The organism is Achromobacter marplatensis, from assembly GCF_049060505.1.
GTDB lineage: Bacteria > Pseudomonadota > Gammaproteobacteria > Burkholderiales > Burkholderiaceae_B > Achromobacter > Achromobacter marplatensis_A.
In genome coordinates, this window is the sequence record NZ_JBMGRB010000014.1 from 53589 (window position 1) to 150575 (window position 96987).

Consider the following 96987-nt stretch of genomic DNA (forward strand, 5'->3'; position numbering starts at 1 on the left):
GTCGCTGGAATCCGCCGTGGGCTATTGGCGGCGTCACGGCTATCAGCCGGTGTGCGGTGAAGGCCGCTCGCTGCCTGCCGGACTGGCCGAAAAGCTGGCCGGATACGGTCCGCATGCCAGTTACATGTCGCGCGCGTTTCCGCTTTAGGCGGCGCTTGCACCCGGCCTCCTGACGGGGCCACGCGCGTTGCCGCGCCCATATACATCGCTGCGATCACGGCCGTAATATAGGGCCACAGTCTGGACGATGTGGCGGCAACGGTTCCCATGCTTTGCATTGCTGCGCCCACCGGGGCGCGAAGGCCCATATGATTTCGCTTTCGCCCGTTCAATCCCTGCTTGCCTGCTGCCTGGTGCTGGTCATCGGCCGGGTGCTGACCTCGCGCATCGGCATCCTGTCGCGCTACAGCATCCCCGACCCGATCGTGGGCGGCCTGCTGTTCGCCGTGCTGGCCTACTTGCTGTCGACGTGGGGCGGCGTGTCGATCTCGATGGAAACCAGCATCAAGCCCACCTTGCTGCTGCTGTTCTTCGGCTGCATCGGACTGACCGCGAACCTGAAGCTGCTGGCCAAGGGCGGCCCGCGGCTGATCGCCTTTCTGCTGGCGCTGATTCCCTTCCTGGTCTTGCAGAACGCCGTGGGCCTGGGCATGGCCTGGCTGCTGGACATGCATCCGCTGATGGGTCTGCTGGGCGGCACCATCACCCTGGTGGGCGGCCACGGCACGGGCGCGGCCTATGCCACGCGCTTCGCCGACTTCAACAACATCCAGGACGTTATGGCGCTGGCGATGACCTCGGCCACGTTGGGCCTGGTGCTGGGCGGCGTGGTGGGCGGCCCGGTGGCGGAATGGATCATGCGGCGGCACAAGCTGGCCGGCAGCCTGGACCATCCGGCGCAGACGGGGCACGCCGCGCCGGACTTGGCCGAAGATGCCGCGCCCGCCACGGCCGGCTCGTTCATCGTGTCGCTGACCGCCGCCTTCGTTTGCCTGGTGGTCGGCGGCTACCTGGCGATGCTGGTGGAAGGCGCCCCGGTCAGCCTGCCCAACTTCTTGTGGTGCCTGGCGACCGGCGTGCTGATCCGCAACGTCGGCGTGCACCTGGGCCTGAAGCTGGACGACCGCGCCACCGAAATCATCGGCACGATCTCCCTGTCGCTATTCCTGGGCATGACCATGATGACGCTGGACTTGTCCAGCGTGGCGCGACTGGCCGGCCCGCTGGCCTTGATGCTGGTGGTGCAGACGCTGTTCTGCGCGTTGTATGCCGCCTGGGTAGTGTTCCGGATGCTCAAGAGCGATTACGAGGCCGCCATCATGTCGGCCGCTTTCTGCGGATTCGGGCTGGGCGCCACGGCCACCGCCATCGCCAACATGCAGGCCCTGACGCGCCGCCACGGGCCCGCGCCGGAAGCCTTCATCGTGGTGCCGGTGACGGGCGCGTTCCTGGTCGACATCCTGAACGTGATCGTGCTGACGTCCTTGATTTCGCTGCCGTTCGTGGGAGGGATGTAAGCATGAACCTGTCCATCCTCAAGCGTATTGCCCTGATCGGGCTGTGCCTGGTCCTGGCGGCCTGCGGCCGCGCGCCCGATACCGACGCCCTGCGCGCCGACGTCGAACGCGGCCTGAACGCCACCTATGGCCAAGGCGTGTTCCGCATCGCCGAACTCACGCGCATGGGATCGGCCGCGGACAGCAGCGCGCCCCCCGGCGAAACCCGCCGCGTGGTCTATTACGACGTCGAACTGGATCTGGGCCGCGACATCGCGCTAGGCGCCTGGGACCAGCCGGGCGCGGCGTCGCTGGTGACGCTGCTGGGCGCGGGCCCGCGCAGCATCAGCGGCGTGAAGTCAGGCGGCAACCAGGCTGGCGACCGCATCGTCGCCCACGCCAGCGCCATCTATCGCCAGGAAGGCGACGCCTGGAAACTCGTTACGCCAGCGGGTTTCAAAGCCGCCGAAGCGCCGTCGCTGGATACGGGCGCCCCGCCGCCCGTCACGCAGCAGCTGCTGGACACGCTGGATCAGATCACCCACTCCGTCGCCTACAGCGCATCCAGCACGGCGCAGCATGTCGTGCAGCAAGAGCTGGAGCGCTCGGTGTCCCGCATCAACGGCCGGCTGGCGCGAATGCAGCGGGGCTACCCGCTGGCTGGCGGCCCCGACCGCGGCGAGTACGTGGCCTTTGCCCGCGCGCTGGCCGCCGTGGGGCGTGCCCGGCAGATCCGCGTGACGCCGCTGATCACCGGTGGCGGCGCCGAGAACATCGCACTGCTGCGCAACGGCGACGCCGTCGTCGGCCTGGCGCAAGCCGACACCGCCCGCCTGGCGTATGAGGGCCGCGGCCCCTTTGCGGCGCAAGGCCCCTTCGTGGGGCTACGTGCGCTGGGCAGCCTGTATCCCGAACTGGTCCACATCGTGGTCCGCGACGACCCGGCGCTGCGCGGGGTGCGCGACCTGAAGGGCAAGACGATCGCGCTGGGGCCTGAAGGCTCCGCGGTGCGCGCCACGCTGGAGGCCGTGCTGGCAGCCCACGGCTTGCAGGCCGGCCGCGACTACAAGGTGGCGGACACGCCCTTTGCCGCGTCGCTGCCCGCCCTGAACGCGGGCACGGTGGATGCCGCCGCCCAGGTGATCGGCGTGCCCGCCACCCCGCTGCGCGATGCCCTCACCCAGGCCCAACTGAAGCTGCTGCCGCTGGACCCGGCCGCCATCAAGACGCTGGCGGCCCCGGAGAGCGGGTTGATACCGCTGGAAATCGCGGCGGGCACCTACCCCAACCAGTCGGCGCCGATCCCGACCATCGGTACGGCCGCCCTGCTACTCACCACCGCCGACCTGACCCGCGACGAAGCGCTGGTAGTCGTGCGCGCCGTTTACCAGACGGGCCAGGACCTGCTGGCCGCGGGTTCACCCCAAGGCGCGCAGGTATCGGTGGCCAATGCCCGGCGCGGCCTGACCGTGCCGCTGCACGACGGCGCCGAAGAAGGATTGGCGCTGCTGGAGCACGCCAAACCGCGTTAACGCCGGTTGCGCTTATGATTGCGCTCCTAATCAGGAATTTCCATGAATAAATTCGATCTTCAAAAGAACCAGGCCCTGAAGTTGGCCGGCCAACTCAAGCAGTCCACCACCCCCGACCGCTTCGGCGTGGCCTCGCAGGCGCCCGACCGCCGCGAACAGCGCAAGCTGGATCAGGCCGCCGGCCTGGTGCCGTTTCCGCTGAAGCTTTCGCAGGCGCATGCCGACAAGCTGCGCGCCCTGGCGGCCGAACGCGGCGTGTCGACCAACGACATCGTGGCCGACGTGCTGCAGAAAGCGCTGGGCGAATAAACGCCGATGCATATCTGGGTCGATGCGGACGCGTGTCCCGTGGTCATCAAAGACATTCTGTTCCGCGCCGCGCAGCGTTGGCAGGTGCCGCTGACCCTGGTGGCCAACCAGCCCCTTGCCACCCCGCCCTCGCCGCTGATCCGAGCCGTGCAGGTACCTCGCGGCTTCGACGTGGCGGATGCGCACATCGTCGAGCGCGCGGAACCGGGCGATCTCGTCATCACCGCGGATATCCCGCTGGCCGCCGAAGTGCTGGAAAAAGGCGCCATGGCGCTAAATCCGCGCGGCGAACGCTATTCGCCGGAGACCATCCGGGAACGGCTGACGGTGCGTGACATGATGGAAGAATTGCGCGCAAGCGGCGTGGATACGGGCGGCCCGCCGTCGTTCAGTCAGGCCGACCGCAAAGCCTTCGCCAACCAGCTGGACTCGCTGCTGGCCCGCATCGCTCGCCAGCAGGCGCCGAAAAGCTAAGGCACCTTGCCGCGCGGACCACGGCCACGTCAATAGAACGTGATGTAGGCCTTGTACAGGATGGAGCCAATCGCCGTGATCAGGCCCAGGCCCATCAATCCCATCCCGACGTTGCGATCGCGAAGCCCGAAACCGACCAGCATCAGCGCCACGCCCGTGACGATGATGATCAACATGGTATTAGTGCTGGCATGCATGGACGTCTCCTGTTCGCGTAGGCGAGCCCGGGAGATTTCCTCGTGGCGTTCGCCGCACAACAATCATAGACATGCAAAGACCCGACGGGGCGCAAGCGCCAAAGGCACGGTTGCGTTCGGTCAAGCGCCCGATCAATAGAGTAGTCCGTTTCCTGCCGCAGAAAACAAAAAAGCCAACCGGTAAAGGTTGGCTTGTTTGCTTTGCACCCGGCAAAGCACCTTGCGATGCGGTTTGCTGTGCGACTTGCTATGCCACTTGTAGACAGTTCCGGCTTGTTGGATATTGGGCCTGCGCTGCCTTCCAAGGGTCTTTGGTGGGTGGTACAAGTTTCGAACTTGTGACCCCTGCCGTGTGAAGGCAGTGCTCTACCACTGAGCTAACCACCCTGAAAGAGGCGAAATAATAGCATGTTTTTTAAAACGTGCGCAAGTCGCCTTGGGAAATTAATTACGCTGCCGCGACCGGCGCGTCCAGCTTGCGCCACACGCACTCGCCGCCCACGGACTTGTCCAGCGCGGCCAGGTAGGTTTCGTGCTCGGCCAGTTCGTCATCGCTGGCCTTCACGACCACCAGGCCCGACGCGTCGAACTTGGCCAGCACGATGCCGTCGCTGCCGGCGCCGTCGTTGTCGTCCACATCGATCAGCAGCGCGTCCTGCCCGCGCGTCATGGCCAGCCAGACTTCCGCCAGCAATTGCGAGTCAAGCAACGCGCCGTGCAACGTCCGGTGCGCGTTGGAAATGCCGAAGCGGTCGCACAGGGCGTCCAGCGAATTGCGCTTGCCGGGAAACAGCGACCGGGCATGCAGCAGAGAATCGGTGACCGTCTCGCAGTAATCGGTGATCGGGCCGCGGCCCGTCTTCGCCAACTCGGCGTTGAAGAACTTCACGTCGAACGCGGCGTTGTGCGCGATCAGTTCCGCGCCCTGGATGAATTTGACGAATTCGTCCGCCACGTCGGCAAAGCGCGGCTTGTCGGACAGGAATTCCGTCGTCAAGCCGTGTACCGCCAAGGCCTCGGGATCGCTGTCGCGATCCGGATTCAGATAGATGTGCAGGTTGTTGCCGGTGGACATCCGGTTGACCATTTCCACGCAACCGATTTCAACGATGCGGTGGCCCTGGGCGGGGTCCAGTCCGGTGGTTTCCGTGTCAAAGATGATCTGGCGCATGACTTATTCCGACGCTGCATTGGCCGATGCCGGCGGCGTCTGGGCGCCCGGCGGTTGGGCCGGGGGATGCTCTGCGCTGCCGGCATGGCCGGGTTTCTGGCGTGCGGTGGCAATCAGCGTGTACGCCACCGGCACGACGAACAAGGTCAGTAGTGTACCCAGCATCAGCCCGCCCACCAGTACCCAGCCGATCTGCTGGCGCGATTCCGCCCCCGCGCCCGTGGACAGGGCCAGCGGCACCGTGCCCAACACCATGGCGCCGGTCGTCATCAAGATGGGGCGCAGCCGCAGCACGCTGGCCTCGGTGACGGCGGCGAACAGCTCGCGGCCTTCGTCGCGCAGCTGGTTGGTGAACTCCACGATCAGGATGCCGTGCTTGGTGATCAGGCCCACCAACGTGATGAGGCCGATCTGGCTGTAGATGGACAGCGTGCCACCCGTCAACCACAAGGCCAGCAGTGCGCCCGTCATGGACAGCGGCACCGACAGCATGATGATGAAGGGGTTGCGCCAGCTTTCGAATTGCGCGGCCAGCACCAGGTAGATGAAGGCAAGCGCCATGGCGAAGACCAGGTAGATGCTGCCCGACGAATCGCGGAATTCGCGCGACTGGCCGTCCAGGTCGGTCACGATGGTGTTGGGCAGCACGTCGCGCGCAACCTGGTGCATGTGGGTCAGGACTTCGCCCAGGGCATAGCCCGGCGCAACGGCCGCGTCGATTTTCACGGCGCGCAGGCGGTTGAAGTGGTTCAGCGACTGCGGCGACACGCCTTCGTGCACGCCCAGCAGGTTATCCAGCTGCACCATGCTGCCGTCGCGCGCCCGCACGTAGATGCCCGAGATGTCGGTGGGGTTGGCGCGGTCGCGCGGCGTTACCTGGACGATCACGTCGTATTGCTCGCCTTCGTCTTTGTAGCGGGTGACCTGGCGGCCGCCCAGCATCGATTCCAGCGTGCGGCCCACGGTGTCCACGTTGGCGCCAACATCGGCCATTTTGTCGCGGTCCACGCGGACCCGCAGTTCGGGGGTGTTCAGACGCAGGTCGGTGTCCAGATTGAGCAGGCCGGGGTACTTGCGCAGCTCGGTCAGGAACACGTCCGTCAAGCGGGCCAGTTCCTCGTAGGAGGCCTGGCTCATGATGATGAATTCCACCGGCTTGGAGCGCGCCGACTGGCCCAGCGACGGCGGGTTGGTCGGGAAGGCGCGCACGCCGGGCAGCGACGAGAACTGCGGCTGCAATTGCTGGGTGATGGCCTGCTGCTTGCGGTCACGCGCTTCCCACGGCTTCAAGCGCAGGATGGCGGTACCGTCGGTCACGGTCGGAAAGCCCACGGTGACCTGGCTGCCGCTGGCTTCGGGGATCTGGGAATAAAACTTCTCGATGCCCAGCATGCTGTCCAGCGTGTAGTTCAGCGTGGCGCCTTCCGGAGAACTGACGATGCCGAACACCACGCCGCGGTCTTCGATGGGCGCCAGTTCGCTTTTGACCACCTTGAACAGGACGCCGCTGCCGGCCGCCACCGCCACCCCGATCACGACGACCAGCCAGCGGTGGCGCAACGACGCGCCCAGCAGGCGGCGGTAGCCGTTGCTCATGCCGTTCAGCCAGCCTTCGATCAGGTTGTACCAGCGGCTGTGGCCGCTTTGGTGGCGCAACAGCACCGAGCACATCATGGGCGTCAGCGTCAGCGCCACAAAGCCCGACACCAGCACGGCGCCGGCCAAAGCCAGCGCGAATTCGATGAACAGCCGGCCAGTCCGTCCCGTGGCGAACGCCAACGGCGCGTACACGGTGACCAGCGTCATGGTCATGGCGACCACCGCGAACCCGATTTCCTTCGAGCCGCGCAGCGCGGCTTCCTTGCGCGGCATGCCTTCTTCGATATGGCGGTAGATGTTCTCGAGCACCACGATGGCGTCATCCACCACCAGGCCGATGGCCAGCACCATCGCCAGCAAGGTCAGCGTGTTGATCGAAAAGCCAAAGAAGTACATCAGCGCGCAGGCGCCCACCAGCGACACCGGGATCGTGACGATGGGGATGATGCTGGCGCGCAGATTGCGCAGGAAGAAGAAAATCACCAGCACCACCAGAACGATGGCTTCGCCGATGGTGTGGAAGACGGAATCGATGGAGCGTTCGATGAACACCGACGAGTCGTAGGCGATGTTCAGCTTCATGCCCGCGGGCAGCGTCTCGTTCAGGCGGTCGACTTCCAGGCGCGCCGCCTTGGACAATTCAAGCGGGTTGGCGGTGGATTGCCGCGTCACGCCGATGTTGATCGCGGGCTTGCCGTTAAAGCGCGACAGCACGCGGTCGCTGGCCGCCGCGATTTCGACCTTGGATACGTCGCGCAAACGGACGGGATAGCCCTTCACGTTGGCCACGATCACGTCTTCGAACTGCGCGGGCGTCTGCAGGTCAGTGGACGAGACTACCGAAAACTCGCGCGCGCGCGACTCGATCCGGCCGGCCGGGATCTCTACGTTCTGGCTGCGCAAGGCGGCTTCGACGTCCTGCACGGCCAGGCCGTAGGCCGCCAGTTTGTCGCGGTCGACGTAGATGCGCATGGACGGCAGGCGCTCGCCGAACACGCGGACTTCGGCCGCGCCAGGCAGCACGGACAGCCGGGTCTTGATATAGCGGTTGATGTAGTCGGACGTCTGGATCGCCGAGTACGTGCCGGACTCCACCGCGATATAGATGATGGGCTGGGAGTCGGCCTCGACCTTGCCGATGATGGGTTCGTCGATCTCGTCGGGCAAGAAGCGCCGGGCGCGCGACACCTTGTCGCGCACTTCGGCCGCGGCGGCGTCCGGGTCGCGCGAAAGGTTGAATTTGATGTTGATCAGACTGCGTTCGGAGCGGCTGCGCGAGGTCATCACGTCCACGCCTTCGATGCCGGCCAACTGGTCTTCCAGCGGCTTGGTCACCTGCGATTCGATCACCTCGGGCGAGGCGCCCTTGTAGGTCGTGTCCACCGACACGATCGGCTCATCGATCTTGGGATATTCGCGCACGGTCAGGCGCGAATAGGAAATCAAGCCGATCAGCACGATGATCAGCGACAGGACCGACGCGAACACCGGCCGCTTGATGCAGGTTTCCGAGATACGCATAGCGCTATCGCCAAGAAAGAAGAAGAGCCGGCGTCACGAGCCGCCGCCGACGACGTTCACGGCGGCGCCGTCCGTCACGCGCTGCATGCCCGCCACCACCAGCTTGTCGCCCGCCGCCACGCCCGTCAGGATCTCGACACGGCCTTCGCGGCGCTCACCGATCGTGACCTCGCGCCGCTCCGCGCGGCCGTCCTTGATGCGGTAAACGTACTGCGTTTCGCCCGAAGGAGACAACGCCGCCTCGGGCACGACCAGCGCTTTGTCCTGATTGAACAGCAGTTGCACGCGGGCGAACATGCCCGGGCGCAGCACCGCGTCCTTGTTGGCAACGGTGGCGCGCAGCAGAATGGACCGGCCGCCCGCATCGATCAGCGGGCTGACGGCGTAGACCAGCCCCTGGCGCTCCTGGCCGGGCAGCGCGTCCAGGCGCAGCGTCAGCTGCTGACCGACGCCGACCTTGCTGAGATACATCTCCGGCACGCGAAAATCCACTTTCAAGGGGTCGATGGCCTCAAGCGGCGCCAGGTCTTGCCCCTGGTTGACGTAATCGCCCACGGACACGCTGCGCAACCCCACGATGCCGCCGAAAGGGGCCAGAATCGTCATCTTGTCCAGGCGGGCCTGCGCCAGGGCCACCGCCGCTTCCTGGACCTTCAGCGTGCTGGCGGATTCATCGCGGGCCTGCTGGCTGACGAAGCCCTTGCCCTGCAACTCCACCGCGCGGCGGTAGTGGCTTTGGGCCAAGGTCAGGTTGGCGCGAGCCTGCGCCAGTTCGGCGCGCGGCACGGAATCGTCCAGCCGGACCAGCGTCTGGCCACGCGCGACCGGCTGGCCTTCTTTGAATTCGATGGTCTGGATGCGCCCGGCCACTTCGGGCCGCAGCACCACGGACTCGTCGGAACGCAGGCTGCCCACGGCGGACAAGCCGCGCGCGAACGGAATTTCCTGGACGGCCGCCACCTCGACGCGCACGGGGCTGGCCGGCGCCACTTTCGGCGGACTAACGGTCTGGCTGGTGGTGACCCCGGGCGCGAGCCAGCGCGGCACAAAAACGCCAAGTGCGGCCCCCGCGGCCAACCCGGCCGCGACGGCGGCCAGCAGTACAGCTTTTTTCATGCGCGAATGTGGCGGTGGTGCGGCGCGGGCCGTTTTCCCCACATGGCCGATGCCGCAGGAACTGGAATGGGGATGGCACTGTAGCACCCGAATTTACATACTGGAACAATCCAGAAGCCGGATGAAAGAACTAAATCCGCCCCAAAAGGCGGAATTCAGGGTATATCCCGATGCCGTCAGCCGCGCTTGGCCGCTTCCACGCCCATATTGGCCAGTTGGTCGGCCCGTTCGTTGCCGGGGTCGCCGGCGTGCCCGCGGACCCAGCGCCAGGACACTTGATGGCGCTGGACTTGTTCGTCAAGGGCCTGCCACAGTTCGACGTTCTTGACGGGCTTTTTGTCGGCGGTCATCCAGCCGCGGCGCTTCCAGTTCGCCAGCCATTCGGTCATGCCCTTCATCACGTACTGCGAGTCCGTGTGAATGGTGACGACGCAGGCGCGCTTAAGCGCGCGCAGGCCTTCAATGACCGCCAGCAGCTCCATGCGGTTGTTGGTGGTCTGGAGTTCGCCACCGTGCAGGGTTTTCTCGTGGCCGCCGGCGCGCATCAGCACCCCCCAGCCGCCCGGACCCGGATTGCCCTTGCAAGCGCCGTCGGTCCACATTTCCACTTTCTGATCGTTCGGTTTGTTGTCCTGCATGGTGCTGCTTGGTAATCCTTGTTCGTGCAAAGTGAGTGCCGGGCCCGGCCCGTTCAAGACCGATCGAAACCATCGTCGGCCTGGCGGTTGACCACGACCGACGCGGCGCGCGCCCGTTTGGGCTTGGTTTTCCAGGCGGGCCCGATGATACGCATGCCGGCCACGCGCTTGACGGCCGACACCATGTAGACCGCCCCGCCCACGCTCCACCAGCGGGCGCCAGCCGATTCCAGGAACCCCCAGCGCTGCAGCCATTTCTCGCTGCGGCAGGCGGGTGCGTAGCAGCCGAACTGGCTGCTCTGGAGTTCCAGCGACAGCAGCTTGAACCAGTCTTTCAGACGCGGCACCGACACCTGGGATGACGGCGGCTGCGGCAGCCACGGCTCCATGCCGGGCATGCGCGTGCGCGCCCCCCACATGCTCCAGGGGTTGAAGCCCGAAATCACGACACGCCCTTCCGGGACCAGCACGCGTTCAACCTCGCGCAGGACGTTGTGCGGGTCCGACGTGCACTCGAAGGCATGTGGCAGGATCAGCAGGTCCACGCTCTGGGATTCGAACGGCAGCGCTTCGGGTTCGGCCAGCACCACGCGGGACTGCCACCCGGCGATGCTCTCCGCCGACGGGGTCTCGGTGCCCACGTAGCCCTTGAAGGGCATGCGGTTGGCCCGCAGCAGGTTGATGTCGGCAAGCCCGACCTGCCAGGCGTAATATCCAAACACGTCCGCGACAGCCGCGTCGAACTGGGCCCGTTCCCAGGCCAGCGCGTACTGCCCCGGCGGCGTCTGGAACCATTCGGCCAGTTCTACAATCGGCGGAGTATCTTCTGCCACGTTTCTTTTCCTTCGAATCTCATGCAAGCCTTGACCGCCCCCGCAGGCGGCCGCGAACGCAGTGCCGCGGTCTTGCCTCTACCCGCCTTTACCGACAACTACATCTGGGCCATCGTCCATGGTGAAAACGCCGCCGTGGTGGACCCTGGCGAAGCCGGCCCGGTGTTGCGATGGCTTGAGCAGGAAGGCTTGAAGCTGCGCGCCATTCTACTCACGCACCATCACGGCGACCATGTGGGCGGCGTTCTCGAATTGTCACGCAACGCGGACATTACCGTATACGGTCCGGCGCGGGAACAATTGCCCCGCTGCGACGTTCCCCTGACCGAAGGCGACCGCGTGGCCCTGCCCGAACTGGACCTGGACGTGCGCGTGCTGGATGTGCCCGGCCACACCGCCGGGCACATCGCCTACACGGGCCGGGCGGCCGGAATAGAACCCGTGCTGTTCTGTGGAGACACCCTGTTTGCGGGGGGCTGCGGCCGGCTTTTCGAGGGCACGCCTTCGCAAATGTATGATTCCTTAGGAAAATTTTCTGTTTTACCGGCAGATACACAGGTTTTTTGCGCGCACGAGTACACTCTAGCGAACTTGCGCTGGGCATTGGCTGTGGAACCCGCCAATCGCACCCTGCAACAGTGGTATCAGCGAGCCCAGCAATTACGAGCAGAAGGTCTTCCCACGCTTCCATCGACGATCAGTCAGGAACGCGCGACGAACCCGTTTTTGCGTACGCAGCAAGTCGACGTCATCCGTGCCGCAGCCAGCTGGGCCGGACGCAATCAACCTACGCCGGTAGAGGTCTTTGCCTCCCTGCGTGAATGGAAGAACGATTTCAAGTGACCGCCTGATGAATCTATCCCGACTCCTTCTGCCACTCATGTTGGCAGTCCTCGCCGGTTGCGCAGGAACCAAAGCCCCCGATAGCAAGAACCTCACCACCAATTCCCAAGGGCGCTACATCGCCCGGGACACGTCGCGAACGGTTGACCTGACCAACCCGCCTTCCGACGCCTGGGACCGCATCCGCCGCGGTTTCGCCATCCCCAACCTGAACACCGACCTCTCGCAGCAGTGGACCGACTATTACGCGTCCCACCCCGAGGCCGTGCAGCGCATGGCGGAACGCGCGGGCAAGTACCTGTATTTCATCGTCGACGAAATCAATCGCCGCGGCTTGCCGACCGAACTGGCGCTGCTGCCGTTCGTGGAAAGCGCCTACAACCCGACCGCGCTGTCGCGTTCGCAGGCGTCGGGCCTGTGGCAGTTCGTGCCCGCCACGGGGCAGCACTTCAACCTGAAGCAGGATTGGTGGCGTGATGAACGCCGCGATCCCATCGCCTCGACCAACGCGGCGCTGGACTACCTGGAAAAACTGTTCGAGATGCAGGGCGACTGGTATCTGGCGCTGGCGTCCTACAACTGGGGCGAAGGCTCGGTGCAGCGCGCCATGGCCAAGAATGAAGCGGCCGGCCAGAACACCGACTACCTGTCCTTGAACATGCCGGACGAGACCCGCAACTACGTGCCCAAGTTGCAGGCCATCAAGAACATCATCGCGGACCCGCAGCGCTATGCGGTGGCGTTGCCCCCGGTGGGCAACACCCCCTACTTCGTGACGGTCCAGAAGAACAGCGACATCGACCTGGAAATCGCCGCCAAGCTGGCCGAAATGCCGTTGGACGAATTCAAGGCCCTGAATCCGTCGTTCAACCGCCCGGTCATCCGCGGCGACCACGGCCCGACCCTGCTGCTGCCGGCCGACCGCGTCGAGATCTTCAACGCGAACCTGACCAACTACAAAGGCGACCTGAGCGCCTGGAAGGTCTATCACTCGCGCCGCGGCGAATCCTATGCCTCGATCGCCAAGCGTTTTGGCGTCACGGAAGCCAAGCTGCGCGCCACCAACGACATCGGCTCGCGCCAGAAGTCGGCGTCGGGCCAGGCCTTGCTGGTGCCCGGAGATGCCGGCACCGGCGGCGTGCAACTGGCATCGCTGGCCGCGCCCGTGGGCGCGCTGGATTCGGCCCCGTCCGACAACAAGGCCTCGGCCCCGCGCGGCCGCGCCGCACAGGCGCCGGCAGCCCGCGTGGCCAGCGCCCGCCCGAACGTGCGCACCCATAAGGTCCGCCAAGGCGACACCCTGTTCTCGCTGGCCAAGCAGTACGGCACCTCGATCGACGCGCTGCGCGCGCTGAACAACCTGAAGGGCAGCGCCCTGAAGGTGGGCACGCCGCTGCGCGTGCCGGGCACCAACGCCCGCGGCTGACCCGCCGCCAGACCCGACAGCACGGCGCCCCTCTCGGGCGCCGTTTTTTCAAGTACGCGAAACCGCCAAAATCCTTAAAATAGGCGGTCTTCAGCAGGTAAGAATCAAAGGAAAAAACATGGGCTTTCTCGCCGGCAAGCGCATTCTCGTCACCGGGGTGCTTTCGAACCGATCCATCGCCTACGGCATTGCGCGCGCCTGTCACCGGCAAGGCGCCGAACTGGCGTTCACCTATGTCGGCGACCGTTTCAAAGACCGCGTGAGCGAGTTCGCCGCCGAATTCGGCAGCAAGATCGTGCTGCCTTGCGACGTGGCCGAAGACAGCCAGATCGAAGGCGCCTTCACCGAATTGGCCCAGCACTGGGACGGCCTGGACGGCCTGGTCCATTCCATCGGCTTTGCCCCGCGCGAAGCAATCGCCGGCAACTTCCTGGACGGCCTGTCGCGCGAAGGCTTCCGCATCGCCCACGACATCTCGGCCTACAGCTTCGCCGCCATGGCCAAGGCCGCGCTGCCGCTGATGGAAGGCCGCAACGCGTCGGTGCTGACCCTGACGTACCTGGGCGCCGAACGCGTCGTGCCCAACTACAACACGATGGGCCTGGCCAAGGCCTCGCTGGAAGCCAGCGTGCGCTACCTGGCCACGGCGCTGGGCCCGCGCGGCATCCGCGCCAACGGCATTTCCGCCGGCCCGATCAAGACCCTTGCCGCCAGCGGCATCAAGGACTTCTCGGCCATCCTGAAGTTCGTGGAAGCCCAGGCGCCCCTGCGCCGCAACGTCACCATCGACGATGTGGGCAACGTGGCCGCGTTCATGCTGTCGGATCTGGCTGCCGGCGTCACCGGTGAAATCACGCACGTGGACGCCGGCTTCTCGACCGTCGTGCCGGGCATGGAAGACTGACCTGCCGTGCAAGGCGGGGCAACGCGCCCCGCCCGGCCGGCCGGCCACGATCAGGCCGGCCGCACCACCAGCGTGGACACCTGCACGTCCACCGCCGTCATCAGCTTGTGGATCGGGCACTTCTCGGCCACCGCCAGCAGCTCATCGATCTGGGCGTCGGACAGTTCGCCGTGCAAGGTCAGCTTGGCCGTCAGCCGATAGACGCCTTTGCGTTCCTCGCTGGCGTCCCGCACCACTTCCACCCCTACCGATTCCAGCGGCAGTTCCTTGCGCTGCGCGTAGACCATCAGCGTCATCGCCTTGCAGCCGCCCAGCGCGGTATCGAAATAGTCGTGCGGATCAGGGCCTTCGCCTTGCGGCTGCGGCATCGCCAGCGGCAAATCATGGCTTTCGGCCGTGGCGGTGAACTGCAACGTGTTGGGCGCATTCTGTCGGACGCGGATACTCATTGGGGGTTTCTCCTGGGGAACGGGCGCCCGCCGCGGACGCCCAAGCCACCTTGTAGCATCTGCCGCGATTTGCGCTTACTGACGGAAACCTGAACTTATTGCGCGGCGGCCGGTCGGATATCCCTATCCGCGATTCACGCACAGACAAAAGGGGGCCGCATGAGCGCCAGACAACTTCTTGATCAATTGCTGCAATCGGGCCAAGGCCTGCTTTCCGACGCCACCAACCGCGTGCAAGGCGCTGCGGGCGGTTCGAGCGGAGGCAAGGGTTCGTTCCTGACCGGACTGGGCGGCGGCGCGTTGGGCGCTGGGGCCCTGGGGCTGCTGATGGGCAGCAAGAAAGCCCGCAAGATCGGCGGCAAAGTCGCCATGTACGGCGGCATGGCGGCGTTGGGCGCGCTGGCCTACCGCGCCTATGGCGATTGGCAGCGCAACCAGGCCGGCGGCGCGCCAGCCACGCCGCCGCAGACTCTTGACCGCCTGCCCGCCCCCGAGGCCGAGCAGCACAGCACCGCCGTCCTGACCGCCATGATCGGCGCGGCCAAGTCCGACGGGCACATCGGCCCCGAAGAGCGCACCCTGCTGGAAACCGAATTGGCCAAGCTGTCCTCCGACGCCCAGGACCGCCGCTGGCTGGAAACCGAGCTGTCCCGCCCGCTGGACCCGGCCGCCGTGGCCCAGTCGGCCAAGACGCCGGAAATGGCAGCCGAGATGTACCTGGCCAGCCTGCTCGTCGTGGACGAGGAAAGCTATATGGAGCGCGCGTACCTGGACGAACTCGCGCGCCAGCTCAAGCTGGCACCGGGGCTGAAGGAACAGCTGGAGCAGCACGCCAAGACGGCTGTCGCCTGACCGGCCGGACGCGATGCCGCGGGCAGACGCGTAGGCGGGCAGTCGGCGGGCCGGGTTCTGTACCTTGCCCTTTCCCGCCATCCCACCATATCAATCCGCCCGCAGTCCGATCGATTCCGTCAACGCCGTATAGCGGTCGATGTCGGCATTGATCATCTTCTGAAATTCGCGCGGGGTGCTGCTGGCCGGCGTGAAGCCCTGCTCGCGCAGCGACGCCTGCACTTCCGGACTGCGCACGATCTTCGCCACGGCGGCATTCAGCCTGTCAACCACCGCCGGCGGCGTGGCGGCCGGGGTCAGCAGGCCGTGCCACTGGTCCAGCGCATAGCCGGCGACGCCCTGCTCGGCCACGGTCGGCACGGTGGGCATCAGCGGAGAGCGCGCCGGCGACGTCACGGCTAGCGCGCGCAGCTTGCCCGCGGCGATCAACGGCGCGGCGCTGGAGGCCGTCACGATGCCCATCCGCACCTGCCCTGCCGTGACGTCGGTCAAGGCGGGGCCGCACCCTTTGTACGGCACATGCTGCAACACCGCGCCCGTGGCGCGCGCCAGCATCTCGCCCGCCAGATGCTGCGGCGTGCCATTGCCGCAAGAAGCGAACGGCAGCGGCTTGGACGCCTGCGCCGCGGCCAGCGCTTCATCCAGGGTGCGTAGCGGCGAGGCCGCCGGCACCACGAAAACGGATGGCACGAACGCCACGTTGATGACCGCGGAAAAATCCCGCTTGGGCGCGAAGCCCAAATTCCGGTAGACCCCGGGGTTGATCGCAAACGAGCTGTTCACCATCAACAGTGTGTAGCCGTCGGGCGGCGCTTCCGCGACGATGCGCGCGCCGATGTTGCCGCTGGCGCCGGGGCGATTTTCCACCACCACCGGCTGGCCCAGTTGCGCTTGCAGGCTGGCGCCGATGCGGCGCGCCAGCAGATCCGTGCCGCCGCCTGGCGGAAACGTCACGACGATGGTGATGGGGTGCGCGGGATAGGACGCGTCGCCGGTGGCTTCGCCCGAAGGCGAATTGCCGCAGGCTGCCAGCGATAGCGCGACCAGCGGAAGGAAGGATCGAAGCAGACGTTTCATTGTTGCGGGCCTGTAAGCGCCGCGGCTACGCCTATCGGCGCGCCGTGTCGTAAGAAAGCCGGCGCAGCCGGCGGAAGGACTCAGGCGTCCAGACCGATGTCCAGGACCTTGGCACTATGGGTCAACCAGCCGACGGCGATCTGGTCGACGCCGGTCGCCGCCACCTCGGCAGCCGTCTCGGGCGTGATGCGGCCCGACGCTTCCGTGATGGCGCGGCCTCGCGCCATGGTCACGGCGCGTCGCAGGTCTTCCAGGCTCATGTTGTCCAGCAGTACGACATCTACGCCCAGCGACAGCGCCACTTCCAGCTGCGCCAGCGTGTCCACTTCCAATTCGATCTTCACCATGTGACCGACGCCGGCACGTGCGCGCTGCACGGCCGTGGCCACGTCACCCGCCAGCGCGATGTGGTTGTCCTTGATCAGGACGGCGTCATCCAGGCCAAACCGGTGATTGCTGCCCCCGCCCACGCGCACCGCGTACTTCTGCACCGCGCGCAGGCCCGGCATGGTCTTGCGCGTGCAGGTAACGCGGGCGCCATGCGCCGAGATGGCACGGGCGATGGAGGCGGTGGCCGTGGCCACGCCGCTCAAGTGACACAGGAAGTTCAACGCCACGCGCTCCGCGCTGAGCATGGCGCGAGCGTTACCGCGTATCCGGGCGATCTCCATGCCCGGCTGCAAATCGCTACCGTCGCGCTGGGTGACGGTGAACTCGATGACCGGGTCCATGGCGCGAAACGCCAGGCGGGCCAGGTCCAGGCCGGCCAGCACGCCTTCCTGGCGGGAGACCAGGCGGGTTTCGGCGACCGCGTCCGCCGGCACGATGGCATCGGTGGTGAGGTCGCCGGCGCGGCCCAGGTCTTCCAGCAACGCCGCACGCACCAGCGGGTCCAGCATGACGTCCGGCAAGGAAGGGACAACCAGGCGGGAGGCAGTCACAGGCGCTTCGGGTTTAATGCTCATTTTGAGTATTTATGAGTTAAAAAAAGGCGCGCAGAGATTGCGCACCATTTATGCTAAAGACGAGCATAAGCCTTGTCAAGCGTCAAAGCGTGCGCGACAAGGGCAACTTGCTGCCGGCGATAGCGCGCTCCAGCAGCACATCGCGGCGGAAACGGAACAGCTTGGCCGGGCGCCCCGCCGTGCCGGTCGCCATCTCGCCCGTTTCCTCCACCAGCGCCTGCTGCTCGATCAGGCGGCGAAAATTCTGTTTGTGCAGGCCCCGGCCGGCCAGCGCTTCGACAGCCAGTTGCAACTGCAGCAAGGTGAACTGCGCGGGCATCAATTCGAACACCACGGGGCGGTACTTGATCTTGGCGCGGAGCCGGGCGATGCCGGTGGCCAGAATACGGCGGTGGTCATGCCGCATTGGTTCACCCGGCAGCAGCGCGCGGCCGCCGCCGCGCCGCGCGGCTTCGGGCACCAGCCCCGCTTCGAACAGGAGTTCGTAGCGTTGCAGCACCATGTCTTCGTTCCAGGCGGCGCCTTCCAGCCCGAAGGTAATGGCAGCGCGTTGATGGCGGCGCGCGCGCACGGCGGCATCGGCGCTGTCTTCGCACCAGGCGGCCAACTGCGGCACGATCTGTTCTTCAACCAACGCAGGCGTGCCGGCGCGGCGGTCTTCCCAGGGGAAATAGCGGTACCAGTCCTGCCAACCCACCTGCGCCACGCCGGTCTCGCCGGCCTCGCGGGTCAGGCCCAGATAACTGACCGACATGACCCGTGCGCCGGACTCGTCGGAACGGTCGCCGTCGGCAAAGGTGTAGAGCTGCTCGACATAGCCCAGCGGATGATGCGTCTGCGTTTCCACCCACGCGCGCAAGCCCGCTTGCAGCGACCGGTGAGACAGTTCGAACGGCCCGGCCGGCAACGCCCGCGCATCGTCCGTCGTCAGCACGCGGGGCTCGCCATGAGTCACCGCGACAAGCACGGCGACAAGTTCGGCATGGACGGAGCGTTCGACGGATTCGGTCAAGTTGGGTGTGGTGGCAGCAAGGGAAGGAAAAGGAGCAAACCGCGCGCGGCATCGCCGAACGCGAAGCGCGAACCGAATTATAAGGTTCTGTCCCTGCAACAGCCCCTTGCAAACGTGACAGCGCAATCCGCCGCAGCGCCCACGTGTCGGCCTAAGATTAAAGGCACATCCAGGCGCATCGCCATCCTGGGACGCGCCGCTTACGCGGAGTCACCAACATGTTGAAGACCGCCCCTGATACCGCCACGGAAAAGCCTGCCGCCAGTGAAGAAAAGCCGCAGGCGGCTGATCCCCGCAAGGGCACGGGCATCATGCCCATGCCGGACCAGAGCAAGATGGTCGCCGGCATGCCCCGGCGCGGACGCGCCATCGAAGAACCCGGCGAACCCGGCACCATCACGCCAGAAGACGACGTGCTGGACACCTCTTACGAGAACCGCCAAGGTTGACTGCGACGAGACCGCCAAGGTTGACTGCGTCATGGCCGCGGCTATCCCGACAGCGCCGGTTTTCCGCCTAAGCGGCCGGACTGGCGCCGTCATCCAGCGCGGCGAAATGCTGTTGCAGGATCTCGACGAAGGCCTCGGTCACGTCTGACGGGGCGATCTGCGCCGGACACGCCATGCTGACCTGCACCGGCAAGCGCGGCGTGAACGGCCGGATCGCCAACTGGCTCGAGAACACCCGCGCAATGTAGGCGTTGACCACGCCCACGCCGCTGCCAGCGGCGGCCAGCGCGCAGATCGTCGACGAATAAGTGGTTTCGACCTCGCCCTGCGGCTGCACGGCGCGCGCTTGCATGACCCCGTGCAATTGCTGGTGCACATCGTCGTCGGCGTTCAGCACCAGCAGCCGGCGCGCATTCAGGTCGCCGATGTCGACCGCGTCTTGCAGCGCCAGTTCATGGCCAGGCCGCATGACGCACACCGCAGAACTGCGGTGCAGCCGGCGCAGCGACAGATTCGCGTCGTCCAATTCGGCCGTGGTGATCACGACGTCGTAGGTGCCGTGCAACAGGCCTTCGCGCAGGTACTGGCTGCCGACGGTCTGCATGTTGATGCGCACGTCGGGATAGCGCTGCAGGAAGGACTCCAACACATCGGGCATGACGCCCAGCCCCAGCGCCGGGGTGCACGCCAGCCGCAGCACGCCCGTGCCGCTGCGGCGCATCGCCGCCACGCGGTCTTCGATGCGCTCCAGGCCCGCGAAATGGCGTTTGACGGTATCGAACAAGTCCTTTGCCTCGCGCGTGGGGCGCAGACGCCCCCGCTCCAGATCAAACAGCTTCACGCCGCAGGCTTGCTGGGCCTGGGCCAGCAACCGGCTAATAGAGGGCTGGGTGGTGCGCAGCATCTGGGCGGCGCCCGTGGTGGTGCCGGTGAGCATCACGGCGCGGAAGGCTTCAATCTGGCGGAAGTTCAGGGGCCGGCTCATTGACAATCCATGTATAGCAATTTTGCATAGGCTATGACTAAAAAAGAATTTTTTCAAATACTCAGCCACTCCTACACTCGGTTTTCCAAAGGCGCCATCAGACGCGCCCGCCACGACACCGATTCGATAGGGGAAACACCATGAGTCCATTCCATCCCTGGCGCCGCGCGCTGCGCGCCATGTGCCTGGCCCTGACAAGCGCGGCGCTGCCGCTGGCCGCCCACGCCCAAGCCAACTATCCCGACCGCCCGCTGCGCATCGTGGTGCCCTTTACCGCCGGAGGCAGTTCCGACATCCAGGGCCGCCTGTTGGCCGAGCACCTGGGCAAGCTGTACGGCCAATCCGTCGTCGTGGAAAACCGGCCCGGCGCCGGCGGCCATATCGGCGGCAAATACGTGGCGGACTCCGGCCCGGACGGCTACACGCTGTTGTTGGGGTCCATCGGCCTGCATGCCACCTATGGCGTGTACAAGTCGTTGAACTACCGGCCCGCCCAGGATCTGAAGCTGATCACCATCGTGGCCGAAATGCCTCACGTCGTGGTCGCTACCCCCGGCTTGCCGGCCACGACGCTGGCCGAACTTACCGCGCTGGCCAAGGCCAAACCCGAGACGATCCACTTCGGCTCGGCCGGCGTCGGCTCGTCCGTGCATATGGTGGGCGAGCTCTACAAAATGGCCGCGCAGGCGCCCATCGTCCATATCCCGTATCGGGGCAGTTCCGCCGCCACCAACGATCTGCTGGGCGGGCAGATCGAACTGCTCTTCGAAAACGTGCCCACGACCATCGGCTACATCCAGGCCAATAAGCTCCGGGCGCTGGCGATCACGGGCGCCACGCGGTCGCCCGCGCTGCCCGACGTGCCAACCGCCGCGGAAGCCGGGCTGCCGGGTCTGACGGTCACGTCATGGACCACCCTGGCGGCCGGCCGCGACGTACCCGACGCCTTGATCGAAAAAATCAACGCGGACCTGCGGCGCGTCTATGCCGACCCGGCGTTCCGCGCAGGGCTGGAGAAACTGGGCATGACGCCGGTCGGCAACAGCCCCGCCGAAGCCCGCGACTTCGTCGAACGCGAACGGGCCCGCTGGAACAAGGTCATCGAAGCCGAACACATCACCGCCGGCTGACGCCGGGGCGCGGCGGCCTGCCGTCGCGCGCCTTCCCCACCCGGGCACCGCCCTTTTTTTTCCCACGAACACCATCCATGAACCGCATGATCGCCACGCCCGTCCCGTGCCGCCGCCTGGGCGCGCGCCCGCACCATCACTTCTTCGGCTACTACAACAAGACCGCATGGCATCGCGACGGCCGATACGTGCTGGGCAACCGCACGCCGATGATGGACGCGGTGCTGACGCCGGACCTGTATGCCGAGGTGGGCTACTTTGACCGCCAGAACGGTGACCGTTATCACGCCGTGGGCGGCACCACGGCGTGGAATTGGCAGATGGGCTGCCAATCGCAATGGCTGGACGGCGCGGCGTCGCCGCAGCTGATCTACAACTGCCGCAACGAAGACGGCAGCGGGTTTTATCCGGGCTTGCGCTCGGCGATCCACGACGTCGCGACCGGCCAAACGCGCTATCTGCCGCTGCCCATTTACGTGGCCGCCCCGAACAGCCGCTACGCGCTGTGCGTGGACTACCGCCGGCTCTACATCACGCACCAGACCATCGGCTACAGTGACCACGCCCCCACCGAAGTCGCCCTTGCGCCGGCCGACGATGGCATCCACACGCTTGACCTGGCCACCGGCGCGCACCGGCTGCTGGCCAGCTACGCCGACCTGCGCAACTTCCATCCCCGCGCCTCGATGGAACGGGCCATCCACTGGGTCAGCCACATTGAAGTGAACCCGTCATCGTCCCGCATCCTGTTCCTGCACCGCTGGACCGAACGCGTGGAAGACGAAACCTGTTTCCTGCATCGCCTGATCACCATGAACGCGGACGGCAGCGACATGCGGCTGCTGGAGTGCTCCGACCATCCGTTGCCGCAGCTGGCGGACGATTTCGATCCCACCGCCGTGGGCACCTTCGATTACGAAAAATCCGAATATCAGATTTCGCATCCGCTTTGGCGCGATGATCATTCCATCATCGTTTGGGGTCCGCATGCCGGCAGCATCCACTACCACCTGTATGAAGACGCGCCGGCGGGCCAGGTGCAGATCGTGGGCGAAGGCGTGCTGACCGAGAACGGACACATGAGCTTCTCGCCGGTCGATGCGCGCTGGCTGTTAAGCGACACCTATCCGGATGCCGCCACGCACGAACGCATCCTGTTTATCTACGACATGCAAACCGGCCAACGTCACGCGCTGGGCAGCTTCTATGCCGACCCGGGGTTGTCGAAGGAAAACCGCTGCGACCTGCATCCGCGCTGGAGCCGCGACGGCACGCAAGTCTGCATCGACTCCGTGCACGAAGGCGAACGGCAGATGTATGTGTTGGACGTCGCCGCGATCGTCCATGCGTGATGGACACGTCGCGGGCAGCGTTCGGTTGGCTAGCCTTCCGCCGGCTTGCTCTCCGAGGCAACCTGGCGCAATGCCTGTTCGAACGTGTCCGGCGGCTGCCCGCCCGACACCAGGTATTCGCCGTTGATGATCACCGATGGCACCGACGTGATGCCCAGCTTGCGCCATTCCTCCTCTTCCGCGCGCACGTCGTCGGCGTAGCGGCCGGTTGCCAGGACGTCGCGCGCGCCGGCCTCGTCCAGGCCGGCATCGCGCACCGCTTCGGCTAGCACGTCCGCGTCGCTGGTGTCGCGGTTCTGATAGTGATAAGTCCGCAGCAGGCTTTTCTTCAGCGCGATCTGTTCCGCCTGGCCCTGCAGGCCAGCCCAGTGGATCAGGCGATGCGCGTCGAACGTGTTGAAGGACCGGTTGTCATCGTCCATGCGCATGGGCATGTCGACGGCGGCGGCCCGTTCGCTGATGATCTTGCGGTTGGCCTGCACGCGTTCGCGGTCGTAGCCGTACTTGGCCATCAGGCGCTCGATGGTGTTCTGCCCGCCGGCAGGCATGTCGGGGTTCAGTTCGAACGGCCGGAAATGCAGTTCGACATCCGCCGTGCCTTCCAGCCGGCGCATCGCTTCCAGCAGCCCTCCCAGGCCGACCGCGCACCACGGGCAGGCGACGTCGGACACGAAATCGATCGTGAGCTTGGCCATGGTTTACTCCGAAAATAATTGTCGATATTCCAGAGAGTAAATCAAATCGCCGTATGCCCGGGCTAGCGCCCGCCGCCCATCGCCACCGCACGGAAGTCCCTCATCAGCGGCGGCCGGATCGTCGCGCGCCGGATCAGTGCATGCTGCGGCTCATCCGCGCCGACAACGCCGAATGGAAGAAGCGGCTGGACAGCGGCGCGGTTAGACTCGAAAGCCGAAACGCAGGCGGCCTGGACAGGCAGAGGAATTCCCCCGCCTATTCCAGGCCGCCGCGCGTCAGGCGTGTTAAGCGCGTTAACGCGCCTTAATTTCCTTAAGCGCCCTAAGTGCCTTAGGTGCCTTAAGCGCCTACGGGCTTACCGTCCTGACGGCGCACCACCACGGTCGCCGAACGCGCGTCGCCGCCGCCGGCCCGCACGGTGTTCCAGGCGCCGTTGGGATGCTGGATGTTGATGAAGAACGTCGTCAGGTCCGGCGTATACGCGATGCCGGTGATCTCGCAACCCAGCGGTCCCACCAGGAAGCGCTTGGACTCGCCCGTCTTCTGGTCGATGTAGTACATCGAGTTGTTGCCGAAGATGCTGGTGACGCTCGTGCCGGTGCCGGCATCGGTCTGCACCCACAGGCGTCCCTTCGGGTCCACGCGGATACCGTCAGGGCTGGAGAACTCGTCGCCCTTGATGTTGCCCGTGATGTTCGACGCCACGCCGTCGGCGGCGTCCTGCCCGGCCAAAAGCAGCAGTTGCCATTCGAACGTGGTGGCCAACGGCGAATTGCCGCGCTCGTTCCAGCGCACGATGTGGCCGTGGCGGTTGGTCTCGCGCGGGTTGGCCGCGCTGGTGCGGCGGCGGCTGCCGTTGTTGGTCAGCGTGCAATAGACCGTCTTGTCCACGCCCACCGTGATCCACTCGGGGCGGTCCATCAACGTCGCGCCCGCCACCCGGGCGGCGGCCTTGGTGTTGATCAGCACATCGGCCTGACTGTTGAAATCGATCAGCGTGTTGGTCGGGATGTCAGTGGGTGCCACCTGCGTGTAGTTGCCCGGATCGATGGCACCGACGATCAGGTTGTTCTTACCCACCGTCAGTTCCACCCAGTTGCCGCTGCCGTCATCGTTGAAGCGCGCCGCGTACAACGTGCCCTCGTCCAGCAGCGTGCTGTTATTGGCACGGTTGACCGGGTCATAGGGCTTGCTGGGCACGAACTTGTAGATGCAGCCCGGCGTGCCGTCGTCGCCCATGTAGAACGCCACGCGGTTGTTCTCGTCGACCATGAAGGCCGTGTTCTCGTGGTCGAAACGGCCCATCGCCGTGCGCTTGACGGCCGTCGAACCCGGGGTGCTGGGGTCGATCTCGACCACCCAGCCGTAGCCGGTTTCAGCCTGCGTGGGATCCAGATAATTGTCGGTCGTCTCTTCGCAGGTCAGGTACGTGCCCCACGGCGTATTGCCGCTGGCGCAGTTGTTCAGCGTACCCACGACGGTGGCGCCCACCACCGAAGCGGCCGGGCCGCCCACGTTATAGACGGTGTTGCCCGTATAGCGCTTGTTGTAGCGGGAATCCGTCTTGACCGCCCACTTGCCATCCTTGTCGCGCGCAATCTCGACGACCGACACGCCCACGTTGGACAGCCGGGTCTTCACCCCTTCGACGGAAACGTCCAGCGTGCTGGCGTCGAGGCTCTCGTGGTTCAACACCAGCAGGCCGCCCTGGTTGGGATCGACCCCATCCAGCGCGTAGAAGTGCATGCCGTCATGCTGCCCGCCAGCCTGCGTCTCGGTCGCCGGGTACGACTGCGGCACGCCCAGATAGCCCGTCGAGCCGATCACGCACTTGTCGCCAGCCGAATACAGCACTTCGGCTACGTAGCCTTCCGGAACCGTGACCGTGTCGGCAACGATCTTGTCGCCCAGCGGCTTGAACGTGACGGAGTAGTCGGGGCCCGGTTCGGGCGTCGGGGCGGGCGTCTCGGGGGTGGGTTGCTCAGGCGTCGGCGTCGACGCCGGATCGTCATTATCGTCGTCACTGCTACAGCCGGCCAAAGCCGACACGCCGAACACCGACAATACGGACAGCCCGAAGCTGTTCTTCAGCAACGTCCGGCGAGTCGGATTGGCGGCGACGATCTCGTCGAACATTTGGCCGGGAACGGTCACTTCCCCCCGGGCTTCACGGTAGGGCGCGCGCAATTTATCTGTAAGGTAGGACATCTCAGAGTCTCTTGGTTTGACGAAGGATCGGGCAAGCAATTTGTCAGCTGATTGAAAGTTCGCTGACGAACGGCTGAGAGATTACGAGACCGATGTGACAGACTTGAGACGTTCTGATGAATTCATTCCACAGGCAGATGCTGGCGCCCCGGGTCCAGAGTGTCAGTCGCCGCCCTGCGCAGGGCGCGGGCGCCGCGCCAATACCAACTTGTCGTTCTCGGCCGCCAGTTCGCGGTGCAACTCCCTCATTCTTTCCGATGGTATGCGCGCAGTCCGGGTGGGAGCGTACAACGCCACGGCCTCCGAAAGCAGGGTCAACGCAGAACCGCGAGGCGCATCGCCTTCTGCCAGGCTTTTGACGATCCGCTGCCGTGCCTCGTCCGGGAGTTTCTGTTTCAGTTGCATGGTCAGCGAGTCTCGCTCTGCGTGGGTAAGCGTCCGCGTGTCTCCCAAACCTCGCATGCTTCTCAGGAACTTACCATCCGGCAACGAATCCAGGGCGCGCCGCACCGTATCGTTCAACAACACTTCTCGCGACATGGGCGTATTTGGGCCGTGCGCAGCAAGCAGGCGGTCCAGACTGGCCTCCATCCGCGCGACTTGCCCCGCGACCGGCACGCCGTAATCTTGCCTGGCCATCTGGAAAAGACGACGGCATGTGGTCAACAGCTCGCGCTGCGCCGCCATTTGTCGCCGCTCAGCCCGCGCAGGGACTTCGAACGTTCTCCGCAATGAATGAAGAACGCTTTGGGTTCGCGGCATCGCAAACGTGTACAAAGCACGTAACGCGCGTGGCGCTTGGCCAAGCATCAGAACAAAGGTTTTCGCTTGCGCGCCGGCTGACTCGATCTTCGATCGAATCGTTCCCATGGCCCCCGGCGCTGCCTCCTTGCCTGTAGGCTTTGTCGTGTCCGGCTGCGCTGCGCGGAAGAAATTTGAAATCGCGTTCGGGACATTCACAGACATGTGGCACCAGAGGAGAGATAAGGGGCCAACTTAAGTCACCATTGCCGCCACCGGGTTCCGCACAATTTCGCGTTCCGTGCCTGGCCCAAGCACAAAACCGCATATTGCCCCGCATCAAGTGGCAGAATCATCTCTCGTTGCAGTCGGATCGCAACAATAGCGTCGAATTTCAACCAATCAACGCCGCCTTGCCACAGTGGCAATCGCTGCATTCTTGCTGCGAGCAGCCGCGCCCGCCCCCCTCTACCGCCTGACTTCTCATGCCTATCTTGCGCACCTACTTCATGAACAGGCTGGGCGACGACGAACTCCAGTCGTTGCTGAGCAAGCGCGACCACTTCTTCCTTGAAAATGTCCTGGATATGGATCGCACCCTGCAGCACGCCCAAGCGACGATCGCCAAGGCGGGGCTGACCAGCCGATTCGTGGACGAGCCCGCGAATCCGTTCTTGCACCTGCGTCACGACATCATCGGCGCAATTCCGCTCATCGGGCCGTTGTGGGTGTTGGGCTTGAGCGCAATCCGACTGGGTCGACCGGCCGCAGACGTCACGTTCAAGCGAACGGCCGCGCAATCCCTCAGCGTGATTTTCTCGCGCAAAGCGCGGCGCCTGGCCAAAGAGGCGATATAAGCCGAGCGCGGACCACTGCCCGCCTGGGCTCCGTCTAGCATTTTTGCAGCTTCGCGTTTTTTAGTGTTTCACCCGCGGAAAGCAAAAAGCCCCTGACTTCTTCCGAAGTCAGGGGCTTTCAAACATTCTTGGCGGACAGAGGGGGATTCGAACCCCCGATACGCTTTTGACGTATACACGCTTTCCAGGCGTGCGCCTTCAACCGCTCGGCCACCTGTCCTAATTGCTAACGTCGGGGTGGGTCAGAAACACCACTACGAAATTTGCGAATCCGCGATTCTAGCAGAATCCGGGCGGGCATCACAAGTGGGCAAAGAAAAAGGGACGCACTGGGCGTCCCTTCCGGCGCGCGGAGCCCTACGTCGCAGTCGGCGCTTCCTGTTCGCGATACGAGCTGACCGTGCCGTCGGGCTCGGTCTCTTCCAGCCTGACCTTGAAGCCCCACAGGCGGGCCAGATGCTTCATCACCTGCTCGGCATCGTCGCCCGCCAGCGGCCGGCCCCGGCTCTTCAGATGGCGCAACACCAGCGACCGATCCGAATCGCGGTTGAAGCGGACGACCTGGATGTCCGGCACCTGGTTATCGCGGTTGTGCTGGGCGGCCAGCAGGCGGCGGATGTCGCGGTAGCCCTCGTCGTTGTGGATGGCGGCCACTTCCAGCTTCGGATTCGACTGATGGTCCGAGATCGCGAAGAAGCGGAATTCGCGGATCAGGCGCGGCGACAGGTATTGCGAGATGAACGACTCGTCCTTGAAGTTGCGCATCGCGAAGTCCAGCGTCTTGCCCCAATCGCCGCCGGCGATGTCCGGGAACCACTTGCGGTCCTCGGGCGTGGGCGCCTCGCAGATACGGCGGATGTCCGACATCATGGCAAAACCCAGCGCATACGGGTTGATGCCGCCGTAGCCGCGCTCGTCGAAACCGCGCTGGCTGACCACGTTGGTATGGCTTTGCAGGAACTCCATCATGAAGCCGTCATCCACCAGGCCTTTCTCATGCAGGCGGTTCAGGATGGTGTAGTGCCAGAACGTGGCCCAGCCTTCGTTCATGACCTTGGTCTGCGACTGCGGGTAAAAATACTGGGCAACCTTGCGCACGATGCGCACGAGTTCCTTCTGCCAGGGCGCAAGCTTGGGCGAGTACTTCTCAATGAAATACAGCAGGTTCTCTTCGGGTTCGGGGGGGAACACCGAAGCCTCGGCGCGGGTGTCCTTGTCGGCTTCCAGACGCGGCAGCGTGCGCCACAAATCGTTGTATTGCAGCCGCGCATGTTCCTCGCGTTCGGCTTGGCGCGCGGCCTCGCCCTTGAACGACATGGGTGTCGGGCGCTTGTAGCGGTCCACGCCATGATGCGACAGCGCATGGCAGGAATCCAGCAGCGCTTCCACGGCATCGATGCCGTAGCGGTCTTCGCACGACATCACGTACTTGCGCGCGAAGACCAGGTAGTCCAGCACGCCGTCCGCGTCCGTCCATTGGCGGAACAGGTAGTTGCCCTTGAAGAACGAATTGTGCCCGTAGCAGGCATGCGCAATCACCAGCGCCTGCATCGTCATGGAGTTCTCTTCCATGAGGTACGAGATGCAAGGGTTGGAATTGATGACGATTTCGTATGCCAGTCCTTGCATGCCGCGACGGTAGTATTGCTCGTTGCGGATGAACTCCTTGCCATACGACCAGTGCGGATAGCCGATAGGCAAACCCGCCGACGCATAGGCGTCCAGCATCTGTTCCGAGGTGATGACCTCGATCTGGTTCGGGTAGGTGTCCAGCCCGAATTCCGCCGCGACCTTTGAGATCGCTTCGTCATAGGACTGGATCAGCTCGAACGTCCATTCGGAACCTTGGGAGATCGGCCGCGCGCCGCTGGCCGATTCCGGCTCCACGAGAGCACCCACGATGGCATTCATGCGGTCTCCTTCTTGAACAGGTCATGGAACACGGGGAAGATTTCGCCGCGGTCGCAGATGCGCCGCATGACGAAATGCGGCTCCAATTTCTGTTCATACTCGGCCCACAGGCTGCTCTTGCGAGCCTCTTGCGAGTCGGGGATTTCGATATAGGCGAAATAGCGTGTCGACGGCAGCAGATGCTCGGCCAGGAAACGCGCGCTCTTGCCCGCGTCCGCGCCAAACGAATCGCCGTCGCTGGCTTGCGCCGCGTAGACGTTCCACCCCGCGGGCGGATAGCGCTTTTCAAGGATCTCGCGCATCAACTCCAGCGCGGACAGCACGATGGTGCCGCCGCTCTTGGGGTCGTAGAAGAACGTCTGCTCGTCCACTTCCTCGGCGTTGTCCGTGTGGCGGATGAAGACCAGGTCCACGTGCTCGTATTTGCGCGACAGGAACAGGTACAGCAGCGTGAAGAAGCGCTTGGCCAGGTCCTTCTTGCCTTCGTCCATGGATCCGGACACGTCCATCAGGCAGAACATGACCGCTCGCGCCATCGGAATGGCAACCGACACACGGTTGCGGTAGCGCAGATCCAGATCGTCCAGGAACGGCACGCGCGCAAGGCGCTCGCGGCAGTCCTCGACGTCCTGCTCCAGTGTGCGGATCTCGGCGGCGGGCGCGCCCGCCGCACGCGCCTTGTCCAGCGCGGCCTCGGCATCTTCCAGATCGGCCCGCGCCTTCACGTTCAGCGCCACCCGCCGCGCCAAGGACGACTTGAGCGTGCGGCTGATGCTCAGCATGCTGGGCGAGCCGGTCGTGGTGTAGCCGGCGCGCTGCCATTTCTTCTGGCTGACTTCGCCCAGTTGGTTGCGCGCCAGGTGCGGCAGTTCCAGATCCTCGAAGAACAGGTTCAGGAATTCGGCCCGCGACAGGCTGAAGGTGAACTGGTCTACCGATTCGCCTTCACCCGGTTCGGAGCCGCCCTCGCCTTGCCCGCCCTGCGGCCGGTCGATGGTGTCGCCCTTGGCGAATTCCCGATTGCCAGGGTGCACCATCTCGCGGTCGCCGCCCGATCCGTGCCGGAATGTCGGCTCGGAAATATCCCGGGCGGGCAGGTTGATCTCTCCGCCTTGATCCATATCCTGAATCGAGCGGTCGCGGATCATCCCGTGAACCGCCTTGCGGATCTGGTCCTTGTAGCGCCGCAAGAAGCGCTCGCGATTGACGGCGCTTTTATTGCGCCCATTAAGACGGCGATCGATCAGTGAATTCATGATTCACCTCGCTCAGGAAGACTTCCTCACACGGAGATACCACTCGCACAGCAGGCGGACTTGCTTTTCCGTGTACCCCTTTTCCACCATGCGATCCACGAAACTCTGGTGCTTCGACTTGTCCTCGGCCGACGCCTTGGCGTTGAACGAAATCACCGGCAGCAGATCTTCCGTGTTCGAGAACATCTTCTTCTCGATCACTTCGCGCAGCTTTTCATAGCTGGTCCAGGTCGGGTTGCGGCCGTTGTTGTTGGCGCGCGCCCGCAGCACGAAGTTCACGATCTCATTGCGGAAGTCCTTCGGGTTGGCAATGCCTGCCGGCTTTTCGATCTTCTCCAGTTCGTCATTCAAGGCGCTGCGATCGAAGCTTTCACCGGTTTCAGGATCGCGGAATTCCTCGTCCTGGATCCAGCAGTCGGCAAACGTCACGTAGCGATCGAAGATGTTCTGGCCATACTCGGAATACGACTCCAGGTACGCCGTCTGGATTTCCTTGCCGATGAACTCCGCGTAGCGCGGCGCCAGGAAGCCCTTGATGAACTCCAGGTAGCGCCGGCGGATTTCCTCGGGGTAGTCCTCGCGGCCGATCCGCTGCTCAAGCACATACATCAGGTGCACCGGGTTGGCGGCCACTTCCGTCTGGTCGTAGTTGAAGACGCTGGACAGGATCTTGTACGCGAAGCGCGTCGACACCCCGTTCATGCCTTCGTCCGTGCCGGCGTAGTCTTTGTATTCCTGCAAGGCCTTGGCCTTCGGGTCCACGTCCTTCAGGCTTTCGCCGTCGTAGACGCGCAGCTTCGAATAGATGCTGGAGTTCTCGGGTTCCTTCAGACGGGTCAGCACCGAGAACTGCGCCATCATGTCCAGCGTTCCCGGCGCGCACGGGGCGGCCGACAACGAGCTGTGATGCAGCAGCTTTTCGTAGATGCGGACTTCTTCGGACACCTGCAGGCAGTAAGGCACCTTGACGATATAGATACGGTCAAGGAACGCCTCGTTGTGCTTGTTGTTGCGGAAGGTCTGCCATTCGGATTCGTTCGAGTGCGCCATGATCGCGCCGTTGAACGGAATCGCGGAGAAACCCTCGGTGCCCTTGAAGTTGCCTTCCTGGGTGGCCGTCAACAGCGGATGCAGCATCTTGATCGGGGCCTTGAACATCTCCACGAACTCAAGCAGCCCCTGGTTGGCCAGGCACAACCCGCCGGAATAGCTGTAGGCGTCCGGGTCGTCCTGCGAATGGCGGTCCAGCTTGCGGATGTCCACTTTGCCCACCAGCGACGAAATATCCTGGTTGTTCTCGTCGCCCGGTTCGGTCTTGGCGATGGCGATCTGGCGCAGCACCGACGGATTCAAGCGCACGACGCGGAACTGCGAGATGTCGCCGTCGAACTCCTTCAGCCGCTTGACGGCCCAGGGCGACATGATGCCGCTCAGGTAGCGCCGCGGAATGCCGTATTCCTTTTCAAGCGTGTCGCCGAAGCGTTCGGGGTGAAACAGCCCCAAAGGCGTTTCGTTGACGGGCGAACCCTTCAAGGCATAGATGGGATAGCTTTCCATCAAGGCCTTGAGCCGTTCCGCGATGGACGACTTGCCGCCCCCCACGGGCCCCAGCAGATAAAGGATTTGCTTGCGCTCTTCCAGCCCCTGAGCGGCGTGTTTGAAGAACGCGACGATCTGGCCGATCACGTCCTCCATGCCGTAGAACTCCTGGAACGCCGGATAGCGCCGGATGGTCCGGTTGGAAAACAAACGGGAAAGACGTGGGTCGTTGCGCGTATCCACGATTTCGGGTTCGCCGATCGCCGCCAGCATGCGCTCAGCGGGGCTGGCGTACGCCATGGGATCGCGTTTAGCAAGGTTCAGATATTCCTCAAGGGAGAGCTCTGACTCCTGCTCTTTTGCATACTGCGACTTGAAGCCTTCGACGATGTTTTGCACGGAAACCTCCTACAACACGCGAAAAATTCAGCACGTCCCTACGTGTCCCCATTGTGCCTCAGTGCCTACGCTTTACTAGACAAACCAGCGATAAGCATTTGCGGCCCGGTGTTATGTTGCTTTCGCCACACATCAACCATGAAGCACGATCGGGGCCCTTTCCATTTAGGCTGCATCCCGCGGACACAAGTTCCGTCAGGGAATGCAACTTACGTGAATAAGTTATCTCGCTTGCCTTCAGCATATTGCTATGGCCGGCACGCATGATGCGGCCGCACATGAAATGGTCAGCAATCATTTGAAGGGATGAGCGATATCCCGGTGGATTCTTATGATTCGGGCGTAAACCCGATGCGCCCGCTATGCGATGGCAGCGGACGGTCTGAACAACGCCTTGGCGTACCTGTTCAGCAGCGTGCCGGTTCGGTCGTAAAAAAGCGCCGATATCGCGGCACGGGAATCCGTGGTGACGAGGGCGCGTAGCACTGTTCGGTGAAGGCCGTTAGCACGTAGCGCCAAGTCATGTGCCTATGCTAAAGCCAATTGACCGTTTTGTGGCAATTCATTTGGCGCACCGCGAAAAATAGTGATGAGGGTTTTCGCCATGGAAACGACATGCGCGAATCGCTCGCAAACTTGATGCGATTGCCGCGGCACATGCGCCGCGAGGGCTTTAGGAAAGGCATTTCGCGCGGTTTCAACCGCACAATTGGCAGCCGCGCATGGCGAGTGCTATTACCCATGGCGCAAGCACGGATACTTCCTGCAAGCGTTGTCATCGACAAGAAACCAAGCCTTGTCGCCGACGATGGAAACACGCATCCCGACGCGCGCCGCGCTTTTTAAACACGCGACTTCAGCAAGAAGGCGGACCAGCAGGTACCAGCATCTGCCGTGCCATCCATGCCGGCGCGGGCGTCTTCGCACGGCGCCATCGCGCGGCGTCGCGCGGTGCCTCGCAGCGTCACGCGGGTCCAAGGTAGACCGGCGGGCGTAGAAACGAGTGGGGTGAAAAGAGAGATTCAGACGTCAGCGGGCAAGGCCACGCGCTGCGCCAATTGCCGCCAATTGCCCGGCACCCTGGCGCGCAGGCGCATGTCGGCGCCCAGCCGCGCGGCGTCGATGAATTCGTAGCGCTGGGCGGCATCCAGGTGCTCAAGCATGGGCAGGCGCACCATGCCCGCCGCGTCGCCCAGCAGCACGGGCGCCAGATACAGCAGCAGTTCGTCGACGCAGCCCGCAGCGACCAAGGCGCCGGACAAACCCGCCCCCGCCTCGACGTGGACTTCGTTGAACTGCTCTTGGGCGAACCAGCGCATCATCGCCGGGAGATCCACGCGGTCCGGCGCGTGCCCGGGCAGCAGCACCACGCGCGCGTTCTTGTCCGCCAGGCGCGCGGCCTTGGCGGCGTCTTCGCGGGCGGTAAAAATGATCACTTCCGCGCCATCAAACAACCGAGCGCCCTCCGGGATCTCGAAACGACCGTCCACCACGGCCTTGCGAGGCTGACGCGGCGTTTGCACCCCGCGCACATTGAGCTGCGGGTTGTCCTTCAGCACCGTGCCCATGCCGGTCAGCACCACGCAGCTGCGCGCACGCCAATGGTGCCCATCGGCGCGGGCCTCAGCGCCAGTGATCCACTGCGACATGCCGTTATGCAACGCGCTGCGGCCGTCCAGCGACGCCGCCATCTTCATCCACACCCAGGGCAGCGACCGGCTCATCCGAGAGATGAACCCCGCATTGATCGCCAGCGCCTCTTCGGCGCAGACGCCAGTCACGACCTGGATGCCGGCGTCACGTAAACGCGCCAGGCCCTGTCCGTTGACGAGCGGATTGGGGTCGCCGATGGCCACGACCACTCGCGCAGGTTTGGCGGCCAGCACGGCGTCCACGCAAGGCGGCGTGCGGCCGAAATGGCTGCAGGGTTCCAGCGTGACGTACATCGTCGCGCCTTCCACGGGTTCTTGCCGGGCCTGGGCGTCGCGCAGCGCGCGGATTTCGGCGTGCGGGCCGCCGGGCGGCTGCGTCGCCCCTTCGCCCAGCACGCGCCCGTCGCGCACGATGACGCATCCAACCCGGGGGTTCGGCGCGGTCGTGAACAGCACGCTCTCTGCCAGCGCCAGGGCGCGTCGCATCCAAAAGATATCGTCAGGGTGGCTTACGGTCGTCATGGCAGGAATTGTATGTCCGGCGGCGCGGCGCAGGGCGTAACGTGCCTTGACCAGGAGGGGTATGCTTCCTGCATGTCCGTTTTGGGCCGGTCGAGGTCTTTCGACGATCTCGCGGGCAGCTGAAATTCGCTTCAGAATGGCGCTGCACCCCCTGAAATCCTTGGCCTGGAGCCCGGAACATGAAACAAGCACTGATCGTCATCGACGTACAAGAGTCTTTCCGGCATCGTCCGTTTTGGGATGAAACCGAATATCCGGCGTTCCTGGCCAAGATCCAGGGACTGATCGACGCTGCGTCCGCCCAAGGCATCCCCGTCCTGCAGGTGTTCCACACCAGCAAGTCGGCCGACCCCGCCAACCCGTTCTCGCTGGCCTCTGGCCACGTCAAGACACTGGAAGCATTGCGCATCGCGCCCACCGCCGTGTTCCACAAAACGGTGCACTCGTCGCTATACGCCGAAAGCGCGGACGGCCACTCGCTGCATGACTGGCTGTGGGAAAACGGCATCGAAGGCATCATCGTCAGCGGCATCCGAACCGAACAATGCTGCGAAACGACGACGCGCCACGCCAGCGACGCGGGCTTCAAAGTCGTCTTCCCGACCGACGCCACGCTGACGTTCGCCATGCAAAGCCCGTCCGGCAAGCACTACACGCCAGCCGAGATCCGCGACCACACCGAGCTGGTGCTTCATGGCCGCTTCGCCCGCGTCACGCGCGCCGCCGACGCGCTGGCGGCCTGATCCCGGCCAGGAAGGCGCCATGATTCCCGTGTACTTCGTGCTGTCGCGGGGCATCGTCCTGCTGGACCTGGCGGGTCCCGCAGAAGCCTTCCGCGTCGCCAACAAGCTTTGTCCCGGCACGTTCGAGCAACACTTCTGCGGCCCTTCCGAGGCCGTGGAAAGCGGCATCGCCGGGCTGCACCTTGCCCATATACAGCCGCTGCCGACGGTGTTGCCCGCGCACGCGCTCGTTATCGTTTCCGGCGTAGTGGGCCAGCCCATCCGGCTGGAAAGCCCGGACGCCCACGCCATCATCGACTGGCTGGCGGTCCGCCATCCCGCTGACGGCTTCACGCTGATGACCGTGTGCGCCGGCGCGCTGTTCGCGGCCTCGGCCGGATTGACCCGGCAACGCGAGTGCACCACGCACCACTCCTGCCTGGCGCAGTTGACGGACATCGACCCCACCGCGCGCGTGCACGACAACCGGATCTTCGTCGAAGACGGCAACCTGGTCAGCAGCGCCGGCATCACGGCGGGCATCGATCTGGCGCTACACATGGTGGCGCGCCACTGCGGGCCGCGCACCGCCAGCGAGGTGGCGCGCGACATGGTCGTCTATCAACGGCGGGCCGGCACGGACGCCACCCTGTCGCCCTGGCTGGAACACCGCAGCCACCTGCATCCAGGCGTGCACCGCGTGCAGGACGCCGTCGTGCGCAATCCCGCCGCACCGTGGTCCGCGCAGTCGTTGGCGGACCAGGCGCACACCAGCGCGCGCCACCTGACGCGCCTGTTCCGCGAACACGCGGGCTGCACCCCGATGGACTACCTGTATCAGATACGCGTCGCACTGGCGCGCGACTTGCTGCGCGAAACCCGGCTGGACCTGGAGCGCGTGGCGGAAAAATCCGGGTTTGGCTCGGCGCAGCACATGCGCCGTGTGTGGCGCAAGTTCCAATCCCAGACACCCAGCCTGGCGCGGTCGTCATCAATGCCATGACGGCGCCGAAGCGCCGTCATCCGTTCTGCCATGCCAAGCCGGGCCGGCGCTATTCCTTGCGCAACTTGCCGGGCAGCAAAGGCCCCTGCATTTCCCGGATGGCTTCGACGAATTCGCCGATGTCCTCGAAGCTCTTGTAGACCGACGCGAAACGCACGTAAGCCACTTTATCCAGCTTGCGCAGCTCGGTCATGACCAGTTCGCCGATATGTTCAGTGGGCACTTCCCGCAGTCCGCTCGCCAGCAGTTGCTCTTCGATGCGCGCCACGGCGGCATCCACGTCCTCGGTGCTGACGGGCCGCTTGCGCAGCGCCAGGCTCAGGCTGGCCCGCAACTTGGCGGGATCGTATTCGCTGCGGCTGCCGTTGCGCTTGACCACGGAAGGCAAGGCAAGCTCGACCCGCTCATAGGTGGTGAACCGCTTGTCACAGGACAGGCAGCGGCGGCGGCGGCGGATGGCGTCGCCCTCTTCCGAGACCCGGCTGTCTACGACCTGTGTTTCGGCATTGCCGCAAAATGGACACCGCATGTGTGTTCCCTAAAGGCACGGATAGCAATAATTGAGCATATTGTAACGACGCGCTCCCGGGGAAGCGCCAATATGGCTAATTCGTCCCCATATCATGGACAGGCCCGGTCGAGGATAGCGCCTGCCGCCCGGAAAGCAAAGGGACGGCGCCTTGCGGGGCCGTCCCTTTGGTCTGGCCCCAGCGGCGGATAGCCTAGGGGCCGGGGGGTAGTGCTTTACTTCTTGCCGTAGACCGGCAGGCGCGACGTCAATTCGTTGACGCGGGCGCGCACGGCGGCGATGTTGGCTTCATCACGCGGATTGTCCAGCACGTCGGCGATCAGGTTGGCCGTCAGTTCAGCATCGGCTTCCGTGAAACCGCGGGTGGTCATGGCCGGCGTGCCGAGGCGGATGCCGCTGGTCACGAAAGGCTTTTCCGGGTCGTTCGGGATGGCGTTCTTGTTGACCGTGATGTGGGCCTGGCCCAACACGGCTTCCGCTTCCTTGCCCGTGATGCCCTTGGCGCGCAGGTCCACCAGCATGACGTGGCTTTCGGTGCGGCCGGAGACGATGCGCAGGCCACGCTTGACCAGCGTGTCGGCCAGCACTTTCGCGTTCTTGACCACTTGTTGCGCGTAATCCTTGAAGCCGGGTTCCAGCGCTTCCTTGAACGCCACGGCCTTGCCGGCGATGACGTGCATCAGCGGACCGCCCTGGATGCCGGGGAAGATCGCCGAGTTGACGATCTTCTCGAATTCGGCCTTCATCATGATGACGCCGCCGCGCGGACCGCGCAGCGACTTGTGCGTCGTCGACGTGACGAAGTCGGCGTGCGGGACCGGGTTGGGGTAGGCGCCGCCGGCGACCAGGCCCGCGTAGTGGGCGATGTCGACCATGAACAGCGCGCCGTTTTCACGGGCGATGCGGGCCATGCGCTCGAAATCGATGTGCAGGGCGTAGGCCGAGGCGCCTGCGACGATCAGCTTGGGCTTGTGCTCGCGGGCCAGTTGTTCGACTTGCGCGTAGTTCAGGACTTCGTTTTCGTCCAGGCCATACGAGATGAAGTTGTACAGCTTGCCCGATGCGTTGACCGATGCGCCGTGCGTCAGGTGGCCGCCTTCGGCCAGGCTCATGCCCAGCACGGTGTCGCCCGGCTTCAGCACGGCCATGTACACGCCCTGGTTGGCCTGCGAGCCCGAGTTGGGCTGCACGTTGGCGGCTTCGGCGCCGAAAATCTGCTTCAGGCGGTCGATAGCCAATTGCTCGACCACGTCCACGTACTCGCAACCGCCGTAGTAGCGCTTGCCCGGATAGCCTTCGGCGTACTTGTTCGTGAGCTGCGTGCCCTGGGCTTCCATGACGGCCGGGCTGGCGTAGTTCTCCGAAGCGATCAGCTCGATGTGCTGCTCTTGGCGAACGTCTTCCTTCTGGATGGCGGCCCAAACGTCCGGGTCAGCCTTGGACAAGGTGAGGTTGCGGTCAAACATGACGGGGGATTCCTGAGGCGGTAAGAGAGGAGAAAGCCGTGTCGGATGGGTAAACCCGAAGAATGCTGGATAGTTTACCGCGTCGGGCGGATTCAATTGCCGCCAAAATGCGTCGAAGCGGAGCAAAATACCGGCGATGGGCACGAAAACCACGCCAACGCGCCGTGCCCGGAAACCGCTCTCAATCCGACTTGAGAAACTTTCATGCAAACCGCCACCCTCATAACCTACTGGTTAGTAGCCGCGGCCGGCGTCGTCAGCCCGGCGCCGTGGCGAACGAAAAAAGGGCCGCGATAGCGGCCCTTCTTGATCGCTACCCTTGGCAGGCGCTACGCCTCGGTGGTTCCGATCTGCTTGGGTGCCAGCTTTGGATTCAGCGTGTAGGTACCCGTGACTGAAGCCTGGGCCAGCACGTGCTTCTGCATGGCGCGCAGCGCGTCCTCGCCGGTGAAGGACCCGTTCAGGTTCAGGCTATGCACGTCCAGCGCATACAGCGTGAAGACGTAACGATGCACGATCGAATCGTTCCAGGGCGGGCACGGGCCGTCGTAGCCGAAGTAGTCGCCGCTCATGTCGTGGTCGTTGGCGAACCACGAGGAATACGAGTTGATGCCCTGGCGCGCGTCCATCGGCGCCAGCGGGCCACCCTTGCCGCGCGGCGTGATGCCGTTGGAGAATGCGCCTTCATCGATTTCGCGCATGTCGGCGGCCAAGTCCACCAGCACCCAGTGGAAGAAATCCACGCGGGGCAGGTCGGCCGGGACTTCGCGGCCTTCCTGGTTGACGTCGTCGGGCCGCGAGGGCACGTCCGGATCGTGGCAGATCAACGCAAACGACTGCGTTCCCGGCGGGACGTCGTCCCACGAAAACTGCGGGTTGTAGTTGTCTGCCAGCGCGACGTGCGATTGCGCATCGATTTTGCCGAAGGCGTAGCGTTCGGGGATCGACTCGTGATCGGAAAAAGACAAACTCGAAAGTTTCATGTCGTGCTCCTTGAAGTGCCGCAAAGGCTTGCCGCCCCTGCCTGTACCCTCAGCGTATCAAAACTTCGCAATTATGGGTTCAAGTTAACACGCGCGAACTTGCGCTTGCCCACCTGAACCACATAGGTGCCAGCCGGCAATTGCAACGATTTATCTTCGACGCGATCGCCGTTGACCCGCACGCCGCCCTGCTCCACATTGCGCTGGGCTTCGGACCCCGATGCGACCAGGCCCGCTTCGCGCAGCAGCTTCAGGATGCCCACCGGCGCACCGCCGATATTCACTTCCGGCATGTCTTCCGGAATGGCGCCATCGCGAAAACGCGCCTCGAAGGACGCCAGCGCATCGTCGGCCGCGCGGGCGGAGTGGAAGCGCGTGATGATTTCCTGAGCCAGCATGACTTTGGCATCACGCGGGTTGCGACCGCCATCGGTCTCTTGCTTGAGGGCCGCGATGTCTTCCAGGGAACGGAACGACAGCAACTCGAAGTAGCGCCACATCAGCGTGTCGGAAATCGACATGAGCTTGCCGAACATCGAATCGGGCGACTCCGAAATGCCGATGTAGTTGCCCTTCGACTTAGACATCTTCTCGACGCCGTCCGTGCCCACCAGCAACGGCATCGTCAGAATGCACTGCGGCTCTTGGCCATACTCCTTTTGCAGCTCGCGCCCGACCAGCAGGTTGAACTTCTGATCGGTGCCCCCCAGCTCCAGATCGGACTTCAGCGCCACCGAGTCATATCCCTGCATCAGCGGATACAGGAATTCGTGCACCGAAATCGGAATCCCGCCCTTGAAGCGCTTGGTGAAATCCTCGCGCTCCATCATGCGGGCCACGGTGTAGCGCGACGCCAGCTGGATCATGCCGCGGGCGCCCAGCGGATCGCACCACTCGGAGTTGTAACGGATCTCGGTGCGGGCCGGATCCAGCACCAGGCTGGCCTGCGCGTAGTAGGTCTTGGCGTTGGACTCGATCTGCTCGCGCGTCAGTGGGGGACGGGTGCTGTTGCGGCCGCTGGGATCGCCGATCGTGGAGGTGAAATCGCCGATCAGGAAGATGACGTTATGGCCCAGGTCCTGCAACTGGCGCATCTTGTTCAGCACCACGGTGTGGCCCAGGTGGATGTCCGGCGCAGTGGGATCCAGCCCCAGTTTGATGCGCAGGGGCACGCCGGTCGCGCGGCTCTTGGCCAGCTTGCGGGCGAACTCGGACTCGACCAGCAACTCGTCGCAGCCGCGCTTGGCTATACGCAGATCGGCTTCGACTTCGGGAGTGATAGGGGCTTCAGAGGATGACATGGCAGGGGGACCAACGCGGCTTCAGCCGACAAAAAGGTGTAAAAGGTGACGAAAACTATCGAAAATTCTAGCCGAATCAGCTAGGATACCGCCCAATCATACGCAACTGCTATCTATACGCAGTTCGCAGTTGCGGTTCAGCCTACCACCCGTTGTTCACAAGATGCGCCCGCGCCAGCAGCCCTGCCCCCGATTTCGTGGCGCGCAAGGGCCGTTCGTATTGCGCACCCTGCGAGCTCAAGCCACCTGAGAGGGTATCTTCACGATGAATCGTGGCCTCCACGAACTGGCGAGTAGCATCAAGCGCAAAGTTGCTGCCCTGTTTGCGCCCGTTGAACCCAAGCCCCATCGCTCGGGTCTTTTCAGCCGCACTCTTCTCGTCTCCGCTATCGGTCTGTTTGCTGGCGCCGCCGCCCTCGGCATGGTCCAGCAACCCGACCGCACTGAACTCCCGCCGTCCCGCATCATCCAGAGCGTTCTGCCGCTGACCGCCGAACAAGTCGAAGTCAGCAGCCCCAGCGCCGCGCCGTACATCAGCGAAACCCGCATCCGTGCCGGCGACACGCTGGCCGCCGTGCTGCAACGCCTGGAGCTGGACGCCCCGAATCTGCAAACCTTCCTGACGCACGAAGCCAGCGCCCGCAGCATCTATAAGCTGTACCCGGGCCGCTCCGTCCAGGCCGCGACGGATGACCAGGGCAACCTGATCTGGCTGCGCTACATCCACACCCCCGGCAACGAAACCGACGGCCAGGTCGTGACGCGCATGCTGCACGTCGCGCCGTCCGGCGACAGCTACAAAGCCGAGGAAGTCACCGAAAGCACCGATCGCCAGACCCGCGTCGCCGTGGGCACGATCAAGTCGTCGCTGTTCGGCGCCACGGACGCCGCCGGTATTCCGGATTCGGTCACCATGCAAATGGCCGACATCCTCAGCGCCAAGATCGACTTCCTGCGCGACCTGCGCCAGGGCGACCAATTCCGCGTGGTCTACGAAGTGCGCTCGCACGACGGCCGCTACGCCGGCGCCGGTCGCGTGCTGGCCCTGGAATTCATCAACGGCGGCAAGACCTACAGCGCGGTCTGGTTCAGCCCCGACGAAAAAAGCGGTTCGTACTACGACTTCGACGGCACCAGCCTGCGCGGCGCGTTCCTGCGCACCGCCTTGAAGTTCAGCCGCATCAGCTCGACGTTCGGCATGCGCATGCATCCCATCCACAAGACGTGGACGGGCCACAAGGGCGTGGACTACGCCGCGCCTTCGGGCACGCCGATCCACTCCACCGCGGACGGCACGGTCGAGTTCTCGGGCTGGCAGAACGGCTACGGCAACGTGGTCATCGTGAAGCATCACGGCAAGTACTCGACGCTGTATGCCCACCAAAGCCGCATCGCCGAAGGCATCACCAAGGGCTCGAAGATCTCGCAAGGCCAGTTGCTGGGCTATGTCGGGTCCACCGGCTGGGCCACCGGCCCGCACCTGCACTACGAGTTCCGCGTGGACAATCAGCCGATCGACCCGCTGTCGGTCGACCTGCCCGTTGCCCGTGCCCTGGAACCCGCGGAAGTGCGCGCGTTCAACCAGGCCGTGGCGCCGTACAAGCAACAGATCCAGCTGCTGACCGAGTTCCAGCAGACGCTGCCCGACGCCCTGACCAACGTGGCCAGCCGCTAACCGGCCCGCCGCAACAAAACGTCCCCAAAGGCGGCCCGCGCAGATTCTGCCGGCCGCCTTTTTTCTTTCCGAGGCGCCTGTGAATTCCTCCGCTCCCCGCCCGCAGGGCAATCCCGCCCTGTATATCGGCTTGATGTCCGGCACCAGCGTCGACGGCGTCGACGGGGTGCTTGTGCGCCTGGACGCCGGCCAGCCGCCGCAGGGTTTGGCCAGTGCCAGCCTGCCCATGCCCGAGAACCTGCGCCGCGAACTGCTGGCGCTGAATCTGGCCGGCAACGACGAGTTGGCGCGCGCCGCCCTGGCTGCGAATGCGCTGGCGCGGTTGTACGCCCAGGCGGTCGCCGCCCTGCTGCGGGATGCGGGTGTCCCGGCCAGCGCCGTGACCGCCATCGGCGCGCACGGCCAGACGGTGCGCCACCGGCCGGACAGCGGCTATACCGTGCAACTCAATGCCCCCGCCCTGCTGGCGGAATTGGCCGGCATCGATGTGGTGGCGGACTTTCGCAGCCGCGACGTAGCCGCCGGCGGCCAGGGCGCGCCGCTGGTGCCGCCATTTCATGCCGCGATTTTCGGCGCGGCGCATGGCCGCGCCGTGCTCAACCTGGGCGGCATCGCCAACGTAACGCTGCTGGCGCCCGGCCAACCGGCCCGAGGGTTCGATACCGGCCCGGCCAACGTGTTCCTGGACGCATGGTGCCAGCGCCATCTGGGGCAGCCCTATGACGCTGGCGGCCGCTGGGCAGCCACGGGACAGGTGGTGGCGCCGCTGCTGGAGCAACTGATCGCCAGCGAGCCCTGGTTTGCGCTGCCGCCTCCCAAGTCCACCGGCCGCGACCTGTTCAACTTGCAATGGCTGGACGACCGGCTAGCGGCATTCGACGGCCCGAAGCCGGCCCCCCAGGACGTACAGGCGACACTGCAGCGCCTGACCGCCAGGACCGTCGCCAACGCCATCGATGCGGCGGCTGCGGGCACGCAAGAGGTATTCGTATGTGGTGGCGGCGCCTACAACGCCGGGCTGATGCGGGAACTGGCGTACTGCCTGCAGCGCCCGGTGCAGCCCACCGACGCGCTGGGCGTGCCCGCGCAGCAGGTAGAGGCGCTGGCATTCGCCTGGTTGGCGCAAGCCTTTGTGGAACGCCGGCCCGCCGGCTTGCCAGCCGTCACCGGCGCCCGCGGCGCCCGGATCCTGGGTGCGCTATACCCCGCCTGAAACCGGGTCGCGCAGCGCTGGCATGGCGGAAGGCGGCCCCATGCAAAAAGCCCTTCGGCATGCCGAAGGGCTTTTCATTTTCCTGCTTCGGCGATTACACCGAGAACGAGGAACCGCAGCCGCAAGTGGTGCTGGCGTTGGGATTGCGGATGACGAACTGCGCGCCTTCCAGGTCTTCCTTGTAGTCGATTTCCGCGCCGACCAGATACTGGAAGCTCATCGGATCAACCAGCAATTGAACACCGGCCTTGTCCAGCACGGTGTCGTCTTCGTTCACGACTTCGTCGAACGTGAAGCCGTACTGGAAGCCCGAACAGCCGCCACCCTGGACAAACACGCGCAGCTTCAGCTCGGGGTTGCCCTCTTCGGCCAACAGGTCCTTCACTTTGGCGGCGGCCGAGTCAGTAAATACCAAGGGAGCAGGCGGGGCGGCCTGGAGGTCGACGGTTTCGGTTACTGCATTCATGGTTCACTCCTGGCCGGATCGGCCATATTTCGGTGAGCGGCAACGGCGCTCGCATAGTGTCACTATAGCCCAGGGCTTGACTAGACTCAAAGTTCCAGTTTGATACTGCGCGATGCCCGGACGGTATCCCCTTCCAACACGCTGACCGTGACGCTTTCGGGGACAAAACCCTCGGGCACGGCCAACAGGCCCTGGCTGCGCTGATATTGATCGAATTGCAGGGCCAGGGACGCCGCCGTGGTGGATTCGCCCGTGGCGGTGACCGGCCCGGCTTCGGCTTTGACTTGCAGGGGCGCCAGGTCGACGGTTACGGTCTCGCCCTTCAGGATGCCCGTGGCCTGGAACCGCAGCGCGCCCGCGAAGGGCGAGCCGCCGTTGCGGCCGCTGCGCATCAGCAGCACCTTGTAACGCAAGCCCCCGCCGTCGCGGTCGATCTGCACCCCCCGGATATCCACCGAACCTTCCGGGCCGGGAGGCAGCAATTGTTCATAGAAAGCCAACTGGTCGCGCACCCGGCCGACTTCGGCCTGCACGGCGCGCAGTTGCGTTTCAAGTTCCTGGCGGGCCGCGCGCTCGATCACGAGTTCGCCATCCGCGGTATCCAGCTGGCCCTGCGTGTAGCGTAGCTGTGCGGCCTGCTGGCGCATGGCCTCTTGCTGGGCGTCGGCTTGGGCCGCGCTGATTACGACGGCATCCTGCGGCAGGGCTTGCCGCTGGGCATGGAAATACCCCGCGACGCCCCCTAGCAGCACGCCGATCAGCAGCCCGGCCGCCACGCGCAGCAGCCCGCCGGCGGGGCGGGATTGCGGGGTGGCGGAAGAGTCAGCGGACATAAGGCGCGTAGACGGGCAGCGGCCAGGGCCGGCTGCCCGATCCAGGCATCACGGCAGGATCGCGACCTGATCCAGCCCGGTCGATTCCGGCACCCCGAACATCAGGTTCATGTTTTGGACCGCTTGGCCGGCGGCGCCCTTGACCAGGTTGTCTTGCACGACCAGAACGATCAGTTGGTCGCCGTTGCCGGGGCGGCTGAGTGCGATGCGCAGGTTGTTCGACGCGCGCACCGAACGGGTTTCAGGCAGGCTACCGGCCGGCATCACGTCCACGAAGGGCTCGTCGGCGTAGCGTTGCTCGAACAACGCCTGGAAGTCCGTATCGCGGGCTTCCGGCAGGATGCGGGCGTAGATCGTGGAGAACATGCCGCGGATCATCGGCACCAGGTGCGGCACGAAGGTCAGGCCGACCTTGCCGCCGGAGATCTTTTCCAGCTGGGCGACGATTTCCGGATGGTGGCGGTGCCCGGCCACGCCGTAGGCCTTGAAGTTGTCCGAGGCTTCCGAGAACAACGACCCCACTTCCGCCTTGCGGCCAGCGCCAGACACGCCCGACTTGCAGTCGGCGATCAGGGTTTGCGCATCGACCAGCGCCTTGCCACCTTCCAGCAGCGGGGCCAGGCCCAGCAGCACGGTGGTGGGATAGCAGCCGGGGTTGCCGATGACGCGCGCCTTGGCAATGGCTTCGCGGTTCAGTTCCACCAGGCCGTACTGGGATTCGGCCAGGATGTCCGGGCAGGTGTGGGGAATCTTGTACCAGCGCTCGAAGGTCGGGATGTCTTGCAGGCGGAAATCGGCGGCCAGATCGATGACGCGGGTGCCCGCGGAGATCAGTTCCTGGGCCTGCGCCATCGCCACGCCGTGCGGCGTCGCGAAGAACACCACGTCGCAGTCGGTCAGCGACGCTTTTTCCGGCGCCGAAAAGGCCAGGTTCACGCGGCCGCGCAGGTTCGGATACATATCAGCCACCGGCAGTCCGTCTTCCTTGCGGGACGTGATGGCGGTCAATTCCACATTGGGATGCTGCGACAGCAAGCGCAGCAGCTCGACGCCGGTATAACCGGTGCCGCCGACGATACCAACCTTGATACGGGTGTTCGATGCTTGGGCCATGATGGATATGAACTCTTCGTAGGACGAAAACAGATTGTATCGCCCGGAGGATACAGGGTTGCCTCACGACCGGCGGGACCGCGCAGCAACCTGATTTCATCCGACCGACAGACAGGCGCGAAGTTCCGCGCCGGACAGGTGGCGCCGCCATGCGCCGCTTGGCGCCACTATGCCGAAATGGCCGACAGCGCCCTCAACTCTTCAAGCAAGCGGGCGGATGGCCGCTCCAGCACTTTGTTCTGGATATCGAACACTACGGACTTGATCAGATCCGTCTTGTTCAGCGATGTGCTCGCTTCCAACCTGCGGATGTCTTCCGTGACTCTAGCGGGCACCTTCATCGACAGGCGACGGCGCGCCGCGCCGCGCTTTTCGGGAAACGTGGCCACTGCCTGCTCGAATGCGGCCCTCAACAGCTCAGGGGCACCCGCATCGTTCGCCGCCTTGTGCATGAAATAAGTCAGCAGTACCCGCCGGAAATCGGTGGAGGCGCGGTGATCAATCGTATGCACCGCGTAGTCCAGGATATCCACGTATACCGCAGGCAGGTTCGTTTCAATGGACTCCAGCGCTTGCTTGCGCGCCTTGCTGATTGCGGGGGTGGACTGTGCGGGAATGGACACCGTGCCGCCGCATTGGCCGCAAACGCCGACCAGGATATTCCTGACCGTGCCCGACCCGTCGCTGAACGGAACGTCGCGACGAACGAACGCCGTCGAGACCAACGCGGCGCAATCGTGGCAGAACGCCTGGCTACGATCGCCTTCCTGGAAAATTTTCATGACGCCCTCAACGGTGGACACTGATGAAGATGGTGACGGGGTCGATGAAGTAGAACTTCACGTACCAGCCGCTGGCCAGGATGATGTGGCAATCGATGTTCAGGCCGCCATGCAACGGGCTGCGCGTGTAGCCTGCCCCGTCGCTGCGCCGCAGGACGTCAGCCAGGTCGACAGCGGAAACCTCGCCTGTGGACAGCAGATTCTTCACGTCGACGTGACGGCGGGCTTCGTGTTGATAGGTGCCCTCAAGCAGGGCTGCAACGACCGAGGCCCTGACTGCCTTGAACCCGTGCGGCTGCGCCATCTTCCGCTCCCGAAAAATATTATACGAATATCATCGTATAAATGGAAGCGAGAATCGAGGTCAAGCTGGTAGTCGCCGCAAGGCGCCAGGGAGCGTGGTCGCCCAAAAACAAAAAACCCGCCGAAGCGGGTTTTTTGCAGCAACATTAACGCTTGCTGAACTGCTTGCGACGACGTGCCTTGCGGAAGCCGACCTTCTTACGTTCGACTTCGCGGGCATCGCGGGTCACAAAGCCAGCTTGCGACAGTGCGGGCTTCAGGGTCGCGTCGTAGTCGATCAGGGCACGCGTGATGCCGTGACGGACTGCGCCAGCCTGGCCGGTTTCGCCGCCGCCGTGGACGTTGACTTTGATGTCGAACGATTCCAGGTGGCCGGTCAGTTCCAGCGGTTGGCGCACGATCATGCGACCAGTTTCGCGGGCGAAGAAGTCGTCGACGGGCTTGCCGTTGACAACGATCTTACCCGTGCCCTTCTTGATGAAAACGCGAGCCACCGAAGTTTTGCGACGGCCGGTTCCGTAATTCCAGTTACCGATCATGGCGTTTCCTTAGATATCCAGCGTCTTGGGCTGCTGGGCGGTGTGCGGGTGCTCGGCACCAGCATAGACCTTCAGCTTCTTGATCATGGCGTAGCCCAGAGGACCCTTGGGCAGCATGCCCTTGACGGCCTTCTGAATGGCGCGACCGGGAAAACGCTCTTGCATTTTCTCGAAGTTCGTTTCGCGGATACCGCCCGGGTACGTGGTGTGGCGGAAGTACTTCTTGTCCTTCGCCTTGGTACCGGTAACGACGATATCGGAAGCGTTGATGATGACGATGTAATCGCCCGTATCAACGTGCGGCGTGAATTCAGGTTTGTGCTTGCCACGCAGACGACGTGCGACTTCGCTGGCCACACGACCGAGGACTTTGCCCTTGGCGTCGATCACAAACCAGTCACGTTGGACTTCATGCGGCTTGGCCACAAAGGTCTTCATGATGGTTCCTAAGAATAAAAAGTTCTTGCTGACTAGAACGTCTAGCCAGTGTTCTTTCCCAGACTGGGCAAAACCTGATCCTGATGAAGAGAAACCAATGAGTCACTCACGGATTTCAGTTCGGGGATTTTGCCTTTATCGACGTCCCGCCTAAGCGTTATTACCCGCCCGTGCAATAGTCAAAATGAGGGAAAGCCTGAAATTCTAACACGGCTGCTCAAAATTTGGGCAAGCGAAGAGAATTCAGGTGGCAGCCGGCCGCAAGCGATGTTGCGGCCAGCGCACACGAAAATCCGGGGACAAGTCCCCGGCGCACGGGCGCGGTCAAGCGCCCAGATAGGCTTCCAGCACGCGCGGGTGGCCCAGCAGTTCGCGGCCCGTACCCGTCAGCGCCATGGCGCCGTTTTCCAGCACGTAGCCGTTTTGCGCAATCTTCAACGCCTGGCGCACGTTCTGCTCCACCAGGAACAGGGTCAGGCCGTCGGCGTTGATGGCGCGCAGCGAACGGAAGATCTCCTGCACGACGATCGGCGCCAGGCCCATCGAGGGCTCGTCCAGCAGCAACAGGCGCGGCTTGGCCATCAGGGCCCGGCCGATAGCCAGCATCTGCTGTTCGCCGCCCGACAGGTTGCCGGCGATGCCCGTGATCCGTTCTTTCAGGCGCGGGAACAGGTTGAACACGTATTCCAGGTCGGAATCCACGTTCTTCAGGCCCCGGCGGTAGGCGCCCAGCTCCAGGTTTTCCAGCACCGTCATGGTGGTGAGGATGGCCCGGCCTTCCGGCACCTGCACGATGCCGCGTGCCACGAGCTGGTGCGGGGCCAGGTTGGTGACGTCTTCGCCTTCGAACAGGATGCGGCCGCGTGCCTTGGGCAGCAGGCCCGACAGCGCCAGCAGCGTGGTCGATTTGCCGGCGCCGTTGGCGCCGACCAGGGCGGTGATTTCGTTGGCGTTCAGGTCCAGGTCGATGCCGCGGACGGCTTCGATATGGCCGTAGTTGACCTCGAGTCCGCGGACTTCCAGCATCGCGCTCATCGTGCAGCCTCCGCGCAATGCGCTACGGTATTCGTCTTGGGAGCGGCCCGGCGACTCATCGTGCAGCCTCCGCGCAATGCGCTACGGTATTCGTCTTGGGGATCGGCCCGGCGACTCATCGTGCAGCCTCCGCTTGTTCGGTGTCTTCGTCGTCTTCGCGGCCCAGATAGGCCTCGATGACCTGCTCGTTGTTGCGGATCTCTTCGGGACCGCCGCAAGCGATGATCTTGCCGAAGTTCAGCACCGCGATGCGCTCGCACAAGCCCATGACGAAGCGCATGTCGTGCTCGATCATCAGGATGGTGTAGCCACGGTCGCGGATGGCGAGGATCTCGCGCATGAGTTCGGCGCGTTCGCCGGTATTCATGCCGGCGACCGGCTCGTCCAGCAGCAACAGCTTTGGCTCGGTCGCCAGCGCGCGCGCCAGCTCCAGGCGGCGCTGTTCGCCGTAGGACAGGTTGTCGGCCAGATCGTTTGCCTTGTGATCCAGACGCATCCACGTCAGCAGTTCGTGCGCGCGCTCGCGGGCGCGCTTTTCGTGTTCGCGGTAGCCCGACAGGCCCAGCAACAGACTGGGGAAGCCGTAGTTCATGTGGCGGTAGGCGCCGACCACCACGTTTTCCAGCAGCGTCATCTCTTTAAAGAGACGGATGTTCTGGAACGTGCGGGCGATGCCCATGCGCGTGATGCTGTGCGGCTTTTTGGCCAGGACGCTTTCGCCGTTGAACGTGATCGTGCCGCCGCTGGGCGGCAACAGGCCGGTGATCAGGTTGAACACCGTGGTCTTGCCGGCGCCGTTGGGGCCGATCAGGCCGAAGATCGCGCCTTCGGGCACGGACAGGCTGACGTCATGCAGCACATGCAGGCCGCCAAAGCTCTTGGAGACGGAGGACAGTTCAAGCATGGCGCTTGCCTCCCTGGCCGCCCCGGCCTTGACGCATCCAGCGCTTGAAGCGCGCCGGATCCCAGATGCCTTGCGGCAGGAACAACACAATCACCACCAGAATCACTCCGTTCGCGATCAGGCGCAAATCCGCGAAGCCGCGCAGCAGCTCGGGCAGCACCGTAATGATGAAGCTGCCCAGCACCGGACCGGCCAGGCCGCCGATGCCGCCCAGGATGGCCATGGTCAAGATTTCAACGCCACGGTCGAACCCATATTCGTTGGGGCCGATGAAGAAGGTCAGATGCGCGTTCAGGGCGCCGGCCAGGCCGGCGATCATCGCGCCGGCCACGAAGGCCAGCATCTTGTTGGCGCGCACGTCGATGCCCATCAGGCCCGCGGCCGTTTCGTCGCCACGAATGGCGTCGAACGAGCGGCCGATCTTGGACGCGCGGACGCGCCACAGCACGAACAGGACAATAACGACCGCCACCACCACGTGCCACCACTGCGTGAGCTGCGGGATGCCGTTCAGGCCCAGCGCGCCGCCGGTCAGGGACTCGGTGTTCAGGATGGTCACGCGGACGACTTCACCGAAGCCCAGCGTGGCCATGGCCAGATAGACCCCTGACAAGCGCAAGGTCGGCAAGCCGATCAGCGCCGCGACCAGGGCTGGCGCCGCCATGCCCCCGGCCAGGGCGACGGTGAACGGCGCGTCGTAGTTCATGGTGAGCAGCGCGGCGGTGTACGCCCCGATGCCCATGAAAGCGGCGTTGGCCATGGCCAACATGCCGCAGGCCAGGGTCAGCCAGATAGAGAGGGCCAGCAAGGCGTTGGTGCCCAACGTAAGCACCAGGTTGCCGTAGATGGCCCAGAAGTTTTCGAATCCGCTCATTCTTTAAGCCTTGCGTTGAACCACTTTGCCGAACAGACCTTGCGGGCGCACCAGCAGGATCAGGAACAGCAGGCCGAAAGCCACCGCATCGCGCATGGTGGAGCCGACATACGCAACCGACAGCACCTCGGCGAAACCCAGGAAAAGCCCGCCCAGCATGGCGCCGCGGATGTCGCCCATGCCGCCCAGGATGATGACCGCGATGCCCTTGTGCAGCATCGGCTGGCCCATCAGCGGGAATAGCGCGTTGGAATACAGCCCGATCAGCACGCCGGCCACGCCGCCCAAGGCGGCTGCGGCGAACGAGGTGGTGACGAACAGTTTTTCGACGTTGATGCCGAGCAGCCAGGCGGCCTTGGGCGATTCGGCGATGGCGCGCAGCGCCCGGCCGAACTGCGTGCGGCGCATGACGTACATCAGCACGGCCATCAGCGCGAACGACAGGAAGATGATGCCGAGTTCGATGACGGTCAGGTGCAGGCCGGCGACTTCGATGACTTCTTCGGGCACGGTGCCGTGCGGGAAGCGCAGGTTGCTGGCGCCGAAAATGCTTTGGGCGCCGTTGTTCAGGATGATGCCCACGCCAATCGTGGCGATCATGGGGATCAAGTGCGGCGCGTTGCGCTTGCGCAGCGGCTTGAGCACCAGGTAGTCGATGATGACCCCGGTGAAGCCGGCCACGAAGAACGCGACCATCAGCGCACCCCACAGGGGCAGGCCGAATTGCTGGACCACGAACAGTGCCGCGTAGGCGCCAACCATGAAGACGGCGCCGTGCGCCAGGTTGATCACCCCGAGCACGCCGAAGATCAGCGTGAAGCCCAGCGCGAACAGTGCATACACACAGCCCAGCGACAAGGCATTGACGAATTGTTGTTCGAACATGATGGGACTTTCCAGATCTATGAGGGCCTCCACGCGCCCGCTGCGTGGTCTAGCTCTCCCGAGGGAGGCCATTTTTGTCTTGGGACGGCCCTACGATAAAAAGCGCCTTGCGGACAGCGGGGCCGTCCGCAAGGCGCATCCCCCCGCGCGGGGATGCGTACTGCTTACTTCTCGATGACGTACTTGCCGTCCTTGGTCACGCTGACGATCGGCGCCTGGTCGGCGTCGTAGCCGGCGGGTTTGCCGGCACGGTCGTTGGCTTGACGGAACTTGAACGCGCCGGTGGCGCCGGTCCAGGTCACGGAAGGCAGGGCGTCGCGCAGGGCAGCGCGGTCCTTGGGCAGTTCGCCGGTCAGCTTGGTGTTCTTCAGCGCCTGGGCCACGATGTACATGGCGTCATACGACTGGGCGGCGAACTGGTCGGGCGAACCGTTGAACTTGGCCTTGTAAGCGCCAATGAACTTGACGTTCTCGGGGGCCTTGTTCTCGATCGACCACGGGCTGCCGATCCACAGATTGTTCGATGCGCCGCCGGGGGCCAGGTCGAAAATCTTGACGGAGTTCATGCCGTTGCCGCCGATGACCGGCACGTTCAGGCCCAGTTGGCGGGCCTGCACCATGATCGGGGCGCCTTCGGCCAGCAGTGCGGACAGCACGATGGCGTCGGGGTTGGTGCCCTTGATCTTGGTCAGTTGGGCCTTGAAGTCCACGTCGCCCTTGGCGAACGTTTCGGTCGTGGTGACCGGAATCTTCTGGTCTTCCAGGGCCTTCTTGAAGTTGTCGTAGCCGCTCTTGGTGAAGACGTCGTCGTTGCCGTAGAGCACCGCTACGTTCTTCAGGCCGGTCTTGGCCTTGACGGTGGAGATGGTGGCCGGCAGCACGTCGGCTTCGGTGACCGAGTTGCGGAACACATAGTTGCCGATGGAGGTGATGCCGTCGGCGGTGTTGGACGTGCCGAAGGCGACCGTCTTGGCGGCTTGGGCGATCGGGTCGGCGGCTTGGGCCGAGTTCGACAGCGTCGGGCCGAAGACCATCAGGACGTTGTCCTTGAAGATCAGTTTCTTGAAGACGTTGATGGCTTCTTCTTTCTTGCCTTGTTCGTCCTCGACCACCAGCACGAGCTTGTTGCCGTTGATACCGCCCGCAGCGTTGATTTCATCAGCGGCAAGCTGGAAACCATTGCGGATCGATACGCCGTACTGCGCGGCGCCGCCGGACAGGGCTTCCGCCACACCCAGCTTGATGTCAGCCGCGTTCGCAGCCGGGACGATACCGGCGGCGATCAGCGCGGCCAGCAGCTTCTTGGTCTTGGATTGCATGGTTGATACCACCTTAAAGTCTGTCTCGGAATATTGGTAATCCGGGCTGGTGTAATCCCGCCGGATTGACGTTTTATGCCGCCTAAAGGCGTCATGATTGCGCGTCAAGACCCGGGATATTACTCCTTTGTATCAGGCCGAAACTCGAATGTGGTTCGAGAAAAGCCGGAAAACCGACCATTTTTTTGTAAAAAACGCGGTATTACTAGCAAAAACCCTACGCTTCGCCGAATGCTGTTCAGCCTGCGGCGAACCTCCCTGCTACCTGCCCGACAGCGCCACGCCCAGGTACTGGCCGTAAGCGCTTTCGGTCAAGCGGAACCACGGCATCTCGCTGTCGCGAAAGCCCATGTAACTGTCGTGTATGGCCTTGAACTTCGGGTCTTTGGCAGCCAAATCCTTGTAGGCCTGCTGCGTGGTCTCGAAGGCCACGTCCAGGATGGCGCGGGGAAACGCGCGCACTTGCGCGCCACTTGCCGTCAATTGCGCCAGCGCGGCGGGATTGCGGGCGTCGTAGCGGGCGGTCAAGGAGACATGCGCGGCCAGCGCGGCGGCCTGCACAACCGCCTGGTAATGCTTGGGCAGCTTGTTCCAGGCCTCGTCGTTGATATAGAGCGACAACTGTTCGCCCGCCGCCCACCAGCCGGGTGCGTAGTAATACTTAGCTACTTTATTCAGACCCAGCTTGTCGTCGTCATAGGCGCCCGCGCCAGCCACGGCTTGCAGACCCTCTTTTTCGAAGGCCTCGGCCATCGGCTTGGCCGGGTCGGCTGGCTGCGGCGACACGCCCATGCGGCCAAGCACATCGGCGGCCAGCCCGCCCACGCGCATCTTCAGGTCTTTCAGGTCGGCCAGCCGCTTGATTTCGCGGGTATACCAGCCGCCCATCTGCGCCCCCGTGTTGCCCAGCGGGAAGTTGATGATCTTTTCTGGCTTGAAGAGTTCGCGGGTCAGGCGCAAGCCCTCGCCTTCGCTCATCCAGGCGTTCATCTGGCGCGCGTTCAACCCGAAGGGCACGGCGGCGTCAAAGCAGAAGGCGGGATTTTTGGCGAAGAATAGGCGCGACGAGCCATGGCCGCATTCCACCTTGTTGGTGGAGACGGCTTCCAGCAAATCGGATGCCGGCGCGATCTCGCCTTCGGGATAGTGGCGGATGTTGAACTTGCCGCCCGTGGCTTCCGAGACGATCTTGCAGAAATGTTCGCCGGCGCCGATGCGCAGGTCGAGGGCGGCAGGGAAAGCAGACGACAGGCGCCAGCTCAGGGACGGCATATCCTGCGCGAACGCGGGCGCGCTGACGGCGGCTCCGGTGGCGACGGCGCCGAGTCCGGCGTGCTTCAAGAATGAACGTCGTTGCATCTCTCTTTGCTCCTTACAGCAACACCTGGGACTTCGAGCAATACCCGCCGGATATTACACGCTGGCGGGGCTTGGAATCGCTAGAGGAATTCCCGAGCCGGTAAGGGAATGCAAAGACGGGGAAATGCGAAGAAGCGCGGCAGCGAGGGCCGCCGCGCGTGGGGCGGGATCAGGTGCCCGCGATGGCCATTTGCTCGATCAGGATCGAGCCCGTGGTCTTGGTGCCGCGCGAAATGGTGTCCGCGCCCACGGCCACGATCTGCTGGAACATGTCGGCCAGGTTGCCGGCGATGGTGATTTCCTGGACGGCATGCTGGATCTTGCCGTTTTCGACCCAATAGCCGAACGCGCCGCGGGAATAATCGCCCGTGACGTAGTTGACGCCCTGGCCGATCAGTTCGGTGACCAGGAAGCCCGTGCCCAGCTTCTTCAGCATGGCTTCGAAGTTGTCGCCGCGCTGGGTCAGCGTGGAGCTGAACACCAGGTTGTGCGAGCCGCCAGCGTTGCCGGTGGTGGCCATGCCCAGCTTGCGGGCCGTGTAGGAAGACAGGAAATAGCCTTCCAGCACGCCGGCCGACACCACGTTGCGGTGCCGCGTGCGCACGCCTTCGTCGTCGAAGGGCGAACTACCCATGCCGCCCGGGATGTGCGGGTCTTCGGTCAGGTTGATGTGCTTGGGGAAGATCGGCTTGCCCAGCGAATCCACCAGGAAGCTGGCCTTGCGATAGAGCGCGCCGCCGTTGACGGCTTGGGTCAACGCGCCGACCAGCCCCAGCGCCAGCGGCGCTTCGAACAGGACGGGAAACTTGCCGGTGCGGATGCGGCGGGCCGACAGGCGGCTTAGCGTGCGCTCGGCGGCATAGCGGCCGATGGCCTCGGGTGACGCCAGCTTGGCCGGATCGCGCTCGGAGGTGTACCAGTAATCGCGCTGCATGCCGTTGCCGCGGCCAGCGATGGGCGCCACGGACAGGCTGTGGCGCGAATACGGGTAGCCGCCCATGAAGCCCCGGGTATTGCCCATCACGAACTGGCCTTCGTAGGTGCTCACGCTGGCGCCATCGGTATTGGTAATGCGCGGGTCGACATCGCGCGCGGCGCGTTCGGCGCGCAATGCGAGTTCGGCCGCCTCTTCGGTGGTCACGCTCCAGGCGCGATGCAGGTCCAGGTCGGGGAATTCGGTGGCCAACTGATCGGCGTCGGGCAGGCCGGCGGCCGGATCGGCGGCGGTGTGGCGAGCGATGTGCCAGGCGGCTTCGACCGTCTGGCGCAGGGCCGCTTCGGAAAAATCAGAGGTCGAGGCGGATCCGCGGCTCTGGCCCGCGTAGACCGTCAGGTCCAGCGAACGGTCGCGCGTCTGCTCAACGGTTTCGATGTCGTTCTTTCGGACCGAGACCGACAGGCCCAGGCTTTCCGAGACTTCCGCCGCGGCGTCCGAGGCGCCGATCTGGCGCGCGTAGGCGAGGGTTTGTTCGACGAGTTCGGAAAAACGCGCGTGATTCGCCGCCAGCGGCAAGGATGAGGAGGATTTAACCATTGCTGTCCAATTTGCAGAGACGGTTATCATAGCCAAGTCTGTCAACGCGCAGTTTTCCATGAATTCCCATACTGAAGAAGAATCCGTCGACGACGGTTACGATGAAAACGGCTACGACCGTCCCAGCAAGTCCCAGGTCAAGCGTGAAATGCACGCCTTGCTGGACCTGGGCAAACAGCTGATCGAACTGTCCCCCGAACGCCTCAAGCAACTGCCGCTGGCCGAACGCCTCTATGAGGCGATCCGCATGGCGCAACGCACGACCGGCCGCGAAGGCCGCCGTCGGCAGGTCCATTTCGTGGGCAAGCTGATGCGCGACGCCCCCGCCGACGAGATCCGTGCCCAGCTCGATGTCTGGGAAAACGGCTCGCGCGAAGAAACCGCCGCGATGCACCGGCTGGAAACGCTGCGCGACCGCCTGCTGGACGACGACGATCTGCTGACCAAGCTGCTGGCGAACAACCCTCAAGCCGATGCGCAGCAATTGCGCACGCTGATCCGCGCCGCACGCAAGGAAAAACTGGGCAACGCCGCGCTGCTGCAAGGCCAGGAGCCGCAGAAAAAGCACTATCGCGCGCTGTTCCAGGCGCTGAAAACCCTGACGCTCTGACCCCTCTTCCCTGATTTTTCCCGCCGGCCGTCCATGAACGCATCTACCGACCTGCTCGATTGCATCGAGATCGAAACCGCCCCCCAACCCACGCACGCCGTGATCTGGCTGCACGGCCTGGGGGCCGACGGCAATGACTTCGCGCCCATCGTCCCGGAACTGGACCTGCCCAAGGGCCTGGGGGTGCGCTTCGTATTCCCGAACGCGCCGGTGCAGCGCGTAACGATCAACAACGGCATGGCGATGCGCTCGTGGTACGACATCCTGGTGATGGATCTGGTGCGCGTGGAAGATTCCAAGGGCATCCGGGCCTCTGAAGCTGCCGTCCACAAGCTGATCGCGCGTGAAAACGCCCGGGGCATCCCCACGTCGAACATCGTGCTGGCCGGGTTTTCGCAGGGCAGCGCGATGACGCTGCACACGGGCCTGCGCCTGCCTGAAAAGCTGGCAGGCATGATGGCGCTGTCGGGATATCTGCCTTTGGTGGACACCGCCGAGGCCGAACGCAATAGCGCCAACAACGCCACCCCGATCTTCATGGCCCACGGCCAGTACGATCCGGTCGTGTCGCTGGCGCGCGCCGAAGCGTCGCTGGCGGAACTGAAACGGCTGGGCTACGACGTGCGCTGGCACACCTACCCGATGCCGCATTCGGTCTGCGCCGAGGAAGTCCGCGATATTTCGGCGTTCTTGAATGGTGTGTGGGGTTGATCCGGGGTTGATGATGGGTTGCGCGCGTTGGGCGTCAGCGCCCTCTCGCGGCTGATCTCGCGCTTCACCCATCCTACAAATCAACGCTGCCCGCCACACGTAGGATGGGTGGAGCGCGAGAATCCTTAAGCAAGAACCCGGTTATTCACCGCGCGAAACCCATCATTTCGCCACAGCCACAGCCACAGCCACAGTCGCGCTCGCGCTCGCCCCGACCATCAAAACCGTCTCTTGTATACCAAGTGGTATTCCAGCCCTGAATTTTCGGGGCGACGCTGGCGCTCGTCCATAGAGAAAAACGCCAATCCCAAAATGCTTGTCGCCCATTTGTATTGAATATAGTATTCGATCCATGTCTTACGGCCCGGGCAGTGATCGTTCGGGCTTCCCTGTTGTTGTCGATTCCATCCCATTGGCCGCGTTGCGCCGGGTTTTGGCGCGCCATACAAGACGCAGGAGAAAGTCCCGTGAAATCCTTGCCATTGCCCCGCCTGGCGGGCGCGGCGCTGCTTGCGCTGCTTGCCCCGCTGGCCGCCCACGCCGAAGCCCTGAATCCCCCCGTGAAAGTCCGCTACGAAGAGGTGGTGCGTTCCATCCTCTACGTGCCCAAGTACGTGGCCCTGTCGCAGGGCTACTTCAAGGATGCCGGGCTGGATGTGTCCATGAAGACATCCCAAGGCACGGACAAAGGCATGACCGCCCTGCTGTCGGGCAGCGCGGACATCGTGCTGATCGGACCCGAGGCGTCCATCTATGTGCAGAACAGCGAATCGCCGGTCAAGCCGAAGATCTTCGCCGGGTTGACGGCCACCGACGGCTTTTTCCTGTTGGCCCGCAAGCCCGTCGACAAGTTCGACTGGTCGATGCTAAAGGGCAAGGACATCATCGGCTTTCGTCCGGGATCCAATCCCATCGTTTTCCTGGAAACCGCGTTGCGCAAGCACGGCCTGGACCCGCAAAAGGACGTGAAACTGCTGAATAACATCGGCATCCCGGCGCGCGCCGGGGCATGGATGGCCGGGCAAGGCGAATACGGCATTTTCCTGGAGCCCGAAGCCGGCGAACTGGTGCGCAATGGCAAGGGTTATATCGTGGCCTCGGTCGGCCATGAAGTGGGCCAGGTGGACTACACCGTCTTCACCGCCACCGACAAATACATCCGCGACAACCCCAAAGTCATCCAGGCCTGGACCGACGTGGTTGCGCGTGCCGAAAAGTATGTGAAGGACACGCCCGCCGCCACCCTGGCCCCACAGATCATGACTTTTTTTCCCGGCATGGACACGGGCGCGGTCACCGAGGCGATCGACCGCTACAAGCAATACCAGATATGGAAAACCTCGCCGCTGGTCACGGCCGAGGCCATGTCGAAGCTGCAAGACATGCTGATCGCCAGCGCCGTCATGAAGGACACCGCCCGCGTCAAATACGAAGACGTGGTGGTGGCCGACTTTGCCAAAAAGGCGCCGTGATGGGAGCCGCCGTCCACAACCTGAAGCCGGCCGCTGCCACGGCGAAGATCGAGCTGCGCGACGTCTGCCTGTCGTACTTCACGGCCGAAGGCGAAACCGAAGCGCTGTCGAACGTGTCGTTCACACTGGCGCCGGGCGAATTCGTCAGCTTGATCGGGCAAAGCGGATGCGGCAAGAGCACCCTGCTGTCGCTGATCGCCGGGCTGATCCCACCCACCTCGGGCGCCGTGATGATCGATGGCCAAGGCGTGACCAAGCCCAATCCGCGCATCGGCTACATGCTGCAACAAGACTACTTGTTTGAATGGCGCACCATCCTGGACAACGTGATGCTGGGCGCCGAGATCCAGGGCAGGCGCGATGCGCGCAGCGAGGCGCGCGCCGTGCATCTGCTGGAAAAGTGCGGGCTGGGCGCGTTCCTGTCGCACACGCCGCGGCAGTTGTCGGGGGGCATGCGGCAGCGCGCCGCGCTGGCCCGCACGCTGGTGACCGAGCCGGACGTGATCCTGCTGGACGAGCCGTTTTCGGCGTTGGATTCGCAGACGCGGCTGGCGATCTCGGACGAGGTCGTGGATATCCTGCGGCGTGAGGGCAAAACCGTGGTGCTGGTCACGCACGACATCGGCGAAGCCATCGCAATGACGGACCGCGTGATTGTGCTGTCGCGCCGGCCCGGCCGGTTGAAAAGCCAATACCGCATCCACTACGGCGACGGCGCGCGGCCCACGCCTTTTCAGGCGCGCTCGCGGCCGGAATTCAATACTTACTTCAAACAGCTCTGGGACGAGCTGGACGTCCACGTGGAGGGTTGACCCATGAATGCGCCCATCGCCAATACCGTGCCCTTGCGCGTCGTGCCCGCGCCCAGCCCGAAGTACCTGGACTACCTGCGCCGCGACCGCGCCCGCAAACGCAACATCCGCGTGACGCAGGCGCTGCTGCTGGTGGTGTTTCTGTGCGCGTGGGAAATCCTGCCGCGCATGCACGTACTGAACCCGCTGCTGACCAGCTACCCCAGCGCGCTGTGGCCCACTTTCATCGAACTGTGGAACAACGGCCACCTGGGCAAGCACATCATGACCACCCTGTCGGCCACACTGGTCGGCTTCACCCTGAGCATGGCGATCGGCATCGTGGTGGCCGCCGCGCTGTGGTGGTCGGACTTCCTGTACAAGGTGCTGGACCCGTTCCTGGTGGTGGCCAACGCCATGCCCAAGATCGCCTTCGTGCCGATTTTCTACCTGTGGCTGGGGTCGGACTACGCCGTGTACGGCATGGCCGTCGCGATTGCGGTGTTCGTCACCATCATGGTGGTCTATGCGGGCTTTCGCGGCATCGACCTGAACAAGGTCAAGCTGGCCCACACGTTCGGCGCCAGCCGCTGGCAGGTGCTGACCAAGGTGGTGCTGCCCGGCAGCGTGCCGACGCTGATCGCCGCCGTGAAGATGAACATCGGCCTGGCGTTGGTAGGCGTTATCGTGGGCGAATTCCAGTCGGCGGATTCCGGCCTGGGCTTTCTCATCATGAACGGCAGCCAGGTGTTCAAGCTGAACATCGTCATGACCGCCATCGCGATGCTGGCGCTGATTTCCAGCGTGATGTATCTGATCATCTACCGCGTCGAAGCCGCCGTGGCGCGGCGCTACGGATAAGGAACGACCATGGAATTCCCGCAATGGGTACAGGATCGCGTCGTGGCCCGGCAGGGCTGCCTGCATCCCTATGACGAACTGCCCGCCGCCCGCACGGCGGTGATCGTCGTGGACATGCAGCAGTACTTCACGCTGCCCGGCTACCAGGGCGAATGCGCGCCGGCACGCGAGATCATCGCGCCGGTGAACCGCCTGTGCGACGCCGTGCGCGCGGCGGGCGGCACGGTCGTCTGGGTGCAGACGGCCTCGGACAACGCCGATGCCTTCTGGTCGCATCACCATGGCGTGATGCTGACGCCCGAGCGCAGCGCCCGCCGGCTTGAAACGTTGCGCCGTGATTCCCCGGGCTTCCAGCTGCATCCGGACCTGCATGCCCACGAATCGGACCTGCGCGTGGTCAAGCGTTTCTACAGCGCGATGGCGCCCGGCTCGTCCGAACTGGAACCCCTGCTTCGCGGATTGGGCGTGGACACGCTGCTGATCGCCGGCACCGTCACCAACGTGTGCTGCGAATCCACGGCGCGTGACGCCATGATGCGGGACTTCCGCACGATCATGGTGGACGACGCGCTGGCCGCCGTCACGCCCGCCGAGCACGAGCATGCGCTGCATGGCTGGATGCTGTTCTTTGGGGATGTGCTGTCGGTGGATGAGGTGGCGGCGCGGCTGACGCCCCGCCAGGCAGCCCGGAAGACCGCCTGACGGCAGGCCGCCTGACCGCGCGCGGAATCAGGACGAGGGACCGAACCCCATCGAGCCTCCGCCGTATCAGCCCAGGCCCAGCCAGACCCGGCGCATCGTCGGGTCTTCGGGGTCCGCGTCGTTGGTGAAGCCCAGGCTGGTCATCAGCGCCAGCATGGGCCGGTTCGTCGACAGCACCAGGCCGTCGATGTATTCCAGCCCCTGCTCGCGCGCGGCATCGATCAGCGCCGTCATCAGTTGGCGGCCCAGGCCGCGCCGCTGCCAGTCGTCGCCGATGACCAGCGCGTATTCCGCCCCCCGCCCGTCAGGGTTGCGCAGGTAGTGCGCGAACCCCACGATGACTTCGCGCGGATGGCCGCGGTTGGCCGGATTGGGCACTTGCGTCGCCGCCACCAGCGCCAATTCGCGGTGGTAGTCCACCTGGGTGTACCGCGACACCATGCGCGGGGTCAGTTCGCGCATCATCGACACGAAACGCATGTACCGCGAACGTTCCGACAAGCCGCGGATGAATTCCTGCAGGGCTTCGCCATCTTCCGGGCGGATCGGGCGCAGCACCCAGGGGATTCCGTCGCTGAACCGGCGCACTTGCACCAGACGCGTCGGGTACGGGTGGATCGCCATGTGCGGATAGCCCGAGGTCTGCGGCGTTTCGCAGCCCGGGGTTTCGGTCAACATCAGGCGCAGGCCACCCGCGCGCAGATGCGTTTCGCCAGCGTAGAGGGGGTCGATATCCAGCGTTTCGATGTCGGGTAGCTCGGACACCATTTCAGACACCAGCACCACCGCTTGCTGCAAGGATTCGGCGGCGATATGGCCGATGCGCGGCGCCAGCACGCGGCGCCACAGCCGGCTGCGTTCGATCAGCTGGCGCGCCAGGAAGCCGTTGAGCGGCGGCAGGTCCATGCCGCGATCGGACGCGGACAGCATCGCGTCGGGGCCGCCTGCGCCAAAGCGGATGACCGGACCGAACTGCGGATCGCGCCGCACGCGAATCGCCATGGGCCGGGATTCGGGTTCGGCCGCGGCCACGTCCACGGGCATGTCGCGCAGCGGCACGTAGAACAGCCCAAGCAAAGTCCGGATTTCGGACGTGTTCAGTTCGCGGCGGCAGTCGGCGCGCACCCGCGCGATGACGTCGCGCGCGGCGGCCAGGTCGGGCACGTGACTGGGGGGCTCTTGCGGCTGGGTCTGCAGCAGCAACTGCTGGTTGTAGTGGTGCGAGGCCAGCACGCCGAAGGCGTCGGCGGCGGATTCCGGGGTACGGAAGGCCGATGTGCCCGCGTCGTCGAGCATGCGCCGAAGCGGCCGCATGCCAGCGTCGCCCATGAAGCAGCTGACGACCGGTTTTTTTGCCTTGGGCGCGATCAGCGCCAGCTCGCGCGCGACGGCGGGCATGTCGGCCAGCGCGTCGGGGGCCAGCAGCACCAGCACGCCGTCCACGCCGGTATCGTCCAGCACCGCTTCCAGGATGGCGCGGATGCGCTCGGGCGTCATCGGCATATAGGTGATGACGGGGTTGGCGCTGATGGCGTCCGGCTCCAGCATGGCTTCCAGCGCACGGCGCGTGGCGGGCGCCAGCTCGGCGCGCAGCACGGCGGCGTCGGGGCCGATCAGGTCCATGGCCAGCTGCGGGGGGCCGTTGCCGTTGGAGATGAGCGCCACGCGCCGGCCCTTGGGACGCCGGGTGTAGCCCAGCACCTTCACGGCCGAGAACAGCTGCACGAAGTAGCGCACCCGCACCGCGCCGGCGCGGCGCAAGGCGGCGTCGAAGATGGCGTCGGCACTGTCGGCGTCGGAGCGGCCGGCTTTCAGCACGATGACCGGCTTGACGCTGGCGGCCGCGCGCAGCGTGCTCATGAATTCACGGGCCGGCCCCACGTCTTCCAGATACAGCACGATGCTGTCGGTGCGCGGATCGCTGGCCAGGTAGTCCAGTACTTTCGACAGCCCCACGACCGCCTCGTCGCCCAGCGACACGGCGGTGGAAAAGCCGATATGCACGTCTTCGGCCCAATCCATGACCGCGGCCATGATCGAGCGCGACTGCGCCAGCAGCGCCACGCGGCCGGCGCGCGCCAGCACCGGGTGCTGGCTGAAGTTCAGGCCGGCATGGGGACGCTGGGCGCCGAACGAGCGCGGCCCCAGCAGTTCGCAACGGTTTTCTTCGGCCCAGGCCCGGCAAAGGGCCAGCGTGCCGCGCGGATACGGGTCAGGCAATTCGTGGGGCAGCAGGATCACCGAGCGCGGCGCCAGGGGCGACAGGCGCCGCAATGTCTCGGGCAGTACCGCCGGCGACACGCAAACCAGGGCCAGATCAGGCCGTTCGCCCGGCGCCAGCCCTTGCAGGGCGGCCGGCAGCTGGGGCGCGGCCCCGGGTTCGCAGGCCACCACGGTCGTTTTCGCCTTGAGCGCGGGCGACAGGGAACCCGCCGCCGGCAGGGGCCGGTCGGCAACGATCACCAGCGAACTGGGTTCGAACATCGGGGCAAGCGCGTGTCGCAGCATAGGGGGCAGGCCCTAATCTAAAATACCGTTCATCGTAACAAGACAATCCCGTCGTCCGCTTGATGTGGACCCTGCCTGACGCCGCTTTGTGGCGCCGCAGCCGCTATCATTGCCACCTATGACCTCCCACGCCTCCTCCCCCATTCGTACCCGTTTCGCGCCTTCGCCCACGGGCTTCCTGCACTTGGGCGGCGCGCGCACCGCGCTGTTCTCCTGGGCCTTCGCGCGCCATCACCAAGGCACGTTCGTGCTGCGCATCGAAGACACGGACGTCGAACGCTCCACGCCGGAAGCGGTGCAGGCCATTCTGGACAGCATGGAATGGCTGGGCATGCAGCCCGATGAAGGCCCGTTCTACCAAATGCAGCGCATGGACCGCTACCGCGAAGTGGTGGCGCAGATGCTGGCCGCCGGCACCGCTTACCACTGCTATAGCTCGCCTGAAGAAGTGGAAGCCATGCGCGAGGCCGCCCGCGCCCGCGGCGACAAACCGCGCTACGACGGCACCTGGCGCCCCGAGCCCGGCAAGACGCTGCCGGCCATCCCCGACGGCCGCAAGCCCGTCGTGCGCTTCAAGAACCCCCAGGAAGGCGCCACCTCCTGGAATGACATGGTCAAGGGCACCATCAGCTTCGACAACACCGAACTGGACGATCTGATCATCGCGCGCCCGGACGGCACGCCCACATACAACTTCTGCGTCGTGGTCGATGACTGGGACATGGGCATCACCCACGTGCTGCGCGGCGACGATCACGTCAACAACACCCCGCGCCAGATCAACATCCTGCGCGCGCTGGGCGCGACGCTGCCGGAATACGGCCACGTGCCGATGATCCTGGGCCCGGACGGCGAAAAGCTGTCCAAGCGCCACGGCGCGGTCAACGTCATGGAATACGACAACGACGGCTACTTGCCCGAGGCCATGATCAATTATCTGGCGCGCCTGGGCTGGAGCCACGGCGACGACGAACTCTTCTCCCGCGAGCAGCTGGTGTCCTGGTTCGACACCAAGCACCTGTCGAAGTCGGCATCGCAATGGGATCCGAAGAAGCTGAACTGGGTCAACGCCCACTACATCAAGCAGATGGACAACGCGGAACTGGCCGAACGCGTGGCCCCGCGCGTGGCGAACCGGGGCGGTTATCCAGAGAAAATCGACCTGCCGGGCGTCATGGGCCTGCTGAAGGACCGCGCTGAAACGCTGGAGCAACTGGCCGATGGCGCCATGCTGTTCTGCGCCGAATTCAAGCCCGCCGCGGCCGAACTCGTGGAACAGCACCTGACCGCGTCGGCGCGCGAAGCGCTGGCCGACTTCGCCCAGCGCGCGCAGGACACCGAATGGACGCGCGAGGCCCTGTCCGCCCTGATCAAGGCCGTGCTGGCCGACCGTGGCCTGAAGATGCCGCAACTGGCTATCCCGCTGCGCGTGGCCGTGACCGGCCAGACGCAAACGCCCGCCGTCGACGCCGTGCTGGCCCTGCTGGGCAAGCAAACAGTGCTGGCCCGCCTGGCCGCGATCTGACGCGGAGGGGAGGGTTGGCCGGGGGCTGGCATGGCGTTATCCCGCAGGATGGGTGGAGCGCGCGCGTCTTTGCGCAAGAAGAACGTTCTCGAACGCGCGCAACCCATCAAACGACCGTCATTTCATAGCGGAATCGAAGAGGCCCCTCAGCCGGGGCCTACATCAACCCCATCCCCTCGGCGCCCTCAACCGCCGGCCTGAATCGCCGCCCGCGCCTTCAGCGCTCGCGCGAAGAATGCGCCCAAGAGCGGCAGCAGCACCGCGGATCCGCCGAACAGCGCGGCCGCGCCGATCTCGTCCACCACCGCGCCCGCCAGGGCCACGCCCGCTGCCTGCCCCATGAACAGGCAGGACGCGAACCAGGCCACGGCGGTGCCGCGCGCGGATGGCACCATCTGCGTCGCATTGGTCTGCAGCGTGGCGTGCAGCAGGTAATAGCCAAAGCCAGCCAATACGCTGGCAAGCAGGCTCCACATCCAGACGGGGCCCAACAGGTAAGACAGGAAGGCGACGCTTAGCACCAGGCCGCCGGCGACCGCCAGGCCGCGTTCGCCCAGGCGCTTGAGGATGCGGCCGGCCACCACCGTATAGATCAGCCCGCCGACGGCGTACACCGCCACCAGCGCGCCCGCCGCGGTCAACGAAATATCGAAGCGTTCGTGCAGATACGACGGCGCGAATGCCAGCGCCCCGAACACCAACAGACCTTCCGCGAAAACCGTCGCCAGCACGATGCGGGCCCACCGCGTGCCCAGCACCAGCCGCGCCTGCGCCACGAACCCCTGCTTGACCGCCCCCGCATCCACCCGGCCGAAGCCGGACACCTGCTGGCGCCGCACTTCCAGATGCAGCAGCACGCCCACGGCCAGATAGCCAACAACCAGGGCGGCAAAAGCCCAGCGCCAACCAATGGTGTCGGCGAACAGGCCGCCGGCCAATTGCCCGGCGGACATGCCCAGGATGGTGCCGGTTAAAAAGCGCGCCAGCGTCGCCTGGCGGCGTTCATACGGCACGTTGTCGCCGATCCAGGCCATGGACAGCGGCACGATCCCCGCCCCCGCCGCGCCCGACAGCGCGCGGCAAAGGACCAGCACATCCAGGGATTCGGCCATGACGGCGCCGGCGCTGCCCAGCGCGCACGCCACGGTCGCCACGCTGACGACGCGGTACTTGCCGTAGCGGTCGCCCACCGGGCCGAAGAACATCTGCAGCACGCCATAGGCCACCGCGAACGCCGTCACGGCGCGCGCGGCCTGGCCGGTGGTGGTGCCGAATTCCGCCGCCAGTTGCGGCAGCATGGGATCACAGATGCGGAAGGCGCTGGCGCTGACGAAAGCGGCCAGGGCAAGCAGCGCGATGGCGCGCGCTTCGGAGGACATGGCGGGCATGGAGGGCGGACGGCAAGGCGAAAGTCGAAGCCCGCACCTTACCGCAGCCCGGCCGTCTTGGCGAAGCCGCCGGGCGGAGTGTCCGCCCGGCGCAACGATCACGGCGCAACGGTCAATAAGGCAGGCGATAGCCCGCGGGCATGCGGCGCGCCGTGACGACCTGGCCGCCGTTCTTCAGTTCACGCAGCGTCAGTTTGGCCTTCTCGACCTTTTCAACGCGGTAGCGGTTCAGGTAGATCGGATCGTTGGCGTCCACCAGCTCACCGGCGGATTTCGTGGTCCGCATCGTGTAGACGCCATCGGCCACCGTCCAGCACCCGGTCTCGCGCAGTGCGGGCCGCGCCTTGCGGCCGATCTTCAGCAGGGTTTCGTAGGCCATCGTGCCATCGGCGGACAACACGATCAGCGATTGCAGATCGCCGCTGACGTCGCGCGGCTTGCTGTTCGACAACCACGTGCCGATCATCGGATCGCCGCTACGGGCGGGTACGCAAGCCGCCGGTTTGGGCGGCTCCGCGGGCTGGGCCTCGGTGATGACGGCGGGCTTCCTGGCCACGCAACCGGCCAGGACCAGAACGGCGCAGGCGATGCCGGCCGAACGCAAATACACACTGCTCATGTCTTCCTCAACACGTCTGTCGACGCGTCGCGCCGATCACACCGGCACGCCCTTCGCGCAGCAAACATCACGCACTCTAAAGAGCCGACAGGGAAGAATCAACGACGATCCGCGCGGAGTGCAATTGCGCAACAGTCGAGCATTGAAAGGCCGGGTTTTAACCTCGGAAACTGCACGAATGCGTTGGTTTCAAGCGACACTGCGGCCGCCCCGCACCGCCTTCGCCCGCAGCATTTCTTCCATGCGCGCAGCCGCCGGAGACAAGCTGCGCCCGGCCAGCCGGGTGATGCCCAGTTCGCGCTCGATGCGCGGCCGGGACAGCGGCACGAACGCCAACCCGGGCGAGTCCGGCGGCACGCCCAGCCGTGCCAGCACCGTCACGCCCACGCCGCGTTCCAACATGGCCAGCAGCGACATCATGTTGGACACGAACACCTGGCGGTCCATCATGAAAGCCGCCTGCGGATAGCCGGCAAGCTGGCGGTGCGCCACGGTGCCCACCAGCGGCAAGCCGGCGATCTCGCGCCACGTCACCGATTTGCGCCCCGCCAGCGGATGGCCGCGATGGCAGACCAGGCCGAAGGCGTCGCGCAGCAGCGGTTCGAACGACAGGCGGCGGTCTTGCAGCACCGGACTGCACACGCCCAGCTCGACCTCGCCCGCCAACACCATGCGCTCGACGCCTTCTGAGTTGTCGTCGAACAGGCGCAGCGCCACCGCCGGGTAGTGTTCGCGGTAGGACGCCACCAGTTCCGGCAGCCAGTGCGTGGCGACCGTCGCGACGGACGCCATCGTCAGCGTGCCGGCGCCGTTGCTGGCCAGCCCGGACAGCGCGCCCGCCACGCGGTCGTGATGCTCGACCAGTTCGCGCGCCAGGGGCAGGCAATCTTGTCCAAAGCGCGTCAGCGTATTGCGGTTGCCGCGTTCGAACAGCGGCTGGCCCAGGCGCTGCTCCATTTCGCGGATGGACAAGGACAGCGCCGGCTGGGAGCGGAAGGCCCGGGCGGCGGCCGCGCGGAAACTGCGCAGCTCCGCCACCAGAAGGAAGTGCCGGTAATGCGCGATAGACAGGTCAGGCAGGGAAGGCATCGGAAAGCTCGATTTGGAATACTTATCGAATCATAGGAAAAATAAAGTTTTCTGATCATAGGGTCGCACTTAAGATGGCCGCAAGATGAACGCTGCCGCCCCCTCTCCCGCTTGCGCCCCCGTCACCACGGACCCGCTGGATTTCAGCCTTGCCGACCGTCTGCCCGCCCGCCGCGCGGGCCAGGGCCGCCTGATTGCCGGCGCGCCGCCGCAAGACGGCAGGCCCGGCCTGCTGTTCGTGCCGGGCGCCTATCACGGCGCCTGGTGCTTTGCGCATTACCTGGACTGCTTTGCCGCCGCCGGCCTGGCCTGCGCCGCGGTGGACGTGCGCGGCCATGGCGCGCTGCCGCAGGACGCGGCGTTCCCGTCCACCACGATCGCCGATCTGGGCCAGGACGTGATTGACGCGCTGGACGCGCTGGAAGGCCCCACGGTGGTGGTCGGCCACAGCATGGGCGCGTTGCCCGCCTTGCTGGCCGCCCGTCAGCGGCCGGTGGCGGGCGTGGTGCTGATGGCGCCTTCCCCGCCTGGCGATTTGCCCGGCGCGCTGGCGCTGCCCCCGGTGCCCGACGCCACGCCTCGCGCCGCACCCGCCCCCGCCGAAATCCGCGCGCGTTTCCTGGCGACCTTGCCCGACCGCGATGTGGCCGCCGTCACGCAACGCCTGTGCGCCGAAAGCCCGCAAGTGCTGAACGACCGCTACCTGCTGCGCGTGGCGATCGGCGCCGGCGCCTTCGACGCGCCCGGCCTGTGCCTGGAGGCCGGGCTGGACACCCATGACCGCCATCCGCCCGGACAGGACCAGGCGATCGCGCAACGCTACGGCTTTTCCCACGCCAAGCTGGCCGGACAACCGCACTGCATGATGTATGCGGACCAATGGCAAGTCAGCGCTGCCGCCATCCTGGCATGGCACCGCGACCGGTTCGGCTGAATCCCTATCCCCCGCAGCAGCAACAAAACAACGACACACGACCGCGCAAGCACGCGGCAAGCGCAATCAGGAGACAAGCATGTCCATTCCCCGTTTTCTTCGCCCGGCGCTGATCGGCGCCGGCCTCGTGCTGGCCGCCTCGGCGCAGGCTGCAGGCTGGCCCGAAAAGCCCGTCACCATCATCGTGCCTTCCGCCCCGGGAGGCGCCGCCGACCTCACCGCCCGCACCTTCGCCCAATACCTGGGCGAACAGACCGGGCAGACGGTCGTTGTCGAAGACCGTCCCGGCGCCGGCGGCATCGTGGGCACCAACGCGTCCAAGAACGCGGCAGCGGACGGCTACACCTTCCTCTTGTCCACGAACTCGACACACGCCGCCAACCAGTTCCTGTACAAGAGCCTGCCCTACGACGCGCAAAAGGACTTCCGGCAAGTCGGCCTGCTGGGCACCTTCGGCACGGTGGGCGTCGTGGCCCCCGGCAGCCCCTACCGCACGGTGCCCGAACTGGTGGACTACGCCAAGAAGCATCCCGGCGAAGTCTTCTTCGGCTACTACAGCTCGTCCTCGCAAGTGCCGTCTGAACTGTTCAAGCAGCGCGCGGACATCAACATCACCGGCGCGGCCTACAAGAACATTACGCAGATCATCACCGACCTGCGCGGCAAGCAGATCAGCTTCGCGTTCGTGGACTACCTGACCGCGATGGGGCAGATCGACGGCAAGGGACTGATCCCCATCGCCGTCACCGGCGCCCAGCCGCACGCCGCCTGGCCCAGCGTGCCGACCATGGCAACCTACTATCCGGACTTCGTCGTCGCCGGCTGGCTTGGCCTGTCGGCGCCCGCGAACACGCCGCCCGACATCGTGGCGAAGATGAACGCCTACATGCAGGCAGCGGTCAAGGACGAGGCCACGGCGAAGAAGCTGCGCGCGTTGGGCCTGACGCCGGAATCGATGGACGTCGCGCGCTTTGAAGCCTTCGTGAAGGAAGACACGGCGCGCTGGAAGGAATGGATCCGCATTTCGGGCATCCAACCCCAATAAACCGCGCGGATGGCGGATTTCCCGCTACAGACCATTGCGCCCTCTATATATAGAGGGCGCAATGCGCATCACAGCGGCAGGCGCAGTTCGTGCTTGATCTCGCGCAGCGCCACGATCGTGCGCGTCTGGCGGATACCCGGCATGTTGAACAGGAACCGATGCAGGAAACGATCGTAGGCCTCGGGGCTTTCCACCAGGATCTTCAACAGGAAATCCGAATCGCCGGTGACCGCATAGCACTCCAGGATTTCGGGCGCATCGCGCACGGAACGCTCGAAATTCTCGACCGTGCTGGCGGAATGCCGCTCCAGGCTGATCTGCGCGAACATGCAGCCCAGCCCCACCTTGCTGCGGTCCACCTGCGCGCTATAACCCTGGATCACCCCGCTGGCTTCCATCGCCTTCACCCGCCGCCACACCGGCGCGGCCGACAGCCCCACCTTCTCCGACAATTGCTGCGCCGAAGCCCGGCCGTCCTCCTGTAAGGCCTTGAGGATGCCGATATCGGTCTTGTCCATCGCTTTGTCTCCTGGTTTTTGTCGAACACGAAATGTTCATTGCGTATTATAGGGATAGCACGATCCGAAAACGCAATAAATCGAATGCTCCGCGAACCTATCATGGTGCGAAATACCAGGAGCATTCATTATGGACGGCACGCCCGCCCCCGAACCCCAGCTGGACCTTGACTACCAGCTTGCCGACAACCTGACCCGGGAGTCCGGCCGCATCTTCCTGACCGGGACGCAGGCCCTCGTCCGCATCATGCTCACGCAGGCCCGGGTCGATCGCGCGCGCGGCCTGAACACGGCCGGCTTCGTGTCGGGCTATCGCGGGTCGCCCCTGGGCGGCGTCGACATGGCGATGTGGAAGTCGAAGCAGGCGCTGGACGCCGCCAAGATCTCTTTCCTGCCCGGCATCAACGAAGACATGGCGGCCACCGCCGTCATGGGCACGCAGCAAGCCGGCGTGCGCGCCGACCGCAATGTCGATGGCGTCTTCGCCATGTGGTACGGCAAGGGCCCGGGCGTGGACCGCGCAGGCGATGCGCTGCATCACGGCAACGCGGCGGGCGCATCGCGCCACGGCGGCGTGCTGGTGGTGGTGGGCGATGACCACACCGCCGTCTCGTCGTCGATTCCGCACGCCAGCGAAGCGTCCCTGATCGGTTGGCAGATGCCCATCGTGCATCCCACCTCCATCGACGAATACGAAACCTTCGCGCTGTGGGGCTGGGCGCTGTCGCGCTATTCCGGCACCTGGGTCGCGTTCAAGGCTGTGTCCGAGACCATCGAAAGCGGCCATTCGTTCACGCCCGCCGCCGTGCAGGCCTACGACATGCCCGCCGATCCCGACATGCCGCCCGAATCGCTGGAGTATTCAGCGCGCGACTTCCTGTCGCTGGCCGTCGAAACGCGCATGAACCTGCGCATGAAGGCGGTGGCCGCATTCGCGCGCCGCCACAGCATCGACCGCCTGACCTGCCCCGCGCCGAAGGCCACGGTAGGGATCGTGACCGTCGGCAAGGCGCATCTGGACACGATGGAAGCGCTGTCGCGGCTGGGCGTGGACACCGTCACCGCCAATGCGCCCGTGCGCATCTACAAACCCGGCCTGACCTGGCCGCTGGACGGCGAACGGCTGCTGGCGTTCGCGAGCGGCCTGTCTCACATCCTGGTGATCGAGGAAAAAGGCGCGGTGGTCGAAAGCCAGATCAAAGACCTGCTGTTCAACCGTCCCGACCGCCCCTCCGTCATCGGCAAGAAGGGCTTCGACGGCGAGACCATGGTGCCGTCTGCCGGCCAGTTGCGCCCATCGCTGCTGGCGCAGCCCCTGGCCGGTTGGCTGACCCGCACGGCCGGCGTGCCGCTGGCCGCGGACCTGGCGGCGTTCGAATGCCAGGCCGCGCTGTCCAACGACGCCGACGGCATGCGCCGCCGCCCCTACTTCTGTTCGGGCTGTCCGCACAGCACGTCGACCAAAGTGCCCGAAGGCAGCCAGGCGCTGTCCGGCGTGGGCTGCCACTACATGGCCGCCTGGATGGACCGCGACACCGGCGGCCTGACGCAGATGGGCGGCGAAGGCGTCGACTGGATCGGCCTGTCCCGCTACACCAAGATGCCGCACATCTTCCAGAACATGGGGGAAGGCACCTACTACCACTCCGGCTATCTGGCGATCCGCCAGGCCGTGGCCGCCGGGGCCAACATCACCTACAAGATCCTGTTCAACGACGCCGTCGCGATGACCGGCGGACAGCCGGTGGACGGACCGATCTCGGTGCCGCAGATCTGCCAGCAGTTGCGCGGCGAAAACGTGGCGCGCATCGTCGTCACCAGCGACGAACCCGAAAAGTACCAAGGCGTGGACCTGGGGCCGAACATCGCGGTGCACCACCGCCGCGAGCTCGACGCGCTGCAACGCGAACTGCGCGAGATTCCCGGCGTGACCGTGCTGATCCACGACCAAACCTGCGCGGCCGAAAAGCGCCGGCGCCGCAAGAAGAACCAATTTCCCGATCCCGCGCGCCGCATGCTGATCAACAGCGCCGTGTGCGAGGGCTGCGGCGACTGCGGCGTGCAATCGAACTGTCTGTCGGTCGTGCCGCTGGAAACGCCCTATGGCCGCAAGCGCGCCATCGACCAGTCCAGCTGCAACAAGGATTACTCGTGCGCCGAGGGCTTCTGCCCCAGCTTCGTGTCGGTCATGGGCGGCAAGCCCAGGAAGAGCGCGGCGCCCAAGACCGACCAAGAACGCCTGCAACGACTGATCGGGCAACTGCCGCTGCCGGCCACGCCCTCGCTTGACCGCCCCTACCGTTTGTTGGTCGCGGGCATGGGCGGCACCGGCGTCATCACCATCGGCGCCATCGTGTCGATGGCCGCGCACCTGGAGGGCCTGTCGGCGGCGGTGCTGGACCTGACCGGCCTGGCGCAGAAGGGCGGCACGGTCGTCAGCCACATTCGCCTGGCGCCCGCGGGCGCGCCGGCCGGCCCGGTGCGCCTGGACTGGCAGCAGGCCGACGCCGCCATCCTGTGCGACCCGGTGGCCTCGGTCGCGCCGGATTCGCTGGGCGCGCTGCGCCGCGGGCACACGCAAGTCACCGTCAACACCTATGTGGCGCCGGTATCGGATTTCACCCGCAACCCCGATGCCGCCATGCGTCCCGAAGCGCTACTGGCCAAGATCCGCCACGCGGCGGGCGAGGCAAACACCGCCGCCATCGACGCGCACGAAGCCGCGCTGGCCCTGTTCGGCGACAGCATCCTGTCCAACATGTTCATGCTGGGCTATGCGTGGCAGCGCGGCGGCGTGCCGTTGTCGCAGGCCGCCATCAACCGCGCCATCGAGTTGAACGGCGTGGCGGTCGCGGCCAACCGCGCCGCGTTCGACAGCGGCCGCCTGGCCGCGCATCAGCCCGACGCACTGGATAGCGCCCTGCGCCCGCACGCCCAGGTGGTCCAGCTACATGTGCCCGAGACCTTCGAACGGGCCGTGGCGCGCCGTATCGCGGACCTGACCGCCTATCAGGACGCCGGTTATGCCCGCCAATACCAGGACGTGGTCGAGGCCGTCGCGGCCCGTGAACGCGAACTGGCGCCCGACGCCAAGACGCCGCGCCTGGCGATGGCGGTGGCCCGTGGCCTGTTCAAGCTCATGGCCTACAAGGACGAGTACGAAGTGGCGCGCCTGTACACGGACGAGGCGTTTCAGGCGCAATTAAAGGGCCAGTTCGAAGGCGACTACAGCCTGCGCTTCCATATGGCGCCGCCGATCTTCGCGCGCAAGGACCCGCGCACCGGCGTGCCGCGCAAGATGACGCTGGGCCCGCGAACCATGACCGCGCTGAAACTGCTGACCCGCCTGAAGGGCCTGCGCGGCACGTGGTTCGACCCCTTCGGCCGTACCGCCGAGCGAAAAATGGAACGCGCGCTGATCGGCGAGTACCGCCAGACCATAGACCAGTTGCTTGTAGGGTTGAGCCGGGACAAGCTGGCGCAAGCGGCTACAATCGCCGGCCTTGCAGAAACCATCCGCGGCTACGGCCACGTGAAGGCTTCGAACGTCGAGAAGTATCGGACGGAATTGGGTCGATTGATGCAAAGCTATATGGCACCGGCCCCGCGCGACATGCCCCTGCGGAAAACCGCATAAACATTCGCTCTGAGCGGTCCTCTCCTGGGCGCGCCTTACTGGGCGCGCCCAGTGCATTTAGTAACAATCTTTTGTGAGCTTCGTCATATCTTCTTCTTGTCCCTGTAGTTCTCGATCACTAGAATTAGTGTCCAACGAGGGGTGCTACACTACATGTTGTGGTCGCCTAAGCGCTGATTCTCGTCGGCCACGCCTTTTGGACTAGTCCGTCCAAGCGTTCCGACCCCCTCAAAAGATCCACATTCGTACCTGACATGACCGTCGTCATGTCGCTATCTACGCGTTTTCGCACAGGAGCTTCCATGCAGACTACGATCGCCTCTGTGACCCGGCCTTCGGCCGTGCCGCCCTCGCAAACCGATTCCCCTGCCGACGCCAATGGCGGGCAATGGGCCAGTTACAACATCATTCGCCGCAATGGCTCGGTGGTCGGGTTCGAACCCAGCAAGATCGCCATCGCCATGACCAAGGCCTTCCTGGCCGTGAACGGTGGCCAGGGCGCCGCGTCCGCCCGGGTGCGTGAACTGGTCGAGAACCTGGCCAGCCAGGCCGTGAACGCCCTGGTGCGCAACCGCCCCAACGGCGGCACGTTCCATATTGAAGACATCCAGGACCAGGTCGAACTGGCCTTGATGCGCTCGGGCCAACACGACGTGGCCCGCGCCTACGTGCTGTACCGCGAGAAGCGCACGCAAGAGCGCGCCGCCGCCGCTGCCGCCGAAGGTCAGGACAAGGCCGCCGCCGCCCCGCAGGAACACGTGCTGAACGTGACCGATGCCGGCGTGCGCCGTCCGCTGGACCTGGCTGAACTGCGCGCGACCATCGTCGCCGCCGGCGAAGGCCTGGACGAATTCATCGACAGCGAAACCATCCTGAAGGAAACGGTCAAGAACCTGTACGACGGCATCCCCGTCGACGAAGTGTTCAAGTCCGCCATCCTGTCCGCGCGCGCGCTGGTCGAAAAAGACCCGGCCTACAGCCAGGTGACCGCCCGTCTGCTGCTGCACACGATCCGCAAGGAAGTGCTGGGCGAAGAAGTGTCGCAAGACGGCATGGGCGCGCGTTACGCCGAATACTTCCCCACGTTCATCGCACGCGGCATCGAAGCCGGCCTGCTGTCGCCCGAACTGGCCAACTATGACCTGACCCGCCTGGGTAAGGCCCTGAACGCCAAGCGCGACCTGCAATTCGGCTACCTCGGCCTGCAGACGCTGTACGACCGCTACTTCCTGCACATCCGCGGCACCCGCATCGAACTGCCGCAGGTCTTCTTCATGCGCGTGGCCATGGGCCTGGCGCTGCGCGAAGCCGACCGCGAAACGCGCGCCATCGAGTTCTACGAGATCCTGTCCTCGTTCGACTTCATGAGCTCGACGCCGACGCTGTTCAACTCGGGCACGCTGCACTCGCAGCTGTCGTCGTGCTACCTGACCACCGTCTCGGACGATCTGGAAGGCATCTACGACGCCATCAAGGAAAACGCGCTGCTGGCCAAATACGCCGGCGGCCTGGGCAACGACTGGACCCCGGTCCGCGCGCTGCGCAGCCACATCAAGGGCACCAACGGCGAAAGCCAGGGCGTCGTCCCGTTCCTGAAGGTCGTCAACGACACCGCCGTCGCGGTGAACCAGGGCGGCAAGCGCAAGGGTGCGGTCTGCACGTACCTGGAATCGTGGCACCTGGACATCGAAGAATTCCTGGAACTGCGCAAGAACACCGGCGACGAACGCCGCCGCACGCACGACATGAACACGGCGAACTGGATTCCCGACCTGTTCATGAAGCGCGTCATGGAAGCCGGCGAATGGACGCTGTTCTCGCCGTCCGACTGCCCTGACCTGCACGACAAGGTCGGCCGCGAATTCGAAGAAGCCTACATCGGCTACGAAAAGCGCGTCGCCAGCGGCGAGCTCAAGCTCTACAAGAAGATGCCGGCGCTGACGCTGTGGCGCAAGATGCTGTCGATGCTGTTCGAAACCGGCCACCCGTGGATCACGTTCAAGGATCCGTGCAACATCCGTTCGCCGCAGCAGCACGTGGGTGTCGTCCACAGCTCGAACCTCTGCACCGAGATCACGCTGAACACGAACGAATCCGAAATCGCGGTGTGCAACCTGGGTTCCGTGAACCTGGTCGCGCACATGAAGCCGGCAGCCGGCGGCGGTTTCGAACTGGACCACGACAAGATCAAGCGCACCGTCAGCATCGCGATGCGCATGCTCGACAACGTCATCGACATCAACTACTACGCCGTCGAGAAGGCCCGCAATTCCAACGCGCGCCATCGTCCGGTGGGCATGGGCATCATGGGCTTCCAGGATTGCCTGCAGATGATGCGCGTGCCTTACGCATCGCAAGCCGCTGTTGAATTCGCCGATCGTTCGATGGAAGCGGTGTGCTATCACGCCTACTTCGCATCGAGCTTGCTTGCCGAAGAACGCGGCCGCTATCAGTCGTATGAAGGTTCGTTGTGGTCGCGTGGCATCTTGCCGCAAGACACGTTGAAGATGCTGCGCGATGAACGCGGCGGCCATGTTGAAGTCGATGAATCGAGCTCGCTCGATTGGGATACGTTGCGCGCGCGCATCAAACAGCACGGCATGCGCAACTCCAATTGCGTTGCAATTGCCCCAACCGCGACTATTTCCAATATCATTGGTGTATCTGCGTGCATCGAACCTACTTTCCAGAACTTGTACGTCAAATCGAATCTCTCCGGCGAGTTCACGGTCGTTAACGATTACCTCGTGCGTGACCTGAAGAAACTCGGTCTCTGGGACGAAGTCATGGTCGCCGACCTCAAGTACTTCGACGGCAGCCTGTCCCGCATCGATCGCGTACCTTCCGAACTCCGCGAACTCTACGCCACCGCGTTCGAAGTCGAACCGAGCTGGCTGGTGGAATGCGCGTCGCGCCGTCAGAAGTGGATCGATCAAGCCCAGTCGCTGAACATCTACATGTCGGGCGCATCGGGCAAGAAGCTGGATGACACCTACAAGCTGGCATGGCTGCGTGGTCTGAAGACGACGTACTACCTGCGCACCTTGGGCGCCACCAGCGCCGAGAAATCCACGGGCCGCGGCGGCGAACTGAACGCCGTCACTGCCGGTGGCCAATCCACGGCTGCGGCCGTGGGCACCGCACCTGTTTTGCCGGAACCCGAAGTTCTCGGGGCGGTTTGCACCATGCGGCCGGGCGACCCCGGCTTCGAAGAGTGCGAAGCCTGCCAATAACCGCCTCCGGAGAATTGAATCATGATTAATTGGGAAGACGACACCCTCGCCACGCAACCTGCAAAGACCCCCGCCCCCGCGGGCGGTGGGCAGGCTGCGCCCGAAGTCCGGGCGGCGACCGGTGTATTCGGCGACACCGCCATGCCGACGCCCGCCGCGCCTGAACACGCGGCTGGCCTCGCCACGAGCGGCGCCGCGACCTCGCAACGTGTAAAGGTTGCTGACAAGCGCATCATCAACGGCGAAACCGACGTCAATCAACTTGTGCCTTTCAAGTACAAGTGGGCGTGGGAAAAGTATCTGGCCACTTGCGCCAACCACTGGATGCCGCAAGAGATCAACATGTCGCGCGACATCGCCCTCTGGAAGAACCCGAACGGGCTCACCGAGGACGAGCGCCGCATCGTCAAGCGCAACCTGGGTTTCTTCGTCACGGCCGACTCGCTGGCCGCGAACAACATCGTGCTGGGCACCTATCGCCACATCACGGCGCCTGAATGCCGCCAGTTCCTGCTGCGTCAGGCATTCGAAGAAGCGATCCACACGCACGCCTATCAATACATCGTCGAAAGCCTGGACCTGGACGAAGCCGAGATCTTCAACGCTTACAACGAAGTTCCGTCCATCCGCGCCAAAGACGAGTTCCTGATCCCGTTCATCGACGCGATCGCGGACCCCCACTTCAAGACGGGCACGCCCGAAGCCGACCAGACGCTGTTGAAGTCCCTGATCGTCTTCGCATGCCTGATGGAAGGCCTGTTCTTCTACGTGGGCTTCACGCAGATCCTGGCGCTTGGCCGCCAGAACAAGATGACCGGCGCCGCCGAACAGTACATGTACATCCTTCGCGATGAATCCATGCACTGCAACTTCGGCATCGACCTGATCAACACCGTCAAACTGGAAAATCCGCATCTGTGGACGCCGGAATTCCGCGAAGAAATTCGAGAACTCTTCCGCAAAGCGGTCGAACTCGAATACGCTTACGCCGAAGACACGATGCCGCGCGGCGTGTTGGGCTTGAACGCACCTATGTTCAAATCCTACCTGCGCTTCATCGCCAACCGTCGTTGCCAGCAAATCGGTATCGAACCGCTGTACCCGCAGGAAGAAAATCCCTTCCCTTGGATGGCGGAAATGATCGATCTTAAAAAGGAACGCAACTTTTTTGAAACTCGCGTGATCGAATACCAAACCGGTGGCACGCTGAGCTGGGAGTAAAAGCAGTTCGTCATCAGGCCCGGCGCGGGCACGCTCCAGATTTCCAAGGAGCGTCGCGTTCGCGACAGGCTTGATGACACTCTCCTCGGTCAGGGTGTTTTGTCGCCGGGCCGCCCAAGGCAAACCGCACCCCCTCGGGGGCGGCGAGCCAAAGGCGCGGCTTGGAGGCATTTCGAACACGTAGAACAAGCGGTCGGCAACCTGTGATCAGGCAGCCGATCGGCGCCATTTGAAATGGCTCGCGCCAAAGGAGCGGGGGCCATATCAAATGGCTGTGCCGAATTCATTAGCGCAAACCGTAGTAGCTGTTGCTCGCACAGAACAGCGGCATGCGCCGATGAATAGCCCGGGCACGGTTCGCCTTGTTGGCGAGTCGGGGCACGGGTTTAAGTTCTGGGACCCCTGAACCTAAGGAGCATGACCATGGCAACAGCCAAGAAAGCCGTAAAGAAAGCAGCGGTGAAGAAGCCCGCCGCCGCCAAGAAGGCAGTCGCTAAAAAGGCCGCACCGGCCAAGAAAGCCGCTGTCAAGAAGGTAGCTGTCAAGAAAGTCGCCGCCGCCAAGAAGCCGGCAGTGAAGAAGGTTGCCGCCAAGAAGCCGGCAGCCAAGAAGGTCGTCGCCAAGAAAGCGGTAGCCAAGAAGGCCGTCGCCAAAAAGGCCGTCGCCAAGAAAGCGGTAGCCAAGAAGGTTGTCGCCAAGAAGGCGGTTGCCAAGAAGGCCGTCGCCAAAAAGGCCGTCGCCAAGAAAGCGGTAGCCAAGAAGGCCGTCGCCAAAAAGGCCGTTGCCAAGAAAGCGGTAGCCAAGAAGGCCCCCGCCAAGAAGGCGGTTGCCAAGAAAGCGGTAGCCAAGAAGGCCCCCGCCAAAAAGGCCGCTGCCAAGAAGGCGCCTGCCGCCAAAAAGGCTGTTGCCAAGAAGGCCGTAGCCAAGAAGGCTCCCGCTGCCAAGAAGGCTCCTGCTGCGAAGAAGGCTCCTGCTGCCGCCAAGCCGGCTGCTGCTGCCAAGCCCGCCGCTGCCAAGAAGCCTGCTGCAAAGAAAGCCGCTCCGAAGAAGCCCGCAACGCCTCCGTCGTCGACGGCTGCTGCCCCGGGCGCGAAGACCGCGCTGAACCCCGCCGCGTCGTGGCCGTTCCCGACGGGTGGCCGTCCGTAATCAGGACGGTTGAAGCCCTGGCTTCACCAGAGCCGCCCGGCGTGCCGGGCGGCTTTTTCGTGGCTGCGGCGGCGGCTCAGAACCATCATGCCGTGAGACAATTGATTCCTTCTTTTTTCGGTGATCGCGTCCATGCTCGGTGATATCTTCCGCTTTCTCCTCGAAATCGTGTTCACGCTGTTCGGCGCCGCATTGATTGCCCGCGCCTGGATGCACGCGATCCGCCTTCACCCCTTCAATCCGCTTTCGCGCGCCATCTACCAAGCCACGAATTGGCTGGTGATGCCGCTGCGCAAGATCATCCCCGCGGGCAACAAGATCGATTGGACGAGCCTGGTCTCCACGTGGCTGGCCGCGCTGGCCTATATCGTGCTGATCTGGCTGGTGTCCATCGGCGCACTGATCCCCGCTGCCCTGCTGCCCGCAGCCATGGGCTCGGCCCTGCTGATGGCCATTAAATGGGCGCTGAATCTGGTGGTCTGGCTGACGCTGATCCAGGCCGTGCTGTCGTGGGTCAACCCGATGGCGCCCATGATGCCGCTGCTGCAATCGCTGACCGCCCCCATGCTGGATCCGATCCGGCGCCTGCTGCCGCGCACCGCGATCGACTTTTCGCCGTTGGTGCTGCTGATCGTGGCGCAAGTGCTGCTGATGGTGCTTAGCAATCTCAGCCAGCGCATGATGGGGCTGTAAGGCGCGGGGCGCAGCGCCCCGCCCCTTTGCCAGGCTACGCCGGGATGCCGGCGTAGATCTCGACCAGCTTCTTGCGGTCGATCTTATGGTTGTTCGACATCGGCAGCGCCGGGCAAGCCACCAGCTCGGACGGCACCATGTACGGCGGCAGCCGTTGGGCCAGCCGCTCTTTCCATCCCCCCAGCGCATCGGGCGCCAGAAAGCGCGCTTGCTCGGCCGCTTCGCCCGCTTCCGCCACGAAACCAATCAGGCGAACCGCCGTGCCGTCAGGCCGGCGCAGCACCGCGCACGCGCCGCCCTCCACGCCCGGCAAGGCATGCAGGGCCTCATCGATCTCGGCGAGTTCAATGCGATAGCCATTCAGCTTGATCTGGTCATCCATGCGGCCGCGGCAGAACAGCAGACCGCCCGCCTCCATCTGCCCGAGGTCACCCGTGCGGAAAGCGCGGCGGCCGTCGGCATAGGTGTAGAGCTTGGCCTCGTTCAGATCGGGACGGTTCAGGTATCCCCGCATGACGTGGTCGCCCACGATGCAGATTTCGCCTTCATCCACGATCAGCACGCTGTCCGGCTTGGCATGCCCCACCGGCAGCGGGTCATGCGCGGCCAGAACCGCATCGGTGACTTCGATCCACGTGGTGGCCACGGTGGCTTCCGTGGGGCCATACGTATTCAGAATAACGGCGCCGGGGAAACGCTGGCGCAATTTCTTGGCCAGCGCCGACGGCAGCGGCTCGCCGCAAAACAGAAACGTGCGCAACGCCGGCAAGCTGGCCGGCGAGAAATCGCGGTTGGCCAATTGCTGGTGCGCGAACGACGGGGTGGATACCCAGACCGTCACGCCATGCTGGGCCAGGCGGGGCATCCAATCGCCCGCCGCCGCGATCTGCTGGCGCGCGTTCAGCACGCAGGCGCCGCCCGACGCCAACGTGGCAAACACCTCGTACATGGACAAGTCGAAGCTGAAAGGCGCCTGGTTCATGAACACGGGCGCATCGCCCAAACCAAAACTGCCCAGCATCCAGTCGCCCAGCAGGCCGACGCTTTCGCGGCCGATCTGCACCCCCTTCGGGTCGCCCGTGCTGCCGGACGTGAACATGACATAAGCCAGCCCGCGCTCGGCCAGTTCAGCGCCCTGGCCCGATGTGAACGTGCCGGACGCCGCATCATAGACGGCAGCGGCGCGGACGATCTCGACAATGCGGCGCAGGCGCTCCGCCGGGTAGATGGTATCCACCGGCACGAACGGCGCACCGATCAGCAAAGCGCCGACCATCGCGACGAAGAAAGACGCTTCCTTATGCCCGTAGATGGCCACCGGCACATCCGGCGCGGCGCCGTTCTTGCGCGCCTCGTCGGCCCAGGCGGCCGCTTCCGCGCGCAATTGCGCCCAGGTCAGGCTGCGGTCGGCGCCGGCGACGGCCAGCGCGTCGGGGGCCACGTCGGTGTCGACGAATTGGAAGGACTTCAGGTCGAAACGCATGCCGAAACTCCCGGCGTCAGATGGGGCTGCGGCCGCTGAACACGTACAGCGCCAGCGCGGCCAGAATCAAGGTAAGCACGCGGCCCAAGAAGCGCATGACAGGCTGCGCCAAGGCGGCCTGCAGGGCGGGACGCGTGCGCGAGGCGTTGATCAGCAGGTTATGGCCCACCGAATACGCGCCGAACATCAGGCCGCTGACAATGTAGTGCAGCGACAGGCCGTTCCAGACGCCCATCGCCAGCAGCGTCGCGAAGATGCCGATGTTCTGCGCCGCCATGCGGTGACGGCCGAAGAACTTGGTCTTGCTCAAGGCCTTGTAGATCGGCATGAACACCACGTCGCGCAGCCACTCCGACAGGCTGATGTGCCAGCGACGCCAGAAGTCCTGCGGATTCAACGTCGCCAGCGGGTTGCGGAAGTTGATCGGCAAGGTAAAGCCGAACAGCATGCCGATGCCGATCGCCATCGTCGAATAGCCGGCAAAGTCGAAGAACAGGTAGGCGCTGTAGAGCGACGCGTTCAACGCCACGCCCGTGAACGAATAGTCGTGCGCGTCCAGCGTGGACAAGCCGTAGCGCCAGATCAGTTCGGCCAGCCCGAACTTCTGGATGACGCCCAGCATGATCAGTTCCAGGCCGGTCAGCCAGGTGCTCAGGTTCACGCCTTCGTAGCCGCGCTTGAGGTCCGCCTGGAAATTGCGCCAGCGGTACATCGGGCCGGCCAGCAGCGTCAGCGGGAAGAACAGATAGATGAAGTAATCCAGCGGCGACACGCGTTCGTTGCGCTGCGCGAACAGCAGCACGTCGATGGCACGGAAGGTCGCGAACGACAGTCCCAGCATGGCGCCCAGGTGCGACACGCCCGTCTTCACCAGCAGCAGCGGCGTCATCGTGATGATGACGGCCAGCCAGGTGGGGATGTAGTTGCGGCGCACGGCCCAAAGCGCGCTGCCCGAAATGGCCAGCAGCGCGATGGGTTGATAGGGACGCGCCCAGAACACTGCCATCCACACGCCCAGGCAGACCACGCCGATGATGTGGCGGTAGCCGATACGGAACGGCATGCCGAAGGACCGGTACGCCAACAGGCCAAGGCCCCCGAACAGGGCCCCGCCGAAAAAGCTCAAGCTTGCGAACAATTCCATGGCGTGGTCAGAACTGCTGATACTGGAATTCGACCTTGATCGGTCCGCCGCTGCCCGTGGTGGGCTGCGCCTGGAGCACGAACACCAGGATCACCCCGATGTACAGGCACAGGTGCCAGAAGAAACGGCGCCCGGCGCCCTCTTTTCGAAAGAATTTCATCGGGAAAAGTACTCCGCAATGCCTTGGTCCGCCATCGCCCAGCCGAGTTCGGCCAGATGCATGTCGTCGCGCACCATGCCGGGTTCGAACGGGATGCTGTAGAGATCCAGGCAACCCATCTGATACCGCTGGCACATGCCCGTAATGGCAGCCACCACCGGGTCGAATCGCTCGACATCCAGGATGAGCTTGGGATTGAACGGCTGAATGACGAAATACGCCTTCACCTTGCGTCGTTGCAGCAAGGCCATGACGCGCGACAGATCGCCCAGCTCGGTGCGGGTGATCGGGTCTACGTCGGCGAATTCGTTGCGCGCCGGCGAATACAGCGGCGCCAGGTACTGCTTGTAGTAGTCGTCGCGGACGTCGTAGGGATTGTTGCCGCCCAAGCCGCGCTCGACTTCGCGCGCCTGATGCGTCAGCCGGCTCCACTGCCCTGCGTTCAGACGGGCGGACGACGGCCAGGCGACGAAACGGTGCGCCGGCACCGACAGCTTGCTGCGCGGACGGTCCGGCGCAGGCTCTTTACGGGCATGCCACCACAGCGACAGCTTATCCTTGAGCTCGGCGACCTGGCCGTTGGCGATCAACCACAGCAGCCCCCAGTTGGCGTTGTCGCTGATCCAGTTCTGCATCTGTTCGCGCGTGTTCGGCTGGTCCCACAGGCGGTCCCAGACCGGGCCCGTCACGTGTTCGGCGAACGCGCTGCGCGGCAATTGGCCGCCCGAGGCGAACCAGGCGGGCGACACCATGATGACCAGCCGTGTGTTCGGCGTCAGCGAATTCGCCACGGATTCCAGCACGCTGACGATGCCATAGGACTGGAACATGGCGTGGCCATAGGCCAACGTCGGCACCTTCAGCTCTTCCGGAAAAAAGCGGTAAGGCACGAAGCGCAGGTCATGGCTGGACAGTTCGGACGATCCCAACACAACCAGCGTGCCGTCGCTCAGGGCGTTGCCCAGGCGATTCAGGTTGACGTGTTGCGTGCCCCAGTCCGGCCCCAGGTTGGGCAGGTAGTTGCTTTTGCCGGCCGCGGCCACGGACGGGGTCGACGTCGGTGTCACGATGCGGCTGAGCAAGTCATCCGCGCCGCAGTACGCCCCGATCGCCAGTGCTACGGCAGTCGCGGCGGCCGCGACGTGGGACCACAACTGCGTATTACGAAGTATGGGCAGCGACATAGCCGGCAAGCGTGCGGACCGACTGGAGGTGCTCGGCGATCTCGGGAGCCGGGATGCTGCAACCGTACTCCGACTCGACGGCCAGCGTGATGTCCACCGCGGCCAGGGAATCAACCAGGCCAGTGGCAATCAACTGCGTATCGGGGGTGACTTTCTTCATGACGATCGACTCGACGATCTCGCCGATCTTGGTGTGGAGTTCTTGCTCGGTATGCATAGACAGTGCAGGTTGCCTCGTGGGCAAAACATCCCCATCCCCTGGGATCCAGGACAACGAGGATACAGAAAAATGCTGAAACTCAACTGACGGCTCAGCGATCCAGACCGGCTTCAGGATGCACTTAGTTACATCAAAATCGAATCGCGATGCCGATCGCAGGCGCAATCATTGCATTTCGGCCGTCGAATCGCCATGAAACTTTTGGGGTAAATAGCGAGAAATGGCTGGGAAACGTAACGCTTGCGGGTAAATCCCGGGTGCTGCGTTGCGGCAGAACGACAAATCGCGGCGTCCTTTCCGGGCTTCTGCCCCTGGCCCCGATATTCGACGCCTGGATTTTCGGGCAAAAACAAAGAGCGTGGAATGGCCGCCCCCAGCCTGGCCCGGGCAAAAAAAAAAGCCCGCTTGCGCGGGCTTTTCTAATCAGGCTTGCCGATTACATCGGCGTGACGCGGGTCGGACCGGCGCCGCTGATCACTTGGACGCGCTGGCCCACGCTGACGGGCACATCGGCTTCCTGAGCGACCACGCGGGTTTCGCCGTTATCCAGACGCACGGTGATTTCATAGCCGGAATTCGTGCCGACGCGGTTTTCCACGGCGTTACCCGCCAGGGCGCCCAGAATCGCGCCGCCGACCGTGGCGATGGTGCGGCCCGTGCCGCCACCGATGGCGTTGCCTGCCACGCCGCCCAATGCGCCGCCGGCCAACATGCCGACACCGCTGGATTTATCGTTCTGGATCACGATCGGGCGCACGCCCGTGACCGTGCCTGTACGGACGATCTGCTCACGCTGGGCTTGATCGTAGCTGTACACCCCACTGGACGCGCTGCGATTCGCGCAACCGCCCAGCACAGCCATCGATGTCACGACGGCTGCGATGGCCAACCATCGACCCGTACGTGGCGTCACCAGGGAAAGAGATTTGCTTTGGTTCATTTGGACTCCTCGATCGGGCACTGCCGACGACTGTTGATCATAATACTCTGCCCGGAACAAGCGGCGCCCGCGGCTGCAACACACTGAAACTCACAGCCAAAGGCCGAAAACAGCGTTTAGATCACGGCGGCCAACAAGCCGCCTTGCGGAACACGATGCGGATTCGACCATTGCACCGCATCGTGGTTCCCAAGGAGCAAAGCGAATCAGGCAGGCAGATGGATGCCGTAGGTCGCGTGCAGCACGGCGTCGATATCCGCGCGCGACGGCGCGTGGTTCTGCGGGCCGCGAGACGCAATCTTGATCGCGCCCATGACGTTGCCCAGGCGGCAGCTGTCTTCCCAGTTCCAACCGCTGGTCAAGCCATAGAGCAGGCCGCCGCGCTGCGCGTCGCCGCAACCCGTCGGGTCGACGACTTGCGAGGCACGCACCGGTGCGATCTGGACGGTCTTGCCGCCGATGTACAGCGTTGCGCCTTCGGCGCCGCGCGTCACCACCACGGCTTGCAGCGTGGTGGCGATATCGGCCACGCTGCGGCCCGTGCGCTGCTCGACGATGCCCGCTTCATAATCGTTGACGGTCAACGCCTGCGCCAGCTTGAGCATGCGGTCCAGGTCGGCGCCGTCGAACAAGGGCATAGCCTGCCCCAAGTCGAAAATGAACGGAATGCCGCGGCGGTGCAGGCGTTCGGCGTGCGCGAACATGCCTTCCTTGGCATCCGGCGCCACGATGGCCCACGCCGCGTCCGCATCGCTTAGATCGTTTTCCGCGGCAAACGACATGGCGCCCGGGTGGAAGGCGGTGATCTGGTTGTCGTCCAGGTCGGTCGTGATGAAGCATTGCGCGGTGAAGGTGTCCGGCACGACCTTGACGCGGCTGGTGTCGATGCCCAGACCCGACAGGCGTTCCATGTATTCGCCAGCGTCTTCGCCCACGGTTGCCACCGGCACGGGTTTGCCGCCCAGCAGGTTCATGTTGTAGGCGATGTTGCCCGAGCAGCCGCCATATTCCTTGCGCATGCTGGGCACCAGGAACGACACGCTGAGCGATTGGATGCGGTCAGGAAGAATGTGCTCTTTGAAGCGGCCTTCGAACACCGCGATCGTGTCGAACGCCATCGAGCCGCAAACCAGGACGGGGGTTGCCATGCTTGTCATCCTTTAAGGAAAGAACTTATCGAGTTGGTAGCCATTGACCTGCACGCCAGTCACTTCAATGGGCACTGAGATCTTGAGTTCGCCAGCCGGGCCAAACGGGCCGCTCAACTGATCGGGCGTCAGGTAGTTTTCGGGCTTCAGCACTTTACGAACGACCACCGTATCCGACAAATCGGTCAGATCCAGCACCAGGGCTGGCCAATGCTGCGGCTTGTCGTAGCGATTGCGCAGCACCAGGTTCAACACCAGCCGGGTGCGGCCATCATCGATCGCGGCGGCGCCCGGCGGCGGCTGCAGCGACGACGAGGAAATCGCGATGCGCTCCAGGCGCCGGGCGTATCCGACCGTGCAGCCCAGCGGCTTGCACGCGATGTCCAGCACGGGCCGCAAGGCCGGCACGGAATTGGCAATGTCGGTGCGGTAGGCGTACACCAGTTGCAGGCCCAGCGCGATCAAGCCCAGCAGGCAGGCATAGCCCCAGACTTTGCGCAACAGGCCTCGGCGCGCCTGCCGATCCTGGTCCAGGAACTCGGGCGGCGCACGGCCCACGTCGGTCGCGCTGGAATAGCGGGTGCGCGCCTCGCCCAAGACCGGTTCGCGCGTATCGTCGTCGAGTTCGCCGTCGGCATCCTCGTCGGCGCGGATGCGGTAGTCGTGCGGGGTGGCGTCGCGGTGATCGTCACGATGGCCATCCGGGCGGGCATCGAATGGATCGTCTTCAAGGTAGTGATCGTCTTCGTTATCGCGGGCGTCGTCGGCGAAGGACGGCTCGGCGGGCGGAGCGCCGTGGCGCCGGGCATCCCGATCAACGACCGGTTCCGTGGCGCGCGATGCGATGACGGGCTCGTTGCGTGACGTCGGCGGAGCCGGTGGGGCCGGTGGGGCCGGTGGTGCCGGTGGTGCCATTGGCGCCGGTGGCGCCCAACGCGGCGCGGGGTCGCGGAGCGGCTCCGGATGGCGCACGAAGCTGGCGTGACGGGCGTCATCGCGCAGGTCGGCGTCGTCCTCGTCTTCCTCGTCCAGATCATTTTCCGGCAGGTCGTCATCCGGCTCGGTGCGCCGGCGAATGTCTTCGCGGCCGCGCAGCACGGACGGCGGCACGGCAGGCGCGGCGGACGGGATGGGCGTGGCGGGCGCGGCGGATACCCCGGGTGCGGCGGACGCCGGAATAGGCGCAGGCGACGGGGCCGCCGGAATGGGCTCGTCTTCCCATGGGGCGATCTGGCGAGGCGGCTCTGCGGAGGGGCGGGCCAGCGGCGGCGGCGCCTCGGAAGGCGGTGGTGGCGTCGGAACGTAGCGCGGCGGCGTCGCGGCGACGGACGCGGCAGGTGCGGCGGGTGCGGCATGCGCAACAGGCGGCGCGGCCAGCACCGGCGCAGCCGCCGCCGCAGCGGGCGCCACGACCGGCGGCACGGTTGGAACGGCCGACGGCGCGCCGGATGCCGGTAGCAGGCACGCCCGGCCGTCGAAAACGGTGGAGCAAGCGCCGCAGCGCACCAGGCCATTACGGACCCGGAGTTGGTCAGGCACCACCTTGAACGAGGTGCCGCACTGGGGGCAGCGCGTGGTCAGGGCCATATGCGATCCAGCCGAACCGCCGCTCAGGCCTTCTGGCCGTGCAGGCACACCCAGCCGTCGCGTGCGCGCCAGACCGACATCGCGATCCAGGGCGCATAGGCAGCGGCCACCTCTTCGGCCTGGCGTTCCAGCACGCCGGACAGCACCAGATGGCCGCCGGCGGCGACGCGTCCGGCCAGCATCGGCGCCAGCACCTTCAGCGGATTGGACAAGATGTTGGCCACGACCACCTGGAACGTGCCGTCGGCCAGCGCGTCGGGCAACATGGCTTGCAGCTCAACGCGGTTGACCTCGGCGTTGTAGGCGGTGCTTTGCACGGCCTGCGCGTCGATGTCCACCGCTTGCGTCGGACCCGCGCCCAACTTGCGGGCCGCGATTGCCAGAATGCCCGAACCGCAACCATAGTCCAGCAAGGTGGCGCCGGCCGGCAGGTCGGCTTCCAGCCATGCCAGGCACAGGTGGGTCGTGGGGTGGCTGCCGGTGCCGAAGGCCAGGCCCGGATCCAGTTCGATATGGATCGCGCCGTCGCCCGTGGCGGCCGGATCGAAGCCGGGCACGTCGGGGCTATCGCGGTGCCAACTGGGCACGATCCACAAGCGTTCGGCGATGTGGATGGGGCCAAACTGCGATTGCGTCAGGCGCACCCAGTCGGCATCGGGCACGTCGCGCAGGGTCCAGCCGGCAAACAGCGTCGGGTCCAGCTCGCCTGCCGCGGCGGCTTCTTCCATGATCTGCGCGGGATCGGCTCCGTCGGGCAGCAAGGCGACAACGCGATTGCGGTCCCAGGCCTGCACGTCGGGCTCGGTGCCGGGTTCGCCGAACAGCGGACGTTCGTCATCGGTGCCGAAGTCGGCGTCTTCGACGGAAACGGAGAGCACGCCCGCTTCCAGCAGCGCGTCCGACAACGCTTCGGCTTGCGCCTCTAGGCAATGGAGCACGAGTTCACGCATGATTATTCTTCCATCTGGTCATCGGGCCGCGGCGGATGCCGCGGCCCGATGACCGTAAAACAATTAAAAAGGCCCCCGAAGGGTTTGCCTTGGGTTCGCCCAAAGGCAAAAAGGGGCCGCGAGGCCCCTAGTGGTCGGTCAGGGACGCTGAGCCAACTTGTTTTCCAGATAGTGGATGCTGGTGCCGCCCTCGATGAAGCGGGCATCTTGCAACAATTCGCGGTGCAACGGGATGTTGGTGGAAATGCCTTCCACCACCATTTCCGACAGCGCGATGCGCATGCGGGCTAACGCTTGGTCACGCGTGTCGCCGTAGGTGATGACCTTGGCGATCATCGAATCGTAGTTCGGCGGCACGAAGTAGCCGTTGTACGCATGCGAATCGATACGCACGCCAGGGCCGCCCGGCGTATGCCAGTTGGTGATGCGGCCGGGGCTGGGCACGAAGCGGAAAGGATCTTCCGCGTTGATGCGGCATTCGATCGCATGGCCCTTGAACTGGATATCGCGCTGGCGCAGCGTGAACTTCTCGCCTGCGGCGACCAGGATCTGCTGCTGCACCAGGTCGATGCCGGTGATCAGTTCAGTCACCGGGTGTTCGACCTGGATGCGGGTGTTCATTTCAATGAAATAGAACTCGCCGTTCTCGAACAGGAATTCGAACGTGCCGGCGCCGCGGTAGCCCATCTTGCGGCAAGCGTCGGCGCAACGGTCGCCGATGCGCTCGATTGCGCGGCGGGCGATGCCGGGAGCCGGCGCTTCTTCGATGACTTTCTGGTGGCGGCGCTGCATGGAGCAGTCGCGTTCGCCCAGCCAGACGGCGTTGCGGCCGCCATCGGCCAGCACCTGGATTTCCACATGGCGAGGGTTCTCGAGGAACTTCTCCATATAGACTTCCGGGTTGTTGAACGCGGCGCCCGCTTCCGAACGCGTCATGGTGACGGCGTTCAGCAGCGCGGCCTCGGTGTACACCACGCGCATGCCGCGGCCACCGCCGCCGCCTGCCGCCTTGATGATGACCGGATAACCGACTTCGCGTGCAATGCGGATGATTTCCTGCGGATCTTCGGGCAACGCGCCCTCGGAACCCGGCACCACCGGCACGCCCGCTTCGATCATGGCGCGCTTGGCGCTGACCTTGTCGCCCATCAGGCGAATGGTGTCGGGACGCGGACCGATGAAGACGAAGCCGCTCTTTTCGACGCGATCGGCGAAGTCGGCATTTTCGGACAAGAACCCGTAACCCGGGTGGATTGCCTCGGAATCCGTGACTTCGGCCGCCGAAATGATGGCGGGCATGTTCAGGTAGCTGTCACGCGACGGCGCGGGCCCGATGCACACGGATTCATCGGCCAGGCGCACGTACTTGGCTTCGCGGTCAGCCTCGGAGTGCACGACCACGGTTTTAATGCCCAGCTCACGGCAAGCGCGCTGAATGCGCAGGGCGATTTCGCCCCGATTGGCGATCAGGATTTTTTCGAACATTTTCAGCTATCAGCCAATGACGAAGAGGGGTTGACCGTATTCGACGGGCTCACCATTTTCGACCAGGATTTCTTTGATGACGCCGGACTTGTCGGCTTCGATTTCATTGAGCAGCTTCATGGCTTCAATGATGCAGAGCGGATCGCCTTCCTTGACGGTGGCGCCCACGTCGATAAACGGGGCCGCGCCCGGGTTCGGCGAACGGTAGAACGTGCCGACCATCGGCGCCTTCACGACATGGCCCTGAATGACCGGGGCGGCTTCGGCGACCGGCGCGGCAGGCGCCGCGGCCGGGGCTGCGGGCGCGGCGTGGGCGCCGGCTTCGGGCTGGTGGTACGCCACCGGCTGCAAGGTCTGCGAGAACTTGACGATGCGTACCTTGCCTTCGCCTTCGGTGATTTCCAGCTCGGCGATACCCGATTCAGCCACCAGGTCGATCAGGGTTTTGAGTTTTCGAAGGTCCATAGAAGCTGCTTCCCGAGATAGTGTCGGCGGCGTCCCAGCGTGGGGTCCGCGCCGTATAAGATGTAAAAGCTGTGAGTTGGTGCGAGATCAGTGCCGCACTGCGTAACGCAGAGCCGCCTCGTAGCCGTCCGCGCCGAGGCCGCTGATAAGGCCTATCGCCAAGTCGGACAGATAAGAGTGATGCCTGAAGGGCTCTCGCTTATACAGATTGGACAAATGTACTTCAATAAATGGGATCGCGACCCCAGCCAGCGCATCGCGAATTGCGACGCTGGTGTGCGTATAAGCCGCCGCGTTGATGATGATGAAGTCTGTGCCGTCTTGCCGGGCCGCCTGAATGCGGTCAACCAGCGCGCCTTCGTGATTGCCTTGCCAAGCTGACAGCTTGGCGCCCAATTCGCCTGCAAGCAGTTCCAGGCGCTCATTGATCTGGGGCAAGGTCAAACTGCCGTAGATATGAGGTTCCCGGGTGCCAAGCAGGTTCAGGTTCGGGCCATGCAATACCAGTATGTTTTGCGCCATGCGCTTGCCAATGAGTGGATTGCCAATTGTTGGCAAAACAGCCGATAAACCAGCTTTTTACGCCAATTCCTACTATTTGTCCAACAGACTTACGCCTTCAAACCAGAGAGGGTTTGATTCAAGTCATCGGGTTGGATTTCGCCCAGTATTTTCCGATTAATTCCGCCATCTGCATTGAAAACGATGGTAAAAGGCAGGCCGCCACTGGGGTTCCCCAGCTTGCGCAAGGTATCGATTGCCCCGGCGCCGATGACCCAAAGCGGGTAGGAAACTTGCACTTTCTCGACGAATTTTTGCATGTTCGCCGCCGAATCGACGCCGATACCGACAAATCGAATATGCGGGTATTTTTTCTGCAAGGCATCCAGTTCGGGCATTTCCCTGACGCACGGCGCGCACCAGGTCGCCCAGAAGTTGACCACCATCGGTTGGCCTTTCCATCCGGCCAACGTATGGGTCGCCCCGTTCAAATCCGGCATCTGCAATTGCATCAGCCCGGCGACGGGATCACCCGCTTCGGCTGGAGCGGCGGAATCCTGGGGCTTGCGGCCCATCCACGTAAAAGCGCCCGCAACCGTGGCGGCAACCGCCACGCCGGCGGAAAGAAGTAGGCGTCGATTCATGGCGCGATCATAACCGCTACTGCTGTTTTTTGTCGCAGGGCCGTCCCAAGACGAAAATACCCCCTTGGGGGGCAGCGAGTGGCAACGCAACGCGGCGCGGCGTGGGGCGCTCTATATATACAATGCAGGACAGGAGAGTTTTCAATGCACCTGCATATTCTTGGCATCTGCGGTACGTTCATGGGTGGCTTGGCGCTGATCGCGCGGGCCGCCGGACACAAGGTCACTGGTTGCGATGCGGGCGTGTATCCGCCCATGAGCACGCAACTGTCCGAACAGGGAATCGAACTGATCGAAGGCTTCGGCGTCGACCAGATGGCGCTCAAGCCCGACCTGTACGTGATCGGCAACGTGGTCAGCCGGGGTAATCCGCTGATGGAAGCCATCCTGGAATCAGGCGCGCGCTATGTGTCCGGCCCGCAATGGCTCGGCGACAACGTCCTTCCCGGCCAGCATGTGCTGGCGGTGGCGGGCACCCACGGCAAGACCACCACCAGTTCGATGCTGGCGTGGGTGCTGGAAGCCGCCGGCCTGGCCCCCAATTTCTTGATCGGCGGCGTGGCGCAGGATCTGCACGTGTCGGCCCGTTATGACCCGGCGCGCCAGCCCTTCGTGATCGAGGCGGACGAATACGACACCGCCTTCTTCGACAAGCGCTCGAAATTCGTCCATTACCGCCCGCGCACCGCGATCCTGAACAACCTGGAATACGACCACGCCGACATCTTCCCCGATCTGGCTGCCATCGAGACCCAATTCCACCATTTGGTGCGCACCATTCCGGGATCGGGGCGTATCGTGCGTCCCGCACATTCCGAAGCGCTCGACCGCGTGATTGCCCGCGGATGCTGGTCGGAAACCGTCACGTTCGGCACCGATGGCGGCTGGCAGGCCACACCGCCCGACGCAGATGGAGCGTTCGGCGTGCTGCGCAACGGTGCGGCGGTCGGCACCGTGCGCTGGAATCTGACGGGGGAACACAACCGCATGAACGCGTTGGCGGCCCTGGCCGCCGCCGAGCATGTGGGCGTCTCCGCGGAACAAGGCATCGACGCGCTGACCCGCTTTGGCGGCGTCAAACGCAGGATGGAGCTGCGCGGCACGGTCAACGGCGTGAAGGTCTACGACGATTTCGCCCACCATCCCACCGCCATCGCCACCACTCTCGAAGGATTGCGGCGCCAGGTCGGGACGGCACGCATTTTGGCGGTGCTGGAACCCCGGTCCAACACCATGAAGCTGGGCACCATGGCCGCCCGCCTGCCCGACGCCCTGGCCGATGCCGACCTGGTGTTCTGCTTCGGCGCGCACAACGGCAAGCATGCGCTGGGCTGGAATCCGGCCGACGTCCTGGCCCCCCTGGGCGACCGGGCTTCCAGTTACGATGACATCGGCGCCTTGGTCGCCGCCGTGGCCGCCGCGGCCCGACCCGGGGATCAAGTGCTTGTCATGAGCAACGGCGGCTTTGGCGGCATCCACGGCAAGCTGCTGGACGCCTTGCAGGCGCGCGGCTGAACGGCGGCCCGCCACCGGACAACGACGACATGATCCTTTACCTGCATGGGTTTCGTTCCTCGCCGACTTCGATGAAGGCCAGGATGATGGCCGACGCCATGGCCCAGCGCGGCCTGGCTGCCGAGTGGACCTGCCCCCAGTTGCCCGCCAGCCCCAGGGAAGCGATCGACCTGGCCATGGGCATTGCCCGGCGCCAGCTGGATGGCGTGGATAGTCCCCGCGCCCTGACCGTGGTCGGCTCGTCGCTAGGCGGTTTCTACGCCACCTGGCTGGCCGAGCAACTGGGCTGCCAGGCCGCCCTGCTGAACCCGGCCGTGGAGGCGGCGCGCGACCTGGCCACCCAGGTCGGCGAACACCACATGTATCATTCCGACGCGCCGTTCGTCTTTTTGCCCGAATATGTGGACGAACTGGCGGCGATCCATGCCCCTCTCATCACGCAGCCCGACCGGTACTTCCTGGTGGCGGCGACCGGCGACGAGGTGCTGGATTGGCGCGAAATGCGCGATCGCTATGCGGGTTGCCGCCAGCGTATCGTGCAGGGCAGCGACCACGGTTTATCCGATTTCGCCCAATGGATGCCCGAGGTGCTTGAATTCGCCCTTGGCGCCAGGCAGGTTCGCGCCCAATAATCAGTACCAGACCTCAACACTCTATATAGCTGCGCAAGGCGGCGCGTGCGCGCCGCCCAGGACGATCCCCACCATGTATGTGTTTTACGAAGACGACGGCAGCTTCAAGGCCGGCAATATCCTGTCCGAGACCGACGCCAGCCTGCAGGTGGAATCGGAGTCGGGCAAGCGCAGCAAGATCAAGCGCGCCAACACCCTGTTCAACTTCGCGGCGCCCGAGCCGGCGGCGCTGATGAGCCAGGCGGCCGAGGTTGCCGAGACGCTGGATCTGCAGTTCCTATGGGAATGCGCGCCGCAGGAAGAATTCGACACGCCCGCCTTGGCTGCCGACTATTTCGGCCACGCCCCCACGCCTGTGGAGCAGGCCGCGCTGCTGATGCGCCTGCATAGCGCGCCGGCCTATTTCCATCGCCGCGGCAAGGGCCGTTACCGCCCTGCCCCGCCGGATATTCTGGCCGCCGCCCTGGCTGCGCTGGACAAGAAGCAGCGCCAGGCCGAGCAGCAGCAGGAATGGGTGGACGAAATGGCCGCCGGCCGCCTGCCGGAACCCATCGCCCAGGCTGCTGAGTCCCTGCTGATCCGCCCGGACAAGAATACGCAGCAATGGAAGGCGCTGGAGGCCGCGTGCGCCAAGCTGGGCAAGACGCCGGACCGCCTGCTGCTTGAGCTGGGCGCCTGGCCGCATGCGCTGGCCTTGCACAAGCGCCGCTTCCTGGCGGTGAACTTCCCGCGCGGACTGGCGTTCCCCGACCTGGAACTGCCGCCCATCGACCGCGACCTGCCGCTGTCGGACGCCGAGATCTATTCGGTGGATGATGTCACCACCACTGAAATCGACGACGCGCTGTCCGTCACGGAGCTGCCCGACGGGCGCCTGCGAGTAGGCGTGCACGTGGCCGCCCCCGGCCTGACCGTGACCCGCGACAGCGAGTTCGACAAGCTGGCACGCGCCCGTCTGTCCACGGTTTATATGCCGGGCGACAAGATTCCGATGCAGCCAGACAACGTCATCAAGGCGTTTTCGCTGGATGCCGGGCGCGAAGTGCCGGTGCTGTCGCTGTATGTCGTGGCCGACCCGGAGACGGGCGAGATCATTGAATCCGAGACGCGCCTGGAGCGCGTGGTGGTGCGAGAAAACCTGCGCCACAACATGCTGGATGCGCAGGTCACGGAAGCCAGCCTGGCGGACCCGTCGGCGGACATTCCCTATGGCCACTGGCTGCGTCCGCTGTGGAAGCTGGCGCAGGCGCTGTCGGCGCAACGCGAGAAGGTGCGTGGCAAGCCCGAGAACAATTCGCGGGTGGAATACAGCTTCTATCTGGACGGCAATCCCGACGATCCGGACACGCCGGTGCGGCTGGTGCCGCGCCAGCGCAATGCGCCGCTGGACCGCATGGTGGCCGAATACATGATCCTGGCCAATAACCAATGGGGTGGCTTGCTGCACCAGCACGGCGTGCCGGGCATCTACCGTTCGCAACAGGCGGGGCGCGTGCGCATGAGCACGCAGGCGCTGCCGCACGAGGCGATCGGCGTGCCGCAATACGCCTGGAGCACGTCGCCGCTGCGCCGCTATGTCGATCTGGTGAACCAATGGCAACTGATCGCCGCCGTGGAACATGGCGTGTCGGCCCGCCTGGTGGCCCCGTTCAAGCCGCGCGACGCGGACTTGTTCGCGATCATCGGCGCATTCGATGCGCAATACGCGGCGTGGGCGGAGTTCCAAAGCGCCATGGAACGCTACTGGTGCCTGCGCTGGCTGAAGCAACACGGCGTGACCCGCACGGTGGCGCACGTGTTGCGCGACGATCTGGTGCGGTTCGCGAATGCGCCGCTGGTGACTCGGGTGGGCGGGATGCCTGAGTTGGAGCGGGGGACGGCAGTGGAGATTGATATTCTGGGGATGGACGAGTTGAGTCTGGAACTGGATTGCAGGTACTTGGGAGAGGTTAGTCCGGCTGCTGGGGATGCTGCTTCTTAGTTGGCAGGCGGTGTTGGATATTTAGTGGGGCTTCGTGGGTCGACTTCGGGTGGCGGGCGGGGCGGGTTTGTTTTTCTTTGGGCTTCGTAGGTCGCCCGTCGGCGGGGTTCGCCTGATGGCGCACGCCCACGATTGCGGTCCGGAGCCTTCGCTCCGGACTGCCCCTTCGTCATCTTCGTTGCGGCCTGCGGCCGCTGCCTTCAGATTCCCTCGGGCGCATCAAGGTTGCGCGCCATCAGGCGAACCCCGCCGACGAGCTGGCGCCGTCTTGGCTCGATGCGCTGCTGGGTGGATTATTACTGACGAGATTTGCGGGGCCCGCCGAAAGCGTCCGCGCGGGCGGACGCTTTCGGCATACGCGTTGTCGGGGCGTTGTCGCGTGGTCGCTTGCGCGCTTTTGGGGGGTGGTTTTCTGTTGGTCCCGCCGTCAGGTGGGGAGGTGGAGCGACGGGTGGCGCGCGGCCAGCAGTCGCTTGCTTTTTCGCACCTGTGCGCGCGCCACCCGTCTAAAAGGGAGGCCGGCGATGGGATCCGGCGATGTCGTGCTTTTGAGGGATTATCGTCAGCGGTGAATTGGTCTCCGATGGCGCATTGACCGTCAACCGCGGATTCGTCTCCGACGGCGCGTTGATCGCCAACCACGAATTCGTCTCCGACGGCGCATTGATCTTCATCCGCGAATTCATCTCCGATGGCGCATTGATCTTCAACCACGAATTCATCTCCGACGGCGCGTTGGTCTTCAACCGCGAATCCGTCTCCGATGGCGCACTGACCGTCAACCGCGAATCCGTCTCCGATGGCGCACTGACCGTCAACCGCGAATCCGTCTCCGATGGCGCACTGACCGTCAAC

Annotated in this window: 91 protein-coding genes and 2 tRNA genes (1 of these 93 cut by a window edge); 36 read left to right on the forward strand and 57 right to left on the reverse strand. The window is 64.6% G+C overall.

Annotated features, from left to right (window positions below; genetic code table 11):
- From ACI0FO_RS27160 to ACI0FO_RS27180, 5 genes are all read left to right on the forward strand, one after another.
- A protein-coding gene (locus ACI0FO_RS27160) for a GNAT family N-acetyltransferase (RefSeq protein ID WP_416031787.1) crosses the window boundary here: on the forward strand, positions 1 to 148 show its end. Its footprint begins 359 nt before the window's first position; 148 of the gene's 507 nt are visible here — the last part of the coding sequence; its start codon lies off the left edge, out of view; the stop codon is at positions 146 to 148.
- Between the two features lie 160 nt (positions 149 to 308).
- Complete coding sequence (gltS, locus tag ACI0FO_RS27165) at positions 309 to 1517, forward strand: sodium/glutamate symporter (protein WP_416031721.1); 1209 nt, start codon at positions 309 to 311, stop codon at positions 1515 to 1517.
- Positions 1518 to 1519: 2 nt separating this feature from the next.
- Positions 1520 to 3028: a TAXI family TRAP transporter solute-binding subunit gene (locus ACI0FO_RS27170; protein ID WP_416031722.1), complete on the forward strand. Its 1509-nt coding sequence runs from the start codon at positions 1520 to 1522 to the stop codon at positions 3026 to 3028.
- A gap of 42 nt (positions 3029 to 3070) precedes the next feature.
- Positions 3071 to 3337, forward strand: a complete 267-nt coding sequence (locus tag ACI0FO_RS27175) for a hypothetical protein (RefSeq protein WP_416031723.1) — start codon at positions 3071 to 3073, stop codon at positions 3335 to 3337.
- 6 nt (positions 3338 to 3343) lie between these two features.
- Entirely contained in the window at positions 3344 to 3811 is a 468-nt protein-coding gene (locus ACI0FO_RS27180) for a YaiI/YqxD family protein (protein WP_313459647.1), read from the forward strand.
- Between the two features lie 29 nt (positions 3812 to 3840).
- Here the strand turns inward: ACI0FO_RS27180 and ACI0FO_RS27185 are convergent, their stop codons facing one another.
- From ACI0FO_RS27185 to ACI0FO_RS27215, 7 genes are all read right to left on the reverse strand, one after another.
- Entirely contained in the window at positions 3841 to 4008 is a 168-nt protein-coding gene (locus ACI0FO_RS27185) for a tellurite resistance TerB family protein (protein ID WP_146121062.1), read from the reverse strand.
- A gap of 312 nt (positions 4009 to 4320) precedes the next feature.
- A tRNA-Val gene (locus ACI0FO_RS27190) sits at positions 4321 to 4395 on the reverse strand.
- Between the two features lie 61 nt (positions 4396 to 4456).
- On the reverse strand, positions 4457 to 5179 hold the full coding sequence (gene dnaQ, locus ACI0FO_RS27195; RefSeq protein ID WP_416031724.1) for a DNA polymerase III subunit epsilon: 723 nt from the start codon (positions 5177 to 5179) through the stop codon (positions 4457 to 4459).
- 3 nt (positions 5180 to 5182) lie between these two features.
- A complete protein-coding gene (locus tag ACI0FO_RS27200) occupies positions 5183 to 8299 on the reverse strand; it encodes an efflux RND transporter permease subunit (RefSeq protein ID WP_416031725.1) in 3117 nt (1038 codons plus the stop codon).
- Between the two features lie 33 nt (positions 8300 to 8332).
- The gene (locus tag ACI0FO_RS27205; RefSeq protein ID WP_416031726.1) at positions 8333 to 9415 is read right to left on the reverse strand and encodes an efflux RND transporter periplasmic adaptor subunit; all 1083 of its coding nucleotides are present in this window, start codon (positions 9413 to 9415) and stop codon (positions 8333 to 8335) included.
- A gap of 176 nt (positions 9416 to 9591) precedes the next feature.
- Entirely contained in the window at positions 9592 to 10053 is a 462-nt protein-coding gene (gene rnhA, locus ACI0FO_RS27210; protein ID WP_105559279.1) for a ribonuclease HI, read from the reverse strand.
- Between the two features lie 53 nt (positions 10054 to 10106).
- A complete protein-coding gene (locus ACI0FO_RS27215) occupies positions 10107 to 10886 on the reverse strand; it encodes a class I SAM-dependent methyltransferase (RefSeq protein WP_416031727.1) in 780 nt (259 codons plus the stop codon).
- 21 nt (positions 10887 to 10907) lie between these two features.
- On the opposite strand from ACI0FO_RS27215, the gene gloB reads away from it, so the two are divergent.
- The 3 genes from gloB (at position 10908) to fabI (ending at position 14059) form a co-directional block, all read left to right on the forward strand.
- Positions 10908 to 11729, forward strand: a complete 822-nt coding sequence (gene gloB, locus ACI0FO_RS27220) for a hydroxyacylglutathione hydrolase (RefSeq protein WP_416031728.1) — start codon at positions 10908 to 10910, stop codon at positions 11727 to 11729.
- Positions 11730 to 11736: 7 nt separating this feature from the next.
- Positions 11737 to 13155, forward strand: a complete 1419-nt coding sequence (locus tag ACI0FO_RS27225; RefSeq protein WP_416031729.1) for a transglycosylase SLT domain-containing protein — start codon at positions 11737 to 11739, stop codon at positions 13153 to 13155.
- Positions 13156 to 13273: 118 nt separating this feature from the next.
- Complete coding sequence (gene fabI, locus ACI0FO_RS27230) at positions 13274 to 14059, forward strand: enoyl-ACP reductase FabI (protein ID WP_416031730.1); 786 nt, start codon at positions 13274 to 13276, stop codon at positions 14057 to 14059.
- Between the two features lie 50 nt (positions 14060 to 14109).
- On the opposite strand, the gene ACI0FO_RS27235 is transcribed toward fabI, so the two are convergent.
- Positions 14110 to 14508 (reverse strand): OsmC family protein, encoded by a 399-nt coding sequence (locus tag ACI0FO_RS27235; protein WP_332008051.1) that lies wholly within the window; start codon positions 14506 to 14508, stop codon positions 14110 to 14112.
- A gap of 159 nt (positions 14509 to 14667) precedes the next feature.
- Here ACI0FO_RS27235 and ACI0FO_RS27240 point away from each other — a divergent pair, with 159 nt between their 5' ends.
- Complete coding sequence (locus ACI0FO_RS27240; RefSeq protein ID WP_416031731.1) at positions 14668 to 15360, forward strand: tellurite resistance TerB family protein; 693 nt, start codon at positions 14668 to 14670, stop codon at positions 15358 to 15360.
- Positions 15361 to 15450: 90 nt separating this feature from the next.
- Here the strand turns inward: ACI0FO_RS27240 and ACI0FO_RS27245 are convergent, their stop codons facing one another.
- The 3 genes from ACI0FO_RS27245 to ACI0FO_RS27255 form a co-directional block, all read right to left on the reverse strand.
- Positions 15451 to 16437 carry a tripartite tricarboxylate transporter substrate binding protein gene (locus ACI0FO_RS27245; protein WP_416031732.1) on the reverse strand — a complete coding sequence of 329 codons (987 nt, stop codon included), beginning with the start codon at positions 16435 to 16437 and terminating at the stop codon, positions 15451 to 15453.
- 80 nt (positions 16438 to 16517) lie between these two features.
- Positions 16518 to 17402, reverse strand: coding sequence for a carboxylating nicotinate-nucleotide diphosphorylase (nadC, locus tag ACI0FO_RS27250; protein WP_416031733.1), 885 nt, complete (start codon positions 17400 to 17402; stop codon positions 16518 to 16520).
- Between the two features lie 82 nt (positions 17403 to 17484).
- Positions 17485 to 18414, reverse strand: coding sequence for an NUDIX hydrolase (locus ACI0FO_RS27255; protein WP_416031734.1), 930 nt, complete (start codon positions 18412 to 18414; stop codon positions 17485 to 17487).
- Between the two features lie 218 nt (positions 18415 to 18632).
- Between ACI0FO_RS27255 and ACI0FO_RS27260 the strand changes: the two genes are divergently transcribed.
- Positions 18633 to 18863, forward strand: coding sequence for a hypothetical protein (locus ACI0FO_RS27260; RefSeq protein ID WP_416031735.1), 231 nt, complete (start codon positions 18633 to 18635; stop codon positions 18861 to 18863).
- A gap of 67 nt (positions 18864 to 18930) precedes the next feature.
- Here ACI0FO_RS27260 and ACI0FO_RS27265 read toward each other — a convergent pair whose 3' ends face one another.
- Positions 18931 to 19848, reverse strand: coding sequence for a LysR substrate-binding domain-containing protein (locus ACI0FO_RS27265; protein WP_416031736.1), 918 nt, complete (start codon positions 19846 to 19848; stop codon positions 18931 to 18933).
- Between the two features lie 140 nt (positions 19849 to 19988).
- On the opposite strand from ACI0FO_RS27265, the gene ACI0FO_RS27270 reads away from it, so the two are divergent.
- Positions 19989 to 20978 (forward strand): Bug family tripartite tricarboxylate transporter substrate binding protein, encoded by a 990-nt coding sequence (locus ACI0FO_RS27270; protein WP_416031737.1) that lies wholly within the window; start codon positions 19989 to 19991, stop codon positions 20976 to 20978.
- Positions 20979 to 21055: 77 nt separating this feature from the next.
- Positions 21056 to 22330: a hypothetical protein gene (locus ACI0FO_RS27275; RefSeq protein ID WP_416031738.1), complete on the forward strand. Its 1275-nt coding sequence runs from the start codon at positions 21056 to 21058 to the stop codon at positions 22328 to 22330.
- A gap of 29 nt (positions 22331 to 22359) precedes the next feature.
- Here the strand turns inward: ACI0FO_RS27275 and ACI0FO_RS27280 are convergent, their stop codons facing one another.
- The 3 genes from ACI0FO_RS27280 to ACI0FO_RS27290 form a co-directional block, all read right to left on the reverse strand.
- A complete protein-coding gene (locus ACI0FO_RS27280; protein WP_416031739.1) occupies positions 22360 to 23025 on the reverse strand; it encodes a DsbA family oxidoreductase in 666 nt (221 codons plus the stop codon).
- 340 nt (positions 23026 to 23365) lie between these two features.
- The gene (locus tag ACI0FO_RS27285; protein WP_416031740.1) at positions 23366 to 25234 is read right to left on the reverse strand and encodes a PhoX family protein; all 1869 of its coding nucleotides are present in this window, start codon (positions 25232 to 25234) and stop codon (positions 23366 to 23368) included.
- Positions 25235 to 25396: 162 nt separating this feature from the next.
- Positions 25397 to 26200 carry a hypothetical protein gene (locus ACI0FO_RS27290; RefSeq protein ID WP_416031741.1) on the reverse strand — a complete coding sequence of 268 codons (804 nt, stop codon included), beginning with the start codon at positions 26198 to 26200 and terminating at the stop codon, positions 25397 to 25399.
- Between the two features lie 260 nt (positions 26201 to 26460).
- On the opposite strand from ACI0FO_RS27290, the gene ACI0FO_RS27295 reads away from it, so the two are divergent.
- Positions 26461 to 26832, forward strand: a complete 372-nt coding sequence (locus ACI0FO_RS27295) for a hypothetical protein (protein ID WP_416031742.1) — start codon at positions 26461 to 26463, stop codon at positions 26830 to 26832.
- Between the two features lie 129 nt (positions 26833 to 26961).
- On the opposite strand, the gene ACI0FO_RS27300 is transcribed toward ACI0FO_RS27295, so the two are convergent.
- From ACI0FO_RS27300 to ACI0FO_RS27315, 4 genes are all read right to left on the reverse strand, one after another.
- Positions 26962 to 27052: transfer RNA gene (locus ACI0FO_RS27300), tRNA-Ser, on the reverse strand.
- A 137-nt stretch (positions 27053 to 27189) separates the two neighbouring features.
- A complete protein-coding gene (locus tag ACI0FO_RS27305; RefSeq protein WP_105559293.1) occupies positions 27190 to 28743 on the reverse strand; it encodes a SpoVR family protein in 1554 nt (517 codons plus the stop codon).
- Complete coding sequence (locus ACI0FO_RS27310; RefSeq protein ID WP_416031743.1) at positions 28740 to 29999, reverse strand: YeaH/YhbH family protein; 1260 nt, start codon at positions 29997 to 29999, stop codon at positions 28740 to 28742. Before ACI0FO_RS27310 ends, ACI0FO_RS27305 begins: the two co-directional genes overlap by 4 nt.
- Positions 30000 to 30011: 12 nt before the next feature.
- A complete protein-coding gene (locus tag ACI0FO_RS27315) occupies positions 30012 to 31928 on the reverse strand; it encodes a PrkA family serine protein kinase (RefSeq protein WP_369868742.1) in 1917 nt (638 codons plus the stop codon).
- A gap of 624 nt (positions 31929 to 32552) precedes the next feature.
- On the opposite strand from ACI0FO_RS27315, the gene ACI0FO_RS27320 reads away from it, so the two are divergent.
- Entirely contained in the window at positions 32553 to 32783 is a 231-nt protein-coding gene (locus tag ACI0FO_RS27320) for a hypothetical protein (protein ID WP_416031744.1), read from the forward strand.
- 176 nt (positions 32784 to 32959) lie between these two features.
- Here ACI0FO_RS27320 and ribD read toward each other — a convergent pair whose 3' ends face one another.
- Complete coding sequence (gene ribD, locus ACI0FO_RS27325) at positions 32960 to 34075, reverse strand: bifunctional diaminohydroxyphosphoribosylaminopyrimidine deaminase/5-amino-6-(5-phosphoribosylamino)uracil reductase RibD (protein WP_416031745.1); 1116 nt, start codon at positions 34073 to 34075, stop codon at positions 32960 to 32962.
- 215 nt (positions 34076 to 34290) lie between these two features.
- Between ribD and ACI0FO_RS27330 the strand changes: the two genes are divergently transcribed.
- Both ACI0FO_RS27330 and ACI0FO_RS27335 read left to right on the forward strand, forming a co-directional pair.
- Positions 34291 to 34854, forward strand: coding sequence for an isochorismatase family protein (locus ACI0FO_RS27330; protein ID WP_416031746.1), 564 nt, complete (start codon positions 34291 to 34293; stop codon positions 34852 to 34854).
- A gap of 19 nt (positions 34855 to 34873) precedes the next feature.
- Positions 34874 to 35836 carry a GlxA family transcriptional regulator gene (locus ACI0FO_RS27335; protein WP_416031747.1) on the forward strand — a complete coding sequence of 321 codons (963 nt, stop codon included), beginning with the start codon at positions 34874 to 34876 and terminating at the stop codon, positions 35834 to 35836.
- A 49-nt stretch (positions 35837 to 35885) separates the two neighbouring features.
- On the opposite strand, the gene nrdR is transcribed toward ACI0FO_RS27335, so the two are convergent.
- The 5 genes from nrdR to ACI0FO_RS27360 all read right to left on the reverse strand — a co-directional run bounded on the left by nrdR (position 35886) and on the right by ACI0FO_RS27360 (position 40548).
- Entirely contained in the window at positions 35886 to 36365 is a 480-nt protein-coding gene (nrdR, locus tag ACI0FO_RS27340) for a transcriptional regulator NrdR (protein ID WP_183014747.1), read from the reverse strand.
- A 215-nt stretch (positions 36366 to 36580) separates the two neighbouring features.
- Positions 36581 to 37831, reverse strand: coding sequence for a serine hydroxymethyltransferase (gene glyA, locus ACI0FO_RS27345; RefSeq protein ID WP_416031748.1), 1251 nt, complete (start codon positions 37829 to 37831; stop codon positions 36581 to 36583).
- A 329-nt stretch (positions 37832 to 38160) separates the two neighbouring features.
- A complete protein-coding gene (locus tag ACI0FO_RS27350) occupies positions 38161 to 38814 on the reverse strand; it encodes a YbhB/YbcL family Raf kinase inhibitor-like protein (protein WP_105559301.1) in 654 nt (217 codons plus the stop codon).
- A 71-nt stretch (positions 38815 to 38885) separates the two neighbouring features.
- Positions 38886 to 40115, reverse strand: a complete 1230-nt coding sequence (tyrS, locus tag ACI0FO_RS27355) for a tyrosine--tRNA ligase (RefSeq protein ID WP_105559302.1) — start codon at positions 40113 to 40115, stop codon at positions 38886 to 38888.
- A gap of 142 nt (positions 40116 to 40257) precedes the next feature.
- Complete coding sequence (locus tag ACI0FO_RS27360; RefSeq protein WP_416031789.1) at positions 40258 to 40548, reverse strand: hypothetical protein; 291 nt, start codon at positions 40546 to 40548, stop codon at positions 40258 to 40260.
- Between ACI0FO_RS27360 and ACI0FO_RS27365 the strand changes: the two genes are divergently transcribed.
- The gene (locus ACI0FO_RS27365; protein ID WP_416031788.1) at positions 40435 to 41790 is read left to right on the forward strand and encodes a M23 family metallopeptidase; all 1356 of its coding nucleotides are present in this window, start codon (positions 40435 to 40437) and stop codon (positions 41788 to 41790) included. The genes ACI0FO_RS27360 and ACI0FO_RS27365 overlap by 114 nt on opposite strands.
- A gap of 79 nt (positions 41791 to 41869) precedes the next feature.
- Positions 41870 to 43003 (forward strand): anhydro-N-acetylmuramic acid kinase, encoded by a 1134-nt coding sequence (locus ACI0FO_RS27370; RefSeq protein WP_416031749.1) that lies wholly within the window; start codon positions 41870 to 41872, stop codon positions 43001 to 43003.
- Positions 43004 to 43097: 94 nt separating this feature from the next.
- On the opposite strand, the gene erpA is transcribed toward ACI0FO_RS27370, so the two are convergent.
- From erpA to pmbA, 14 genes are all read right to left on the reverse strand, one after another.
- Complete coding sequence (gene erpA, locus ACI0FO_RS27375; protein ID WP_006388644.1) at positions 43098 to 43469, reverse strand: iron-sulfur cluster insertion protein ErpA; 372 nt, start codon at positions 43467 to 43469, stop codon at positions 43098 to 43100.
- A gap of 86 nt (positions 43470 to 43555) precedes the next feature.
- Complete coding sequence (locus ACI0FO_RS27380) at positions 43556 to 44302, reverse strand: DUF6776 family protein (protein WP_416031750.1); 747 nt, start codon at positions 44300 to 44302, stop codon at positions 43556 to 43558.
- 48 nt (positions 44303 to 44350) lie between these two features.
- The gene (argC, locus tag ACI0FO_RS27385; RefSeq protein ID WP_416031751.1) at positions 44351 to 45415 is read right to left on the reverse strand and encodes an N-acetyl-gamma-glutamyl-phosphate reductase; all 1065 of its coding nucleotides are present in this window, start codon (positions 45413 to 45415) and stop codon (positions 44351 to 44353) included.
- A 167-nt stretch (positions 45416 to 45582) separates the two neighbouring features.
- Positions 45583 to 46197, reverse strand: coding sequence for a hypothetical protein (locus tag ACI0FO_RS27390; RefSeq protein ID WP_416031752.1), 615 nt, complete (start codon positions 46195 to 46197; stop codon positions 45583 to 45585).
- Between the two features lie 7 nt (positions 46198 to 46204).
- Positions 46205 to 46501, reverse strand: a complete 297-nt coding sequence (locus tag ACI0FO_RS27395) for a hypothetical protein (protein WP_416031753.1) — start codon at positions 46499 to 46501, stop codon at positions 46205 to 46207.
- A gap of 145 nt (positions 46502 to 46646) precedes the next feature.
- Positions 46647 to 47039: a 30S ribosomal protein S9 gene (gene rpsI / locus ACI0FO_RS27400; protein ID WP_006217310.1), complete on the reverse strand. Its 393-nt coding sequence runs from the start codon at positions 47037 to 47039 to the stop codon at positions 46647 to 46649.
- A gap of 9 nt (positions 47040 to 47048) precedes the next feature.
- A complete protein-coding gene (rplM, locus tag ACI0FO_RS27405) occupies positions 47049 to 47477 on the reverse strand; it encodes a 50S ribosomal protein L13 (RefSeq protein ID WP_006217309.1) in 429 nt (142 codons plus the stop codon).
- A gap of 324 nt (positions 47478 to 47801) precedes the next feature.
- Positions 47802 to 48512: an ABC transporter ATP-binding protein gene (locus tag ACI0FO_RS27410; RefSeq protein WP_169271843.1), complete on the reverse strand. Its 711-nt coding sequence runs from the start codon at positions 48510 to 48512 to the stop codon at positions 47802 to 47804.
- Positions 48513 to 48627: 115 nt separating this feature from the next.
- The gene (locus ACI0FO_RS27415) at positions 48628 to 49416 is read right to left on the reverse strand and encodes an ABC transporter ATP-binding protein (protein ID WP_416031754.1); all 789 of its coding nucleotides are present in this window, start codon (positions 49414 to 49416) and stop codon (positions 48628 to 48630) included.
- Positions 49409 to 50290 carry a branched-chain amino acid ABC transporter permease gene (locus tag ACI0FO_RS27420; RefSeq protein WP_416031755.1) on the reverse strand — a complete coding sequence of 294 codons (882 nt, stop codon included), beginning with the start codon at positions 50288 to 50290 and terminating at the stop codon, positions 49409 to 49411. The genes ACI0FO_RS27415 and ACI0FO_RS27420 overlap by 8 nt, the downstream gene beginning before the upstream one ends.
- Positions 50291 to 50293: 3 nt before the next feature.
- On the reverse strand, positions 50294 to 51175 hold the full coding sequence (locus ACI0FO_RS27425; RefSeq protein WP_105559311.1) for a branched-chain amino acid ABC transporter permease: 882 nt from the start codon (positions 51173 to 51175) through the stop codon (positions 50294 to 50296).
- Positions 51176 to 51339: 164 nt separating this feature from the next.
- Positions 51340 to 52494, reverse strand: a complete 1155-nt coding sequence (locus tag ACI0FO_RS27430) for an ABC transporter substrate-binding protein (RefSeq protein ID WP_105559312.1) — start codon at positions 52492 to 52494, stop codon at positions 51340 to 51342.
- A gap of 261 nt (positions 52495 to 52755) precedes the next feature.
- Positions 52756 to 53853 (reverse strand): TRAP transporter substrate-binding protein, encoded by a 1098-nt coding sequence (locus ACI0FO_RS27435; protein WP_416031756.1) that lies wholly within the window; start codon positions 53851 to 53853, stop codon positions 52756 to 52758.
- Positions 53854 to 54022: 169 nt separating this feature from the next.
- The gene (gene pmbA, locus ACI0FO_RS27440; RefSeq protein WP_416031757.1) at positions 54023 to 55387 is read right to left on the reverse strand and encodes a metalloprotease PmbA; all 1365 of its coding nucleotides are present in this window, start codon (positions 55385 to 55387) and stop codon (positions 54023 to 54025) included.
- Between the two features lie 58 nt (positions 55388 to 55445).
- Between pmbA and yjgA the strand changes: the two genes are divergently transcribed.
- From yjgA to ACI0FO_RS27470, 6 genes are all read left to right on the forward strand, one after another.
- Complete coding sequence (gene yjgA / locus ACI0FO_RS27445) at positions 55446 to 55997, forward strand: ribosome biogenesis factor YjgA (protein ID WP_169271850.1); 552 nt, start codon at positions 55446 to 55448, stop codon at positions 55995 to 55997.
- A 33-nt stretch (positions 55998 to 56030) separates the two neighbouring features.
- Entirely contained in the window at positions 56031 to 56708 is a 678-nt protein-coding gene (locus ACI0FO_RS27450; protein ID WP_416031758.1) for an alpha/beta hydrolase, read from the forward strand.
- Between the two features lie 467 nt (positions 56709 to 57175).
- On the forward strand, positions 57176 to 58180 hold the full coding sequence (locus ACI0FO_RS27455) for an ABC transporter substrate-binding protein (protein WP_105559317.1): 1005 nt from the start codon (positions 57176 to 57178) through the stop codon (positions 58178 to 58180).
- A complete protein-coding gene (locus ACI0FO_RS27460) occupies positions 58180 to 58992 on the forward strand; it encodes an ABC transporter ATP-binding protein (protein WP_416031759.1) in 813 nt (270 codons plus the stop codon). The genes ACI0FO_RS27455 and ACI0FO_RS27460 overlap by 1 nt, the downstream gene beginning before the upstream one ends.
- Before the next feature lie 3 nt (positions 58993 to 58995).
- Positions 58996 to 59832, forward strand: coding sequence for an ABC transporter permease (locus ACI0FO_RS27465; RefSeq protein WP_416031760.1), 837 nt, complete (start codon positions 58996 to 58998; stop codon positions 59830 to 59832).
- A 9-nt stretch (positions 59833 to 59841) separates the two neighbouring features.
- Positions 59842 to 60534, forward strand: coding sequence for a cysteine hydrolase family protein (locus ACI0FO_RS27470; protein ID WP_416031761.1), 693 nt, complete (start codon positions 59842 to 59844; stop codon positions 60532 to 60534).
- A gap of 66 nt (positions 60535 to 60600) precedes the next feature.
- Here ACI0FO_RS27470 and ACI0FO_RS27475 read toward each other — a convergent pair whose 3' ends face one another.
- A complete protein-coding gene (locus ACI0FO_RS27475) occupies positions 60601 to 63042 on the reverse strand; it encodes a GNAT family N-acetyltransferase (protein WP_416031762.1) in 2442 nt (813 codons plus the stop codon).
- A gap of 118 nt (positions 63043 to 63160) precedes the next feature.
- Here ACI0FO_RS27475 and gltX point away from each other — a divergent pair, with 118 nt between their 5' ends.
- Positions 63161 to 64567 carry a glutamate--tRNA ligase gene (gene gltX, locus ACI0FO_RS27480; protein WP_416031763.1) on the forward strand — a complete coding sequence of 469 codons (1407 nt, stop codon included), beginning with the start codon at positions 63161 to 63163 and terminating at the stop codon, positions 64565 to 64567.
- Positions 64568 to 64752: 185 nt separating this feature from the next.
- On the opposite strand, the gene ACI0FO_RS27485 is transcribed toward gltX, so the two are convergent.
- The 3 genes from ACI0FO_RS27485 to ACI0FO_RS27495 all read right to left on the reverse strand — a co-directional run bounded on the left by ACI0FO_RS27485 (position 64753) and on the right by ACI0FO_RS27495 (position 67663).
- On the reverse strand, positions 64753 to 65955 hold the full coding sequence (locus ACI0FO_RS27485) for an MFS transporter (RefSeq protein WP_416031764.1): 1203 nt from the start codon (positions 65953 to 65955) through the stop codon (positions 64753 to 64755).
- 112 nt (positions 65956 to 66067) lie between these two features.
- The gene (locus ACI0FO_RS27490) at positions 66068 to 66574 is read right to left on the reverse strand and encodes a hypothetical protein (RefSeq protein ID WP_416031765.1); all 507 of its coding nucleotides are present in this window, start codon (positions 66572 to 66574) and stop codon (positions 66068 to 66070) included.
- Positions 66575 to 66763: 189 nt separating this feature from the next.
- A complete protein-coding gene (locus tag ACI0FO_RS27495) occupies positions 66764 to 67663 on the reverse strand; it encodes a LysR family transcriptional regulator (protein ID WP_416031766.1) in 900 nt (299 codons plus the stop codon).
- A gap of 85 nt (positions 67664 to 67748) precedes the next feature.
- Here ACI0FO_RS27495 and ACI0FO_RS27500 point away from each other — a divergent pair, with 85 nt between their 5' ends.
- Together ACI0FO_RS27500 and ACI0FO_RS27505 are read left to right on the forward strand one after the other, a co-directional pair.
- Entirely contained in the window at positions 67749 to 68597 is an 849-nt protein-coding gene (locus ACI0FO_RS27500; protein ID WP_416031767.1) for an alpha/beta fold hydrolase, read from the forward strand.
- Positions 68598 to 68676: 79 nt separating this feature from the next.
- On the forward strand, positions 68677 to 69642 hold the full coding sequence (locus tag ACI0FO_RS27505; protein WP_416031768.1) for a Bug family tripartite tricarboxylate transporter substrate binding protein: 966 nt from the start codon (positions 68677 to 68679) through the stop codon (positions 69640 to 69642).
- A 68-nt stretch (positions 69643 to 69710) separates the two neighbouring features.
- Here the strand turns inward: ACI0FO_RS27505 and ACI0FO_RS27510 are convergent, their stop codons facing one another.
- Positions 69711 to 70160, reverse strand: a complete 450-nt coding sequence (locus ACI0FO_RS27510; RefSeq protein ID WP_416031769.1) for an Lrp/AsnC family transcriptional regulator — start codon at positions 70158 to 70160, stop codon at positions 69711 to 69713.
- A 130-nt stretch (positions 70161 to 70290) separates the two neighbouring features.
- Between ACI0FO_RS27510 and ACI0FO_RS27515 the strand changes: the two genes are divergently transcribed.
- From ACI0FO_RS27515 to ACI0FO_RS27535, 5 genes are all read left to right on the forward strand, one after another.
- Complete coding sequence (locus ACI0FO_RS27515; RefSeq protein ID WP_416031770.1) at positions 70291 to 73797, forward strand: indolepyruvate ferredoxin oxidoreductase family protein; 3507 nt, start codon at positions 70291 to 70293, stop codon at positions 73795 to 73797.
- A 302-nt stretch (positions 73798 to 74099) separates the two neighbouring features.
- Positions 74100 to 77030 carry a ribonucleoside-diphosphate reductase subunit alpha gene (locus ACI0FO_RS27520; protein ID WP_416031771.1) on the forward strand — a complete coding sequence of 977 codons (2931 nt, stop codon included), beginning with the start codon at positions 74100 to 74102 and terminating at the stop codon, positions 77028 to 77030.
- A gap of 21 nt (positions 77031 to 77051) precedes the next feature.
- Entirely contained in the window at positions 77052 to 78251 is a 1200-nt protein-coding gene (locus tag ACI0FO_RS27525; protein WP_105559328.1) for a ribonucleotide-diphosphate reductase subunit beta, read from the forward strand.
- A gap of 423 nt (positions 78252 to 78674) precedes the next feature.
- Positions 78675 to 79400: a histone H1-like DNA-binding protein gene (locus ACI0FO_RS27530; RefSeq protein WP_416031772.1), complete on the forward strand. Its 726-nt coding sequence runs from the start codon at positions 78675 to 78677 to the stop codon at positions 79398 to 79400.
- Positions 79401 to 79532: 132 nt separating this feature from the next.
- Complete coding sequence (locus ACI0FO_RS27535; RefSeq protein ID WP_416031773.1) at positions 79533 to 80093, forward strand: YggT family protein; 561 nt, start codon at positions 79533 to 79535, stop codon at positions 80091 to 80093.
- A gap of 34 nt (positions 80094 to 80127) precedes the next feature.
- On the opposite strand, the gene ACI0FO_RS27540 is transcribed toward ACI0FO_RS27535, so the two are convergent.
- The 13 genes from ACI0FO_RS27540 to ACI0FO_RS27600 all read right to left on the reverse strand — a co-directional run bounded on the left by ACI0FO_RS27540 (position 80128) and on the right by ACI0FO_RS27600 (position 92004).
- Positions 80128 to 81576: a D-alanine--poly(phosphoribitol) ligase gene (locus ACI0FO_RS27540; RefSeq protein WP_416031774.1), complete on the reverse strand. Its 1449-nt coding sequence runs from the start codon at positions 81574 to 81576 to the stop codon at positions 80128 to 80130.
- Between the two features lie 16 nt (positions 81577 to 81592).
- Positions 81593 to 82720, reverse strand: a complete 1128-nt coding sequence (locus tag ACI0FO_RS27545; protein ID WP_416031775.1) for an MBOAT family O-acyltransferase — start codon at positions 82718 to 82720, stop codon at positions 81593 to 81595.
- Positions 82721 to 82727: 7 nt separating this feature from the next.
- Positions 82728 to 82880, reverse strand: a complete 153-nt coding sequence (locus ACI0FO_RS27550) for a hypothetical protein (protein ID WP_105559333.1) — start codon at positions 82878 to 82880, stop codon at positions 82728 to 82730.
- A complete protein-coding gene (locus tag ACI0FO_RS27555; protein ID WP_416031776.1) occupies positions 82877 to 84064 on the reverse strand; it encodes a D-alanyl-lipoteichoic acid biosynthesis protein DltD in 1188 nt (395 codons plus the stop codon). The genes ACI0FO_RS27550 and ACI0FO_RS27555 overlap by 4 nt, the downstream gene beginning before the upstream one ends.
- A complete protein-coding gene (locus tag ACI0FO_RS27560; protein WP_006226661.1) occupies positions 84042 to 84281 on the reverse strand; it encodes an acyl carrier protein in 240 nt (79 codons plus the stop codon). The genes ACI0FO_RS27555 and ACI0FO_RS27560 overlap by 23 nt, the downstream gene beginning before the upstream one ends.
- A gap of 439 nt (positions 84282 to 84720) precedes the next feature.
- Positions 84721 to 85224 (reverse strand): glycine zipper 2TM domain-containing protein, encoded by a 504-nt coding sequence (locus ACI0FO_RS27565; protein WP_169271870.1) that lies wholly within the window; start codon positions 85222 to 85224, stop codon positions 84721 to 84723.
- Between the two features lie 206 nt (positions 85225 to 85430).
- Positions 85431 to 86372, reverse strand: coding sequence for a carbohydrate kinase family protein (locus tag ACI0FO_RS27570; RefSeq protein WP_416031777.1), 942 nt, complete (start codon positions 86370 to 86372; stop codon positions 85431 to 85433).
- A 12-nt stretch (positions 86373 to 86384) separates the two neighbouring features.
- A complete protein-coding gene (locus tag ACI0FO_RS27575) occupies positions 86385 to 87959 on the reverse strand; it encodes a DUF3426 domain-containing protein (RefSeq protein WP_416031778.1) in 1575 nt (524 codons plus the stop codon).
- Positions 87960 to 87982: 23 nt separating this feature from the next.
- The gene (gene prmA, locus ACI0FO_RS27580) at positions 87983 to 88909 is read right to left on the reverse strand and encodes a 50S ribosomal protein L11 methyltransferase (protein WP_416031779.1); all 927 of its coding nucleotides are present in this window, start codon (positions 88907 to 88909) and stop codon (positions 87983 to 87985) included.
- 138 nt (positions 88910 to 89047) lie between these two features.
- A complete protein-coding gene (gene accC, locus ACI0FO_RS27585; protein ID WP_054427251.1) occupies positions 89048 to 90394 on the reverse strand; it encodes an acetyl-CoA carboxylase biotin carboxylase subunit in 1347 nt (448 codons plus the stop codon).
- A 9-nt stretch (positions 90395 to 90403) separates the two neighbouring features.
- A complete protein-coding gene (accB, locus tag ACI0FO_RS27590) occupies positions 90404 to 90859 on the reverse strand; it encodes an acetyl-CoA carboxylase biotin carboxyl carrier protein (protein WP_416031780.1) in 456 nt (151 codons plus the stop codon).
- An 87-nt stretch (positions 90860 to 90946) separates the two neighbouring features.
- The gene (gene aroQ / locus ACI0FO_RS27595) at positions 90947 to 91381 is read right to left on the reverse strand and encodes a type II 3-dehydroquinate dehydratase (RefSeq protein ID WP_416031781.1); all 435 of its coding nucleotides are present in this window, start codon (positions 91379 to 91381) and stop codon (positions 90947 to 90949) included.
- Between the two features lie 89 nt (positions 91382 to 91470).
- Positions 91471 to 92004, reverse strand: a complete 534-nt coding sequence (locus tag ACI0FO_RS27600; RefSeq protein WP_416031782.1) for a TlpA family protein disulfide reductase — start codon at positions 92002 to 92004, stop codon at positions 91471 to 91473.
- A 144-nt stretch (positions 92005 to 92148) separates the two neighbouring features.
- On the opposite strand from ACI0FO_RS27600, the gene mpl reads away from it, so the two are divergent.
- The 4 genes from mpl to ACI0FO_RS27620 form a co-directional block, all read left to right on the forward strand.
- Positions 92149 to 93519: a UDP-N-acetylmuramate:L-alanyl-gamma-D-glutamyl-meso-diaminopimelate ligase gene (gene mpl, locus ACI0FO_RS27605; protein ID WP_416031783.1), complete on the forward strand. Its 1371-nt coding sequence runs from the start codon at positions 92149 to 92151 to the stop codon at positions 93517 to 93519.
- Between the two features lie 29 nt (positions 93520 to 93548).
- A complete protein-coding gene (locus tag ACI0FO_RS27610) occupies positions 93549 to 94151 on the forward strand; it encodes a YqiA/YcfP family alpha/beta fold hydrolase (protein ID WP_416031784.1) in 603 nt (200 codons plus the stop codon).
- Positions 94152 to 94224: 73 nt separating this feature from the next.
- Positions 94225 to 96132, forward strand: coding sequence for a ribonuclease catalytic domain-containing protein (locus ACI0FO_RS27615; RefSeq protein ID WP_416031785.1), 1908 nt, complete (start codon positions 94225 to 94227; stop codon positions 96130 to 96132).
- A gap of 591 nt (positions 96133 to 96723) precedes the next feature.
- Positions 96724 to 96987 (forward strand): hypothetical protein (locus ACI0FO_RS27620; RefSeq protein ID WP_416031786.1); only part of this gene is annotated, 264 nt, incomplete at its 3' end.

Coding starts and splice junctions, on each gene's coding strand:
- ACI0FO_RS27225 (WP_416031729.1), top strand. CDS start 11,737: ATGAATCTATCCCGACTCCTTCTGCCACTCATGTTGGCAGTCCTCGCC.
- ACI0FO_RS27450 (WP_416031758.1), top strand. CDS start 56,031: ATGAACGCATCTACCGACCTGCTCGATTGCATCGAGATCGAAACCGCC.
- aroQ (WP_416031781.1), bottom strand. CDS start 91,381: ATGGCGCAAAACATACTGGTATTGCATGGCCCGAACCTGAACCTGCTT.
- ACI0FO_RS27275 (WP_416031738.1), top strand. CDS start 21,056: ATGAACCGCATGATCGCCACGCCCGTCCCGTGCCGCCGCCTGGGCGCG.
- ACI0FO_RS27425 (WP_105559311.1), bottom strand. CDS start 51,175: ATGTTCGAACAACAATTCGTCAATGCCTTGTCGCTGGGCTGTGTGTAT.
- ACI0FO_RS27170 (WP_416031722.1), top strand. CDS start 1,520: ATGAACCTGTCCATCCTCAAGCGTATTGCCCTGATCGGGCTGTGCCTG.
- nadC (WP_416031733.1), bottom strand. CDS start 17,402: ATGAGCATTAAACCCGAAGCGCCTGTGACTGCCTCCCGCCTGGTTGTC.
- ACI0FO_RS27415 (WP_416031754.1), bottom strand. CDS start 49,416: ATGCTTGAACTGTCCTCCGTCTCCAAGAGCTTTGGCGGCCTGCATGTG.
- accC (WP_054427251.1), bottom strand. CDS start 90,394: ATGTTCGAAAAAATCCTGATCGCCAATCGGGGCGAAATCGCCCTGCGC.
- ACI0FO_RS27435 (WP_416031756.1), bottom strand. CDS start 53,853: ATGCAACGACGTTCATTCTTGAAGCACGCCGGACTCGGCGCCGTCGCC.
- fabI (WP_416031730.1), top strand. CDS start 13,274: ATGGGCTTTCTCGCCGGCAAGCGCATTCTCGTCACCGGGGTGCTTTCG.
- tyrS (WP_105559302.1), bottom strand. CDS start 40,115: ATGTCATCCTCTGAAGCCCCTATCACTCCCGAAGTCGAAGCCGATCTG.
- ACI0FO_RS27320 (WP_416031744.1), top strand. CDS start 32,553: ATGCGCGAATCGCTCGCAAACTTGATGCGATTGCCGCGGCACATGCGC.
- ACI0FO_RS27305 (WP_105559293.1), bottom strand. CDS start 28,743: ATGAATGCCATCGTGGGTGCTCTCGTGGAGCCGGAATCGGCCAGCGGC.
- ACI0FO_RS27505 (WP_416031768.1), top strand. CDS start 68,677: ATGTCCATTCCCCGTTTTCTTCGCCCGGCGCTGATCGGCGCCGGCCTC.
- ACI0FO_RS27205 (WP_416031726.1), bottom strand. CDS start 9,415: ATGAAAAAAGCTGTACTGCTGGCCGCCGTCGCGGCCGGGTTGGCCGCG.
- mpl (WP_416031783.1), top strand. CDS start 92,149: ATGCACCTGCATATTCTTGGCATCTGCGGTACGTTCATGGGTGGCTTG.
- gltS (WP_416031721.1), top strand. CDS start 309: ATGATTTCGCTTTCGCCCGTTCAATCCCTGCTTGCCTGCTGCCTGGTG.
- gltX (WP_416031763.1), top strand. CDS start 63,161: ATGACCTCCCACGCCTCCTCCCCCATTCGTACCCGTTTCGCGCCTTCG.
- ACI0FO_RS27495 (WP_416031766.1), bottom strand. CDS start 67,663: ATGCCTTCCCTGCCTGACCTGTCTATCGCGCATTACCGGCACTTCCTT.
- ACI0FO_RS27470 (WP_416031761.1), top strand. CDS start 59,842: ATGGAATTCCCGCAATGGGTACAGGATCGCGTCGTGGCCCGGCAGGGC.
- ACI0FO_RS27245 (WP_416031732.1), bottom strand. CDS start 16,437: ATGAAACGTCTGCTTCGATCCTTCCTTCCGCTGGTCGCGCTATCGCTG.
- ACI0FO_RS27490 (WP_416031765.1), bottom strand. CDS start 66,574: ATGAGCAGTGTGTATTTGCGTTCGGCCGGCATCGCCTGCGCCGTTCTG.
- ACI0FO_RS27615 (WP_416031785.1), top strand. CDS start 94,225: ATGTATGTGTTTTACGAAGACGACGGCAGCTTCAAGGCCGGCAATATC.
- ACI0FO_RS27545 (WP_416031775.1), bottom strand. CDS start 82,720: ATGGAATTGTTCGCAAGCTTGAGCTTTTTCGGCGGGGCCCTGTTCGGG.
- ACI0FO_RS27500 (WP_416031767.1), top strand. CDS start 67,749: ATGAACGCTGCCGCCCCCTCTCCCGCTTGCGCCCCCGTCACCACGGAC.
- ACI0FO_RS27525 (WP_105559328.1), top strand. CDS start 77,052: ATGATTAATTGGGAAGACGACACCCTCGCCACGCAACCTGCAAAGACC.
- ACI0FO_RS27600 (WP_416031782.1), bottom strand. CDS start 92,004: ATGAATCGACGCCTACTTCTTTCCGCCGGCGTGGCGGTTGCCGCCACG.
- argC (WP_416031751.1), bottom strand. CDS start 45,415: ATGGCCCAAGCATCGAACACCCGTATCAAGGTTGGTATCGTCGGCGGC.
- ACI0FO_RS27290 (WP_416031741.1), bottom strand. CDS start 26,200: ATGTCTGTGAATGTCCCGAACGCGATTTCAAATTTCTTCCGCGCAGCG.
- ACI0FO_RS27280 (WP_416031739.1), bottom strand. CDS start 23,025: ATGGCCAAGCTCACGATCGATTTCGTGTCCGACGTCGCCTGCCCGTGG.
- nrdR (WP_183014747.1), bottom strand. CDS start 36,365: ATGCGGTGTCCATTTTGCGGCAATGCCGAAACACAGGTCGTAGACAGC.
- ACI0FO_RS27260 (WP_416031735.1), top strand. CDS start 18,633: ATGTTGAAGACCGCCCCTGATACCGCCACGGAAAAGCCTGCCGCCAGT.
- ACI0FO_RS27565 (WP_169271870.1), bottom strand. CDS start 85,224: ATGAACCAAAGCAAATCTCTTTCCCTGGTGACGCCACGTACGGGTCGA.
- ACI0FO_RS27380 (WP_416031750.1), bottom strand. CDS start 44,302: ATGTCCGCTGACTCTTCCGCCACCCCGCAATCCCGCCCCGCCGGCGGG.
- ACI0FO_RS27570 (WP_416031777.1), bottom strand. CDS start 86,372: ATGGCAACCCCCGTCCTGGTTTGCGGCTCGATGGCGTTCGACACGATC.
- erpA (WP_006388644.1), bottom strand. CDS start 43,469: ATGAATGCAGTAACCGAAACCGTCGACCTCCAGGCCGCCCCGCCTGCT.
- ACI0FO_RS27350 (WP_105559301.1), bottom strand. CDS start 38,814: ATGAAACTTTCGAGTTTGTCTTTTTCCGATCACGAGTCGATCCCCGAA.
- ACI0FO_RS27420 (WP_416031755.1), bottom strand. CDS start 50,290: ATGAGCGGATTCGAAAACTTCTGGGCCATCTACGGCAACCTGGTGCTT.
- ACI0FO_RS27270 (WP_416031737.1), top strand. CDS start 19,989: ATGAGTCCATTCCATCCCTGGCGCCGCGCGCTGCGCGCCATGTGCCTG.
- ACI0FO_RS27175 (WP_416031723.1), top strand. CDS start 3,071: ATGAATAAATTCGATCTTCAAAAGAACCAGGCCCTGAAGTTGGCCGGC.
- ACI0FO_RS27185 (WP_146121062.1), bottom strand. CDS start 4,008: ATGCATGCCAGCACTAATACCATGTTGATCATCATCGTCACGGGCGTG.
- glyA (WP_416031748.1), bottom strand. CDS start 37,831: ATGTTTGACCGCAACCTCACCTTGTCCAAGGCTGACCCGGACGTTTGG.
- dnaQ (WP_416031724.1), bottom strand. CDS start 5,179: ATGCGCCAGATCATCTTTGACACGGAAACCACCGGACTGGACCCCGCC.
- rnhA (WP_105559279.1), bottom strand. CDS start 10,053: ATGCAGGACAACAAACCGAACGATCAGAAAGTGGAAATGTGGACCGAC.
- rplM (WP_006217309.1), bottom strand. CDS start 47,477: ATGAAGACCTTTGTGGCCAAGCCGCATGAAGTCCAACGTGACTGGTTT.
- ACI0FO_RS27240 (WP_416031731.1), top strand. CDS start 14,668: ATGAGCGCCAGACAACTTCTTGATCAATTGCTGCAATCGGGCCAAGGC.
- accB (WP_416031780.1), bottom strand. CDS start 90,859: ATGGACCTTCGAAAACTCAAAACCCTGATCGACCTGGTGGCTGAATCG.
- ACI0FO_RS27330 (WP_416031746.1), top strand. CDS start 34,291: ATGAAACAAGCACTGATCGTCATCGACGTACAAGAGTCTTTCCGGCAT.
- ACI0FO_RS27520 (WP_416031771.1), top strand. CDS start 74,100: ATGCAGACTACGATCGCCTCTGTGACCCGGCCTTCGGCCGTGCCGCCC.
- ACI0FO_RS27265 (WP_416031736.1), bottom strand. CDS start 19,848: ATGAGCCGGCCCCTGAACTTCCGCCAGATTGAAGCCTTCCGCGCCGTG.
- pmbA (WP_416031757.1), bottom strand. CDS start 55,387: ATGGTTAAATCCTCCTCATCCTTGCCGCTGGCGGCGAATCACGCGCGT.
- ACI0FO_RS27430 (WP_105559312.1), bottom strand. CDS start 52,494: ATGCAATCCAAGACCAAGAAGCTGCTGGCCGCGCTGATCGCCGCCGGT.
- prmA (WP_416031779.1), bottom strand. CDS start 88,909: ATGCGTGAACTCGTGCTCCATTGCCTAGAGGCGCAAGCCGAAGCGTTG.
- ACI0FO_RS27285 (WP_416031740.1), bottom strand. CDS start 25,234: ATGTCCTACCTTACAGATAAATTGCGCGCGCCCTACCGTGAAGCCCGG.
- ACI0FO_RS27555 (WP_416031776.1), bottom strand. CDS start 84,064: ATGTCGCTGCCCATACTTCGTAATACGCAGTTGTGGTCCCACGTCGCG.
- ACI0FO_RS27610 (WP_416031784.1), top strand. CDS start 93,549: ATGATCCTTTACCTGCATGGGTTTCGTTCCTCGCCGACTTCGATGAAG.
- ACI0FO_RS27310 (WP_416031743.1), bottom strand. CDS start 29,999: ATGAATTCACTGATCGATCGCCGTCTTAATGGGCGCAATAAAAGCGCC.
- ACI0FO_RS27550 (WP_105559333.1), bottom strand. CDS start 82,880: ATGAAATTCTTTCGAAAAGAGGGCGCCGGGCGCCGTTTCTTCTGGCAC.
- ACI0FO_RS27515 (WP_416031770.1), top strand. CDS start 70,291: ATGGACGGCACGCCCGCCCCCGAACCCCAGCTGGACCTTGACTACCAG.
- ACI0FO_RS27200 (WP_416031725.1), bottom strand. CDS start 8,299: ATGCGTATCTCGGAAACCTGCATCAAGCGGCCGGTGTTCGCGTCGGTC.
- ACI0FO_RS27540 (WP_416031774.1), bottom strand. CDS start 81,576: ATGCGTTTCGACCTGAAGTCCTTCCAATTCGTCGACACCGACGTGGCC.
- ACI0FO_RS27475 (WP_416031762.1), bottom strand. CDS start 63,042: ATGCTGCGACACGCGCTTGCCCCGATGTTCGAACCCAGTTCGCTGGTG.
- ACI0FO_RS27575 (WP_416031778.1), bottom strand. CDS start 87,959: ATGGCCCTGACCACGCGCTGCCCCCAGTGCGGCACCTCGTTCAAGGTG.
- ACI0FO_RS27460 (WP_416031759.1), top strand. CDS start 58,180: ATGGGAGCCGCCGTCCACAACCTGAAGCCGGCCGCTGCCACGGCGAAG.
- ACI0FO_RS27465 (WP_416031760.1), top strand. CDS start 58,996: ATGAATGCGCCCATCGCCAATACCGTGCCCTTGCGCGTCGTGCCCGCG.
- ACI0FO_RS27560 (WP_006226661.1), bottom strand. CDS start 84,281: ATGCATACCGAGCAAGAACTCCACACCAAGATCGGCGAGATCGTCGAG.
- ACI0FO_RS27410 (WP_169271843.1), bottom strand. CDS start 48,512: ATGAGCGCGATGCTGGAAGTCCGCGGACTCGAGGTCAACTACGGCCAT.
- ACI0FO_RS27390 (WP_416031752.1), bottom strand. CDS start 46,197: ATGAAAATTTTCCAGGAAGGCGATCGTAGCCAGGCGTTCTGCCACGAT.
- ACI0FO_RS27395 (WP_416031753.1), bottom strand. CDS start 46,501: ATGGCGCAGCCGCACGGGTTCAAGGCAGTCAGGGCCTCGGTCGTTGCA.
- gloB (WP_416031728.1), top strand. CDS start 10,908: ATGCAAGCCTTGACCGCCCCCGCAGGCGGCCGCGAACGCAGTGCCGCG.
- ACI0FO_RS27530 (WP_416031772.1), top strand. CDS start 78,675: ATGGCAACAGCCAAGAAAGCCGTAAAGAAAGCAGCGGTGAAGAAGCCC.
- ACI0FO_RS27335 (WP_416031747.1), top strand. CDS start 34,874: ATGATTCCCGTGTACTTCGTGCTGTCGCGGGGCATCGTCCTGCTGGAC.
- yjgA (WP_169271850.1), top strand. CDS start 55,446: ATGAATTCCCATACTGAAGAAGAATCCGTCGACGACGGTTACGATGAA.
- ACI0FO_RS27235 (WP_332008051.1), bottom strand. CDS start 14,508: ATGAGTATCCGCGTCCGACAGAATGCGCCCAACACGTTGCAGTTCACC.
- ACI0FO_RS27535 (WP_416031773.1), top strand. CDS start 79,533: ATGCTCGGTGATATCTTCCGCTTTCTCCTCGAAATCGTGTTCACGCTG.
- ACI0FO_RS27180 (WP_313459647.1), top strand. CDS start 3,344: ATGCATATCTGGGTCGATGCGGACGCGTGTCCCGTGGTCATCAAAGAC.
- ribD (WP_416031745.1), bottom strand. CDS start 34,075: ATGCGACGCGCCCTGGCGCTGGCAGAGAGCGTGCTGTTCACGACCGCG.
- ACI0FO_RS27510 (WP_416031769.1), bottom strand. CDS start 70,160: ATGGACAAGACCGATATCGGCATCCTCAAGGCCTTACAGGAGGACGGC.
- ACI0FO_RS27485 (WP_416031764.1), bottom strand. CDS start 65,955: ATGCCCGCCATGTCCTCCGAAGCGCGCGCCATCGCGCTGCTTGCCCTG.
- rpsI (WP_006217310.1), bottom strand. CDS start 47,039: ATGATCGGTAACTGGAATTACGGAACCGGCCGTCGCAAAACTTCGGTG.
- ACI0FO_RS27295 (WP_416031742.1), top strand. CDS start 26,461: ATGCCTATCTTGCGCACCTACTTCATGAACAGGCTGGGCGACGACGAA.